This window comes from Leminorella grimontii, assembly GCF_039789245.1.
GTDB classification, from domain to species: domain Bacteria; phylum Pseudomonadota; class Gammaproteobacteria; order Enterobacterales; family Enterobacteriaceae; genus Leminorella; species Leminorella grimontii.
Genome location: NZ_CP146357.1, coordinates 1,699,390 through 1,814,732 on the forward strand (window position 1 = coordinate 1,699,390; position 115,343 = coordinate 1,814,732).

Annotated in this window: 99 protein-coding genes, 6 tRNA genes and 2 pseudogenes (2 of these 107 only partly in view); 66 read left to right on the plus strand and 41 right to left on the minus strand. The window is 51.0% G+C overall.

The window, feature by feature from the left end; all coding sequences use genetic code 11:
• On the minus strand, positions 1-1,451 hold the 5' portion of the coding sequence (yccS, locus tag V8L73_RS08065; RefSeq protein ID WP_422655624.1) for a YccS family putative transporter. It extends 700 nt beyond the left edge of the window; 1,451 of the gene's 2,151 nt are visible here — the first part of the coding sequence; the start codon lies at positions 1,449-1,451; its stop codon lies off the left edge, out of view.
• Positions 1,452-1,459: 8 nt separating this feature from the next.
• Complete coding sequence (locus V8L73_RS08070; RefSeq protein WP_027273453.1) at positions 1,460-1,915, minus strand: YccF domain-containing protein; 456 nt, start codon at positions 1,913-1,915, stop codon at positions 1,460-1,462.
• Between the two features lie 250 nt (positions 1,916-2,165).
• Between V8L73_RS08070 and helD the strand changes: the two genes are divergently transcribed.
• Positions 2,166-4,220 carry a DNA helicase IV gene (helD, locus tag V8L73_RS08075; RefSeq protein WP_347254586.1) on the plus strand — a complete coding sequence of 685 codons (2,055 nt, stop codon included), beginning with the start codon at positions 2,166-2,168 and terminating at the stop codon, positions 4,218-4,220.
• Positions 4,221-4,275: 55 nt separating this feature from the next.
• Here the strand turns inward: helD and V8L73_RS08080 are convergent, their stop codons facing one another.
• Entirely contained in the window at positions 4,276-4,734 is a 459-nt protein-coding gene (locus V8L73_RS08080; protein ID WP_027273451.1) for a methylglyoxal synthase, read from the minus strand.
• Positions 4,735-4,862: 128 nt separating this feature from the next.
• Here V8L73_RS08080 and V8L73_RS08085 point away from each other — a divergent pair, with 128 nt between their 5' ends.
• The 4 genes from V8L73_RS08085 to V8L73_RS08100 all read left to right on the plus strand — a co-directional run bounded on the left by V8L73_RS08085 (position 4,863) and on the right by V8L73_RS08100 (position 6,235).
• Positions 4,863-5,276 (plus strand): CoA-binding protein, encoded by a 414-nt coding sequence (locus V8L73_RS08085; RefSeq protein WP_261832824.1) that lies wholly within the window; start codon positions 4,863-4,865, stop codon positions 5,274-5,276.
• Between the two features lie 356 nt (positions 5,277-5,632).
• Positions 5,633-5,720 (plus strand) — tRNA-Ser (locus V8L73_RS08090).
• Between the two features lie 157 nt (positions 5,721-5,877).
• The gene (locus tag V8L73_RS08095; RefSeq protein ID WP_027273449.1) at positions 5,878-6,102 is read left to right on the plus strand and encodes a hypothetical protein; all 225 of its coding nucleotides are present in this window, start codon (positions 5,878-5,880) and stop codon (positions 6,100-6,102) included.
• A gap of 60 nt (positions 6,103-6,162) precedes the next feature.
• Positions 6,163-6,235 (plus strand) — tRNA-Lys (locus tag V8L73_RS08100).
• Between the two features lie 188 nt (positions 6,236-6,423).
• Here V8L73_RS08100 and V8L73_RS08105 read toward each other — a convergent pair.
• On the minus strand, positions 6,424-6,651 hold the full coding sequence (locus tag V8L73_RS08105) for a sulfurtransferase TusA family protein (RefSeq protein WP_027273448.1): 228 nt from the start codon (positions 6,649-6,651) through the stop codon (positions 6,424-6,426).
• A 4-nt stretch (positions 6,652-6,655) separates the two neighbouring features.
• Positions 6,656-7,690, minus strand: a complete 1,035-nt coding sequence (locus V8L73_RS08110) for a YeeE/YedE family protein (protein ID WP_347254587.1) — start codon at positions 7,688-7,690, stop codon at positions 6,656-6,658.
• A 212-nt stretch (positions 7,691-7,902) separates the two neighbouring features.
• On the opposite strand from V8L73_RS08110, the gene caiE reads away from it, so the two are divergent.
• The 3 genes and pseudogenes from caiE to tnpA (V8L73_RS08125) all read left to right on the plus strand — a co-directional run.
• Positions 7,903-8,502, plus strand: coding sequence for a carnitine operon protein CaiE (gene caiE / locus V8L73_RS08115; RefSeq protein ID WP_347254588.1), 600 nt, complete (start codon positions 7,903-7,905; stop codon positions 8,500-8,502).
• Between the two features lie 86 nt (positions 8,503-8,588).
• Positions 8,589-8,933 (plus strand): antibiotic biosynthesis monooxygenase, encoded by a 345-nt coding sequence (locus tag V8L73_RS08120; RefSeq protein ID WP_347254589.1) that lies wholly within the window; start codon positions 8,589-8,591, stop codon positions 8,931-8,933.
• A gap of 195 nt (positions 8,934-9,128) precedes the next feature.
• Positions 9,129-9,457 (plus strand): annotated as a pseudogene (gene tnpA, locus V8L73_RS08125) (IS200/IS605 family transposase); the annotation flags it as partial.
• Positions 9,458-9,710: 253 nt separating this feature from the next.
• Here the strand turns inward: tnpA (V8L73_RS08125) and V8L73_RS08130 are convergent.
• On the minus strand, positions 9,711-10,517 hold the full coding sequence (locus V8L73_RS08130) for a sulfite exporter TauE/SafE family protein (protein ID WP_027273444.1): 807 nt from the start codon (positions 10,515-10,517) through the stop codon (positions 9,711-9,713).
• A 184-nt stretch (positions 10,518-10,701) separates the two neighbouring features.
• On the opposite strand from V8L73_RS08130, the gene tusE reads away from it, so the two are divergent.
• From tusE to V8L73_RS08145, 3 genes are all read left to right on the plus strand, one after another.
• Complete coding sequence (gene tusE / locus V8L73_RS08135) at positions 10,702-11,031, plus strand: sulfurtransferase TusE (RefSeq protein ID WP_027273443.1); 330 nt, start codon at positions 10,702-10,704, stop codon at positions 11,029-11,031.
• A 153-nt stretch (positions 11,032-11,184) separates the two neighbouring features.
• A complete protein-coding gene (gene hspQ / locus V8L73_RS08140; RefSeq protein ID WP_027273442.1) occupies positions 11,185-11,505 on the plus strand; it encodes a heat shock protein HspQ in 321 nt (106 codons plus the stop codon).
• Between the two features lie 867 nt (positions 11,506-12,372).
• Positions 12,373-13,113, plus strand: a complete 741-nt coding sequence (locus tag V8L73_RS08145) for a phage N-6-adenine-methyltransferase (RefSeq protein ID WP_071783260.1) — start codon at positions 12,373-12,375, stop codon at positions 13,111-13,113.
• Here V8L73_RS08145 and V8L73_RS08150 read toward each other — a convergent pair.
• Positions 13,095-13,373 (minus strand): monooxygenase, encoded by a 279-nt coding sequence (locus tag V8L73_RS08150; protein ID WP_245614580.1) that lies wholly within the window; start codon positions 13,371-13,373, stop codon positions 13,095-13,097. The two genes, V8L73_RS08145 and V8L73_RS08150, sit on opposite strands and share 19 nt — an antisense overlap.
• A gap of 489 nt (positions 13,374-13,862) precedes the next feature.
• Between V8L73_RS08150 and uvrY the strand changes: the two genes are divergently transcribed.
• The 9 genes from uvrY to V8L73_RS08195 all read left to right on the plus strand — a co-directional run bounded on the left by uvrY (position 13,863) and on the right by V8L73_RS08195 (position 18,689).
• The gene (uvrY, locus tag V8L73_RS08155; protein ID WP_027273440.1) at positions 13,863-14,519 is read left to right on the plus strand and encodes a UvrY/SirA/GacA family response regulator transcription factor; all 657 of its coding nucleotides are present in this window, start codon (positions 13,863-13,865) and stop codon (positions 14,517-14,519) included.
• A complete protein-coding gene (gene uvrC, locus V8L73_RS08160) occupies positions 14,512-16,344 on the plus strand; it encodes an excinuclease ABC subunit UvrC (RefSeq protein WP_027273439.1) in 1,833 nt (610 codons plus the stop codon). Before uvrY ends, uvrC begins: the two co-directional genes overlap by 8 nt.
• Before the next feature lie 66 nt (positions 16,345-16,410).
• Positions 16,411-16,959 carry a CDP-diacylglycerol--glycerol-3-phosphate 3-phosphatidyltransferase gene (pgsA, locus tag V8L73_RS08165; RefSeq protein WP_027273438.1) on the plus strand — a complete coding sequence of 183 codons (549 nt, stop codon included), beginning with the start codon at positions 16,411-16,413 and terminating at the stop codon, positions 16,957-16,959.
• Positions 16,960-17,111: 152 nt separating this feature from the next.
• A tRNA-Gly gene (locus V8L73_RS08170) sits at positions 17,112-17,187 on the plus strand.
• Positions 17,188-17,226: 39 nt separating this feature from the next.
• Positions 17,227-17,300 (plus strand) — tRNA-Cys (locus tag V8L73_RS08175).
• Between the two features lie 6 nt (positions 17,301-17,306).
• Positions 17,307-17,393, plus strand: a tRNA-Leu gene (locus V8L73_RS08180).
• A gap of 230 nt (positions 17,394-17,623) precedes the next feature.
• Positions 17,624-17,896, plus strand: coding sequence for a GNAT family N-acetyltransferase (locus tag V8L73_RS08185; protein ID WP_027273437.1), 273 nt, complete (start codon positions 17,624-17,626; stop codon positions 17,894-17,896).
• Positions 17,897-18,008: 112 nt separating this feature from the next.
• Positions 18,009-18,257 (plus strand): GlsB/YeaQ/YmgE family stress response membrane protein, encoded by a 249-nt coding sequence (locus tag V8L73_RS08190; RefSeq protein WP_261832837.1) that lies wholly within the window; start codon positions 18,009-18,011, stop codon positions 18,255-18,257.
• Positions 18,258-18,449: 192 nt separating this feature from the next.
• Positions 18,450-18,689, plus strand: a complete 240-nt coding sequence (locus V8L73_RS08195; protein WP_347254590.1) for a hypothetical protein — start codon at positions 18,450-18,452, stop codon at positions 18,687-18,689.
• Between the two features lie 49 nt (positions 18,690-18,738).
• On the opposite strand, the gene V8L73_RS08200 is transcribed toward V8L73_RS08195, so the two are convergent.
• Complete coding sequence (locus V8L73_RS08200; RefSeq protein WP_027273434.1) at positions 18,739-19,401, minus strand: DedA family protein; 663 nt, start codon at positions 19,399-19,401, stop codon at positions 18,739-18,741.
• 455 nt (positions 19,402-19,856) lie between these two features.
• Here V8L73_RS08200 and pepT point away from each other — a divergent pair, with 455 nt between their 5' ends.
• Complete coding sequence (gene pepT, locus V8L73_RS08205; RefSeq protein WP_261832830.1) at positions 19,857-21,104, plus strand: peptidase T; 1,248 nt, start codon at positions 19,857-19,859, stop codon at positions 21,102-21,104.
• Between the two features lie 68 nt (positions 21,105-21,172).
• On the opposite strand, the gene purB is transcribed toward pepT, so the two are convergent.
• From purB to rluE, 5 genes are all read right to left on the minus strand, one after another.
• Entirely contained in the window at positions 21,173-22,543 is a 1,371-nt protein-coding gene (gene purB / locus V8L73_RS08210; RefSeq protein ID WP_347254591.1) for an adenylosuccinate lyase, read from the minus strand.
• A 26-nt stretch (positions 22,544-22,569) separates the two neighbouring features.
• Entirely contained in the window at positions 22,570-23,193 is a 624-nt protein-coding gene (hflD, locus tag V8L73_RS08215; RefSeq protein WP_347254592.1) for a high frequency lysogenization protein HflD, read from the minus strand.
• Between the two features lie 2 nt (positions 23,194-23,195).
• Positions 23,196-24,299: a tRNA 2-thiouridine(34) synthase MnmA gene (gene mnmA / locus V8L73_RS08220; RefSeq protein ID WP_347254593.1), complete on the minus strand. Its 1,104-nt coding sequence runs from the start codon at positions 24,297-24,299 to the stop codon at positions 23,196-23,198.
• Between the two features lie 92 nt (positions 24,300-24,391).
• Positions 24,392-24,775, minus strand: coding sequence for an NUDIX hydrolase (locus V8L73_RS08225; protein ID WP_347254806.1), 384 nt, complete (start codon positions 24,773-24,775; stop codon positions 24,392-24,394).
• A 61-nt stretch (positions 24,776-24,836) separates the two neighbouring features.
• Positions 24,837-25,460 carry a 23S rRNA pseudouridine(2457) synthase RluE gene (rluE, locus tag V8L73_RS08230; RefSeq protein WP_347254594.1) on the minus strand — a complete coding sequence of 208 codons (624 nt, stop codon included), beginning with the start codon at positions 25,458-25,460 and terminating at the stop codon, positions 24,837-24,839.
• Between the two features lie 131 nt (positions 25,461-25,591).
• Between rluE and icd the strand changes: the two genes are divergently transcribed.
• Positions 25,592-26,845, plus strand: a complete 1,254-nt coding sequence (icd, locus tag V8L73_RS08235) for an NADP-dependent isocitrate dehydrogenase (protein WP_347254595.1) — start codon at positions 25,592-25,594, stop codon at positions 26,843-26,845.
• Positions 26,846-26,900: 55 nt separating this feature from the next.
• On the opposite strand, the gene wzz(fepE) is transcribed toward icd, so the two are convergent.
• A complete protein-coding gene (gene wzz(fepE), locus V8L73_RS08240; protein WP_347254596.1) occupies positions 26,901-27,947 on the minus strand; it encodes an LPS O-antigen length regulator Wzz(fepE) in 1,047 nt (348 codons plus the stop codon).
• A 117-nt stretch (positions 27,948-28,064) separates the two neighbouring features.
• Positions 28,065-28,385: a transposase gene (locus tag V8L73_RS19840; RefSeq protein WP_420864717.1), complete on the minus strand. Its 321-nt coding sequence runs from the start codon at positions 28,383-28,385 to the stop codon at positions 28,065-28,067.
• Positions 28,386-28,999: 614 nt separating this feature from the next.
• On the opposite strand from V8L73_RS19840, the gene V8L73_RS08245 reads away from it, so the two are divergent.
• Positions 29,000-29,845, plus strand: coding sequence for a helix-turn-helix domain-containing protein (locus V8L73_RS08245; RefSeq protein WP_027273425.1), 846 nt, complete (start codon positions 29,000-29,002; stop codon positions 29,843-29,845).
• Positions 29,846-29,939: 94 nt separating this feature from the next.
• Here the strand turns inward: V8L73_RS08245 and ycaC are convergent, their stop codons facing one another.
• Complete coding sequence (ycaC, locus tag V8L73_RS08250) at positions 29,940-30,563, minus strand: isochorismate family cysteine hydrolase YcaC (protein ID WP_027273424.1); 624 nt, start codon at positions 30,561-30,563, stop codon at positions 29,940-29,942.
• Positions 30,564-31,146: 583 nt separating this feature from the next.
• Between ycaC and focA the strand changes: the two genes are divergently transcribed.
• Complete coding sequence (gene focA, locus V8L73_RS08255; RefSeq protein ID WP_051155554.1) at positions 31,147-32,037, plus strand: formate transporter FocA; 891 nt, start codon at positions 31,147-31,149, stop codon at positions 32,035-32,037.
• A 294-nt stretch (positions 32,038-32,331) separates the two neighbouring features.
• On the opposite strand, the gene V8L73_RS19845 is transcribed toward focA, so the two are convergent.
• Complete coding sequence (locus V8L73_RS19845) at positions 32,332-32,508, minus strand: transposase (RefSeq protein WP_420864718.1); 177 nt, start codon at positions 32,506-32,508, stop codon at positions 32,332-32,334.
• Positions 32,509-33,163: 655 nt separating this feature from the next.
• On the opposite strand from V8L73_RS19845, the gene panC reads away from it, so the two are divergent.
• A complete protein-coding gene (gene panC, locus V8L73_RS08260) occupies positions 33,164-34,012 on the plus strand; it encodes a pantoate--beta-alanine ligase (protein WP_347254597.1) in 849 nt (282 codons plus the stop codon).
• 82 nt (positions 34,013-34,094) lie between these two features.
• On the opposite strand, the gene V8L73_RS08265 is transcribed toward panC, so the two are convergent.
• Positions 34,095-34,991: a LysR family transcriptional regulator gene (locus tag V8L73_RS08265; protein ID WP_347254598.1), complete on the minus strand. Its 897-nt coding sequence runs from the start codon at positions 34,989-34,991 to the stop codon at positions 34,095-34,097.
• A gap of 217 nt (positions 34,992-35,208) precedes the next feature.
• On the opposite strand from V8L73_RS08265, the gene V8L73_RS08270 reads away from it, so the two are divergent.
• From V8L73_RS08270 to dbpA, 3 genes are all read left to right on the plus strand, one after another.
• A complete protein-coding gene (locus V8L73_RS08270) occupies positions 35,209-36,198 on the plus strand; it encodes an aldo/keto reductase (RefSeq protein WP_347254599.1) in 990 nt (329 codons plus the stop codon).
• 2 nt (positions 36,199-36,200) lie between these two features.
• Positions 36,201-37,211 (plus strand): NAD(P)-dependent alcohol dehydrogenase, encoded by a 1,011-nt coding sequence (locus V8L73_RS08275; protein ID WP_347254600.1) that lies wholly within the window; start codon positions 36,201-36,203, stop codon positions 37,209-37,211.
• Positions 37,212-37,436: 225 nt separating this feature from the next.
• Positions 37,437-38,810 (plus strand): ATP-dependent RNA helicase DbpA, encoded by a 1,374-nt coding sequence (gene dbpA, locus V8L73_RS08280; protein ID WP_347254601.1) that lies wholly within the window; start codon positions 37,437-37,439, stop codon positions 38,808-38,810.
• A gap of 58 nt (positions 38,811-38,868) precedes the next feature.
• On the opposite strand, the gene ychF is transcribed toward dbpA, so the two are convergent.
• The gene (gene ychF / locus V8L73_RS08285; RefSeq protein ID WP_027273418.1) at positions 38,869-39,963 is read right to left on the minus strand and encodes a redox-regulated ATPase YchF; all 1,095 of its coding nucleotides are present in this window, start codon (positions 39,961-39,963) and stop codon (positions 38,869-38,871) included.
• Positions 39,964-40,166: 203 nt separating this feature from the next.
• On the opposite strand from ychF, the gene surE reads away from it, so the two are divergent.
• The 3 genes from surE to V8L73_RS08300 all read left to right on the plus strand — a co-directional run bounded on the left by surE (position 40,167) and on the right by V8L73_RS08300 (position 46,320).
• A complete protein-coding gene (gene surE, locus V8L73_RS08290) occupies positions 40,167-40,940 on the plus strand; it encodes a 5'/3'-nucleotidase SurE (RefSeq protein ID WP_347254602.1) in 774 nt (257 codons plus the stop codon).
• A 306-nt stretch (positions 40,941-41,246) separates the two neighbouring features.
• Positions 41,247-42,932 (plus strand): kdo(2)-lipid A phosphoethanolamine 7''-transferase, encoded by a 1,686-nt coding sequence (gene eptB / locus V8L73_RS08295; protein ID WP_261831101.1) that lies wholly within the window; start codon positions 41,247-41,249, stop codon positions 42,930-42,932.
• A 580-nt stretch (positions 42,933-43,512) separates the two neighbouring features.
• On the plus strand, positions 43,513-46,320 hold the full coding sequence (locus tag V8L73_RS08300; protein ID WP_347254603.1) for an autotransporter outer membrane beta-barrel domain-containing protein: 2,808 nt from the start codon (positions 43,513-43,515) through the stop codon (positions 46,318-46,320).
• 173 nt (positions 46,321-46,493) lie between these two features.
• Here V8L73_RS08300 and V8L73_RS08305 read toward each other — a convergent pair.
• Positions 46,494-46,581: transfer RNA gene (locus V8L73_RS08305), tRNA-Ser, on the minus strand.
• Between the two features lie 304 nt (positions 46,582-46,885).
• On the opposite strand from V8L73_RS08305, the gene V8L73_RS08310 reads away from it, so the two are divergent.
• From V8L73_RS08310 to tnpA (V8L73_RS08330), 5 genes are all read left to right on the plus strand, one after another.
• A complete protein-coding gene (locus V8L73_RS08310) occupies positions 46,886-47,623 on the plus strand; it encodes a phosphatase (protein ID WP_027273414.1) in 738 nt (245 codons plus the stop codon).
• Between the two features lie 43 nt (positions 47,624-47,666).
• Entirely contained in the window at positions 47,667-49,328 is a 1,662-nt protein-coding gene (locus tag V8L73_RS08315; RefSeq protein WP_347254604.1) for a mucoidy inhibitor MuiA family protein, read from the plus strand.
• 24 nt (positions 49,329-49,352) lie between these two features.
• Complete coding sequence (locus tag V8L73_RS08320) at positions 49,353-49,913, plus strand: molecular chaperone (RefSeq protein WP_347254605.1); 561 nt, start codon at positions 49,353-49,355, stop codon at positions 49,911-49,913.
• Entirely contained in the window at positions 49,910-51,073 is a 1,164-nt protein-coding gene (rlmG, locus tag V8L73_RS08325) for a 23S rRNA (guanine(1835)-N(2))-methyltransferase RlmG (RefSeq protein WP_347254606.1), read from the plus strand. The genes V8L73_RS08320 and rlmG overlap by 4 nt, the downstream gene beginning before the upstream one ends.
• Positions 51,074-51,281: 208 nt before the next feature.
• The gene (gene tnpA, locus V8L73_RS08330; RefSeq protein WP_347252944.1) at positions 51,282-51,737 is read left to right on the plus strand and encodes an IS200/IS605 family transposase; all 456 of its coding nucleotides are present in this window, start codon (positions 51,282-51,284) and stop codon (positions 51,735-51,737) included.
• A gap of 119 nt (positions 51,738-51,856) precedes the next feature.
• On the opposite strand, the gene V8L73_RS08335 is transcribed toward tnpA (V8L73_RS08330), so the two are convergent.
• Both V8L73_RS08335 and mdtH read right to left on the minus strand, forming a co-directional pair.
• The gene (locus V8L73_RS08335) at positions 51,857-52,423 is read right to left on the minus strand and encodes a lipoprotein (RefSeq protein WP_027273410.1); all 567 of its coding nucleotides are present in this window, start codon (positions 52,421-52,423) and stop codon (positions 51,857-51,859) included.
• Between the two features lie 73 nt (positions 52,424-52,496).
• Positions 52,497-53,705 (minus strand): multidrug efflux MFS transporter MdtH, encoded by a 1,209-nt coding sequence (gene mdtH, locus V8L73_RS08340; RefSeq protein ID WP_027273409.1) that lies wholly within the window; start codon positions 53,703-53,705, stop codon positions 52,497-52,499.
• A 135-nt stretch (positions 53,706-53,840) separates the two neighbouring features.
• On the opposite strand from mdtH, the gene rimJ reads away from it, so the two are divergent.
• The 3 genes from rimJ (at position 53,841) to murJ (ending at position 56,819) form a co-directional block, all read left to right on the plus strand.
• A complete protein-coding gene (gene rimJ / locus V8L73_RS08345; RefSeq protein WP_347254607.1) occupies positions 53,841-54,425 on the plus strand; it encodes a ribosomal protein S5-alanine N-acetyltransferase in 585 nt (194 codons plus the stop codon).
• 14 nt (positions 54,426-54,439) lie between these two features.
• The gene (locus V8L73_RS08350; protein ID WP_261831094.1) at positions 54,440-55,102 is read left to right on the plus strand and encodes a YceH family protein; all 663 of its coding nucleotides are present in this window, start codon (positions 54,440-54,442) and stop codon (positions 55,100-55,102) included.
• Between the two features lie 181 nt (positions 55,103-55,283).
• Entirely contained in the window at positions 55,284-56,819 is a 1,536-nt protein-coding gene (gene murJ, locus V8L73_RS08355) for a murein biosynthesis integral membrane protein MurJ (protein WP_347254608.1), read from the plus strand.
• Between the two features lie 75 nt (positions 56,820-56,894).
• On the opposite strand, the gene argS is transcribed toward murJ, so the two are convergent.
• From argS to pth, 3 genes are all read right to left on the minus strand, one after another.
• Positions 56,895-58,637: an arginine--tRNA ligase gene (argS, locus tag V8L73_RS08360; protein ID WP_347254609.1), complete on the minus strand. Its 1,743-nt coding sequence runs from the start codon at positions 58,635-58,637 to the stop codon at positions 56,895-56,897.
• 258 nt (positions 58,638-58,895) lie between these two features.
• Positions 58,896-59,456: a hypothetical protein gene (locus V8L73_RS08365; RefSeq protein ID WP_027273404.1), complete on the minus strand. Its 561-nt coding sequence runs from the start codon at positions 59,454-59,456 to the stop codon at positions 58,896-58,898.
• 1,136 nt (positions 59,457-60,592) lie between these two features.
• The gene (pth, locus tag V8L73_RS08370; protein WP_027273403.1) at positions 60,593-61,183 is read right to left on the minus strand and encodes an aminoacyl-tRNA hydrolase; all 591 of its coding nucleotides are present in this window, start codon (positions 61,181-61,183) and stop codon (positions 60,593-60,595) included.
• Positions 61,184-61,485: 302 nt separating this feature from the next.
• Between pth and ychH the strand changes: the two genes are divergently transcribed.
• On the plus strand, positions 61,486-61,758 hold the full coding sequence (ychH, locus tag V8L73_RS08375) for a stress-induced protein YchH (protein ID WP_027273402.1): 273 nt from the start codon (positions 61,486-61,488) through the stop codon (positions 61,756-61,758).
• Positions 61,759-61,901: 143 nt separating this feature from the next.
• Here the strand turns inward: ychH and prs are convergent, their stop codons facing one another.
• The 3 genes from prs to lolB form a co-directional block, all read right to left on the minus strand.
• Positions 61,902-62,849 carry a ribose-phosphate diphosphokinase gene (gene prs, locus V8L73_RS08380; RefSeq protein WP_027273401.1) on the minus strand — a complete coding sequence of 316 codons (948 nt, stop codon included), beginning with the start codon at positions 62,847-62,849 and terminating at the stop codon, positions 61,902-61,904.
• A 136-nt stretch (positions 62,850-62,985) separates the two neighbouring features.
• On the minus strand, positions 62,986-63,828 hold the full coding sequence (gene ispE / locus V8L73_RS08385; protein WP_347254610.1) for a 4-(cytidine 5'-diphospho)-2-C-methyl-D-erythritol kinase: 843 nt from the start codon (positions 63,826-63,828) through the stop codon (positions 62,986-62,988).
• Complete coding sequence (gene lolB, locus V8L73_RS08390) at positions 63,825-64,442, minus strand: lipoprotein insertase outer membrane protein LolB (protein WP_347254807.1); 618 nt, start codon at positions 64,440-64,442, stop codon at positions 63,825-63,827. The genes ispE and lolB overlap by 4 nt, the downstream gene beginning before the upstream one ends.
• A gap of 264 nt (positions 64,443-64,706) precedes the next feature.
• Between lolB and hemA the strand changes: the two genes are divergently transcribed.
• From hemA to V8L73_RS08425, 7 genes are all read left to right on the plus strand, one after another.
• Positions 64,707-65,969, plus strand: a complete 1,263-nt coding sequence (gene hemA, locus V8L73_RS08395; protein WP_261831090.1) for a glutamyl-tRNA reductase — start codon at positions 64,707-64,709, stop codon at positions 65,967-65,969.
• Between the two features lie 35 nt (positions 65,970-66,004).
• Positions 66,005-67,090, plus strand: a complete 1,086-nt coding sequence (gene prfA, locus V8L73_RS08400; RefSeq protein WP_347254611.1) for a peptide chain release factor 1 — start codon at positions 66,005-66,007, stop codon at positions 67,088-67,090.
• Between the two features lie 7 nt (positions 67,091-67,097).
• Complete coding sequence (prmC, locus tag V8L73_RS08405) at positions 67,098-67,934, plus strand: peptide chain release factor N(5)-glutamine methyltransferase (RefSeq protein ID WP_347254612.1); 837 nt, start codon at positions 67,098-67,100, stop codon at positions 67,932-67,934.
• A gap of 50 nt (positions 67,935-67,984) precedes the next feature.
• Positions 67,985-68,377, plus strand: a complete 393-nt coding sequence (locus V8L73_RS08410) for a SirB2 family protein (RefSeq protein ID WP_347254613.1) — start codon at positions 67,985-67,987, stop codon at positions 68,375-68,377.
• Complete coding sequence (gene sirB1 / locus V8L73_RS08415) at positions 68,374-69,198, plus strand: invasion regulator SirB1 (RefSeq protein WP_261831088.1); 825 nt, start codon at positions 68,374-68,376, stop codon at positions 69,196-69,198. The genes V8L73_RS08410 and sirB1 overlap by 4 nt, the downstream gene beginning before the upstream one ends.
• Before the next feature lie 70 nt (positions 69,199-69,268).
• Positions 69,269-70,123 carry a 3-deoxy-8-phosphooctulonate synthase gene (gene kdsA / locus V8L73_RS08420; RefSeq protein ID WP_027273393.1) on the plus strand — a complete coding sequence of 285 codons (855 nt, stop codon included), beginning with the start codon at positions 69,269-69,271 and terminating at the stop codon, positions 70,121-70,123.
• A 264-nt stretch (positions 70,124-70,387) separates the two neighbouring features.
• Positions 70,388-70,771 carry a DUF1090 domain-containing protein gene (locus V8L73_RS08425; RefSeq protein ID WP_347254614.1) on the plus strand — a complete coding sequence of 128 codons (384 nt, stop codon included), beginning with the start codon at positions 70,388-70,390 and terminating at the stop codon, positions 70,769-70,771.
• Positions 70,772-70,861: 90 nt separating this feature from the next.
• Here V8L73_RS08425 and dauA read toward each other — a convergent pair whose 3' ends face one another.
• Entirely contained in the window at positions 70,862-72,553 is a 1,692-nt protein-coding gene (dauA, locus tag V8L73_RS08430; RefSeq protein ID WP_347254615.1) for a C4-dicarboxylic acid transporter DauA, read from the minus strand.
• An 823-nt stretch (positions 72,554-73,376) separates the two neighbouring features.
• On the opposite strand from dauA, the gene V8L73_RS08435 reads away from it, so the two are divergent.
• From V8L73_RS08435 to V8L73_RS08445, 3 genes are read left to right on the plus strand one after another with little or no spacing between them, the layout of a single operon-like run.
• Positions 73,377-74,543 (plus strand): polysaccharide export protein, encoded by a 1,167-nt coding sequence (locus tag V8L73_RS08435; protein ID WP_347254616.1) that lies wholly within the window; start codon positions 73,377-73,379, stop codon positions 74,541-74,543.
• Positions 74,540-75,022 (plus strand): protein tyrosine phosphatase, encoded by a 483-nt coding sequence (locus tag V8L73_RS08440; protein ID WP_347254617.1) that lies wholly within the window; start codon positions 74,540-74,542, stop codon positions 75,020-75,022. The genes V8L73_RS08435 and V8L73_RS08440 overlap by 4 nt, the downstream gene beginning before the upstream one ends.
• Positions 74,994-77,153, plus strand: coding sequence for a polysaccharide biosynthesis tyrosine autokinase (locus V8L73_RS08445; protein ID WP_347254619.1), 2,160 nt, complete (start codon positions 74,994-74,996; stop codon positions 77,151-77,153). The genes V8L73_RS08440 and V8L73_RS08445 overlap by 29 nt, the downstream gene beginning before the upstream one ends.
• 60 nt (positions 77,154-77,213) lie before the next feature.
• On the opposite strand, the gene eco is transcribed toward V8L73_RS08445, so the two are convergent.
• A complete protein-coding gene (gene eco, locus V8L73_RS08450) occupies positions 77,214-77,702 on the minus strand; it encodes a serine protease inhibitor ecotin (RefSeq protein ID WP_027273388.1) in 489 nt (162 codons plus the stop codon).
• Positions 77,703-78,121: 419 nt separating this feature from the next.
• Between eco and V8L73_RS08455 the strand changes: the two genes are divergently transcribed.
• A complete protein-coding gene (locus V8L73_RS08455; protein WP_347254620.1) occupies positions 78,122-79,348 on the plus strand; it encodes an RtcB family protein in 1,227 nt (408 codons plus the stop codon).
• A gap of 49 nt (positions 79,349-79,397) precedes the next feature.
• Here V8L73_RS08455 and V8L73_RS08460 read toward each other — a convergent pair whose 3' ends face one another.
• On the minus strand, positions 79,398-80,180 hold the full coding sequence (locus tag V8L73_RS08460; RefSeq protein WP_347254808.1) for a sulfite exporter TauE/SafE family protein: 783 nt from the start codon (positions 80,178-80,180) through the stop codon (positions 79,398-79,400).
• 271 nt (positions 80,181-80,451) lie between these two features.
• Between V8L73_RS08460 and V8L73_RS08465 the strand changes: the two genes are divergently transcribed.
• Positions 80,452-80,940 carry a GNAT family N-acetyltransferase gene (locus V8L73_RS08465; protein ID WP_347254621.1) on the plus strand — a complete coding sequence of 163 codons (489 nt, stop codon included), beginning with the start codon at positions 80,452-80,454 and terminating at the stop codon, positions 80,938-80,940.
• Positions 80,941-80,981: 41 nt separating this feature from the next.
• Here the strand turns inward: V8L73_RS08465 and V8L73_RS08470 are convergent, their stop codons facing one another.
• Complete coding sequence (locus V8L73_RS08470) at positions 80,982-82,634, minus strand: putative transporter (RefSeq protein ID WP_027273384.1); 1,653 nt, start codon at positions 82,632-82,634, stop codon at positions 80,982-80,984.
• 293 nt (positions 82,635-82,927) lie between these two features.
• On the minus strand, positions 82,928-83,395 hold the full coding sequence (locus V8L73_RS08475; RefSeq protein WP_347254622.1) for a hypothetical protein: 468 nt from the start codon (positions 83,393-83,395) through the stop codon (positions 82,928-82,930).
• 835 nt (positions 83,396-84,230) lie between these two features.
• On the opposite strand from V8L73_RS08475, the gene V8L73_RS08480 reads away from it, so the two are divergent.
• From V8L73_RS08480 to V8L73_RS08515, 8 genes and pseudogenes are all read left to right on the plus strand, one after another.
• Positions 84,231-87,086 (plus strand): autotransporter outer membrane beta-barrel domain-containing protein, encoded by a 2,856-nt coding sequence (locus tag V8L73_RS08480; protein WP_347254623.1) that lies wholly within the window; start codon positions 84,231-84,233, stop codon positions 87,084-87,086.
• An 860-nt stretch (positions 87,087-87,946) separates the two neighbouring features.
• Complete coding sequence (locus tag V8L73_RS08485; RefSeq protein ID WP_347254624.1) at positions 87,947-90,736, plus strand: autotransporter outer membrane beta-barrel domain-containing protein; 2,790 nt, start codon at positions 87,947-87,949, stop codon at positions 90,734-90,736.
• Between the two features lie 1,314 nt (positions 90,737-92,050).
• Positions 92,051-93,754: pseudogene (locus V8L73_RS19850) on the plus strand (autotransporter outer membrane beta-barrel domain-containing protein); the annotation flags it as partial.
• 849 nt (positions 93,755-94,603) lie between these two features.
• Positions 94,604-97,387, plus strand: coding sequence for an autotransporter outer membrane beta-barrel domain-containing protein (locus tag V8L73_RS08495; protein WP_347254626.1), 2,784 nt, complete (start codon positions 94,604-94,606; stop codon positions 97,385-97,387).
• A 290-nt stretch (positions 97,388-97,677) separates the two neighbouring features.
• Positions 97,678-98,463 carry an IclR family transcriptional regulator gene (locus V8L73_RS08500; RefSeq protein ID WP_347254627.1) on the plus strand — a complete coding sequence of 262 codons (786 nt, stop codon included), beginning with the start codon at positions 97,678-97,680 and terminating at the stop codon, positions 98,461-98,463.
• Between the two features lie 27 nt (positions 98,464-98,490).
• Positions 98,491-99,393 (plus strand): dihydrodipicolinate synthase family protein, encoded by a 903-nt coding sequence (locus V8L73_RS08505; RefSeq protein ID WP_347254628.1) that lies wholly within the window; start codon positions 98,491-98,493, stop codon positions 99,391-99,393.
• A gap of 18 nt (positions 99,394-99,411) precedes the next feature.
• Positions 99,412-100,617 carry an L-rhamnonate dehydratase gene (rhmD, locus tag V8L73_RS08510; RefSeq protein WP_347254629.1) on the plus strand — a complete coding sequence of 402 codons (1,206 nt, stop codon included), beginning with the start codon at positions 99,412-99,414 and terminating at the stop codon, positions 100,615-100,617.
• A gap of 79 nt (positions 100,618-100,696) precedes the next feature.
• The gene (locus V8L73_RS08515) at positions 100,697-101,968 is read left to right on the plus strand and encodes an MFS transporter (RefSeq protein ID WP_261831074.1); all 1,272 of its coding nucleotides are present in this window, start codon (positions 100,697-100,699) and stop codon (positions 101,966-101,968) included.
• Between the two features lie 55 nt (positions 101,969-102,023).
• On the opposite strand, the gene V8L73_RS08520 is transcribed toward V8L73_RS08515, so the two are convergent.
• Genes V8L73_RS08520 through V8L73_RS08530 form a run of 3 tightly spaced genes read right to left on the minus strand, consistent with a single transcriptional unit; the run spans position 102,024 to position 105,140 of the window.
• Entirely contained in the window at positions 102,024-104,033 is a 2,010-nt protein-coding gene (locus tag V8L73_RS08520; protein ID WP_347254630.1) for an FUSC family protein, read from the minus strand.
• Between the two features lie 8 nt (positions 104,034-104,041).
• On the minus strand, positions 104,042-104,899 hold the full coding sequence (locus V8L73_RS08525) for an HlyD family secretion protein (RefSeq protein WP_027273373.1): 858 nt from the start codon (positions 104,897-104,899) through the stop codon (positions 104,042-104,044).
• 4 nt (positions 104,900-104,903) lie between these two features.
• A complete protein-coding gene (locus V8L73_RS08530; protein WP_071783256.1) occupies positions 104,904-105,140 on the minus strand; it encodes a DUF1656 domain-containing protein in 237 nt (78 codons plus the stop codon).
• Between the two features lie 312 nt (positions 105,141-105,452).
• Between V8L73_RS08530 and yedE the strand changes: the two genes are divergently transcribed.
• The 5 genes from yedE to V8L73_RS08550 all read left to right on the plus strand — a co-directional run bounded on the left by yedE (position 105,453) and on the right by V8L73_RS08550 (position 110,153).
• Positions 105,453-106,532, plus strand: a complete 1,080-nt coding sequence (gene yedE / locus V8L73_RS08535; RefSeq protein ID WP_347254631.1) for a YedE family putative selenium transporter — start codon at positions 105,453-105,455, stop codon at positions 106,530-106,532.
• Positions 106,522-106,788 (plus strand): DUF3343 domain-containing protein, encoded by a 267-nt coding sequence (locus tag V8L73_RS08540; RefSeq protein ID WP_036023135.1) that lies wholly within the window; start codon positions 106,522-106,524, stop codon positions 106,786-106,788. Before yedE ends, V8L73_RS08540 begins: the two co-directional genes overlap by 11 nt.
• 742 nt (positions 106,789-107,530) lie before the next feature.
• Positions 107,531-108,541 carry an AraC family transcriptional regulator gene (locus V8L73_RS08545; protein WP_347254632.1) on the plus strand — a complete coding sequence of 337 codons (1,011 nt, stop codon included), beginning with the start codon at positions 107,531-107,533 and terminating at the stop codon, positions 108,539-108,541.
• A gap of 230 nt (positions 108,542-108,771) precedes the next feature.
• Positions 108,772-108,957 carry an IS1/IS1595 family N-terminal zinc-binding domain-containing protein gene (locus V8L73_RS19855; RefSeq protein WP_420864719.1) on the plus strand — a complete coding sequence of 62 codons (186 nt, stop codon included), beginning with the start codon at positions 108,772-108,774 and terminating at the stop codon, positions 108,955-108,957.
• Positions 108,958-109,589: 632 nt separating this feature from the next.
• Entirely contained in the window at positions 109,590-110,153 is a 564-nt protein-coding gene (locus V8L73_RS08550) for a VOC family protein (RefSeq protein WP_027273371.1), read from the plus strand.
• A 57-nt stretch (positions 110,154-110,210) separates the two neighbouring features.
• Here the strand turns inward: V8L73_RS08550 and V8L73_RS08555 are convergent, their stop codons facing one another.
• Positions 110,211-111,368, minus strand: coding sequence for a MalY/PatB family protein (locus V8L73_RS08555; protein ID WP_027273370.1), 1,158 nt, complete (start codon positions 111,366-111,368; stop codon positions 110,211-110,213).
• Positions 111,369-111,485: 117 nt separating this feature from the next.
• Between V8L73_RS08555 and cutC the strand changes: the two genes are divergently transcribed.
• On the plus strand, positions 111,486-112,256 hold the full coding sequence (cutC, locus tag V8L73_RS08560; protein ID WP_347254633.1) for a copper homeostasis protein CutC: 771 nt from the start codon (positions 111,486-111,488) through the stop codon (positions 112,254-112,256).
• A 47-nt stretch (positions 112,257-112,303) separates the two neighbouring features.
• Here cutC and V8L73_RS08565 read toward each other — a convergent pair whose 3' ends face one another.
• From V8L73_RS08565 to V8L73_RS08580, 4 genes are all read right to left on the minus strand, one after another.
• Positions 112,304-113,125, minus strand: a complete 822-nt coding sequence (locus V8L73_RS08565; RefSeq protein WP_036023132.1) for a YaeF family permuted papain-like enzyme — start codon at positions 113,123-113,125, stop codon at positions 112,304-112,306.
• Positions 113,126-113,136: 11 nt separating this feature from the next.
• On the minus strand, positions 113,137-114,111 hold the full coding sequence (gene cmoB / locus V8L73_RS08570) for a tRNA 5-methoxyuridine(34)/uridine 5-oxyacetic acid(34) synthase CmoB (protein WP_347254634.1): 975 nt from the start codon (positions 114,109-114,111) through the stop codon (positions 113,137-113,139).
• Complete coding sequence (gene cmoA, locus V8L73_RS08575) at positions 114,104-114,850, minus strand: carboxy-S-adenosyl-L-methionine synthase CmoA (RefSeq protein ID WP_347254635.1); 747 nt, start codon at positions 114,848-114,850, stop codon at positions 114,104-114,106. Before cmoA ends, cmoB begins: the two co-directional genes overlap by 8 nt.
• A gap of 166 nt (positions 114,851-115,016) precedes the next feature.
• Positions 115,017-115,343 carry the 3' portion of an MAPEG family protein gene (locus V8L73_RS08580; protein WP_027273365.1) on the minus strand. Its footprint extends 69 nt past the window's final position, so the window shows 327 of its 396 coding nt (coding positions 70-396); the start codon falls outside the window, past its right edge; the stop codon is at positions 115,017-115,019.

Here is a 115,343-nt window from a genome sequence, read left to right on the forward strand (position 1 = left end):
ACGTTGCGAAAAAGAAAAAACAAAACGCCGCTGATAACGATGAGAATAAGCTGTCCTTCCTGCGATGGTACGAAATAGAGGATGGGCAATCCAACTAAAATGCCGGCTAGCGTTCCGACGACGCGAAGCGTCAGGCGGGTTCGCGTTGCGTTGTAGTTCGGCTGACAGACAAACAGGCTGGTAAGCATAATCCAGTAGCCGTTTTGTAGATGAGCAAACTGGATAATCGCATAGCCGAGGCATAAAACGAGGGACATGCGTACGGCGTGTCTAAACAGCGTTGACTGCGGCGTCAGGTGTTGAGCAAAACGCGCTTTGATGTCCTGCAGGCCCGCAATTTTATCGTCCGCTAGCGTGTTGTCCTGCAGGCTTTGAACGTCTGCCGCCTGTTCTGACTCAAGGCTGCTTAACTGAGCGTCAATCGATTTTAAATTATTCAGCAGGTGAGAAAGCGACTGCATCAAGCCGGGCGGTAGCTCATATTTCGACGTCAGGTTGGAGAGGCTCTTTTCCAAGTGAAGAAGCGCCTGCGTTTGGTAGACGTTATAGACATACTTTTGGCGATAGCGAACGGCGTGGGCAAGGCTTAGGCACGATTTTGCCTGTAGCGTCAGCAGTCGTTGAAAGCGAAACAAAATATCGGTATAGCGCAGTGAGTCGCTAAGCTGCTGATACTGAGCGTGGGCGGAGCTTGCTCGCTCGTGAATATCCTGAGCAACGAAGTAATAGTGCAGCATCTGTCGAGTGCTTCTCTGCCCCCGGTCCCCCTTAAGTCGGGTTAGCAGCGAGGCCTTTGTTTGGTTTAGCGTGTCGACCAGGGAACCGTTGACCATCGTCAGGTGAATGAGCTGACGGGCGAAGTGCTGCTCTTCATCGGGATCGAACAGCATCGCTTTGGCGTCAAGAAACGCCGCCAGCTTTTCAAAGCACTGGGCCAGATTATCCTGCAGTGGGCGGATCGGGAGAATGATGTGGCCCAGTAGGGTGATGAAGTTATACCAAACGGCGCCGGCAAGCAGAAGCAGCGGCTGCGTGTACCAGGCTGAGTACATGGAAACGCCGAGCATTGTGTAAATTGCAATTAGAAGCGCGCCAAACGCGATCGTGGCATACCGTTGACCTAACGATCCAAGCAGAATGAAGCCCGCGGTCGAGAGCAAAAGGCCAAGAGCAAATAGCCAAGGGTAGGGGAAGAGGATTTCAATCGAGACGGAGGCAATAAAGAAACAGGACAGAGTGATGACCAGATTGCGTAACCGTCCCGTTAATCGGTCATCTAAATCGGTTAACGCTGCGGCAACGACGCCGAGCGTTAATGGGATCGTCAGCAGGCTTTCACCTAACCACCAGGGTGCAAAAACGGTACCGCTAAGCGCGATAAATATGCGGATGCCGTATAGCCAATGGCTGTTATAAAAATAGCGTCGAAGCCCCTGACGTGCCGTCATTATCGTAGACCTTAACGGGGGGAGCGCATTTGGCGCTTAACGCTATCGACTCTGGCCTGACGCGCCATTTCGACAGGCACGACTCGACGCCCTACGGGCCACAGAGCGACTACGGCAATTTTGAAATTGGCGATACCGACCGGGATCCCTATGATCGTCAGGCACTGTGCGATACCGGCCGTAATGTGAGAAAGGCAGAGCCACCAGCCGAAGAAGATAAACCAGAATACGTTAAGCAGCGTACCGCCAGCGTTTCTTACCGAATTGCGATCGTCGGGATTAATCATATCGACGTGAACGGCTTCGTTGCCGAAGGGAAACAGAGACAGTTTGGTAATTTCCCAACAGGAACGCGTCAACGGAAGCGTAAAAATCAGTAGTACGGTGACGATGGTGGCCAGCAGCCAGCCTAAGGTGGTAAAAACGCCACCGAGGATAAAATTAAGTATATTCAGTACGCTGCGCATAAATCGCTCCTGGCTCCCGTTTGCCGCCGATCTGCTTGCCTTCAGGAATAACCGTGATTCCCTCAAAGTAAGGCGGTCAAGTATGATAAAACCCGTTATGTTACGGCTTATTTTGCTTTACTCAATCGAAAAGCGTTAGATATTCACCTCGTAATGATAAATTATTCGGCTATAGGCAGCGAAAACGCGAGCAAAAATCGGCGTTTTGCCTGCGGACGTTAATAAACGGCATGAGTTTAAGCGGTATATCATGGAACTAAAGTCAACGGCAGTAGGGCAGCATCTGGCTCAGCATCCTTATAATAAAGTGAAAATGTTGAACGCTGGCGTAGAGGTCAGCGGTCCTAAACACATGACGGCTATCCCGTTTAATCAACTGTTGGCGGTGCGCTGTAAAAGAGGGCTGGTTTGGGGAGAACTGGAGTTTGAGCTTCCGGAAGAGAAGGTCGTCCGCCTTCACGGAACCCAGTGGCAAGAAACTCAGCAATTTTATCATCATTTGATGACGGTATGGCGCCAGTGGGACGTTGAGATGGAGAGGATCACGGCGTCTTTACTGTCCGACAGGGTTCTGGCGATTGAAGCCCATCTGGCGCAGGGACGCTGGCTAACGCAAGAAGATCTTGCCCAGATTCAGGCGGATATCCGAACCACTCTGTCGTCCATTCCCTTACCTCAGGAGAGGTTAACGGCGTTTTCTTCCTGCTGCGGTTTTTATGACGTTTGCATGCAGTGGCTAAACGAGGGTGAAGAAAAAGTAGAAAAGGCTAACCGGCAGTGGATCCGGAACATGCTGGAAGAACACCGAGACTTTTTCGCCAGCGTTGAGTCTCAGCCGTTAAATCCATCACAGTGCCGAGCCGTGCTCAGTGGAGAAAAAAACGTGTTGGTGTTGGCGGGCGCCGGCAGCGGTAAAACGTCCGTTTTGGCCGCGCGGGCAGGCTGGCTGCTTTACCGAGGGATTGCGCGAGAAGAAGAGATCCTGCTGTTGGCTTTCGGGCGTAAGGCCGCTCAGGAAATGAATGAACGCGTTAGTCGGCGGCTTGGCGCATCCCATGTTGAAGCGAAAACTTTCCACGCGCTGGCCCTATCGGTCATCTCTCAGTGCAGTAAAAAGCCACCGTCGATCAGTAAATTAGAAACCGATGCAGAGCGACGTAGGGATTTCCTATGCGCCGAATGGCGGGCACAGTGCGCAGAGAAAAAGAGCCAGGCCTCAGGTTGGCGGAACTGGATCTCGCAAGACCTAGGCTGGCCGTTGAGCGGAGAGCAGTTTTGGCAGGACGCGTCGCTGACCGAACGTATGGGCGCTCGTTTGGACGGCTGGCTTCGCCTTATGCGCGAGTGCGGCGGCAGTCAGGCCGATATGGTTGCGCTAGCGCCGCCGGAGATTAAGTCGGAGTTTCAGAAGAAGATCCGTTTATTGTCTCCCCTGTTAAAGGCATGGAAAAAGGCGTTGAAAGAGGAAGGCGCGGTAGATTTTTCAGGGCTTTTGCATCAGGCCATCGGCTTGATTGAAAAGGGCAAGTTTGTCAGCCCCTGGCGGCATATTCTGGTCGATGAATTTCAGGATATATCCCCGCTGCGAGCGGCGTTAATAAAAGCCTTACGCCAGCAGAACGAGGAGACCGCTCTGTTTGCCGTTGGGGACGATTGGCAGTCTATCTACAGGTTCAGCGGTGCGGCGCCCGAATTAACCTCCAGGTTTAACGACGCCTTTGGCGCCGGAGAACGCTGCGCCCTGACTACGACCTATCGCTTTGGGCAGGAAACGGCGGAAATCGCCGGTGAATACGTCCAACAAAATCCCGCGCAGATTAAGCGCAGGATCCAAAGTGAGTTTCAGGGTGAAAAGCATCCCATCGTGCTTTTACCCGAACAGCAGCTGGAGGCGCTGCTCAATAAGCTCAGCGGTTATGCCTCGCCGGATGACGATATTCTGGTTTTGGGCCGTTATCATTATTCCAAACCTGAGATTTTAAATAAGGCGCCAACGCGCTGGCCAACTCTGAAAATTGAATTTTCTACTATACATGCGAGTAAAGGGAGGCAGGCTGACTACGTCATTATCGTTGGCCTGAAGGACGGGGCGGACGGGTTCCCCGCGAGAGATGAGGAAGGCGTCGTCGAACGGGTTTTATTACCCCAGGCGGAAACGTTTCCCGACGCGCAGGAACGCCGCCTGCTCTACGTCGCCTTAACGCGCGCACGCCATCGCGTATGGCTGCTGCAGGATACGGAGTCACCGTCCGTATTTGTGAAACAGCTGCTTGACATGGGCGCGGTGGTGAAGCGTAAACCCTGATAGAACAATTGCCCGACGTGAGTCGGGCTTTCTTTTCCGGCCGGAGAAAAGGCCGTTACTTTAAGCGTTCTTGAAGATAGCGCTGATAGTCGGGGATCGCTATCTCTACCTCTTCTTCAAACAGGACGGATGACATTAGCATATCTGCAGTTGCGCGGTTGGTTGCCACAGGAATGTTCCATACGGTCGCCAGACGTAGAAGCGCTTTAACGTCAGGGTCATGGGGGACGGCGTTGAGCGGATCCCAAAAGAAAATCAGAACGTCGATTTTACCTTCGGAAATTAGCGCTCCAATTTGCTGGTCGCCTCCCATTGGGCCGCTGAGCATGCTGTGTACGTTGATTCCGGTGGCGCGCTGGATCATGTTGCCCGTTGTTCCCGTCGCGAAAAGCGTGTGCTTGGCCAGCGTCTGCTTATTGTCTTCCGCCCACTTGAGTAAAAATGCTTTACAGTGGTCGTGGGCTACCAGCGCTACGTTCTTTTGAACCGGGATGGTCCGCGTCGTCAGTTGCATAGTCGGTAAAATTCCTTGAAAAAGAGTGATAACAGATAGATTACTGAAACTGCGTTTTATAAAAAAGCGATAAAATAGAAAATGTATACTTTATTCTCACAGGTGCGACCCATAAGAGGAAACGGAACATGAGCGACAGCAAAATATTGGCTATCTTACAGAACGTGAAAACCATTGCGCTGGTAGGCGCAAGCGATAATCCGGAAAGGCCGAGTAATGAAGTTATGGCATTCCTTCAGGGGCAGGGATATCGAGTCATTCCCGTAAGCCCTAAGCTTGCTGGAAAAACGCTGTTAGGCGAAAAGGTTTACGCAGAGCTTAAGGATATAGAGTCCCCGGTTGACATGGTGGACGTTTTTCGCAATGCCGATGCGGCTTACGGCGTTGCGCAAGAGGCTATTGCCATCGGCGCAAAAGTGCTCTGGATGCAGATTGGCGTTGTGAATCACGATGCAGAAAAGCTGGCGCAGGATGCCGGCCTGACGGTTGTGATGGATATCTGTCCCAAGAAAGAAATAAAGCGGCTAGGACTGATAAAATAGGCAGCATAGCGTGCTGACGAGCAATAAATTTTCTTTTTCCGCGTCTTAAGATTCCATTAAGAAATGGATGGCTTACTCACAGCATGGTGAATGCTGACGCGAGGAAATGCTATGCCGTTAATAAAAGATATTGCTGCTTTTATGGCGTTTTGTCTGCTTTTCTACATGGTTGCGGACTGGATGAGCTGGATCAGGTAGCTGAGGTGTCTTATCGAAATTGGGGGATTTTGGCGAACGGAGAGGCTATAAAATCGGCAAAAAATGATATTTTGCTGTTTTTTCAGCCGAACAAACGAATTTGCTAAATTCTCTGCTTTACAAGCTACCTCAAGCTGTTCTATATTTCACGCCGTTACGGAGGAGTGGCCGAGCGGCTGAAGGCAACGGTCTTGAAAACCGTCGATGGGCGACTATCCGTGAGTTCGAATCTCACCTCCTCCGCCAAATTTGACAACGGGTCAGCGAAAGCTGGCCCGTTTTCTTTTGCGCTTGTAGGCACGAAAAACTGTTTTGTGACCCATCCGCATTAGAAACGCACACTGTCGGAATTTGTCTATATCCAAATTAAGAGATCGGGTAAATACGATGGAGTGGAGGTACTATGATGATATCTACAATAAAATACCTGCTATCCATGGTGGTAAAGTACGCCCTAATTGGCGTATCTATTCATGCTGTAGTTTTGTTTGGCGAAGCTATTTTTTACGGTAGGGGCGAGATCCTTACTCTGTCTGATATTCAATCATATGCCCCTATTGGCGCTGTTGTTGGCTTTATTGCTGGCGTGATAAACATTGTTTTTCGTTTACTTTTCCGGAAGGCTTAAAGAAGAAATTTTTTCTTGAACACGCTAAATCAGGGGCGTATTTTATTCCCCAGACGCAAAGGGCTGTTAGCTCAGTTGGTAGAGCAGTGGACTCTTAATCCATAGGTCGCGGGTTCGAACCCCTCACAGCCCATCTCCTTTCTTCCTGGTATTTATCTCTTTCCTTTTATTCCTGTCGATATTGACGATAGCGTGGCGTAACGCCTGATATTTATGTGAAGTGATATAGGAAAGGAAGGGCTGACGTCGATGATAGAATCATTCTCCGCATCGGCCTGTGCTTACCGAGGCCGATGCAGGCAGGTTTAAGGCCGCTAAGGCTTAACCTTTCTGAATGCTAATCTGCCACTGAGCGTCGCCGGTTTGTTGAAAGTCGGTCACCTTATGGCCTTCCTCTACGGCCCAGCGGGGCAGGTTCTCCGTCGCCTGAGCACAGTCGTAATCAATAACCAGCGTATCGCCGACGTTGAGTCCGACAATTATCTTTTTGGCTTCAATCAGCGGAAAAGGGCAGAGTTTGCCCGTAGTATCAAGCTTTATCGTTTTCATGACGTTATGCCTCACTCTTTTTAACTAATTGATTAGGAATAATGATAGTGAAATAGCTGACCAGCCAGCTACCTAACAGAATGCAGGGGATGAACAACCATCCTTGCCAGGAGAACCAGGCCGTATTAACAACCGTATTGCCGAGCATGCATCCACCCGCCAACCCGCTACCTATACCCATCAGTAGGCCGCCGAACAGGCTTTTGGCCAATGCTTTCCAACCGGGGGAACGAACCCTTAATTCCTGGCTTCCCCAGGCAGCGACAAGCGCGCCGACAAAAATGCCGATGAGAAGATATCCCGCCCAGCCGAAGAAACCGGTTTTGCCTTCGGTGATTAAAGAAAACAGCTGAGCGCTGGGGCCGCTTATCCCCAATCCACCGACGCGTCCTGACATCAGGCTTGAAGGCCATGCGAGTAACGCAATAACGCCAATAATGGCGGCGGTTATAAAGGGATGCCATCTTGCTTCAAACAACAGGTGGGAAATGCCCGTTTTTCTCGGCTTAGGCTGAGGAATGGGGAATGATTTCTTATTCAGGTAGCGATAGGTAAGGAACAGCGTAATCAGCGTTAAGGCCAGAACGGCTATCCAGGGAGAGATGTTAAGCGTTTGGGTTAAGGATGCATCAGGTAGAGACGGCGCGCTGATTGGGGCGAAAATTTGTTTGCCCGAAGGTTGTCGTATGTACCAACTGGATATAACGAAACCCACTACAGCGACCATGCTGCCAACCAGACCTTCAGCCGCTCGGTAGTAGGCGCCGGTAGAACAAGATCCGGCCAGACCCATGCCGATACCAAACATCAGTCCACCGACTAAGGTCGCCAGCCAGCGAAAGTCACCTGAAGGCAGCTTGGCCCAGCCTAGTTCGATAAAAGCGAATAAACCGATACTTTGAAGCGTGATGATAATGAGGATGGCAATAGTCATTCGACTATCGCGGAAGAGGTAAAGATCCCGCAACCCACCTGCCATGCAAAAACGACCGCGCTGCATGACAAAACCGAGAAGAAGACCCAAAAACAGACCTGTCATAGGGGAAAACTCCTGTTTATGGCGTGAGCCATAAATATATTGTGAAAAAACAGGCGGGAGTATACCGGCTTTTTATTTGTGGGAATAACAATTTATTTTTAGCGAAACGGCTCACCAATATTGAATAATCACGCTTATTCCATAATGTTGCTGAGGTAACCTGTTTGCCTGATTAATCACTCATGCCGGTCGTCGGATACAAGGAGTCATCCGTGAGCTTCTATTCGTTTGAGGGGGTTATCCCCGTCGTTCATCCCACAGCCTACGTTCACCCCAGCGCAGTTCTTATTGGCGACGTTATCGTCGGCAAAAACGTTTATATCGGCCCTCACGCATCGCTTCGAGGGGACTATGGGAGGTTGATTCTTGAGGATGGCGCTAATCTTCAGGACTGCTGCATTATGCACGGCTACTGCGACATGGATACTGTCGTACATTCATGTGGGCATATCGGACACGGTTCGATACTTCACGGCTGCGTTATCGGGCGCGATGTGTTGATAGGTATGAACAGCGTAATTATGGACGGCGCGATTGTCGGCGATGAAAGTATTGTCGGTGCGATGAGCTTCGTTAAGGCGGGGTTTATTGGGCAAACAAGGCAAATGCTGATGGGGATCCCGGCCAAGTACGTGCGTGACGTCACTGATGATGAGCTCTATTGGAAGCGTCTTAATACTAAAGAATATCAGGAGCTCGCTGAGCGCTCCCGCCTGTCTTTACGCGAAACGCAGCCGTTAACGGAGATAGAAGCGAATCGGCCCCGGCTGAAAGGCAGTACGGAGGTCAGGCCTAAATCTGAAATGAAGTAGCTTCTTCTTTTAAACCGCTAACCGTCTGTTGTATCTTGCTGCCTATTAAGAGGGATTATTCAGATATTCATAAGACGGGAGAAGCGATGATTGTCGTAATTTTTGAACTTGAAGCAGCGGAGGGGCAACGAGATGCCTATCTACAGTTTGCCGCCGAGCTGAAGCCCATGCTATCCCAGATAGACGGTTTTATTTCAATAGAGCGTTTTCAAAGCCTGACCCATCCGGAAAAGCTGCTTTCCCTTTCTTTTTGGCGAGATGAGGAAGCGGTAAAGCAGTGGAGAAATATCGAACAGCATCGCCGAGCGCAGGCTAAAGGGCGCAGCCACATATTTGCAGGCTATCGGCTCAGGGTCGCAAGCGTTCTGCGAGACTATAGCCTTGATGAGAGAGAAGAAGCGCCTGCAGACAGCCAGCAATACCATCGTTAAGGTGATTAGAATCCCACTGCCGAAACAGTGGGATTTTTGCTTATGGCTTTAGCCAGTTTAAGTCGCGTTAGCGTCTTAAACATAAAACCACCTGCTTTGCGGGTGGGATCAAAGGGTTATACCAAGAAAAACACCTTTCCGTTACGATATAGATGTTCAAGCTAATAACCGTAACTAAAATGAGGAAAGGTGTTTATGGGCATTAAAGCACAAAGCTCAGCGCATACAAAGTGGCTGTGCAAATACCATATCGTCTTTTCGCCGAAGTTCAGACGGAAAGTGATTTTCAATAGTATACGTTCAAGCGTAGGTGAGATATTACGAGACCTTTGTAAGTATAAAGGAGTGGAAATAATAGAAGGTCACCTGATGCCGGATCATGTTCATATGTTGGTAAGTATTCCTCCGAAGTTGAGTGTTTCAAGCTTTATGGGTATCTGAAAGGGAAAAGTTCGCTGATGATTTTTGATAGACATGCCAATCTAAAATATAAGTTTGGCAACAGAAAATTTTGGAGCGAAGGCTTCTATGTAAGTACGGTAGGGCTAAATGAAGCGACAATCCAAAAATATATCAGAGAACAAGAGAAATCAGATTTAGTCTCAGACAAATTGAGCAGCAAAGAGTATACAGACCCCTTCAAGGGGTAAGCCAAAGTAGCAAAGACACTTAGCTTGAACGAAGAGAAAGCGGCGTCATTTAGGCGCAGTCGGTAACAAGCCCTTATAGGGCAAGAGCAAACCACCCGCTATGCGGGTGGTTATGATTTTTAGGTGGCTAGTTAAAGAAGATGGTCTGCAGCATTTTCAGGCTGAGCAGGATAAGCAGACAGGCAAATACCTTTTTAAGCGTAGCGACCGGCAGGCGATGAGCCAGCTTTGCGCCCAGCGGCGCGGTAAAGTAGCTGACGACGGAGATAAGGATCACTGCAGGTAAATAGACATAGCCGATGCTATAGTCCGGCGTACCGGCCGAGCCCCAGCCGTTAATCATATAGCCGATGCTGCCGGAAAGGGCTATTGGCAGACCTACGGCAGCCGAAGTGCCAATAGCATTCTGTATGCGGACGTTGCACCAGCTCAGGAATGAAACAGTTAAAGAACCTCCGCCAATAGCGACCAGCGCGGAGATGCCGCCGATAGAAAGCCCTACGATAGACGTTCCTACCATTCCCGGCAGTTGGCGGCTGGGCTTCGGTTTAATGTTAAGGATCATCTGTAAGGCAACGTAGCCCATAAAGCAGGAGAAGAAAATGCCTAGCGCTTTAGTCGGCAGCATGGCGGCAAGCCAGGTTGCGGAAAGCGTTCCCAATAGAATGGCTGGCGTGATTTTCCAAACGACCGGCCAAAGAACAGCCTGATGCTTGTGGTGTGCCCGCAGGCTGGATATGGCGGTGAAAACGATGGAAGCCATGGACGTACCGAGCGCCATATGCACCAGATGTTCCGGCGGCGTTCCCTGAGCGGCAAAAATTGCCGTCAAAATAGGCACCATGATCCCTCCGCCGCCGATACCCAGTAAACCAGCCATAAAGCCGACGACTGCGCCTAGCGCCAGATAGGCCGCCACCCATTCAATAGCCATGAACTTCCCTTATTTTTGATGATGATAACGATGGATGCACTATACACCGACGGTATGAGTTAATCATTTATAGCGTTTTTTTTATGATTTGTGCAATGCTATCCACAAGCAGCGTTTTCGCGTGTAAACACGACAAAGGTTTTTACTATACAATAAGGGAAAAGGGTTTGGGATTTGAGGCGCTATGTTTGAGTTTGAGGGAAGAACGATTGATACCGACGCACAGGGATATCTGGTAAACGTTGAGGACTGGAGTGAGTCAATGGCAGTGGAACTCGCCCGTCAGGAAGGGATAGAGCTCAGCGAAGAACATTGGGAAGTCGTTCGCTTTGTTCGCGATTTTTATAAGGAATTTAATACCTCACCGGCTATCCGCATGTTGGTGAAAGCCATGTCGCAGAAGTATGGTGAAGAGAAGGGGAACAGCCGCTATCTCTATCGGTTGTTTAGCAAAGGCCCGGCCAAACAGGCTACAAAGATCGCCGGTCTACCGAAACCGGTGAAGTGTATCTGAGCCGTCGGAGAATGTTGAGAGGCACCGTCTAAACCAAAGAGGAAACGTTTTACGCGTGTAAAGTTAAGTCAGTGTTATCAAAATTGGCTTGAAATGTGACCGACACCCCCCATATTTAAGAGAAAGGCGCAGCCTGAATACGAGGAGGAGACGATGGTTACCAGTAAGTTCTCTATTGGTCAGCAGGTTAGACATTCACTATTGGGAAGCCTCGGCGTCATTATTGATATTGACGCTGAATACTCCCTTACTCAACCGGCTTCTGAGGATGAAGTAGCTGCCGACGATCGCCTGAGGAAATCTCCTTGGTATCACGTTGTGATGGAAGACGATGACGGGCAACCTGTGCATACCTATCTGGCGGAGATTCAGCTGATGCGTGAGGAGGATGAAACGCATCCAGAACAGCCGTCTCTTGACGAGTTGGCGGCTTCCATTCGTGACCAGCTTCAGGCACCAAGGTTAAGAAACTAGTTGATATATAAAGGGCTATGGAAACATAGCCTTTTTTATCGTTGAAAAAAGGCAAAAAAATAGCCGTGAAACCAAAAAGTGTGTGGAGTCGGCTTCACGGCAAACCAAAAACAGTCATTTTTAACTGATAAAACGCTGTGATTATTATCGCCGAGTTTTGTCATATAAAACAAGCTGGTAAAATCACTAGGTTTTTTGAAGAAGAATGATGGTTATTTCGAGATTTAAGTCTCTGTGTTTTATGGAGTAGTTTCTAAGAAGCTCGTTCATACTCTGTCTATGAAAACGACAACAATGTTATGCAAAACTATGTAAAAAGCTCTTCAAAGAGCGGCGAGACGCAGCGGAAAATATTGCCAGGATGATAGTGGATGGTCGATACCGTATGCGGTTTTTAATTCTTGTAATTATGCATTCTATTAAATCTATATTATTAATCGCTTATTAATTAAAGATAATTAATTAAATTTATTTGTTTTTTAAAATCGCTATTTTTATAACGTATTGAAATTCATGTTATTTTGTGGTCTTGTGTGATTTTAATTTATACATTTTGTAATGTTGTATCAACTTTTGAAGTAATTGTTTATATCTTTAGGTTCGCTTTTTTTATTTATTGGTTTATATTTTTACTGTGCAAAAGCATTTTTATTTCTTAAAGAAATGAAGGCGTAAAGAGTAAGTCGAAACGCGTTAACATTTTTAATGAAAAATGTTTGCATTTTTAACTCGTTATATCTCGCTCCAAACGGTAATCAACATAAATCGGTAAACGGACTTTAATTTATCCTTATTAAAGATAGGGGTAACTGCGCACGTAATAAGCGCAGTGTGTTTCCGTCTGGGCCCAATATTCTAAGGGTCACAATGATCGATTTTTCTGAAACTGAGTATTTTCAACAAATTAACCGACAGCGTAAAAAAAAATCTCATTATCTTAAAGACGTAGGCGACCAGTGGTGTACGCCTGATGCGCTCTTTTGGGCAATTGATGCGCTTTACGGCCCTCTGGTTCTCGATCTTTTTAGCGATGGGGAAAACAGCAAATGCCCTTATTTTTATACTATTGAGGACAATGCGCTGACTAAAGATTGGGCAGCCAAACTGGATGAGGCTAAAGGCGCGGCCTTTGCTAATCCTCCGTATTCAAGATCGAAGCAGTATAAAGGGCAATATATTACCGGGATGTCTCATATCATGCGTCACACGCTTGAACAAAGGGACAAGGGCGGTCGCTATGTTTATTTGGTTAAAGTCGCCACGGCTGAAGAGTGGTGGCCCGCAGAACAAATAGATCATGTGGCATTTATTCGCGGAAGAATACCTTTTGAACTGCCAAAGTGGTTCGTTGCGGCAAATAATAAACAGGCTGTAACGACGGCATCTTTTGGCATTGCGGTATTGGTTTTCGATAAAGCATGGCAGGGACCGAAAATCAGCTATTTGTATAGAGATGATTTGTTGAGTATGGGCAATGAGATTATGAAAAAAAAGGATAATCAACAAAATGAGCGGGCTGAGTATCCCGCTTGGTTAATCGATAAGGATATTTCAAACGGCTTGATACAAACGCCTTCGGCAATCTGCAATCAGTCGATTTTACCGTGAGTAATCAGAGTTAAAGGCTCATTGATATCGAAGATTTTACAGTTAGCGTGAGTGACGCCGAATGAAGCGATACGCTGTTTGTGCATTTGCCAATAGCGCTCAGCGGAGTCCCTGTCTGTAAACAGATAGATGCCTCCGGCTTCTTCGGTTTCCTTATTCTCTGTCCAGATTTTAGAGATAAACCCGGGTTCCTGATTGATGCTTTCCGCTAGCCCAACGGCGCTTTTGGACAGTGCGTCTCCCAGCATTTCCGCCGACATGTTGAAATCGACTTGAAGTACAACGGCCATGAGTTTCTCCTGTTGTAAATGACATTAACGTAATTTAAGCATGTGGGGAATGTGCCATCTTTTTGGTGAAAATGCCAACCTTAGCGCAAATGTGGATAGGACAGTGGCGATACAATGCATGAGAAAATACGGGAGAACTCTCTCGTATTTATAGGGTATGGAACCTCAGAGGCAAGTTTATGTCTCGCACTCTTGCTACAGGCTCGGACGTTTTTATACGGGGTATGTATTGTATACTGTCGCGGAGTTTGGCTTACTGACAGGATACATTCGGCTTGCGGTCGTTTGCTCAAACGATAGTGATTGCGTTAATGGGCGTCAGCTGAAATAATTATCTGATTTCTTAAGGGGATTCTGTGGCGCGCGTTCGAAGCGATTCCTTTTTGTATCCCCGCTTGGCGCGGCGTTTCTGCGGATAAGTGCGTCGATTTTATTCTTTTTGTTTTTGGAGATTTTCTGTTGATAAGCGTTCTTCTTGTTGATGACCACGAACTGGTGCGCGCAGGGATCCGACGCATTTTAGAAGATGTTAAAGGAATAAAAGTTGTTGGCGAAGCGCAGACCGGCGAAGACGCCGTAAAATGGTGCCGCGCCAATGAGGCTGACATCGTCCTTATGGACATGAACATGCCGGGAATAGGGGGGCTTGAGGCGACGAAAAAGATCCTCCGCTACTCTCCGGATATTAAAGTGATCATGTTGACGATTCATACGGAAAATCCGCTGCCGGCAAAAGTTATGCAGGCCGGAGCGTCAGGATACCTGAGTAAGGGAGCTGCGCCGGATGAAGTTATCAACGCGATCCGCGCTATTGCTTCCGGGCAGCGCTACATCGGTGCGGATATTGCTCGCCAGATGGCGCTAAGCCAGCTGGCGCCAGAGGCAGATACGCCGCTTTCCGCGCTGTCTGAACGTGAACTTCAGATTATGATGATGATCACCAAAGGGCTTAAGGTGAATGAAATCGCCGAGGCGCTGAATCTTAGCCCGAAAACGGTCAATAGTTATCGCTATAGAATGTTCAGCAAGCTTAACATCAGCGGCGACGTTGAGCTCACTCATCTGGCAATACGGCACGGCATCGTTTCATCGGATAAATTGCTAAACAGTGACTGAGCATTTTGACAGCAAGGCTTTTTTAAAGCACGTAACCAACGAGCCAGGGGTTTATCGTATGTACGATGCCTCTGGCGTTGTTATTTATGTGGGAAAAGCGAAGGATTTAAAGAAGCGCCTGTCCAGCTACTTCCGTCAAAACGTTTCCAGTAAGAAGACGGAGGCGTTGGTAAAAAGCATTCACTCCATTGATGTGACCGTCACTCATACGGAAACGGAAGCCCTGCTGCTGGAACATAACTATATCAAACTGTACCAGCCGCGTTATAACGTTTTACTTCGTGACGACAAGTCGTACCCGCTGATCTTTCTCAGTTCTGACAGGCATCCCCGCTTAAAGATTCACCGCGGCGCCAAACATGCGAAAGGGGAGTATTTCGGCCCGTTCCCCAACTCCGGTGCGGTGCGCGAAACGTTGGCGCTGCTACAGAAAATATTTCCCGTCCGCCAGTGCGAAGACAGCGTATATAGAAACCGTTCAAGGCCCTGTTTACAGTATCAAATTGGTCGCTGCCTGGGGCCCTGTGTTGAAGGTCTGGTGACGGATGAGGAATATCAAAAGCAGGTGAACTATATTCGCCTGTTTTTAGAAGGGAAAGATAGCCAGGTTCTCGATCAGCTCATTGCCAGTATGGAAGAGGCCAGTAAGGCGCTCAATTTTGAAGAGGCGGCCCGCATTCGCGACCAGATTCAGGCTATCCGTAGAGTTACTGAGAAACAGTTCGTCTCCGGCGACAGCGATGATTTGGACGTTATCGGCGTCAGCTATGAGTCAGGCATCGCCTGTATGCACGTACTGTTTTTACGGCAGGGAAAAGTGCTGGGCAGTCGCAGCTACTATCCTAAAATCCCCAAGGGAACCGATCTGGAAGAGGTTATCCAGACGTTTGTCGGGCAGTTTTATCTTCAGGGGAGCCAGTCAAGGTCGCTGCCTGGGGAAATCCTGCTGGACTTTAATCTGCCGGATAAAACTGCACTGGAAGAAACGCTTTCAGAAGTGGCGGGGCGGAAAATTCAGATTCAGACCCGCCCGCGGGGCGACCGGGCGCGCTATTTGAAGCTGGCCAGAACCAATGCCAGCATCGCGCTTAAAACTAAGCTGTCTCAGCAATCTACTGTCCATCAGCGCCTGACGGCGTTGGCCGAACTGTTAAATCTGCCCGAAATTAATCGCATGGAATGCTTTGACATTAGCCATACGATGGGGGAGCAAACGGTAGCATCGTGCGTAGTATTTGATAAAAACGGGCCACTAAGAGCGGAGTATCGGCGCTATAACATTACCGGCATTACCGGTGGGGACGATTATGCGGCTATGGCTCAGGTGCTCCGCAGGCGATACGGCAAGGCGTTGACAGAGGAAAAAATTCCCGACGTTATTTTCATCGACGGCGGCAAGGGGCAGTTGGGGCAGGCGATAGAGGTCTTTCATCAACTTGACGTCGCTTGGGACAAATCCAAACCGCGCCTGATAGGCGTAGCCAAAGGCAGCGATCGGAAGGTCGGTCTGGAAACGCTGTTTTTTGAGGCCGAAGGTGAGGGGATGTCTTTATCTCCCGATTCACCCGCATTACACGTAATTCAACACATTAGGGATGAATCGCACGATCACGCTATTTCCGGGCATCGGCAGCGCAGGGCTAAGGTGAAAAAGACCAGCTCGCTGGAGCATATCGAAGGCGTGGGGCCTAAGCGTCGCCAAACGTTGTTGAAATATATGGGCGGTTTACAGCCGCTGCTTAATGCTTCCGTTGAGGAAATCGCAAAAATTCCGGGAATATCGCAATCTTTGGCAGAAAAAATACACAATGCATTGAAACATTGAGGGCAATGTAGCAACATATAGCAAGCCCTCCCTAATTTATTCTGAGTGATAGAGCACCAGAACATTATGCGATTTAATATACCTACTCTGCTTACTCTGTTTCGCGTCATTCTGATTCCGTTTTTCGTATTGGCGTTTTATCTTCCCTATACTTGGGCTCCGTTAGCGTGCGCCTCTATCTTTGTCATTGCGGCGGTAACGGACTGGTTTGACGGTTTTCTGGCAAGAAAATGGAAGCAGACGACGAGGTTTGGCGCATTTCTCGATCCGGTTGCCGACAAAGTGATGGTCGCAACGGCGTTGGTGCTGGTGGTTGAACACTACAGCGTCTGGTGGATTTCACTGCCGGCTGCAACGATGATCGCTCGAGAAATTATTATTTCCGCCCTGAGAGAGTGGATGGCGGAAATCGGTAAGCGCAGTAGCGTGGCCGTCTCCTGGATTGGAAAGGTGAAAACCATGGCCCAGATGATGGCGCTGATCGGTTTGCTGTGGCGGCCTAATCAGTGGGTTGAGGTGCTGGGCTTTGTGCTTCTTTACATCGCCGCTATCCTTACGTTCTGGTCTATGTTCCAGTATTTGAAGGCTTCGCGTAACGATCTGCTGGAGCACTAGGCAATACGCCGGAAAAAGCAGCAAACGAACCAAATGTTTTAATAATTCTATTGACTCACCTCGTCAGGTAAGTAGAATGCACAGCATCCGATTGCGGCTGGGCCGCAGAGGGTAAGTGATTAAATCGGCAGCCTTTGCCGGTCGAACACGAAGCGGGAATAGCTCAGTTGGTAGAGCGCAACCTTGCCAAGGTTGAGGTCGCGAGTTCGAACCTCGTTTCCCGCTCCAATTCAACCCCCGCGGTTGAGTGTTAGGCGTATCAGATAAGGCGCGTTGGCAGAGTGGCCATGCAGCGGATTGCAAATCCGTCCACCTCGGTTCGACTCCGGGACGCGCCTCCAGCATCAGCCCGGGTGGTGGAATCGGTAGACACAAGGGATTTAAAATCCCTCGGCGGCAACGCCGTACGAGTTCAAGTCTCGTCCCGGGCACCATTCAAAATCAATAAAAAACAGTTTGATAGAACGAAAACGAGCCGCGATTTGCGGTTTTTTTATTGCCTGAAATTACGTCCTCCCGTTTTTACAGAACTATACTTATACCGAGCCAATAAAGGCACCGTAGCCCGTTTTGGACGAAGCAGACATCACAGCGGTGATTTATATTACGGATACCCACCCAATACAGGGCGCTGAGGGTATCGTCACAACCAAGCGAGGGAGCTATGGAAATACTGGAAGGCCACAACAAATTTTATGTTAATAATGAACAGGGCAACCTGGTGGCGGAGATTGTTTTCGTCCCTACGGGAGAGCATCTGAGCATCATCGAGCATACCGACGTCGACCCAAGCCTGAAAGGCCAAGGCGTTGGTAAGCAACTCGTTGCGCGCGTGGTCGAAAAAATGCGTCAGGAAAATCGCAAAGTCATTCCTCTTTGCCCGTTTGCGAAGCATGAGTTTGATAAAACCCGCGAATATGACGATATCCGCGCCTAAGCGTTGGTGGTGCAGTGAGCTGTCAGGTAGGCCGGTAAGTTGAAATATAGCTTTATCGCGTTTACTCTTTTAAAGGTATTAGTTGGTTATTGATGCAGAAAATGAGGTGTATATGGGTATTCTTTCATGGATTGTATTTGGCCTGATTGCGGGTATTTTAGCTAAGTGGATTATGCCGGGGAGAGACGGCGGCGGCTTTATAATGACGGTAATACTCGGCGTCGTCGGTGCAGTTGTTGGCGGCTGGATCAGCACCTTCTTCGGGTTTGGTAAAGTAGACGGTTTTAATATGGGCAGCTTTGTTGTTGCAGTTATTGGCGCGATTGTCGTGCTTGCAATATACAGAAAGCTTCGTAGCTAATAGAACCCCGCGCCCTAAAGTCTGCATGATTGCGGGCTTTTGGGTGTAAACCGTTTTCTCTTCCTATATTAGTATAGTTTCAGCGCCGTTATCCTTCGAATCATCCTGCCCTGAGCCATAGCGCGCAAGCCTGGTGCCTGCGTAGTAAAAAATGATGGTAATATAAGACTCATTTCTATAAGAAAAATGAGAATGCAGATGGACATATCCGACTTTCTTTTACAGGCCAGAAGGCTGAACCCTGAAGCAAAAGTTATGTTAACGCTTGAGCCGAATGCAGGCTCTGTCAGCGTTGAATGGGGCTGGGAGAAAGAGGGGCGGGAACGCTATTTTAAACATCGTATGCTGTTAAAAGAGCTGCAGTTTGATGAGGCAATTACGGCGTTTTTTTCTTCCTGCGTCATAGGTATGGAAAACGCCGCTAACCGGTAAAAACTTCGAGCAAGGTCTGGCATCGAACTAGCCGCTCAATGCCAATAGGCTATTTCTTCTGGTGCGACTTCTTCCTTAATACCACGAGCAGAGAACCAAGCAGGCCAATAACCAATAGCGCAATAGGAAGAATCATGAGGCCATTCATCACCAGCGCTTCATGGTGTTTAAAGAAGGGCGTTAGGCTTATCAGATAACCAATACTCGTCACTACGCCAACCCACAGAACGGCGCTAAGCCAGTTAAAGATTTGAAATCGTTTGCCGTCAAGCGCGGACAGACCAGCAATCGTAGGCAACAGCGTGCGGACGAACGCTAAGAATCGGCCTATCAGCAGCGCAAAGAAACCGTGTTGATGAAACAGGTTATGGGCGCGTTGATGATAGTGTGCCGGAATTTTTGCCATCCATCCCTGGACCGTTTTGGTTTTCCCTAACCATCTCCCCTGCAAATAGCTTAACCAACAGCCCAGCGCGGCGGCCGCTGAAAGTACGGCAAGCGTCAGAAGATAGTGAAGCGAGCCCTGGGCTATCAGCGCGCCGGCCAGCAGCAGGAGGCTGTCCCCCGGAAGAAATGCGGCGGGAAGCAGGCCGTTTTCCAGAAAGATAATGACGAAAAGAATGCCGTAAATGGCCCAAAGAAACTCCGGATTCGCCAACGTTTTAAAATCGTGTTGTAAAAGTGCGTGGAATAGATCTGTAATCGAACCCATTTTCTTTCCTAATATGTCATCGTAGAGCAACCTGAAGACTGTCAGACTTGGCGGTTACGGATGAGCGGATATACGGTAACTATATAGTAGCCATGAGCAAAAGGCTGAAAAGGTTAAGGGATTAACCAGCGGTGCTGCAAGTTTACCACGATGCCCCCAAGTGATACAGGCGATGGGGTAAGGATAGCATCAAAAGCGCACTGCACGGTTTTTAACGAGTCGTCATGGCGGGCGCACTAATTCACCCAATTTGCATGCTTTTCTGCGGTAGGATTTTCAGCAAATAGAGAAAAGCAGCGCGAATATTTCCGCTTGGTCAGGCAGCGCGTGTTGAAAAGTTGTACGATACCTTTCGTTATTGAGACACGCGTTCAGGATTTTCTCAAAGCGGTTTAACGCCGCTTGGGGCTATGTTAACGTAATCAGCGACTATTAAATATGTAAAGGTAAATATGATGGATATCGTCGATCGCTTTATTTCCTATACCAAGATCAATACGACTACGGACCGCGACAAGGGCGCTGCGGGCATTATGCCGTCATCGGAAGGGCAAAGGGTTTTAGCCAATCAGGTGGCTGAAGAGCTGCGCGCGCTTGGGCTTAAGGACGTCACGGTCAATGAGCGATCGATACTGACGGCAACGCTCCCCGCTAACGTTGATTATCCGCTGCCGACGGTGGCCTTTTTCGGCCATCTGGATACCAGCGCCGAGCAAACCAGCGATACTCACGCAAAAATCGTTTCCTATCAGGGGGGAGATATCTGCCTGAACGAAGAGCAGCAAATTTTCCTGCGGCAGAGCGAGTTCCCCGAGCTTCAAGAGTATGTAGGCGACGACGTTATCGTCACCGACGGTACCAGCCTGTTGGGCGCTGACGATAAGGCTGCTATTGCCTCCATTGTGAACATGGTTCAGTTTCTGTTAGCCCATCCGGAAATCAAGCACGGAACGGTAAAAGTCGGCTTGGTGCCTGATGAAGAGCAGGGGCTTCGCGGCGCGAAGGCGTTCGACGTTAAGGCCTTCGGCGCGGATTTTGCCTACACGCTGGACTGCTGCGGTATTGGCGAGCTGGTTTATGAGAACTGGAACGCGGGCGACGTGGAGCTGGTGTTTACCGGCCAGTCCGCTCACCCCATGTCGGCTAAAGGCCGATTGAAAAACTCTTTGCTGATGGCGCATAAATATATCGCCATGCTGCCGGGCGGTGAAGCGCCGGAGTATACAGAAGGCCGGGAAGGCTACTATTGGGTCAAACAGTTACAGGGTAACAGCGCCAAAACGGTGTTGAAGATGGACGTTCGGGACTTTACCGAGCAGGGATACCAGCACCGCATGCAGTTTTTATCTCGCTTGGCGCAGCACTGCGAAGACCTGTGGGGCGAAGGCAGCGTAACCTGCAAGCTGGCGGATCGCTATACCAACGTGTTTAATAGCCTGCAGGACGATGCCAGCTATCCTATCGATATCGCCGTGGACGCCTATCGGAGCCTGGGCATAGAGCCGAAGGTTATCCCGATGCGCGGCGGCTATGACGGCGCGGCGCTGTCGCAAAACGGGCTGCCCTGTCCAAACGTCTTTACCGGCGGGCACAACTTCCACTCGATTTACGAATATCTGCCGGTTAAATCCCTGAGGGCAGCAAGCAGCGTATTGGTGGAGATCGTTAAGCAGACCCACGAGCGTTTTGCTAAAGGCGCTTGAGGGCGCGGGTAGAAAATGAAGCGGGGCGCCTATTGGCGCCCCGTTTTACTTAACCATTACGGCGCTGTCTACTTAAGAAGATCCACCATTTCGACGGCATAGCCAATATAGTTGGCCGGCGTCATGCCCTTCAGGCGCGTTTTTTCCTCTGCCGGCAGCTCCAGTCCATCGATAAAGCGATGCATATCGGCCTGCGTTACGCGCTTGCCGCGAGTAAGCTCTTTCAGCTTTTCATAGGGCTTTTCAATTCCATAGCGGCGCATAACCGTTTGGATAGGTTCCGCCAACACTTCCCAGTTGTTATCGAGTTCTTCGCGCAGATGGCCTTCGTTCACTTCCAGTTTTTTAAGTCCCTTAAGGGTGGACTGGTAAGCAATGAGCGCGTAGCCGATGCCGACGCCGAGGTTTCTTAATACTGTGGAGTCCGTCAGATCGCGCTGCCAGCGGGATACCGGCAGCTTAGTGGCCAGGTGTCCCAGTACGGCATTAGCCAGCCCCAGGTTGCCCTCGGAGTTCTCGAAGTCGATAGGGTTCACTTTATGAGGCATCGTTGAGGAACCGATCTCCCCGGCGACGGTTTTCTGCTTAAAGTGGTTAAGGGCAATGTAGCCCCAAACGTCACGGTCAAGATCCAGCAGGATAGTGTTAAAGCGAGCGACACAGTCAAAGAGCTCGGCAATGTAGTCGTGCGGCTCAATTTGGGTTGTGTAGGGGTTCCAGGTTACGCCCAGAGAGGTCACAAACTCCTCGCTAAAGCGGTGCCAGTCAATCTCTGGGTAGGCTACCAGATGGGCGTTGTAGTTGCCGACGGCGCCGTTGATTTTGCCGAGAATATCTACCTTCGCCAATTGGGCATACTGCCGTTCCATTCGGTAGGCGACGTTAGCCATCTCTTTGCCGATGGTTGACGGCGTGGCAGGCTGCCCATGGGTTCGAGAAAGGAGGGGGATCGTGCGGTACTGCTCGGCCAGCGCCTTCACCGTATCGATAAGCGTGCGCCAGTTTGGCAGCAGCACGTCGCGGCGGGCTGTCGTCAGCATCAGCGCGTGGGACAGGTTGTTGATATCTTCCGACGTGCAGGCGAAGTGAATGAATTCCGATACTGCATTAAGTTCGGCTACGCCGGCGACTTTTTCTTTCAGGAAGTATTCCACCGCCTTAACGTCGTGGTTGGTTGTGCGCTCAATGGTTTTGATGCGGGCGGCGTCTTCCTGGTTAAAACTGGCGACGATATTATCAAGGTAATCGTTTGCTTCTTTGCTAAAAACGGGGACTTCCTTGATTTGTGCGCAGCTTGCCAGCTTTTGAAGCCAGCGAACTTCAACCGTTACGCGAAACTTCAGTAACCCGAATTCGCTGAAAATGGAGCGCAGAACGTCGACTTTGTCGCCATAGCGTCCATCAATCGGTGATACGGCGGTCAGTGAAGATAATTCCATCAATAGGACTCCTGAAGTCTGAATGTTTAACGATTTGAAAGAATCTGGTGCACCTGCGTAAGCAGGCGACTGCGTGAAAAAATGAACTGAAGCCGGCGGCCGCCTACCTGCTGCCATAAGACGGCGGCGCGAATGCCAGCCAGCAGCGCGGCGCGAACCTTCGCCTGGATCAGCGGTTTTTGTAGCGCTTCCGGCGCGCCCGTAACCTGAATTCTCGGCCCCAGCGGGCTGATAACGTCGACATAGATGTCGGCCAGCGCGTGGACGACGGTTTCGGAATCAATATCGAAGTGGAGCAATTGGCGCTCCACCTGAGAGATACGGTTAGAAAGCTCATCAAGAGCCTGAGGATTTGCCGACAGCTTGCGTTCAAGCACCGTCAGGCTGAGCAGGTAGCGGGTCAGGTCGGCGCTAAGCTCTTTGCGGCTGTTGGTAAGTACCGCAGGGAGCGACTCCAGCCCGAGGGTTAAATCGCTTTCCTGACCAAAAATAGCCAGCGTAGTGGGGGAATCCGTCACCATTATGCTGCGAAGAGACACTTGCAGAGCGTGCGCGTCGCACTGCCCGCCGAGCGCCAGCTGTTGAACCAGACGGGACGCCTGAGCGACGCCGGCCAGCGCGATCGTTATATCGTAATAATTTTTGGCCACGGTTAATCCTGTATGCGTTCTTCAATAATGGCGCCGCCGAGGCAGACTTCCCCTTGGTAAAACACGGCGGACTGTCCGGGAGTTACCGCCGCGACGGGTTCGTCAAAACGCACTTCCAGGCGATCGGGGCCCAGAGGCGTGACGGTACACGGAATGTCCTGTTGGCGATAGCGGGTTTTCACCGTACAGCGGAAGGTCTCGGTAACTTCATTTCTGTCGACCCAGTGCAGCTGTTGAGCTATAAGTCCGGTGGAAAACAGGCTAGGGTGGTCGTGGCCCTGTGCGACGATTAAGCGATTGGCCGTCAGATCCTTATCAACCACGTACCAAGGGTCTTCACCACCGTCTTTCATTCCACCGATGCCTAAACCTTTACGTTGACCCAGAGTGTGGTACATCAACCCCTGATGTTTGCCGATAACCTCGCCGTCCACGGTGACGATATCGCCCGGCTGAGCCGGCAGGTAGCGGGCCAGAAAGTCTTTAAACTTTCTCTCGCCGATAAAGCAGATGCCGGTAGAGTCTTTTTTCTTGGCCGTGACTAAATCGAGCTCCTCGGCAATGCGGCGCACTTCCGGCTTTTCCAGTTCGCCAACCGGGAACAGGCTTTGGGCGACCTGCTCATGGCTGAGCGTATAGAGAAAATAGCTTTGGTCTTTATTGTCGTCTACGCCGCGCAGCAGGCGGCTTTTGCCGTCAAAGTCCTGACGGCGGACATAGTGACCGGTTGCGATATAGTCTGCTCCCAGGTCTTCTGCTGCGAACTCAAGAAAGGCTTTAAACTTGATTTCTTTATTGCACAGAATATCGGGGTTTGGCGTGCGCCCGGCCCGGTACTCGGCCAGGAAGTGCTCAAATACGTTATCCCAGTATTCGGCAGCGAAGTTAATGGTGTGGAGCTCTATGCCCAATTTGTCGCAAACCGCCTGCGCATCGGCCAGATCGGTCGCGGCCGAGCAGTATTCATCAGAGTCGTCTTCTTCCCAGTTCTTCATAAACAGGCCAACGACCTGATAGCCCTGCTGTAAAAGCAGATAGGCTGAGACTGAGGAATCAACACCGCCGGACATTCCGACAACGACTTTTTTCTGACGATTATCTGACATAGGTCTCTCGTGTAGCTAGTGAATGCTGCTGTTGCTGTATAACACAATAACCGCTGATTCTATCACGTTGTAAGGCCGTTGGCACCGCCAATCTAGCCGCCAAAATAGGTCAAAATATCCAGCGGATAGCGCGTTGGCTGCAGATAGTGCAGCAAGCTTTCTTTTACCAGTGGCGAACGTAGGTTAGGCGAGGTAAGAATATCGTCCGCGCTCAGCCACAGGCAGCGATCGATATCGGCGTCGTTTGGCGAAGCGGCCACCATGCTTTCTAAGTCAATAGAAAACGTGAAGCGGATAAACGGCGTTCCGTCCGGCGCCAGCCACTGGTAAATGCGGAGCAGTTCCTGAGGGCGAGCCCGTATGCCGGTTTCTTCCCACAGCTCGCGGGCGGCGCCGTCCAGCACGGTTTCCCCGGCTTCCAGATGGCCCGCCGGCTGGTTTAGCGTCGGGCGGCCGTTGATGCGTTCTTCCACCATAAGAAATCGGCCTTCGGCCTGAACAACGCAGGCCAACGTTACGTGGGGCTTATACTGAGTTTCAGACACTATGCACCTCTCTCCATTCACCCGGTTGGAGCCCCTCTAGCGTCCAGCCGTCTACGCTATAGCGAATTAGCCGCAGGGTAGGGAAGCCAACGTGGGCCGTCATTCTTCGCACCTGCCGGTTTCTGCCTTCGTGCAGGGTTATCTTAATCCACTGGGTAGGAATTGACTTGCGCTCGCGGATTGGGGGCGTGCGCGGCCACAGCCATTCAGGTTCATCAACCAGCTCAGCTCCAGCGGGAAGCGTAGGGCCGTCGTTTAAGGTTACGCCTCGGCGAAGTTTCTCTAACGCGCTTTCATCTGGAATACCTTCCACCTGAACAAAATAAACTTTATGAACTTTATGTTGTGATTGTGTTAATTTTGCCTGCAGGCGGCCGTCATTTGTGAGAACAATAAGCCCTTCACTGTCGCGATCGAGGCGACCGGCGGCGTATACGCCGGGGATCGGCACGTAATCTTTCAGCGTTTTTCTTCCCGCTTCATCGGTAAATTGAGGTAGGACATCAAAGGGTTTATTTAGCAAAATAAGGCGTCGAGGCCCTTTAAATTCAAGAGCTTTTGTCTTTTTTGGCCGCCGACGGCTGGCGGAATTTTTTTTAGTGGCTAATGTTAACATGGCGTTCTGTGCGTTGAATCGTTAAACCATTATACCCGAAAACATTTTTTATTGGCGGTGACAAATTATTCAAGTAGTATCATCGTGAGTCTTACAAAAAATTAACAAACAGGTCCTCAGAGGAGAGTTTGATGGAAAGCAAAGTTGTTGTACCGGCTACAGGCAAAAAAATTACGATGAATGCCAAAGGTAAACTCGACGTTCCGCACGATCCTATTATCCCCTACATTGAGGGTGACGGCATTGGTGTTGACGTAACGCCGGTGATGATTGAGGTTGTTGATGCCGCAGTACAGAAAGCCTATGGCGGTGAACGTAAAATTTCCTGGATGGAAATTTATACTGGGGAAAAATCGACAGAGCTGTACGGTAAAGACGTCTGGCTGCCGGATGAAACGCTGGACTTTATTCGAGAATACAAAGTAGCGATCAAAGGCCCCTTGACGACGCCGGTAGGCGGCGGTATCCGTTCACTTAACGTAGCGCTGCGTCAGCAGCTCGATCTTTACGTGTGTCTGCGGCCCGTTCGCTACTACGAAGGCACGCCAAGCCCGCTGAAAAATCCTGAACTGACTGATATGGTTATCTTCCGTGAAAACGCAGAAGACATCTACGCCGGCGTTGAGTGGAAGGCGGGAACGGCGGAAGCCGATAAGGTTATCAAGTTCCTGCGAGAAGAGATGGGCGTAACGAAAATTCGCTTCCCTCAGCAGTGCGGCATCGGCATCAAGCCGTGTTCAGAGCAGGGCAGCAAGCGCCTGATCCGCGCCGCTATTGAATATGCGATTGATAACGGACGTGAGTCCGTCACGCTGGTTCACAAAGGCAACATCATGAAGTTCACCGAAGGCGCCTTCAAGGACTGGGGTTATCAGCTGGCCAAAGAGGAGTTCGGCGGCGAGCTGCTGGACGGCGGCCCGTGGATGAAAATCAAGAATCCGAAAAACGGCAAAGACATTATTATTAAAGACGTGATTGCCGACGCCTTCCTGCAGCAAATCCTGCTGCGCCCGGCTGAGTATGACGTTATCGCCACTATGAACCTGAACGGAGACTACATCTCTGATGCGCTGGCCGCACAGGTTGGCGGCATCGGTATTGCTCCGGGCGCTAACATCGGCGACGAGTGTGCGCTGTTTGAAGCTACTCACGGTACGGCGCCTAAGTATGCGGGGCAGGATAAGGTCAATCCGGGCTCGGTTATTCTGTCTGCCGAGATGATGCTGCGTCACATGGGCTGGTTCGAGGCCGCCGACCTGATTGTTAAAGGTATGGAAGGCGCTATCAAGAACAAGACCGTGACCTACGACTTTGAACGCCTGATGGACGGCGCTAAGCTGCTGAAATGTTCAGAGTTTGGCAAGGCGATGATTGCGAATATGTAATCAGAAACGGTAGGGCTAAAAACGGGAGCGTAGGCTCCCTTTTTTATGACTCATATCATGAGTAAAGTGCGTTTGTGGTTGAATTATGACTTAATATATCTTTTCTTTTTAGAATAGCCTGATGCATCAAGATATAGCCACAGGCGACCATAAGGCCGAATAGCGTTGATAGAGTCAGAATAAGCGGCTTACTAGGGCCATCCTTTTTTACCGGCCAATTGGGAGCCATTTGGTATTTGTAAGGCTGGAACGCTACATCTTGGATGTTGATTTTTTCCATTCTATTTAAACGCATCTCTCTGTTTTGAATTGATGCGTTTAAGTGGGCAACGTCCGTAATAGATTGCTCTATTTTTAGCTTTTGCGCTAAACCGTCAGAACCTAAGGCAACGGAGTAGTTGGGATCGTCTTTAACCGCTAAGCCACTGCTGTACACTGGCTGCTTGATTCCTGCGGCATTAGCGACTTCCAGCGAATAGTTAAGGCGCAGTATATTTATATTGCGTTCGTTTTCTAGCGCTTTTCGTTCTAACGCTAGGCTATCCTTTTCTGTTTGGATTTTTAATGCTAACGAGCTAAGCAGATCGTTAATAACTTCTTTTCTTACTATTGTTGAAACATAGTCAATGTAGCCACTAAGGACCGTTTGTGCGTCATCTGCTGTGGCTGCGGTAAACTTAAGCGTCCAGGACGTATATGGACGAGGCTCTTTTTGACTCAATGAACCACTGGACATCAATTCCAGCAGTTCTGTCGTTTTAACTATTAGCCGACGGCGAGCTTCAGCATCAAAGCTACTGTTTGCCAGCTGTTTCATTATGTAAGGAGACTGACTTAAGTACTCTTCCTGAAGAGTAGAGGAATCAAATCGTTTGATGAACTGTTGGTAAAGCGTATTCGCATCGACATCATAATTTATATCTAATGCACGAAGCTCGGTCAGTTCTTTTTTGATTTGAATTAGCTCGGGCATCTCCGGAGGAATGACGATTGCTTGGCTTGTCCATTTTTGAGGTAATAGTAAAGATAGCAGCAGGCCGCTCAATCCAAAAAAAAGCACAATGACAAATAGGCATTTCTTTTTTAAAAGAAGCGTTTCCATCAGAATATATAGATCTACGTCATCTCGCGAATCGGGAAACATGGAAGATGAGCATTGAGACTGCGGGTAAAGGCATCTTTTATTGATGTTGTTTTCCATAATGCATAACGGCAGTTGTTAAGAGTTACTCTTTATTTTGTTGTATTGTAATGGCGCTTCTTTACCACTTAAGGCGGATACCACCAATTGGACTTTTGTCTTCCTGATGTTGAGAAGCTTTGATACTTCATCAGGACTTTTTCCTGCATTGGTCATACTCAGGATGGTTTCTTTGTGGGGGCTCTCATAGGTTGTATATATGTATTTTATTTGAAAGGATTTTTTGCAGTTTTTACAGTAGTAACGTTGTAAACCCGCTCGCGATTTCCCATGCTTCCTGACGCAGTTCTCTCCGTTGCATAAATGGCATATAGTCGGCTTATTCTTTAAATTAGGCATTTTTGTACTTTTATTTTTTATATAAATTATGAATGATGGGTATTTTAAACGCTCAATAAGTGCCTGTAGATATTTATATCCGATAGATTGTTCTTTACTATTAACCTGGCAATTTCAATTATTTTATTTTATATAACAACACTTTTAATTTATAGCATTTTGTTAATTTGTTTAATCTTTATTAGGATTGCAAGTATAATAATATTATATTTTTCAATGTGATACTGGCAATGTGATTTTTATTAGGATGCACAAAAAGATTTTACCGAAGAGAAAAATTAACTTTTTGTGCAATTATTTATTATCAAGATAATAGTTTCTTATGTTATTAAGGGTTGGGCTGAATGGTTTAGAAATAATTACCTATAACTTATTGTATTCATTGTCTGTTTGTATGTTTTTTATTTTTTGGTGAAAATATTCCTTGCTTGAGATTTTTTCGGACATTATTGTAATGCTTTGATAAGCCAAGCTGGCTTCTTATTTTATATCTTTACCAGCATTCTTTTAATTTATTGATGATTAGAAGGGAAACGATCGCTGTGGCTAACGTCAAGAACCTTAGCCTTAAGTAATTAAGAACTGCTGCGTTATATCTACATAACATATTAATTATGCCAATAAGAAAGTCGATTGTTAAAGATACGCTTCTGTGGGTTGAAAAACATATTGAAGATGACATAGATATAAGTCAGGTCACTGAAATATCTGGATACTGTAGGCGGCAAATTCAAACCGTATTTAAGCTATATACGAGAGAGAATCTCGGTTGCTATATTCGTCAGAGAAAGCTGTCCCGAGCCTCTATGCTGCTGAAATTAACCAACTTGCGCATTGGCGACATTGCTCACAAGATGGGGTTTGAGTCTTCTCAAAGCTTTAATAGGGCTTTTAAGAAGCATTTTGGCTGTACTCCTCTTCAGTTTAGAAACGCCCTGGATTGGGATTTCTCCAGATTTCGAGCGGCAATAAATCTTGATGGCCACGACTATGGCGCTGTAATTCCTGAACTATGCTATTTAAAGAAGGTTTTCCATACCGTTTTAGAAGTGATGTATCAGGAACCGGAGCTCTCAATAGTCAGTGACAATAGTAAAGTGTTAAAGCTGTCATTAATTAGGGATAACATGCGGCTTTTAGCGACTAATATATGCATGCTTTACGATCTTAAGCTCGACAGCAGGGTTTCAGGAGCGCTTACCATTGCGTGTACAGTGGCGACAGAACGGACAAGAAGCGTAAGCACCGTCGTTAACGTTGAAGGGCGATACGCCAAGTTTCACTTTGACGGCAGCGTTGAAAACTTTTTCCACTTTTCTCGGTATATTTATACTAACGTTTTGCCGAAATATCGTATAAAGCGGCGAGAGGGGAAGGATATTGAAATATTTACCTATAACGGTGCAATTTTCAGAGATAGGGTAAATATAAAGTGTGACTACTATGTTCCTGTTGTCTAGATTTTATTTATAGGGTACAGAATTGAGAATAGCCCCACAAATGCAGGGCTAATGAAGAAACTTGAGGGAAAAGCGACTCACTAATTGATTACTTTTATCCCTTATTTTTCAGGTCAAAGCTGGTTATCAGGTTTCTATAGTCGGGAATATGATTAGAGAAAAGCGCCGCCAAGCCTTCAATGTCGTTTCGCCAATCGCGATGGAGCTCGCAGGCAACGCCAAACCAAGTCATTAGCTGCGCCCCGGCCTGCGACATTCTGTCCCAGGCGGAATGACGGGTGAGTTCGTTAAACGTACCGGAAGCGTCCGTCACGACAAAAACCTCAAACCCTTCCTCAATAGCCGACAGGGCCGGGAAGGCCACGCATACTTCAGTCACCACGCCGGCGATAATCAGCTGCTTTTTCCCGGTGGCCTTAACCGCTTTGACGAAGTCTTCATTATCCCAGGCGTTAATGTTGCCAGGGCGGGCTATATAAGGCGCATCCGGAAACAGCGCTTTTAGTTCGGGAACCAAAGGGCCGTTAGGGCCAGTTTCAAAGCTGGTGGTCAGGATCGTCGGGAGTTTGAAATATTTTGCAAGATCGGCCAGAGCGAGAACGTTATTTTTGAACCTGTCGGGATCGATATCTCGAACTAAAGAGAGCAGGCCGGCCTGATGGTCAACGAGAAGAACCGCGGCGTTGTTTTTATCGAGCTTGACATAAGGTTTAGCCATGATGTTTTTAACTCCTTTTGTATAAGACAGAGTGCAGAACTCAAGTTTTTTTGTAACCAGATAGGATTACGAACATCCTTTTAACTATAGACAAGAGAAAGGAGAATTGTGAAAAATAGGCCAGCTGAACGTGGCCGGGGGCCGTAAGAGGGCGACCGGTTGGAGGACTGGCGCTAAAAACGACGGATAGGGACATGGTTGATTTCAATATTTACAGCCTTAAACGTGCGCCTTAAAAAGTGCGCAGGCTTTATCTGTTCATTTTTTCAGCATAAATGACGAGGCCACTTCGACACTTCTGCTGAAAAAGGGAACATGTCTGTAATAAAAAATTTATTTTTCTTTATTTTCATGTGATTAAGTATTTCTCAGTTTGGCACGCAACGTGCATTTTCAAATGCAGCTTCATTTAGATAAATATCTCTATCCGATGAAGCCCGCTTCAGTGATATTCCAACGTTAATTTTCTCACACGGTTACGACGAGCCGCCTGCGCATTCATATCGCCAGAGCTGCGCTTTCTGTGGGCCGTGTAGCAACTGATGACTTAGGGCCTATCCTATAAGGCTCTTAGGGAGTACGTATGAATGGTCGCGATCTAACCGGTCCCGGATGTTTTTCAGCGTCCGATATGGCCCATATTGCAGAAGATGCCGGGATTTATAAAACGAATAAACCGCTGTTTCAAACCTACATATCCGCCATATTGGCGGGCGCATTTATTTCTATCGCGTTTGTTTTTTACATTACCGCGACAACGGGGACTGCTGACGTGCCGTTTGGCTGGTCCAAATTTCTTGGCGGCGCCTGCTTTTCTCTGGGACTTATGCTGGTCGTCGCCTGCGGCGTCGATTTGTTTACCTCTACGATTTTAACCTGCGTAGCGAAAGCGGGGGGCAGGATTAGCGGGAGCCAGATGGCGGCTAACTGGCTTAATGTTTATATCGGCAATTTTATCGGCGCGCTGTCTTTAGTCGCCATTATGTGGTTTGCAGGTCAACACGTTTTAGACAATGGGCAGTGGGGATTGAACGTACTAAACACCGCCCAACATAAGTTGGAACACAGCTTTATAGAGGCGGTTTTTTTAGGAATTATGGCTAATGTGATGGTTTGTTTAGCCGTCTGGATGAGCTATGCGGGAAAAAGCCTGATAGATAAAATGTTTATTCTCATTTTGCCCATCAGTATGTTCGTCGCCAGCGGCTTTGAGCACAGTATCGCTAATATGTTCATGATCCCTATGGGGATTATAATAAAGGACTTCGCGACGCCTGAGTTTTGGCATTCTGTTGGCGCTGACCCACAGAGATTTGCTGACTTAACGGTAAGCCATTTTCTTGTAAAAAACCTATTGCCGGTAACTATTGGGAATATTCTGGGAGGAATGATGGTTGGGCTTCCCTTCTGGTATATGTACCTTAGAAAGCCTCACGAAGGAAAGGCTTCATCGGAGCTGGCGTTACATAAATAATCGTCGATTTTTAAGCCCTGACGTTAGCCAGGGCTTAACCTGAACGGGGGTTAAAATCCGATCCCACCGCCTATACCGATACTCACACCTGAAGTCCCACCCGATGCGCCTACGCCCGTTGCCGTATTCGCGGAACATGCGGTCAGCAACAGCAGAAGGGAGAGTATTAACATTTTTTGCACGACGTTTCCTCCACTGTAAACGTAACGCCCAATATACATAAAAATTTATGCAAGTGAATACGCAGTGGCGGAGAGTGACGCTTTTTAAACGTATTAATACGATAAATATATTTTATTCAACGGCAAGCGCAGATTTTTCTTTTGTATAAATATATTTAAGCTGAAATGACTTTTGGCAGCTCATGCAACGATAGCGTTGTGCCTTTGTCTTACTATAGCCATAACGTATAACGCTGCGATGATTACTACAAATAGGGCATTTGGGAAGCGGAACCGTATAACAGGACATAGGCAATCCTAAATATTATTTGTGCTTCATTTTGAAAAATTCTCAATCTTGGTATTTTAAAATTATAGTTAAGTGAATATACTTAATAAAATTGTTTTTACAGATCGAATTCAGTTTATTAATAGTTTTTAGCTATTGTAATCTTTTGATTGATCGTTGTATATAATCACAGTCTGTTTTTGTTGTTTTAAAAATTTCAATGAAAACATGATATTGTTTTTTATTCTCTTATTGTCTAATTTATGTTTGTTGTTTCTATCTTTAATTAATGAATGTTGATTAAATAGAGGGGTTTTTTATTGTCAATTTATTATTTTATTCACTCTATTAATTCCTTTTTCTATTTTTTCCTTTTTTGATTTTTATTATATTTTATCCTGTTTGTTTTTTGGTTTTATGATAGTTAATGTGTGTTATTTTTGCTGGGGTGTTTTTCTATCTCTATGTTTTGATTGTTAAAAATTTTGTTCATTAACATTTTTCTGATTTTTAGTCAGTTAAAGTCCATATTGACTAGTATGCCTATGTTGATATGCAGGCCGTAGCGATTGTAACGAGACAGCCGTACATTTTATTCCACCACTTGATGACTTAACGGACTCTCGGCTGATATTGTAGTCGCGTTGTGAAATCACGAAAAAACAGGAGCCGCGCTGTGATTAACGTTATCACCTCCATTCCCGAACTGCGGGAGAGAATCAAATCTTGGAAACAGGAAGGGAAAAGCGTCGGGTTAGTGCCGACAATGGGATTTCTTCACGAAGGGCATCAGAGCCTGATGCATAGGGCCAAGATCGAAAACGATAAAGTAGTGGTATCTATTTTCGTTAATCCTATGCAGTTTGGGCCAAAAGAAGATTTAGCCAGCTATCCTCGCGATTTTGAGCGAGACAGCCAGTGCTGTGCGGAAGAGGGCGTGGACGTCATTTTTCACCCTGAGGCGACAGAGATGTACAGTAAGAACTTCTCCAGCTACGTCGACATGACGGGGCTAACGGAAGAGCTGTGTGGCAAAAGCCGCCCGGGGCACTTTAGGGGAGTATGTACCGTGGTGTCCAAGCTGTTCAATATCGTTCAACCGGACCGCGCTTACTTTGGTGAAAAAGATGCTCAACAGCTGGCGGTTATTAGACGCATGGTCAGGGATTTGAATATTGACGTAAGCGTTGTCGGCTGTCCTATCGTTCGTGAGGCGGACGGCTTGGCCAAAAGTTCCCGTAATAGCTATTTGGATCTCGAACAGCGCAGGGCGGCGGTCTGCTTATATCGGGCAATTCAGCTTGCCCAAAAGCTGGTTTTCGATGGAGAAAGAGACGGTTTAGTGCTGGCTTTGCGCCTGAAAGACGAAATCAAACGAGAGCCTCTGGCGAAGGTCGACTATATCAGCCTGGTTGATGCCGATAGCCTAAGGCCAGTAGAGCGCATTGAAGATCGAACGCTCTGTGCGTTGGCCGTTTATATCGGCAGCACGCGGTTGATAGATAACTGTACGCTGTCCGTTTAACCGCGTGATATGAGTTTAGGAACCCATGTAGCCGCATGGGTTCCTAATAGATAGTTGATTAAAGGCCGTACAGGGGACGTATTTAGATCGCTAGCTGCGGATTTTGGCGGCAAAAGTCAGCAAGATGTTCAATAAGCGCTCGAACTCTGGCCGGAACGTAGCGCTGCTGTGACCACACGGCATAGATATCTCGCGGGGCGCCTTGCCATTCGGGCAGTACTCGAACCAGCTTTCCGCTGCGCAGCTGGCCATGGCATAGGCTAATGGGGCAAAACAAGATCCCTAAACCAGCCTGCGCAGCCTGAAGCGCTAAATAGACGCCATTAACACAAAATTTTCCCTGTGGCTGCCAGCGTACGATCTCCCCGCTTTGACTGTGTTGCATTGTCCAGGTAGACAGCGGTGAGCTGACGACCAGATCGTGTAGCTCCAGATCGTCTACTGATTTAAGCGGCTCGCGCTTTGCCAGATAGTCGGGGGAGGCTACCAACAGGACTTCTTTTGCCTGCCCTAATCTACGCATGTTAAGCAATGAGTCGGGCTGTGCGCCAACGCGAATGGCTACGTCGGCGCAGTGTCCTATCAGATCCTGAGTATAATTATCCAGTTCCAGCTCGAGGCGGACTTCTGGATATTGGGCTAAAAAGGTCATCCAGGCCGGCGCCAGATTGTCATTAGCCAAATCTACCGGAGCCAGAACTCGGAGAAGGCCGCTAACCTGATGGAGCGTAACGTCCAGTTTGGCGGTTGCCTGCTGTAGAGAATGAACCAGCGGCCTACACTGCTCGTAGTATTGCCATCCTTCTCGCGTTGGCGTCATTCGCCGAGCGCTGCGATGCAGCAGGCGACAGCCCAAATGCTGTTCCAGCTTCTGCAGTCGGCGCGTTAGTGTCGGGGCCGGGATTGAGGCTTTCTTGGCTGCCGCGCGCAAACTTCCCGTTTCTACAATGCTTACAAACAGCGCTAATTCATCCAGCATGATTTCATTTTCGAAATTTAAGTTTCAATTTATCAATATATTTTCATTAATCATCATTGTCTAGACTTTCTCTGCTGTCTTTTAACAGCTTTATCCAGGGAGAGAATAGCCGTGAATAGCAAAGCCAAAATCACCTCCTCGATTGGAAGAACGAACTAATCTGAGCATCGCCACTTATTTTTCACAACATTAATCTTTATTAATACAAGAGGTTATTATGATAATTCGTAGATTGGGTAAAAACGGTCCGCGGGTCTCAGCCATTGGGCTTGGCTGTATGGGAATGAGCGCTTTTTATGGCGCGCATGATGATGACGAGTCGTTAAGAACGATTCGTCACGCGTTGGATAACGGGATTAATTTTCTCGATACGTCGGATATGTATGGCCCTTATATTAATGAGCGGTTGGTTGGTCGAGCGATTCAGGGAAGGCGAGATGAAGTCTTTCTAGCCACTAAATTTGGCATCCAGCTCAATCCGAACGATCCTGCTGCGCGCGGCGTTAACGGCAGGCCTGAATACGTTCATGCCTGCTGTGATGCCAGCCTGAAGCGCCTCGGCGTTGACTACATCGATCTGTATTACCAGCATCGTATCGATCCCAATGTGCCTATTGAGGAGACGGTCGGCGCTATGGCGGAACTCGTTCAGGCGGGCAAAGTGCGCTATCTCGGCCTGTCCGAAGCTTCGTCCCAAACGTTGGAGCGAGCGCACAGGACGCACCCGATTACGGCGCTGCAAAGCGAATATTCTCTGTGGACTCGAGATCCCGAGAATTCGGTTCTTGCCGCTTGCGACCGATTGGGCATTGGCTTTGTTCCCTATAGTCCGCTTGGTAGAGGCTTTCTAACCGGTACGATAAAAAGCCCGGATGACTTTACCGCTGATGATTTTCGTCGTGATAATCCGCGTTTTCAGGGGGACAACTTTATTCACAATCTGCAACTGGTTGAAAAAGTGACCTCCTTGGCGCAGGACAAAGGCTGTACCCCGGCACAGCTAGCGCTCGCATGGGTATTGGCGCAAGGGGAGCATTTAGTACCTATTCCCGGTACTCGAAAAATCAAAAATTTGGACGAAAACCTCGGGGCGCTGAACGTTAAGCTGAATGACCGTGAATTAGCTGAAATTGACGCCGTTTTTCCGTCCGATGCCGCTAGCGGCACGCGCTATACGGAAAATGTCATGCACATGGTGGAAATTTAATTATGCAAAGTTATCGTTTCAAGCAGTTCGGCAGTTTGGATTATTTGGTGCCTCATCAGGAGGAGATGCCCGAACCTCAGGCGCGGGAAGTGTTGGTACGGATCAGCGCCACGTCGCTTAATTATCGCGATTTGGCCATTATGAACGGCCAATATACGCTTCCCGCCGGCGCTGGGCATATCCCACTGTCCGACGCCGCTGGAGATGTAGTGCGTGTCGGTGAGCGCGTCGAGCGTTTTAAGGTGGGTGATAGGGTCGTGAATACCTTCATGCCGCGCTGGTTTGGAGGGGTTTTTCAGGCATCATCCCGTAACGAGCTGTACGGCAGCGATCGCGACGGTTGGTTAACCGAATACAAAGTCGTTAGCGAAGAGTCGCTGTTATCACTGCCGGACTACTTAAGCTATGAGGAAGGCGCGACGCTTCCCTGTGCGGCGGTCACCGCTTGGACGGCGCTCAATGGCGACAGGCCGATTAAGGCTGGAGAAACCGTATTAACCTTGGGGTCAGGTGGCGTTTCACTGTTTGCTATCCAGTTGGCCAAATCAATGGGAGCAAAAGTTATCGCTACCACATCCAGCGAGGCTAAGGCTGTTCGGCTGAGAACGTTAGGGGCAGATGAGGTTATCAACTATGTTCAACATCCCCAGTGGAGCCAGGAAGTTTTACGTTTAACCAACGAGCAAGGCGTTAACAGGGTGGTTGAGGTCGGTGGCCCAGGAACATTGAATCAGTCGATTCAGTCCGTTTGTATTGGCGGTGAATTAGCGCTGATTGGATTTGTCGCTCAGGACGCCGCAGCGATAGATTTCTTCAGCCTGTTTAAAAGCGCTGCCCGTTTCCGAGTGATAAGCGTGGGATCGCGAGAGGATTTTGAGCAAATGAACCGGGCGTTAGTTCAGCATAAAATTATGCCGGTTATCGATCGCGTATTTCCGTTTACGCAGGTTAGAGAGGCCTGGCAGTATTTCGGCTCACGCCAGCACGTGGGGAAGGTTGTTATTAGCCATTAGTCGCGCATGCCTCAAAGCCAGAAGATGGCTTTGGGGTGCTTAGTAAGCCCAAGTAAACCCAGCGATGAATGTTGAGGGTTCTTGCCTGCGGCTTATTCAGAGAGGTTAGCGGTTCAGGCTATAGCTGCCCGACGGCGATGAGATAAAAATTCCTCACGGCGTGGCAGAGAAGGGATGCTATCATTGCCGCCCATTGGCCCTTTTACTTCATCCGGAATTTTCACCGTGACCTCATTTGCTGAACTTAATGCGCTTCCTGCGGAGCAACTCTCCAACCTTACCGAACTGGGTTATTTGACGATGACGCCGGTTCAGGCCTCGGCGCTACCGGCGATCCTTGCCGGGAAAGACGTTCGTGCACAGGCGAAAACCGGCAGCGGCAAAACCGCCGCGTTTGGTCTGGGCCTGTTACAGCACATCGAGGCAGGACGGTTTAACACTCAGGCGCTGGTGCTGTGTCCGACACGCGAACTTGCCGATCAGGTTGCAAACGAGCTGCGCCGACTGGCGCGGTACAGGCCAAACATTAAGGTGCTGACGCTTTGCGGCGGCGTTCCATTCAATATCCAACGCGATTCCCTGAGCCACGCGCCTCATATTATTGTCGCGACGCCGGGGCGGCTGTTGGAGCACCTGAAAAAGGAGACGGTAAGCCTTGATGCTTTACGGACGCTGGTGCTGGATGAAGCCGATCGGATGCTTGATATGGGCTTTGCCGACGACATCGACGCGGTGATCGCCTACGCGCCCACTCAGCGTCAGACGCTGCTGTTTTCCGCCACCTGGCCCGACGCTATTGCTGCCATTAGCCGCCGCATTCAGCACGATCCGCTCGTAGTTGAAACTGACACCGTGGACGAGTTGCCTGCGGTTGAACAGCAGTTTTATGAGATTTCCCGCAGCGGAAAAATCGACCTGTTGCAGAAGCTATTGAGCCGTGATCAGCCTGCCTCCTGCGTGGTGTTCTGCAATACCAAAAAAGACTGTCAGGCGGTATGCGACGCTCTGAACGACAGTAACCAGAGCGCCCTGGCGCTGCACGGCGACATGGAGCAGCGCGACCGCGATCAGACGCTGGTGCGTTTTTCTAACGGCAGCAGCCGCGTGCTGGTGGCGACCGACGTCGCTGCGCGAGGGCTGGACATTAAAGCGCTGGAGATGGTGATCAACTACGAGCTGTCGTGGGATCCGGAAGTGCACGTTCACCGTATCGGCCGCACCGCTCGCGCCGGAGAAAGCGGGCTGGCCATTAGCCTCTGCGCACCGGAAGAGGCCCAGCGCGCCAATGCGCTGGAGGATATGCTCAATATGAAAATCCACTGGCAGCCTGCGCCGACCGGCCTGCGCATCACCCCGCTGGAAGCCGTCATGGCGACGCTGTGTATCGACGGCGGTAAGAAAGCCAAAATGCGCCCGGGCGATATTTTGGGCGCGTTAACCGGCGATATCGGGCTAGACGGCGCAGACATTGGCAAGATTGCGATCCACCCCGTGCACGCGTACGTAGCGGTGAAGCAGTCGGTGGCGCGCCACGCGTGGAAGCAGCTGCAGCAGGGGAAGATTAAGGGGAAGGCGGTGAAGGTGAGGTTGTTGAAGTAGACAAAGCGGAAAATAAAAATCCACGCGGTTGCGTGGATTTTTCGGATAGCAAAGGCAATTAGACGTTGAACAAGAAGTTCATCACGTCGCCGTCTTTAACGATATAGTCCTTACCTTCAGAACGCATCTTGCCGGCCTCTTTAGCGCCTTGCTCACCCTTGTAGGTGATGAAGTCGTCAAAGGAGATAGTCTGGGCGCGGATAAAGCCTTTTTCGAAGTCGGTGTGGATTTTACCCGCCGCCTGAGGCGCGGTAGCGCCGACGGGGATGGTCCAGGCGCGGACTTCCTTAACGCCTGCAGTGAAGTAGGTTTGCAGATTTAGCAGTTCGTAGCCCGCGCGGATCACGCGGTTCAGACCTGGCTCTTCAAGACCCAGTTCAGCCATGAATTCTTCACGGTCTGCGTCGTCCAGTTCGGCAATATCAGATTCAACGGCTGCGCACACGGCAACAACGACAGAGCCTTCAGCAGCGGCAATTTCACGCACTTTATCCAGATAGGGGTTATTTTCGAAGCCGTCTTCGTTGACGTTGGCGATATACATCGTTGGTTTCAGCGTCAGGAAACTCAGGTATTTGATAGCCGCCTTATCTTCTTCCGTCAGGCTCTTCAGCGCGCGCAGCATGCCGGCGTTTTCCAGATGGGGCAGGCATTTTTCCAGTGCGGCCAGCTCAGCTTTTGCATCTTTATCGCCGCCTTTGGCTTTCTTTTGTACGCGGTGAATAGCGCGTTCGCAGGCTTCCAGGTCGGACAGCGCCAGCTCGGTGTTAATAACATCGATATCTTCTGCGGGATCCACCTTGTTATTCACGTGAATAATGTTGTCGTTTTCAAAGCAGCGCACGACGTGGCCGATAGCTTCAGTTTCGCGGATGTTGGTCAGGAACTGATTGCCAAGGCCTTCGCCCTTGGACGCGCCTTTCACCAGGCCGGCAATATCGACGAATTCCATCGTTGTAGGCAGGGTGCGCTGCGGCTTAACGATTTCGGCCAACTGGTCGAGGCGAGGATCTGGCATGGGAACGACACCGGTATTAGGCTCGATGGTACAGAACGGAAAGTTGGCCGCTTCAATACCCGCCTTGGTTAACGCGTTGAACAGGGTGGATTTCCCCACGTTTGGCAGTCCGACGATGCCGCATTTGAATCCCATAGCTTATATCACCTTAAATCGTTTAATATCAATGAATTATTTTATCTTTGCGCGAGGTGGCGCCTAAATCGATGCGCTATTATACACGTTATACCGAGTTAATATCTATGCGAGCGCCGTCGCCGACTTTCCGACGGCCGCTTTTTTAGCTAGGCTGAAACGATTTGTGTTAAGTTAAATCCCCAAAATTAAGGAGAAGTGACGTGGTAAAGAAAGGCATTCGTCGGGTTCTTTTAACAAACGATGACGGCATTGATGCGCCAGGCATCGCGCTTCTTGAGCAGGCTGCTCGGCTTATTGCCGATGAGGTGTGGGTTATCGCACCTGCGGTAGACAAAAGCGGCGTGTCCAACGGCATTAGCCTTAGGGAACCGCTGCGGGTTTCACGTCGAGGCGAGCGGCACTACGCCGTTTACGGCACGCCGGCAGACTGCGTAGCGCTGGCCGTCAATCAGATAATGAAAGCGGCTTTACCCGATCTGGTGCTTTCCGGCGTGAATTCAGGTTCTAATCTTGGTTTTGAGACGTTGCTGTCCGGCACCGTCGGCGCAGCGATGACCGGAATGCTGATGGGCATACCGTCGATTGCGCTAAGCCAAAACGAACGGGCAGATGGAGCGCTAGACTGGTCTTGCTCCAAACGTTATTTAGCCGAAACGCTGAAAAAGCTGACGGCGCTCAGCTGGGACACATCGGTTTGCCTAAGCGTTAACTTTCCGGGCGTTGAGCCTGACGGCGTGAAGGGCATAAAGGTTACGGCTCAGGGAAGAGGAAACGTTGAAAAGCTGAGCGCGACCGAAACCTGCGATCCGTACGGAGAATCCTATTATTGGATAAGGATTCAGGAAGGGGAGCCTGAAGCGCTGAGCGACGGCGAGATTTTAGCCGTACAGCAGGGCTATATTACGCTAACCCCGCTAACGTATGAACGAACGGCGCGAAGTGAGTTCGATCGGCTATCCACACTCATTGGCTAATTTGGCGGATGCGCTAATTAGAAGAGTAATCAATTATTGTGAAATGAAACTATTTGTATAGATCGACAGTGAAAAATGCATTATAACAACGCGCCGCAGAGGGCGCGTTTTGTTTGCTTTTTAAGCGTTCGCTCCCGTAATTAAAAAAAATCCCGCAAATGATGGCGCTATAAGACACTTTTCTCATTTGGCGTGGTCTACTTAGCCGCACTTGAGGAAAATCGGACGCTCTCCTTTTGTGCATATTAATTGCCCTGGCGCATTTGCGCCGAGGTTGAAGTTTTTTCTTTTCCCTAGGCTGTTTGCATGGAATATATAAGATCGATAACGCAGCAGAAGCTGAGTTTTTTATTAGCCCTTTATATTGGGCTATTTATGAATAGCGCGGTGTTTTACCGCAGGTTCATTGGTTACTCTTACGATTTTAGCGTGTGGAAAGGCGCAGCGGCGGTAGTAGAGCTGTCGGCTACGGTTCTCGCAACGTTTTGCCTGCTGAGAGTCCTGTCGCTGCCGGGACGTCGCGCTTGGCGAATACTGACCTCTTTGGTCGTGCTGTGCTCCGCCGGGGCAAGCTACTATATGACCTTCCTGAACGTTGTTATCGGCTACGGCATTATCGCCTCGGTAATGACGACGGATATCGATTTGTCAAAGGAAGTCGTCGGTTGGCACTTTATCGGCTGGCTGGTCCTAATCAGCGCGTTGCCGCTGGCGGCTATCTGGATTAATCGCGGTCAGGATACCCTTTTACAGCAGCTCAAAACCCGCGGGCAGCGGGTGAAGAACGTGCTCGTGGTCTTATTAGCCGGGCTGCTGGTCTGGGGGCCTATCCGCCTCTTGGATCTCCAGCAAAAGAAGGTCGAGCGTGCCAGCGGCGTGGATTTACCCAGCTACGGCGGCGTGGTCTCTAATTCATATCTTCCTTCCAACTGGATTTCTGCGCTGGGGCTCTATGCCTGGACGCAAATTGACGAGTCGTCCGATAATCAGCTGTTGTTCAATCCAATGACGAAATTTACCTATAAAGCGCCGGACGATCTGGACGACGCCTACGTAGTGTTCATCATTGGCGAAACGACGCGTTGGGATCATATGGGCATTTTGGGCTACGAGCGCAATACAACGCCGAAGCTTGCTCAAGAGAAAAACCTGATAGCGTTTCGCGGCGAGTCGTGCGATACGGCCACCAAGCTCTCTTTACGCTGTATGTTTGTTCGAGAAGGCGGGGCGGAAGAGAATCCTCAGCGAACGCTAAAAGAACAGAACGTTTTTGCTGTCCTCAATCAGCTGGGCTTTAGTTCAGATTTGTACGCCATGCAGAGCGAACTGTGGTTTTACAGTAATACTATGTCAGACAACATCGCCTACCGTGAGCAGATCGGGGCTGAGCCGAGAAACCGAGGCAAGCACGTAGACGACATGCTGCTGGTGGAAGAACTAAGGCGCTCGCTTATCGATCATCCCAAAGGAAAGCATCTTGTCGTTCTTCATACGAAAGGGTCGCACTATAACTATACTCAGCGCTATCCGCGCAGCTTTGCCCAGTGGACGCCTGAGTGCGTTGGGATAGATTCGCCCTGTAGCAAGGAGGAGCTTATCAACTCCTATGATAATTCGGTGACCTATGTCGACAGCTTTATCACCAGCGTGTTCGACCAGCTCAGAGATAAAAAGGCGATCGTGTTCTATGCCGCAGATCACGGAGAATCCATCAATGAGCGGGAACATCTGCACGGCACGCCGCGCAAGATGGCGCCGCCGGAGCAGTTTAGGGTTCCTATGCTGGTATGGATGTCGGATAAATATCTTGAATCCCCAGAAAAGGCCGAGATGTTTAAACAGCTGCAAAAGCAGGCGGACAAGGGCGTAACGCATCGCCACATAGAGCTATATGACAGCATCATGGGATGCCTGGGCTATACCTCGCCGGACGGCGGTATCAAAGAGAGCAACAACTGGTGTAGCCTGCGGGTAAAGCCTGAATCCGAATAGTGCTTGAAATCGATACTTCGGCGCCTAAAGGTGCCGAAGTATTTTTAACGTTCTCATGTGGCATTGAATAGAGTAGGTACTGCCTATTAATAGAATAGGTAGCACCTTTCATTCGTTCTGACAAAAATCATTCAATTCATATCCTATTGCATTTTCGATTGTGCTCAAACAACCATCAAGCCAGATAGCGTCAGGCGCAAAGGTCATTAACAACGCGTCGAGAATTTTTAATTTTATTTAATCAACAAATTTAATTTTGTTTGGTGAAATTATAAATAACGAAGGATAATTATTGTTATTGAATAAGTAATGAATGCAACACAATGATTATAAATGTATTTATTTTTAAAAATAACGATAAACACTATTAATTATACAACTAATGAATTGATTTTCTTAGGTTGAAATATAAAAACAACACATTTATTATATTTGTCATATCCCTGTTTGACTTTTATGGGCAGCTACGCATTAGGCGGGAAATTTTCTAATAAAAGGGAAATGGACATGCAATTACGACAGGTACTGTTGTCATTCAAGTAGATATAGGGATTTATCTTTTATAAAAAAGGACTTAGATATGACGCTTAATAAGCTAGTGCTGGCGTTGCCTGCGCTATTCTCGACTTCTTTTGCTGCTTATGCCGCAGAAGCGCCCGTTCCTCCTCCTCCCTTCCTCTCTGAAATAGAGACGCCGGACGTTAACGCGATTCTAAGCACCGCAACCGACGGGTGGCCGATAGCGAAGGGAAAGTGGGAGAGCAAATATCAATCAATTATCACTGGAAACCAATATATCAACGGTGAAACGCTCACCAGAACCTGGTTCCCAGAGCAGATCCTCTACGTTGAAAATAACTCCTATAGCCTGAACAACGTTGTTGATTCTTTTCAGCTTACTTTTAGAAGCGGGAGCGTCGCCATTGGAAACGTGGTGAAGGGCGGGATCGTTAATCCAAGCGACGCCACCAAGATATACAGCGGCTTTCTGTCCATGATGGAAGACTCGGTGGCTTACAATACCGTCGTTGAAAATCTGGGTAGCCTAAGCTTGGGAAATGACGCCAAAGCCTATAACACCACTGTTAATGCCGGCGGGCGGATGGTCGTCGGTACGCGCGGCTATGCGCAGGCCATTCTGGTTGACGGCGGCCACTTGGAGCAGTCTGTCACCAGTACCTCTAATACCAAAGACGTTCTCGTCATCAACGGCGGCGAACATATTATCTACGGCGGCACGGCCACCAACAGCCACATCGGCAGCGGCAGCTATCAGATGACCAGTGGCCTGGCGATTGACACCGTACTGTACGACGGCGCCGTTCAGCAGGTCTATTCGGGCAAGGGAACGGCGGCCGACAGCAATACGACCGTTCACGCAGGCGCGCTGCAGTTTATTACCTTTGGTTCTTCTGACGACGCGAAAGTTTACGGTACCCAGATTATTACCGGTGTTGACGGTACCTGGGCAAACGGCCAGTGGACGTCGGACAGCACTGTCAGAGTCGACGGCCAAACGGCAAATAATGCCACGATTTATGAAGGCGGCGTTCAGCGCATTCAAACCGGCGAGGCTGTAGGCACTCAGGTTTACGGGTTACAGATCGTCAGCGGCAAGAAGGGCGGTTGGACCGGCGGCCAGTGGGTCGAACAGGACGGCTGGATTGGTAAAGATCAGGTTGCAACCGAGTCTACTATTCATCAGGGCGGCGTACAGCGCGTGGAATACTACGCCGATGCGGATAAAACCCTGGTAGACGGCGGCACGCAGCTGGTTAACGAATTTGGTCATATTTCAAATACGACTATTCAAAACGGCGGCGAGTCTACTATCGCCTATGGCGCATACTCAACCGGTACGCTGGACGTTAACGACGGTTCTCTGACGATGGAAGGCGGCGATCTTCACAGTTGGACCGGCGTTATGGACGGCAAGGGCGCCTACGCGATTCAGGTAAATTTGGCCGGCGATAGCTCATTCCTGTACCTTAAGCACAATGCCGATAGCGTTTCGTCTGAGGCTACGGTTGAGGCGTTGACTAATAACGGCACCGTCGCGTTTGGCAGCAGAGACGGCAGCGATGCGGGTAAGTACAGCCGCTTGAGAATCTATAATTTAACCGGTTCCGGCACCTTTGTGATGAACACCAATATTAACGGTGGGCAGGGCGATTTTCTGAACGTTACTAACAGCATCAGCGGCGCCTTCAACGTCAAGGTGATGGATTCCGGTCAGGAGCTGAGAAGCGGCGTCGCTGGCGTCAATCCGCACCACCTGATTTTTGCCAACGGCAGCGCCAGTGACAGCTTTACGCTGGTTAACGGCAGCGTCGATTTAGGGGCCTATAAGTACTATCTGGTTCAGGGCGAAGGTACGGATAGCGATAACTGGTATCTGTCTCCGCAGGCGGCGGATCCAAATCCGAATCCCGATCCGGGGCCAGGCCCAGGTCCGGATCCAACGCCGAATCCCAAGCCTGAAATTTCCGAAAGCGGTAAGAACGCAATTGCGATGGCTAACGTAACCCCAACTATCTGGGACGGCGAGCTGTCGACGCTGAGAACTCGCTTGGGCGATCTGCGCGATAACCATACGGCGCAGGACGGCGCGTGGGGGAAATACATCACCAGCCGCAACCGCATCTCTACCGATAACGTCGGCTATCGGCAGGATATGAACGGCGTCATGCTGGGCGGAGACCATGCTATTGCGTTGGATAATGGACGCCTGCTGGTCGGCGGCATGTTCTCCTACACGCATTCAGAGCTGGACGCTCGCACCAGCGACGGTAAAGTCGACAGCTACGCGATCGGCCTTTACACCACCTGGATGCACAACAGCGGCTACTATCTCGACGGCGTGCTGAAGGCAAACCACTTCAGAACGGAAAACAGCGCCAGGTTCAACGACGGAAAAACCACGGCCAAAGACAACAGCAACGGCATCGGCTTCTCGCTGGAAGCGGGTAAGCACATCAAGGTTGACAGCTACTTTATCGAACCTTACGTGCTAGGCTCCGTGTTCCACGGTGAGAAGACCGGCTATCGGTTTAGCAGCGGTATGAAGGTTAAGGCCGATTCTGCGGAGTCCGTGAAGGGCGAGATCGGTACGACGTTCGGCAAGTCTTTCCTGATGGAAGACGGCGCGCTGATTAAGCCTTACGTTCGCCTGGCGGTGAGCCACGAGTTCAAAAAGAACAACGACGTGGTTATCAACGACACCGAGCGCTTCTCTAACGATATGTCCGGCACCGTGGGCAAGTACGGCGTAGGCCTGACCGCACAGCTGGACAATCAGTGGTCAACCTACGCGGAGTTTAACTACGCAAAAGGCAGCCACGTAGAGACACCTTACAGCGGCCATCTCGGCATTCGCTATAGCTTCTAAGCGCAGTTGATGCGTTTATGAAAACGGCTTTCCAAACGGGAGGCCGTTTTTTTATTGGGTGATAAAGAAGGAAAGGGCAATGAGGATGACCGATCTTATTTATTGGGCGTTTGGCGGGCCGTTTTATTAGCCTGAAAACGAGAAGAGCCCGCTAATTAGCGGGCTCTTGAATGTGGCGGTGAGAGAGGGATTCGAACCCTCGATACGTTGCCGTATACACACTTTCCAGGCGTGCTCCTTCAGCCACTCGGACATCTCACCGTATTTTTGTTGATCTAATAATGAAGGTCAACGGGGCGCTACTATAGGGAGAAGACCGGATTCGGTCAAGCATAAATTCGCGTTCTTTGTCCGTTTGCTCAAGCTATCAACAACTGTGGGCGACTTTAGCGACATCGGCGCCGTTCTCCGGTGTTAACAAAAGTAATTATCCGGCATTGGCGCAACTCAAGGTATACTTTGAGGATGTATTTTGGGATAGGCGCCAATCGCGCGTACAGTCCGTCATCTCAAGCTTTTTCTGTCCCGAATTCGTTGATTTTTAGCATTAAAAAGGGAGTCAGCTATGTATCCGGTCGATCTGCATGCGCATACTATCGCCAGCACGCACGCTTACAGTACGGTAAGCGACTATTTTGCTATCGCCAAGAGTAAGGGTATCAGGCTGTTTGCCATTACCGATCATGGTCCTGACATGGTGGATGCGCCTCACCGCTGGCATTTTATGAATATGGCGGTGATCCCCAGGATAGTGAACGACGTCGGCCTGCTGTACGGCATCGAGGCCAATATCAAAAACCTGCAGGGCGAAACGGACTGCGATGAAGCGATCGCCAAGACGCTGGACTTAGTCATCGCCGGCTTTCACGAACCGGTGCTGGCCCCTATGGGCAAAGATGACAACACGCAGGCGATGATAGCGACCATATCCAGCGGCGTGGTGCAGATAATAAGCCATCCGGGTAATCCTAAATATCCGATTGATATTCCAGCCGTTGCTGAAGCCGCGGCGCGCCACAACGTGGCGCTGGAGATCAATAACTCGTCCTTTATTCATTCCCGCGCGGGCAGTGAAAAAAACTGCATTGAGGTCGCTAAGGCCATTCGCGACGCGGGGGGCTGGGTCGCGCTGGGGTCGGATTCCCATACCGCCTTCGCGCTGGGCGGTTTTGATAAGTCATTACGGGTGTTGCGCGACGTTAACTTCCCGGAAGAGCGGATTCTTAACGTCACGCCGCGCCGGGTTCTGGATTTTCTTGAGTCTCACGGAAAGCCGCATATCGCGGAATTTGCCTCTCTTTAGCGTTTAAAGAGGGCTATGTCATCACGATTTTAAGGATAAAACGATGAAGTATGCATTTTCCTACCGCGCGACTTTCTACCGTACAACGCTGCTGTACGGTGCCGTCGCCTTGGCCTTTTCCTCCTCTGCGTGGGCTGAGTCGCAGATGGAAAGGGCTAGTCTGCACGACGTGACGGTTTTCTTGCGCGGAGCCGAGCTGTTTAACGCCAATAAAGTGACGCTTCCCGCGGGGGAAAGCGAAGTGATTTTTACCAATATCGCCGACGGGCTTAACGAACAGAGCCTGCAGCTTGAGGCGGGCGGCGGCGCGGTGGTCAAGTCGTTCAGCGTGCGCCGAGATTATCTCAACGAGCGAGTTTCCGCTCGAGTGGATGAACTGAAAAAGCAGCTGGAAGCCGAGGTCAGAGAACAGAGTCGGGTTAATGCCCGCCGGCAGGTTATCCAGGCCCAGCTGGCCGTGTTGGAAAGCAACCGCAGCGTAGGCGGCGAGAAGGAAGGGGCGACCGTAGACCAGGTCAATAAAATGCTGCAGCTTGTTAGCGATAAAATGAATGAGGCGCTGCTGGCCGACATCGACCTGAAGGAAAAGGCGGAAGAGATTGAGAAAAATATCGACCGGCTTAATCATCAGCTGGCCGAGGCGCAGCAAAAAGACGGCCAGGCGGTAAATCAGCTGGTGGTGAAGTTCTACTCCCCCAAAGCGATGACCAGCGACGTAACCCTATCCTACGCGATCGGCGATGCGGGCTGGGTTCCTACCTATGACGTTCGGGTCGACAGCATTTCTCAACCGGTAAAGCTGACCTATAAGGCCAACGTTTATCAAAACAGCGGCATTGACTGGGATAACGTCAAGCTTACGCTCTCTACCGGCAATCCGAGCCGGGGAGCACAGGCTCCGGCGCTTTCTCCGTGGTATATCGATCTTTACCGCGCGCCGATGCTATCGGGCAAGACGAGCTCCAACGACGCCATGTATGAAGTCGCTACGCCGGCGCCAATGGCGACGGAAGCGCCGGTGGCGGACAGTTCGAGAATGCGCTCTGTCGGCGCCAAAAAGTCGATGTCGGACTATGTGGTCACCGATTCCGGCGGGCTTAACGCCCGGTTCAGCATTTCTCTGCCTTACCGCATTGCAGCGGACGGTAAAGGGCACTCCGTCGTCATAAAACAGCTTGATGTTCAGGGCGAGTATCGCTATGTTGCCGTGCCGAAAATCGAGCAGGACGCTTTTTTACAGGTACAGCTAAAAGACTGGGAAAGCCTGAACCTGCTGCCGGGCAGATCGAGCGTTTTCTATGAGGGGGCGTTTGTCGGTCAGGGAAGCATAGATCCGCGCCGTATCCAGAAAACGTTGGATATCTCTCTGGGGCGCGATCGGAAGATCTTGGTCAGTCGTGAAAATGACGCCAAAACGACGGAAAAGGCCGAGTTTTTTGGCAACGCAAGCCAGCGTAGCTATGCCTACCGCATCGAGGTTAAGAATACGCGCGGCGAGCCTATCGCGCTGACGGTTATCGATCAGGTGCCGATGAGCCGCAGCAGCGACGTTGTCGTAGAAAACCTACGCCACGACGGCGCAACGTTTGATAAAGATAAGGGCGAGGTTCAGTGGTCTTTAAACCTGGCGCCTAACGAGTCCCGATTGCTTGGGCTGTCTTACTCGGTGAAATATCCGAAAGACAAGCGTGTGTTGGGGTTATAACAAGAATTAGCGAGTTTAACGTTTATGAATGAGTTTTCAATTGTTTGCCGGATACTCGGCTCTCTGTTTTCCCGGTCGCCGGATGATACGGTGCTCGATCCGCTGTTTGGCCTGCTGGGCGAAGGCAAGCTAAAGCAGCATTGGCCGCTGGAACAGGACGAGCTGCTGGAACGGATGGGCAACGATACCGATCGCCAAAAGCTGGCGGCAGACTATCAGGCCATGTTTGGCGAAGGCGGCAGCGTGTCGCCTTATGCTTCTGACTATGAAGGGCCGAGCGAAGCGCAGGCGAGGGCGTTTTTAACCGAAAGAGGCGTCCCGCTGTCTGCTTCTGCGGCCAACGGCTTTGGCCAACTGCTTTTAGCCGCATCCTGGATCGAGGACAACGCGACGGAGGCCGACGAGGTTCAGGCACAGCTGGCGCTGTTTGATGACTATCTTCTTCCCTGGTGCGGGCGCTTTTTAGGCAAGGTAGAGGCTCATGCGACAACGGCGTTTTATCGCGCGCTGGCCTCTCTGGCGCGAGAAGCGCTTCAGGCCATGCGGGATGAGCTGACCGAAGCCGAGGATGGCGAAGCACAATGACGGAACCACAAGAAGCGAAGCTTTCCATTGGTGAGAGCCAGCTTGCCGGGCTGTCGCTGAGCCGTTTCCCCGATCCCGGTCGCGATAGCCCGCTGCGGGCGTGGGAAGCGGCCGATGAGTTTTTGCTAAATGAACTCGACTATTCACGCTTAAACAGCGGGCCGCTGATTATTCTCAACGACGCCTTCGGCGCTCTGGCCTGCGCGCTGGCGAAGTATCACCCCGTGTGCAGCAGCGACTCTTTTATCAGCCAATATGCGACGCAGAGTAATCTTGCGCGCAATGGAATAAATGGTGACAATGTAACTTTTACGGACAGCCTGACGCCGCTTCCTGATGGACCGTCGGCCGTGTTGATAAAAGTGCCCAAGACGCTGGCGCTGCTGGAGCATCAGCTGCACGCCCTGCGGCAGGTGGTTACGTCGGAGACGCAAATTATCGCCGCGGCGAAAAGTCGCGATGTGCATACGTCAACGCTACGGCTGTTTGAGCAGATTCTGGGGCCAACCCGTACCAGCCTGGCGTGGAAAAAGGCGCGGCTGATTTTTTGTCGCGCCGAGCGCCCTGACGTCGCGGCGTTTAACCCGCTGGCGTCGTGGCCGCTTGAGGGAACGTCCTACGAGATACATAACTATCCTAACGTCTTTTCCCGCACTTCGTTGGACATCGGGGCGCGGTTCTTTTCCGATTATCTGCCGTCAAACGCGCCGGGGAATATGGTGGATCTGGGGTGTGGCAACGGCGTCTTAGGGCTGAGGCTGTTGGCGCAAAACCCTCAGGCTCACGTGACTTTCCGCGATGAATCCTTTATGGCGGTCGCCTCCAGTCGGCTAAACGTGGAAAAGAACCTGCCGCAGGCGTTTTCCCGCAGCCGCTTTGAGGCCCAGCACTCGTTGATGGACATCGCCGATGGAAGCCTTAGCGCCGTTATCTGTAACCCGCCGTTTCACCAACAGCAGGTGATCACCGACGACATCGCCTGGCAGATGTTCCTTGATGCGCGCCGCTGCCTGTCGCAAGGCGGAGAGCTGCGGATTGTCGGCAACCGACATCTTGGCTATCACCAAAAGCTAAAGCGCCTGTTTGGCCACTGTGAGCTTTTGGCGTCAAACAACAAGTTTGTCGTGCTGCGAGCGGTGAAGTCGGGAAGGGGTGAATAGTCGAGTAGGATACTCAAGATATAAAACGGGGCGCCTTGCGCCCCGTTTGCTTATTATGGCTTTAGCCAGTTTAAGTCGCGTTAGCGTCTTAAACATAAAACCACCTGCTTTGCGGGTGGGATCAAAGGGTTATACCAAGAAAAACACCTTTCCGTTACGATATAGATGTTCAAGCTAATAACCGTAACTAAAATGAGGAAAGGTGTTTATGGGCATTAAAGCACAAAGCTCAGCGCATACAAAGTGGCTGTGCAAATACCATATCGTCTTTTCGCCGAAGTTCAGACGGAAAGTGATTTTCAATAGTATACGTTCAAGCGTAGGTGAGATATTACGAGACCTTTGTAAGTATAAAGGAGTGGAAATAATAGAAGGTCACCTGATGCCGGATCATGTTCATATGTTGGTAAGTATTCCTCCGAAGTTGAGTGTTTCAAGCTTTATGGGGTATCTGAAAGGGAAAAGTTCGCTGATGATTTTTGATAGACATGCCAATCTAAAATATAAGTTTGGCAACAGAAAATTTTGGAGCGAAGGCTTCTATGTAAGTACGGTAGGGCTAAATGAAGCGACAATCCAAAAATATATCAGAGAACAAGAGAAATCAGATTTAGTCTCAGACAAATTGAGCAGCAAAGAGTATACAGACCCCTTCAAGGGGTAAGCCAAAGTAGCAAAGACACTTAGCTTGAACGAAGAGAAAGCGGCGTCATTTAGGCGCAGTCGGTAACAAGCCCTTATAGGGCAAGAGCAAACCACCCGCTATGCGGGTGGTTATGATTTTTACTTAATAAATTCGAATACCAGCTTGCCTTCTTCAACCTGAATGCCTTTAGCCAGCTTTTTCGCCGAGGCTTCCAGCGCGCTCTTGTCCGAATTCAGAACGTAAACCGGCTGGTCGTTGAAATAAAGCTGTAGCGCGCTGTTGAGCAAAGGAATAAAGGTTTTTACGTTTTTCACCTTCCCTTGGCTGGTTTGCAGGTCATAGTCCACCAGCTCTAAATCCTTTAGATAGATGGCGCTTTTGACAGGGTCAAACTCCGGGCGCGCGTTGAGCGTTAGCTGAAGGTTGGCGTCCTGTTTGCCCAGCAGCGAGGAGACGGCGAACAGAGCGTTGCCAGAGAGCGTAATTTTGCCCTGTGTACGGCCGATCTGTGCATTGAGATTGCTTAATGAGAGGTCCGCTTCCGCCAGGCCGCTGAGGCTAAAGCTACGGGTGGCCTTCTCGGTATTTTTACTGAGGTACTTATTGATGTCCTGCTCGCTTAAGGAGTATTGCGTCATTTGACTGCAGCCAAACAGAAAAGCGATAAACAGGAAAAAAACAAAGCGAGGAAACTGTTTTAGCATACTGACCTTTGATAATAGTGAATAAATCATTAGCGTAGGGTACAAGCCCAAGAGCCCGCAGGCAATAGAGGCATTATGACGCCGCGGCTTTCTTGGGCCTTATCGCCTGAGGCGTAAACTGTCGATAAAGCGCCAGCGCGGTAACAATCCCGGTTACGCCCAGCAGCATCCAGGGGATCTGCGGCAGGTTAAGCTCGTGGCCTATATCATACAGCCAGCCGCCGCCGGTATAGCCGATGGCGCCGCCCAGCGCCAGGCCAAGCCTGCTAAATCCCATATAGCTGGCGCGAGCCTGCGGAGCGGAAAGCGATGCGCTGAGCGTTTCTCGCGCCGGTTCGGCGATAATCAGCCCCAGATAAAAGAAGAAGATAAGCCCCAGGGCGAGGGATAGGGAATTGATAAATCCCAAAGGAACAAGGCTGAAAGTCATTAGCAGCAGCCCGGTCATTAGTCGACTTTCCAGCCTGAAGCGCTTTTCGCTCCAGCGAGCAATAGGGTACAGCAGCGTCAGGGAGAGAAGCGCCTGAATGAGGTACATCCAACGAATGGTTTCCGGCTCGCCGGATATTTCGTTGACCAGCAGCGGCAGCATCAGCATGACCTGAATCGACAGTACGTAATAGCCGGTCAGCGTCAGCACGTAGCGGCGGAAAAAGCGATCGCGAACGGCAGCCTTAATGCCGTTTAGAATGGGCGCCCGTACGGACGTAGATACGCGGTAGGAGGGCAGCACGAAGGCATTAAGCGCGGCGGCCAGAATGAAAAAGCCCGCGCCGGACCAGCAAACCCAGTGGAAGTCGTAGCGCAAAAGCCAGCTTCCCAACAGCGCGCCGATAACTACGCCGGCGCTGTCTTGCATCATGAGCAATGAATAAAAACGGCCTCGCTCATGGGGGCGAGTAAGCTTGATGACCAGCGCGATGCGCGGCGGGTCAAACAGCGTGCCGCCAAAGGCGGAAAGGACGCAGGAGAGCATCAGGATCCACGGCTCGTCGGCCATGGCCATTGCGGCAAATCCTGCCGCTCGCATCAGCATTCCCGTTACAATAAGCGGCTTGGCGCCGAAGCGGTCCGCCAGAGCGCCGCCGAAGATGCCTAATCCCTGCTGTAAAAACTGGCGCATGCCCAGCGCCAGACCAACGGAAAGCGCCGCCCAGCCGAGCTGATCGACAAAGCGTATCGAAATAAGAGGAAAGACGACAAAGAAACCGAGAACGACCAGCAGGTTATCCACGAGTAAAAAATATTTACCCAAATTCCTAACGTGCGACACGCGAGGCATAATTTCACCGTAAGCGAAAAAATAAGCAATGAGAGGATTTTTTTGACTATTCTGAACTTATTTACGTAACAGCGATACTATTTTAGTAGACTATCTTTGTCTTTTAATGCGCTGGATTAATTTTTAGGGGGGCGAATGTTTGGCTATCGCTCAAATATACCCAAAGTTACCTTAACCACTGAACGTTTGGTTATTCGTCTGGCCTGCGATCGCGACGCTTATCGCCTGGCGGACTACTATACCGAAAACCGCGAGTTCCTCAGGCCTTGGGAGCCGGTCAGAGATCAAAGCTACTGTTATCCTTCCGGCTGGCAGGTTCGTTTGAACATCATCAATGAATTGCACAAGCAGGGCAGCGCGTTTTATTTCCTATTGCTCGACGCGGACGAAAAAGAAGTCAGAGGCGTTGCAAACTTTAGTAACGTCATTCGCGGAGATTTTTATGCCTGCATATTGGGCTATTCTCTGGGCAAAAAATGGGAAGGCCAGGGAATGATGTATGAAGCGCTGCAACCGGCGCTACGCTACATGTTTCAACAGCAGAGAATGCACCGCATTATGGCCAACTATATGCCTCATAATCACCGCAGCGGTAATCTGCTGGCAAGGCTTGGATTTGAGCGAGAAGGCTATGCGAAAAGCTATTTACGAATAAACGGCGAGTGGCGCGACCACGTCATGATGGCGTTAATTAACCCGAACTGGAAACCTTTAGCGTAAGGAATCAGCCTGTAATGAAATACGTTTTGAATGAAAGAGAAGCCCGCGTCATTGGCTGCATGCTGGAAAAAGAGGTCACTACGCCCGACCAGTATCCGCTCTCTCTTAACGCGTTGACGCTGGCCTGCAATCAGAAAACCAGCCGCGAGCCGGTGATGTCGTTAAGCGAAAGCGAAGTGCAGGAGACGCTGGACGCGTTGCAGAAAAAGCACCTCGTTCGCCCTTCAAGCGGAACGGGCAGCCGCGTGGCTAAATACGTCCATCGCTTCTGCAACACCGAGTTTGGCGATTTAAAGTTAACTCCCGCCGAATTGGCCATCGTGTGCCTGCTGCTGCTGCGGGGAGCGCAAACGCCGGGAGAACTGCGCACGCGCTCAAATCGGCTGTTCGAGTTTAGCGATATGGAAGAGGTGGAAAAGACGCTGGAAGGCCTGGCTGAACGTGAGGACGGCCCCTTTATTGTCAGGCTGGCGCGCGAGCCGGGAAAAAGAGAGCTGCGCTATGCGCACCTGTTCAGCGGGGAGGTTGATAACGTCAGCGCTGCGGGTGCCGCGCCCTGTGATGTGGAATATTCCTCTTCTTTGTCCGAACGCGTTGAGGCGTTGGAAGAGGAGGTCGCTCAGCTAAAACAGCTGGTTAATACCTTGAAGGCAACCCTGGACGAGCTGATTGGCTAATTGGTGACGCTGTCACTCATTCTGTGTGAGCGGCGATCCCCGTCGGCGATAAAGCGACGGGGATTCATATTTTTATACGCTTTTCGATTGGTGATTCCCTTAACACCACGTAAACTACGCCCAGCTCCGTATCGCCGCGATGGGCGATACGATTCATTCAAAGCCGTTTAATTCAATCACTATGAATCTACTTAAATCGTTGGCCGCCGTCAGTTCTATGACGATGGTTTCTCGGGTGTTAGGATTTGCCCGCGATGCGATCGTCGCTCGCGCATTCGGAGCCGGCGTGGCCACGGACGCCTTTTTCGTCGCCTTTAAACTGCCGAACCTGCTGCGCCGCATTTTTGCCGAAGGGGCCTTCTCTCAGGCGTTTGTGCCAATTCTTGCCGAGTACAAAACCCAGCAAGGGGAAGAGGCGACTAAAACCTTTATTGCCTACATTTCCGGCCTGCTGACGCTGGTGCTGGCGCTGGTGACGCTCATCGGCATCGTCGCCGCGCCGTGGGTGCTTTGGGCCACTGCGCCCGGTTTTACCAAAGACCCAGAGAAATATGTGCTTACGGTGCAGCTGCTGAAGATCATGTTTCCCTATATTTTTCTGATTTCGCTATCCTCGTTGGCGGGAGCAATCCTCAATACCTGGAATCGCTTTTCCGTTCCGGCCTTTGCGCCAACGCTGCTGAATATCAGCATGATTGGATTTGCGGTTTTCGGCGCGCCGTATTTCGATCCGCCTATCATGGCGCTGGCGTGGGCCGTGGTTGCCGGAGGCGTGCTTCAACTGCTTTACCAGCTCCCGTACCTTAAGAAAATCGGCATGCTGGTGCTGCCGAGAGTGAGCCTGAAAGACAGCGGCGTCTGGCGGGTGCTCAGGCAAATGGGGCCGGCGATCCTTGGCGTATCCGTTGGTCAGATTTCTCTGATCATCAATACCATATTCGCCTCTTTTCTGGCATCCGGCTCCGTTTCCTGGATGTATTATGCCGACCGCCTGATGGAGCTGCCTTCCGGCGTGCTGGGCGTAGCGCTGGGAACCATTCTTTTGCCTTCGCTGGCTAAAAGCTTCTCCAGCGGGGACAGCGAAGCCTATTCGGGGTTGATGGACTGGGGGCTGCGCCTCTGCTTTCTTTTGGCCTTGCCTTGTTCCGTCGCGCTTGGCGTGCTGTCTGAGCCGCTCATCAAGTCGCTGTTTCAGTACGGCGAATTTAGCGCGTATGACGCTATGATGACGCGTCAGGCGCTGATTGCCTACTCCGTTGGTCTGATGGGATTTCTTTTGGTTAAGGTGCTGGCGCCGGGATTCTATTCCCGTCAGGACATCAAAACCCCGGTCAGGATTGCGCTTTTTACGCTGTTTGCTACTCAAATGATGAACCTGGCGTTTATCGGGCCGCTTAAGCATGCCGGGCTGTCGCTCTCTATCGGCATTGCGGCCTGCATCAACTCGGCGCTGCTGTACTGGCAGTTGAGAAAGCGTAACCACTTTCAGCCAAAGGCAGGATGGCTATCGTTCTTTGTGAAGCTTGTTGTCGCGCTGTTCGTCATGACGGCCGCGCTGTTGGGAATGATGTACCTGATGCCGGCGTGGGACATCGGCAATATGCCGATGCGTATTTTAAGGCTGCTGGCCGTCGTGATTGTGGGCATCGTGGCCTATTTTGGTACGCTGGCCGCGTTAGGCTTCCGCATTCGCGATTTCGCTCGTCGAGTGGCCTAAGCCGGTAGTGTAGATGTGTATGGATATAAGAAAGGCGCCTCTCGGCGCCTTTGCTTTTTCGTTAATGGCTGAACGCTACATGCGCTCTACGGTTTGAATGCCGAGCGTGTCGAGCCCCTGTTTCAGCGTGCGTGCGGTGAGGGCGGCCAGCTTCAGGCGGCTTTGGCGAATCGCATCGCTGTCGGCGTTGAGAATCGGACAGTTTTCATAGAAGCTTGAATACAGCGTGGCGACATCGTAGAGGTAGGCGCACATTACGTGAGGCGTACCTTCTTTTGCGACCGCATACAGCGTTTCTTCAAACTGCAGCAGCCGAACCGCTAGCGCTTTTTCGCGTTCGTCGGCAATGACCAGTTCGCCGCTGAGAGCATCTTCACTGATGCCCGCGCGCTTAAAGATGGACGCGGTGCGGGTGTAGGCATACTGCATGTAGGGCGCCGTGTTGCCTTCTAACGCCAGCATGATGTCCCAGTCGAAAACGTAGTCCGTGGTGCGGTTTTTGGAGAGGTCTGCGTATTTTACCGCGCCGATGCCCACCGCATTTATCACGTTGTTGAGCTCGTCTTCCGACATGTCCGGGTTTTTCTCTACAATGAGGTTGCGCAGCTTGGCGTCTGCGTTTTCAATTGCCTCATCCAGCAGCTCGGAAAGCTTGATAGTTCCGCCCGAGCGGGTTTTAAACGGCTTGCCGTCCTTGCCCAACATCATGCCGAACATGTGGTGTTCAAGCGTAACGCTTTCCGGCACGTAGCCCGCTTTGCGAACGATCGTCCAAGCCTGCATCAGATGCTGATGCTGGCGCGAATCGATATAGTAGAGCACCCGGTCTGCGCCCAGCGTTTCGTAGCGGTATTTGGCGCAGGCGATGTCCGTTGTGGTATAGAGATAGCCGCCGTCATTTTTCTGGATGATGACGCCCATCGGGTCGCCGTCTTTATTTTTGAACTCATCCAGATAGACCACGGTGGCGCCTTCGCTTTCCACCGCCAGGCCTTTAGCCTTAAGGTCGGCAACGATGCCGGGCAACATGGCGTTATAGATGCTCTCGCCCATAACGTCGTCAACGGTTAGCGTGACGTTCAGGCGCTGATAGGTGGCAAGATTCTGCTGCATGGTGACGTCGACCAGCTTGCGCCACATCGTGCGGCAGTATTCATCGCCGCCCTGAAGCTTCACTACGTATTCGCGGGCGCGTTCGGCGAAAATCGGGTCGGAGTCATAGTGCTGTTTAGCCGAACGATAGAACGCTTCCAGATCGGAAAGCGTCATGTTGTCAGCGTGCTCGTTTTCCATCTTTTCCAGATAGGCGATAAGCATACCGAACTGAGTGCCCCAGTCGCCGACGTGGTTAGCGCGGATAACGTGATGGCCTAAAAACTCCAGCGTGCGGACTACGGCGTCGCCAATGATCGTTGAGCGCAGATGGCCTACGTGCATTTCTTTAGCAACGTTAGGGGCGGAGTAGTCAACGACGACGGTCTGCTTCTGGGCTGGCGTCACGTTCAGCCGGCTGCTTTGCAGCGCCCGTTCTGCATTTTCCGCCAACCACTGTGCGTCCAAAAAGATGTTAATAAAGCCCGGGCCGGCGATTTCAACGGTGCTGGCAATGCCAGAAAGGGAAAGATGCGATAACACTCGCTCGGCGAGCTGGCGAGGAGGGAGTCCCATCTGTTTTGCAACGGCCATAATGCCGTTTGCCTGATAATCGCCAAACTGAGGTTTTGCAGACTGGCGTACGTGGGCTTCGCAGTTTTCCTGCGCGCCTGCGGCAATCATCGCCTGTGTTATTTTTTCTGATAAGAGTGCCTGTATATTCACCGGATTACCTTATTACAGCGTCATGTTGTTTATCGCTAAGCCAATAGAGAGGATTAGTCCGTTGGGCGCAACGACAAAAGCGGCAGAGAATAAAAATCGCCTGCTTCACAATAAAAAAGAAACCGCAGAATGATACCCGATCTTGATTGCGGAGTCAGCTTTCCTGCTGTTCATCGAACGGGAATATGGCTATAGGTTTATAGAGCAAGGGTGGGAAAGAGGCTTGAAAAGGGCTAAAAGGAGGGCATAACGGGGCGTTCAGTTCTGTTGGTTCTGGCCGTTTTTATACTGTAGGGCGATATCGAGTTCTCGGTTGTCGATCTCCGCATCATCTTTTGATGAGAACATACACATAAAGACGTTAAGCGCGATAGAGAGGAAAACCATAATAAGGAAAGGTATGCACAGAAAAAGGGTGTTAGCCAGCGAAAGGGAAACGCCGTTGACGTAAACGAAGTAGTAGAAAAATTTCAGCAGCGAGATAACGGGAAGAATGCACCAGAACACGAAAAAGACCACGTTGAGCATTCTGTTAAGGAGGAATGAGTCATTGAGGCTGTGGGGCGCCTGTATTCCGCTTATCATCCTTATGGGCTTTTTAGTGCAGGATGCAAGCTGGTTTTCAAGGCCTCTAACGTGCGCATACCAGCTTTTATGCCAGTGGATGTTGTTGGCCGTAACGCGATACCAGGCGTGAGAAATCGTAATTCCCATGATGGAAACGATCATTTCAATGAAGTAGGTTATCAGCGTTGGCGTAGTAAAGAAGACGATGCCAAAGAAAAGCGTGACGACGGCGCTGGCGCCCAAGAAAAACATGCAACGACGCCAATATGATTGGGCCTCAACCTTCTTCATATTGTGAGCGTGTTTTAATGACATTCTGGTCAGGTGGCATAAATCACTGCACACGTGTGCACCATCCGATTTATGCACTTCATCACTGCGTACGTGCATATTCATCTATCATCCATTATAGATTTACTTCTCACAGCTTACCGCAACGGGCGTTGAGACACAATGCTGGGAGCGAAAAAATAGTGCATAAGGGGGTACGAATAACTCATCCTATTATGAATAGTAACAAATAAGTTAGGCTTCAGGCGTGGATTGAAATTAAATTAGGGTTACTGAGTTGTTGCGCGTATTTTTCTCTAGGAAACTAAGAGGGAGAGAAGGTGTTTTTACTTAGTATAAGTGTTGTGATTTAGCTCGTTAACTTAAGCTTACCTCTGCTTTTATGTTAAATATCAATTTCTTTTTTTAATTAATTTAAACATAATTAATTGAATTTACGTAATTTATTTTCATTGTTAGTTCGGGGGGAACGTTTTCCAATGCTTTTATCGAGGCCTGATAGAAACCATGTTTGATGTGGCTCTATGCGTTTTTTTTGGGGAGTATGGTAAGTTTTCTAATGTAGAGATTAATGTACAGTACATGGATTAATCAGACTAGTGAAGCAATTGATATTTATTTATTGTATTAAAAGAGTTTTTGTTTTCTCTCCTAAATGATCGAGAGAGGAAATACCTTTTTGTAACCTTTAATTTTTATTTACTTAATTTTTGCCATTCCATAATTATTAAAAAATTATAACAGAAAGATATATTTTGGTTAGTAATGACATTTTTATCAATATTAATGTTTTCATTGAGTTAACGACAGGCCAGGCTACGAGTGTACGTTCACGGAGGAAGCGCGCATTACCGTCAGTTAGGAGAATGCAAGCAAATGAGGGGGACTCGTTAGCATAAACACTCTTTCGACGAGGGATTTTGGAAAAGATTGGCGCACGAGCTATCGAGGAAGATGAATTTTTGGCAGTCGGAAAACCGTTGATGGCTTTAACTCAAAAATCAGAATGTTGCCGCACGCTAGGTGGTGCTAATTTACCGTAACATCAAGGGGGGCGATGCGAAAACCGTCAGCCGGGACTGACGGCTGCGCTATCGCTATGCGCCGGCCTTAAAGGCATGGAGCCGGTTCATCGCTTTAGTGACGTCTTCTTTTATTAATATATCCGTACAGCGCACGGCTTCGTCGATGGCGTCGTCTATCAGCGACTGTTCTGAGGCCGGCGGTTTTCCTAATACAAACCCTGTGACCTTGTTTTTATCCCCAGGGTGGCCGATACCAATGCGTAAACGGTAAAAATCGGGGTTGTTCCCTAGCTTATTGGCGATGTCTTTTAGCCCGTTATGTCCACCGTTGCCGCCGCCTAGCTTAAGTTTAGCGACGCCGGGGGGGAGATCGAGCTCGTCGTGGGCAACCAGAATTTCCTGAGGCGAAATGCGGAAGAAACCTGCCATGGCGACAACGGCTTTACCGCTCAGGTTCATGAAGGTGGTGGGAACCAACAGTCGAACGTCCTGGCCGCCAATGCTAAGGCGGGAAGTATAACCAAAAAACTTGGGCTCTTCCTTTAGCGGTTGGTTATAGCGATCGGCCAATAAATCAACGAACCAGGCTCCGGCGTTATGTCGCGTCTGGGCGTATTCGGCACCGGGGTTCGCCAGGCCAACAATCAGTTTAATGCTGCTCACAGTCAGTATCCAAATCAACGCATATCGGGCTTTCTAGCGCTAGCCCAAAATTGAAAACAGAGTAGGGGACTATTCTACCGTTCTTGGGGGGAATCACAAAATAGTGCGTTTGGGCGCAGACTTAAGGAATGAAGTTGAGAATATTGAAGAACCGTCAGGTTTTTTGTGAAATGTAAGGAAATTGTAAGTGTTAATGTCCGAGCTGTGATCGCACCCACACATTTACTGCCCCCCGCTGTTATACTCATAGCAAAGGTAAGCAGCTTAATAATTACTTCAGCAAGCACTTGGTGGAGGAGCTTATGAAACGGAAAACCTTCGTTATTCTAGGTAACATCTTTATGGTCTTCGGCCTTATTTTCATGATTTGTGGCGCGGGCCTGACGATCGTCTCTCACGTAAAAGACATCGCCTTGCTGTCAGGCGATTTAGCAAACCTTCCCATCGCAGGTATCTTTATCGGCGCCTTTATTTGGCTGGTCGGCGCACGCATTAGCGGGCGCGAGAAGGTGGCCGACCGCTACTGGTGGATTAAGCACTACGATAACCGTCGCTATCGCCATAAGCATCTGTAAATTCGCGCGATAGGGCTCAGAGAACCGGAAAGATAACGTAAAGGCAAAGTTTGCCGGAAAAAGAGATTTTCCGTTTTAATTTCTGCAAATAAAAAACCCGGGAGCGTTTGCTTCCGGGTTTTTACATTTCAGCAGGTTCGAAATTAATGTTCGAACATGGCGGAAATGGACTCTTCGTTGCTAATGCGACGAATGGCTTCAGCCAGCATGCCGGAAAGCGTCAGCGAGCGAACCTTGTTGATAGCCTTGATTTCGGCTGACAGCGGGATCGTATCGCAAACGACGACTTCATCAATCACAGAGTTCTTGATGTTGTCGACGGCGTTGCCGGAGAAGATCGGGTGCGTCGCGTAGGCGAATACGCGCTTGGCTCCGCGCTCTTTTAGGGCTTCAGCCGCTTTGCACAGGGTTCCACCGGTATCGATCATATCGTCAACCAGAACGCAGTCGCGGCCATTGACGTCGCCGATGATGTGCATCACCTGAGAGACGTTGGCGCGAGGGCGGCGCTTGTCGATGATGGCCATGTCGGTATCGTTAAGCAGCTTGGCGATAGCGCGAGCGCGAACGACGCCGCCGATGTCCGGAGATACGACAATAGGGCTTTCCAGATTCTGCTGCAGCATATCTTCCAACAGGATTGGGCTGCCGAAAACGTTATCAACCGGAACGTCAAAGAAGCCCTGGATTTGCTCGGCGTGCAGGTCGACGGTTAAAACGCGGTCGACGCCGACGCTGGAAAGGAAATCCGCAACGACTTTGGCCGTAATAGGCACGCGGGCGGAACGTACACGACGATCCTGACGAGCGTAGCCAAAGTAAGGAATAACCGCAGTGATACGCCCCGCAGAAGCGCGGCGCAGCGCGTCGACCATAACGACCAGTTCCATCAGGTTATCGTTTGTCGGCGCACAGGTGGATTGAATAATAAAAATATCACCACCGCGGACGTTTTCGTTGATTTGAACGCTCACTTCACCGTCACTAAAACGGCCTACAGCGGCGTCACCCAGAGAAGTATAAAGACGATTGGCTACACGTTGTGCTAGTTCCGGCGTAGCGTTACCAGCAAAGAGCTTCATGTCAGGCACGAGAAGAACCTCAGGCTTGCATCCAGAAAGATACCGACAGCGTGGATAGGTGACGGTATACGATAAATTTGAGACCGCAAAATGCGGTAAACAGGGCCGACTCCAAATAGCTTTGTTTACCGCATCAGCGCGGCGCTCACTCTTGCCCTGACAGGAACGACGCTAGTGGCGAAACGTTAACGCCTCGCGCAATAAAGCCGTGCAACCATTCAGGGGCTTGTTGTAACACGCGTTGGGCGGCGGCTTCAGTATCGAACTCGGCAAATACGCAAGCACCTGTCCCTGTGAGGCGTGACGGCGCATATTCTAACAGCCAAGAAATAAGCTGTTCAACCTCGGGGAACCTTTTTCTTGCGATTGGTTCACAATCGTTGAAAAAAGGCGAAGATAACAGCGTTTCGAGATCTCTTTCAGGCGTATTCCTCTGTAGCTCCGGGTCGGTAAAAATGGCTACGGTAGGGATAGTTACGCCAGGATGAGCGACCAGATACCACTTTTCCTGTGGCTCAACCGGCGTAAAGCGTTCTCCGACGCCCTCTGCAAACGCGGCGTGGCCGTAGATAAAAATGGGCACGTCGGCGCCGAGCGTCAGCCCGATTCGGCAAAGCTCATCCTGCGACAGCCCGCAGCGCCACAGGTGATTAAGCGCGACCAGCGCCGTCGCCGCATTTGACGATCCTCCACCCAAGCCACCACCCATTGGCAGACGCTTGTCGACGGAGATATCCGCTCCCAGAGCGCTGCCGGTATGCCGCTGGAGCAGCCGGGCGGCGCGCACTATCAGATTTTGGTCGTCAGGGACGTTGGCGATGGGCGTCATCAAATTTACGCGGCCGTCCTGACGAACGTTAAAGTTCAGAGTGTCGCCATAGTCTAAAAACTGAAACAGCGTCTGCAGCGAATGATAGCCGTCGGAGCGACGGCCAGTAATATATAGGAACAGATTCAGCTTGGCGGGAGAGGGCCACTTGTTCATCATTGCCGCGTCCAGTCGTCCATTTTCAGCTTAATGCGCTCATCGCCGTGGGAAATTTCGATCAGACCGGGGAGGGCCGGTTGGGCTTTTGTATCATAGTTTCGATATTCCACGGTCCAACGTTGGCCGTTTTGGTCAAGCGTAATCTTTTTTAGCTGCCCCTCTGGCGTGAAGGTGAGGTCTTTAGCGTCGGCGGGCAGGCCAATCATCCACTGGCGCATGTTTTCAAGAGGAATAGTCATACCGGTTAGCTCGAAAATCATCTTTTCGGCATTATCGCTGACGTAGCGCTGTCCCTTGTCGTCAACCAGTTGAACCATCCCCGGTTGAACGTTAAGCTCCATCACGGTATTTCCCAATGGATTGGTTAACACCAGTCGATACTGTTCGGGGGTTTGCTGCTGCCAGAAGAAACGCGCATAAAGCTTCTGGCTGTCGGTCAGATAGGCGAAAGCGCCGCGCGTTTGGTACTGCGTCAAGGCCTTGACCTGCTGTTCATGGGATTGCCACAGGGGAGACGCACCGCTTTGCTCGCCAGTGCCCGTCAGCGTACAGGCGGTCAGCAGCACGCTGGCTAGCGGAATGAGCTTAATGAACGAGGAAGTTCGTAAAGGTATCTTCATGATGTCGTCAGATCCTGTCGATGGTGAATTACCGCCTCTATGCGGTAGAGTGGTGTAACGCTAATCGGCTGCGAGCCAAACGTCAACGACGATCTTACTTAGGCAGTATAGAATGAACAGGCGGCGCTACATTTTTTACGCCGCTTTTTGCGATTTGCCTTCGTGGTAATGCGCGACTTTTATTGACAGTCAGCATCAAGTAGAATATCTCATTAAGATAACGGTTTGACCGTCGATATATAATAAAAACGGCAGTTCATGACGCTTCTTGCACTTGGAATCAATCACAAAACCGCGCCAGTGTCCTTAAGAGAACGAATTTCGTTTTCTCCGGACACGCTGGGCGAGGCGCTCGATAGCCTGCACCAACAGCCGTTGGTGCAGGGCGGCGTCGTGCTGTCTACCTGCAACCGAACCGAGCTGTATTTAAGCGTTGAGCCCGATGACAACGCGCTTTCTCAGCTAACCCACTGGCTGTGTCAATATCATCATCTGGCTAAGGACGAGCTGGCGGGCAGCCTCTACTGGCACCAGGACTTTGACGCCGTCAGCCACCTGATGCGCGTTGCCAGCGGGTTGGATTCTTTAGTGTTAGGTGAACCGCAGATTTTAGGCCAGGTAAAAAAGGCCTTTGCCGAATCGCAGGAACATCAAAAGCTGAATACCGAACTTGAGCGCCTGTTTCAGAAGTCGTTCTCCGTCGCCAAGCGCGTCAGGACAGAAACCGAAATTGGTTCAAGCGCGGTTTCCGTCGCCTTTGCCGCCTGTACGCTGGCGCGCCAGATTTTTGAGTCGATGCGCGACGTCAACGTTCTGCTTGTGGGAGCGGGAGAGACTATTGAGCTGGTTGCCCGCTATCTGCGCGAGCATCAGGTTAAGAAAATGACGATAGCGAACCGCACTCGCGAGCGGGCGCAGCAGCTGGCCGATGAAGTTGAGGCCGACGTCATCACGCTGCCGGAAATCGATGCGTCTCTGTATAAAGCCGATATTGTGATAAGTTCGACCGCGAGCCCGCTGCCGATAATCGGTAAAGGCATGGTGGAGCGTTCTTTAAAAGCGCGCCGCAATCAGCCGATGCTGTTTATTGATATCGCCGTGCCTCGGGACATTGAGCCGGAAGTCGGCAAGCTTTCGAACGTCTATCTGTATACGGTTGACGACTTGCACTCCATTATCGAACATAATCTTTCTCAGCGCCGGGCCGCGGCCGTTCAGGCAGAAGACATCGTTAAGCAGGAAAGCGCCAACTTTATGGCCTGGATGCGTTCTCAGTCGGCCGTCACGGCGATTAAAGACTACCGCGCGATGGCGGAAGGCGTGCGCGAAGAGCTGGTTGAAAAGGCTCTGACCGCGATAGCCCAGGGCGCCGACGTAGAAAGCACTATTGAGACATTGTCCCATCGATTAACCAATCGTCTTATCCACGCACCAACCAAATCGCTTCAGAAAGCCGCCAGCAGCGGCGATCTTGAGCAGTTAAACGTATTGCGCGACAGCCTCGGGCTGGACCAGTATTAGTGACCTTCAATATTTACCATAGGGTTTAGCCACGAATGAAACCTTCTATAGTTGCCAAACTAGAAGCTTTACAGGAGCGCCATGAAGAAGTGCAGGCGCATTTAGGCGATGCGACCGTGATCGCCGATCAGGAACGGTTTCGTGCACTTTCTCGCGAGTATGCCCAGTTAGGGGACGTTACCGCCTGTTTTCGCCAGTGGCGTAAAGTTCAGGAAGATCTGAGCGCAGCAGAACTCATGCTGACTGACCCCGAAATGAAAGAGATGGCTCAGGAAGAGATAGACGAAGGGCAGCGTCAGCTTGAAGAACTCGAGCAGCAGCTTCAGGTTCTGCTGCTGCCAAAAGATCCGGACGACGAGCGCAACTGCTTTCTGGAAGTGCGCGCCGGAACCGGCGGCGACGAGGCGGCTATTTTTGCCGGCGATTTGTTTAGAATGTACAGCCGCTATGCGGAAGCTCGGCGCTGGCGCATCGAGGTGATGAGCGCCAACGACGGCGAACACGGCGGCTATAAAGAAGTTATCGCAAAAGTTTCCGGCGATGGCGTATACGGCCACCTCAAGTTCGAGTCGGGCGGCCACCGCGTGCAGCGGGTGCCGGAAACGGAGTCTCAGGGCCGCATTCACACGTCGGCCTGTACGGTCGCCATCATGCCTGAAGTACCAGAGGCGGAGCTGCCGGAAATCAACCCGACCGATTTGAAAATAGACACCTTCCGCTCCTCCGGCGCGGGCGGGCAGCACGTCAATACCACCGATTCCGCCATCCGAATCACCCACTTGCCGACCGGCATCGTCGTCGAATGTCAGGACGAGCGCTCGCAGCATAAAAACAAGGCCAAAGCGCTGTCGGTGCTGGGAGCGCGAATTCGTCAGGCGGAAATGCAAAAGCGTCAGTCGGAAGAGGCGTCCACGCGCCGCAACCTGCTGGGTTCAGGCGACCGTTCCGATCGTATCAGAACCTATAACTTCCCACAGGGACGGGTGACCGATCACCGAATCAATCTGACCCTCTATCGCCTCGACGAAGTGATGGAAGGCAAGCTTGATATGTTGATTCAGCCTATCGTTCAGGAATATCAAGCCGATCAGCTGGCGGCGCTGTCCGAGCAGGACGCCTAATCCCGCTATGACTTTTAATCAATGGCTGGAACAGGCTATCGCCCGGCTGAAGGGCGGCGATAGCCCGAAACGGGATGCAGAAATTATCCTCGGCTTCGTTACGGGTAAAACGAGAACGTTTCTGATGGCGTTCAGCGAAACGGCGATTGAGCCAACGGCATTGAGCCAGTTGGAAAGCCTGCTCGTGCGTAGAATAGCCGGAGAGCCGATAGCCTACCTGGTGGGTTCGAGAGAGTTTTGGTCCCTTATGCTGAACGTGTCGCCTGCAACGCTTATTCCCAGGCCCGATACGGAAAGGTTGGTTGAACTGACTTTGGAACATCTTCCTACGGTGGAGTGCGATATTCTCGATCTCGGGACCGGGACCGGCGCGATCGCTCTGGCTTTGGGCAGTGAACGTCCGGACAGTTCCGTCACCGGCATCGATCTTCAACCCGCCGCCATCGCGCTGGCGCAGGACAATGCAGAACGTTTGGGTATTGATAACGTTCATTTTGTTCAGGGAAACTGGTTTGAGCCGCTTAGCGAATGCTATTTTGATGCTATCGTCAGCAATCCTCCCTATATCGACAGAAACGACCCTCACCTTCAGCAGGGCGACGTACGCTTTGAGCCCAGCAGCGCGCTGGTGGCGGAGCAGGACGGCCTGGCGGACTTGCTGTGGATTGTTCAGAACGCGCCCGATTACCTCAAGCAGGGGGGATGGCTTTTGGTAGAACACGGCTGGGAGCAGGGAGAAAAGGTAAGAACGCTGTTTAAGCAGCGGGGATTTGATCTTATCGCAACGCATCAGGACTACGGCGGTAACGATCGCGTTACGCTCGGGCGCTGGTTCAGTCATTAACACATTCTAAGGCGGCTTGCTGCGGCCGGCCGTTTAGCGGAGACGCATTTATGTACCTGTGGGTTAAATGGCTACACGTTGCGACAGCCATCGTTAGCATTGCCATGTTCGCTCTGCGTTTCTACTGGCGATGGAGGGGATCGGCGCTGCTTGCGCGTAAGTGGGTAAAAGTTCTTCCCCACGTTAACGATACGGTGCTGTTTATTACCGGAATTGCGCTGATTTTTATTACCCACTTTTATCCGTTTACGCCGCAGGGAACGTGGATGACTGAAAAGCTTGTCGGCGTGATAATCTACATTGGCTTAGGGCATATTGCGTTGAGTCGGCGTACAATGGGCCAAGCGCTGCGCGTGACGGCCTTTATGGCCGCGCTGCTTGTTGTTTATTTCATTGTAGCCCTGGCAGTGACCAAATTGCCGTTAATCATGGAGTATGCATGAGTCGCGACAACATTACCGATTTTGAATTTAACAGCCACGCCTTGCTGGACGGAATTTGCCTTATTACGCGGCTTATTCGCGATGACTTTCCGGAAGATGAAGTGCGCCGCGAGCTGGATGCCTTGGCAGCTCAGGCCCGGGTTCGCATACCGGAAAATCTCGACGTCGATCTCCGGCTTGAAAGGCTTTTGGATCTGTTTTACCACACGTGGGATTTCGGGTCCGCCAAGGGCGTTTATCGCCTGTCAGAAACGCTTTGGTTAGACCACGTACTAAAAACGCGGTGCGGCGCGCCGTCTTCGCTGGGGACTATCCTCATTTACATTGCCAACAGCCTGGAAATTCCCCTTTTCCCCGTCATGTTTCCGACGCAGCTGCTGGTGAAGGCCGACTGGCTGGACGGCGATAGCTGGGTGATTAATCCGCTTAATGGCGAAACGTTAACCTGTCACGTTTTAGACATTTGGCTCAAAGGGCATCTTGGCATCGACGCAAAGCTGGCCTATGACGACCTGAACGATTCGGAAAACAGTCAAATCGTCATTAAGCTGTTGGGAACGCTGAAGGGCGCGCTGATGCAGGAAAACCGGCCCGAATTGGCATTGAGAGCGAGTGAGCTGACGCTGAGCTTTGATCCGGAAGATCCTTATGAAATTCGCGATCGCGGGTTGATTTACGCACAGTTGGACTGCAATCACATTGCCGCTCGCGATTTGAACTATTTCATCGAACAGTGCCCGGAAGATCCGGTGACGGAAGTGATTAAAATGCAGCTCAGCAGTATTGAGCAGACGAACAACGGCAACATCACGCTCCATTAATAAATAATGAGGCGCAGCCCGGCGGCATAGCTGCGGCATAACGTTGATTAATAACTAAGGAACCTACCGAATGAATCAGAAAGTAGTGAATATTGGCGAGATTAAGGTTGCGAACGATCTACCGTTCGTTCTGTTTGGCGGCATGAACGTATTGGAGTCTCGGGATTTGGCGATGCGCATTTGCGAACACTACGTGACCGTAACGCAAAAACTCGGCATTCCCTACGTCTTTAAGGCCTCCTTCGATAAGGCCAATCGCTCATCAATTCACTCTTATCGCGGCCCGGGCCTGGAAGAGGGAATGAAAATTTTCCAGGAGCTTAAGCAGACGTTCGGCGTTAAGGTCATCACTGACGTTCATGAATCTGCACAGGCTCAGCCGGTAGCGGACGTGGTCGACGTCATTCAGCTGCCCGCGTTTCTGGCTCGCCAGACGGATTTGGTTGAAGCTATGGCGCGTACGGGCGCCGTGATTAACGTTAAAAAGCCCCAGTTCGTCAGCCCGGGTCAGGTTGGCAACATCGTCGACAAGTTTAAAGAAGGCGGCAACGACAAGATTATCCTGTGCGATCGCGGCAGCAACTTTGGCTATGACAACCTGGTTGTAGACATGCTGGGTTTTAACGTGATGAAGCAGGTGAGCGGCAACAGTCCGGTTATCTTTGACGTGACCCACGCGCTACAGTGCCGCGATCCGTTCGGCGCCGCTTCCGGCGGGCGTCGCGCGCAGGTGACGGAGCTGGCCCGTGCGGGAATGGCGGTTGGCCTGGCGGGCCTGTTTATCGAGGCCCATCCGGATCCGGCCCACGCTAAGTGTGACGGTCCGTCGGCGTTGCCGCTGAATAAACTGGAACCGTTCCTTAAGCAAATAAAGGCGATTGACGACCTGGTTAAAAGTTTCGATGAGCTGGACACCAGCTGTTAATGTGAAATACCGTTAATAACCATCAAGGGAGCCAACCGAGCTCCCTTTTTTATTTCAATAGGGATAAAACGCTTTTGATTTAATATTATTTCAAATAACAATAATATTTATAATTACATGATTTATATGTTTTTTATCTATATCATCAGGAATCTTTCAGGATATGTTACGTAATGTTTCCTCCGATTGTGTGGTTATTTTTGCATGATAAGATGCCGGCGTTCTCGATATTTGAGAATGCGATTTATGCTTAGGGAGAGCATTATGTTTAAGAAATTTATTTTAATTTTACCGCTTATGGCTTCATCAGCCGCCGTCGTTGCGGGAAGTCACTACGAAGGTAAAGACCACTGTCAAATAAAGAAAGAGAAGATCGCTCAGCAGATGGAGTATGCCCGGCAGTATAACAATCCGTACCGCCTGGCGGGGCTGGAGCGCGCGATGCGTAACGTAGAGGCTCACTGCAATAGCGGTGAATACCGCGTAAATCAAGAGGAAAAGGTTGCAAACAAGGAGCGTAAGGTCGCAGAGCGCCGGGCTGAACTGGCTGAAGCCCAGGCGTCCGGCAAGCCGGAGAAGGTAGCCAATAAAACGCGTAAATTAAAAGAAGCGGAAGCTGAGCTCGATGAAGCATTGAGCCTGCTGTAAATAGAAAGCCCCGTAGGAAAAACGGGGCATATGGACAATCATAGCGTCGGCTATAGGCCGCCCTGCCGTTGATACAGGGTTATTTCGAGCTTATCGCTTAGCCGCCGCCAGCGCTTCATCCAAAGATGAATAGAATGAAAGCCGCCCGTCGACAGGCTTAATCTTCGCCCTTGCCAGCGTTTTGAGCGGCTGATACTGAATATCGCAGTTAATCAGCTCAACGCCTTCCGGCAGAACGTCAATGAAACGCTGTAGTGCGTTAAGGCCGCCGGCATCCAAAACCGGTACGGCATCCCACTGTAAAACAATCGTCTTTTGACCGTCTAAACGTTGAGTCAATTCGTTAAAAATGCGCTCCGCCGCGGCGAAGAACAGCGGGCCGCTTACGCGCATCGCGATGCAGCTATCGTCGCTGCCGCCTTTAATTTCGGTCAAGCGCGTCATGCGGGCGATGCGTCTCATAAATAAAAGCGAGGCGAGCACGATACCAACGGTGATAGCGATTACCATATCAAACAGTACCGTGAGCGACATGCATAAAAGCATAACGATGATGTCGTCTTTCGGCGCGCGCCTTAGGATATCAACCACCTTGTGCGCTTCACTCATGTTCCAGGCCACCAGCAGCAGCAGGGATGACATCGCGGCCAACGGCAGATAGGAAAGCGCCGGCGCCAGCACCAGCAGCGCCAAAATCACTAAAACCGAGTGTACGACGGCCGAAATGGGGGAGGTGGCGCCAGCGCGGACGTTGGCGGCGGAACGCGCTATTGCAGCAGTAGCCGTGATGCCGCCGAAGAAGGGCGCCGCGATGTTGCCTAGCCCTTGCCCTAACAGTTCGCTGTTTGAGTGGTGTTTTCTGCCCGTCATGCCGTCAAGAACGACGGCGCACAGCAGAGATTCAATGGCGCCAAGCATCGCCATTGAAAAAGCGGCAGGCAGCAGGGCGGAAATCGTAGACCAGTTCAGCACGAAGGGCTGGCCGGAGGCGTCGGGGAAGTTCCAAGGCAGAACGAACTGGGGCAGGATGGGAGGGATCCCCTGACCGCTGGAGCCGTCCGGCATCAGGTAGTGAAACTTCGAGCCAATGGTAGCGACGGAATAGCCGGCCCATGAAAGAATGGCCATGACGGCGGTGCCGGCCAGCAGAGCGGGAAGATGCCCAGGAACGCGCAGCCCCAATCTTGGCCACAAAATCAGAATGGCCAGCGTGACGCTGGCGATAAGCGTATCGGCCCAGCTGATAGTCGGGAGCGCCGATGCCAGAGCGATGACTTTATCGACATAGTGTTCGGGAACGTCTACCGTGAGCCCGAAAAAGTCCTTTATCTGCATCGTCGCGATGGTGATACCGATACCGGAGGTAAATCCCAGCGTAACGGAAATAGGGATATACTCAATGAGCCGCCCGACGCGAGCGAGCCCCATAATAATAAGGAAAACGCCGGACATCAGCGTGGCGATAAGCAACCCAGACAGGCCAAACTGCTGTGATACGGGATAGAGGATCACGACAAAGGCGGCCGTAGGTCCGGACACGCTATAGCGAGAGCCCCCCGTGACGGCGATAATTATGCCGGCAACCGCAGAGGTATACAGCCCGTACTGCGGGGGAACGCCGCTGGCGATTGCCAGCGCCATAGCCAAGGGGATTGCAATAATGCCGACGGTAATGCCGGCGATAATGTCTTTGAAAAAACGTTGAATTGTATAGGGATCGCGCCAACAGGCGTCAATTAATGCACTAAACGGCCGAACGCCGTTCATTCCATGCGTTTTCATCTGGGGATAACCTAACCATCTCAAAAATAAAAAATGGCGGGACTTAATCGCCCGTCGTAATTTAACCCCGATACCATACTCTCTTTAATAGCCTCTTGCATGGTGATATATCAATTTATTTGTCAATGTCTATGTAGAGTTGTACTGCTTTTATGCGGAAAAAAGAGTGTTAAAAACGGGCGGCGAGTGAGTGGTCATTTTGTTTCTTTTTAACATTTCATTAAATAATTAAGGCGGATGGCGTGTTGGTACAAGGTCAATAATAAATAGCAGGACGGTTATCTAATTATTATCGATGGATAATAGTGAAATTCAGTTTGCCTATGATTAAATAATAGGTGTAATAACCCGTTGACGATTTAGTGGTTATATAAATATTTTATTATGATTACTTTGAAAACTTTTGGTTATTCTAAGCAATAATTATCTATTATTATGCTGAGTTTCTTTATTTCCTATTTCTCTATCTCTCTATTTTTTGACGGTTCGTGATTAAATTAAAGTTTCCAATGAGTGAATAAGTAGTGCGTTTTTCATGACGACGGGGACCTTGTGTAAGCCAATGCAAGTGAGAGCGGCTTTTAACAGGAGGGCTCTTGTAACGCTTTGGCCTTGGGCATTTAGCGGCAGTGTGCATAGGCTGGCGCTTAGCTATTTATACTATCTCTATTAAATTATTATTGAGGAAGGTAGATCCTTAGGATTACCTTCAGATAAATGCCTCTATCCACATCCGTTATTAAATGATACTTTGATTATTAATAACGCCGTTGAAAATAACCCTGTTAATTAAAATTGGTTAATGGTTGTTGAGAAGCTATGTATGGATAAAGTTTTTCTTATCTTTAATAAGTCAGTAAGCAACAAACATGGGATAGTAAAATTCTTTTACGTAACTATATTTATTCTTTTCTTAAACGCTTGCACCGTTACGCCCGGCCAGGAATTAAGCCATTCGGCGGAGGAGCCGAATGAAGAATATGACTGGAAAAATCTGATTAGCGTATATTCCATTACTCCTGACGTTATAGAAGCGTTACGGCCTGAACCGATTATATCTCGCCAAAACCCTGATTTGGACGGTTTGTTAAGCCGTTATCGATATCAAATCGGCGTTGGCGACGTGCTTATGGTAACGGTTTGGGATCACCCTGAACTCACCACTCCGGCCGGTCAGTACCGCAGCGCCAGCGATACGGGGAACTGGGTAAATGAGGACGGCACCATTTTTTATCCCTATGCCGGGTTGGTGAAGGTGGCTGGAAAAACGATCGGCGAAGTTCGCACGGTGCTGACGACGCGCCTGTCCAAGTTTATTGAAAACCCTCAGGTTGACGTCAGCATTGCGGCATTTCGCTCCCAGAAGGCTTACGTAACGGGAGAGGTTGCCAAATCGGGGCAGCAGCCCATCACCAATATCCCGCTCACGGTTATGGATGCGATTAACGCAGCCGGAGGGCTGGCGGAAGATGCCGACTGGCGCAACGTCGTGCTGACGCACGACGGACAGGATTCGGTTATTTCTCTGCACGCGCTAATGCAAAAAGGCGATTTGACTCAAAATCGCCTGCTTTATCCCGGCGATATCCTGTTTGTTCCGCGTAACGATGACCAGAAAGTGTTCGTTATGGGAGAAGTCGGTAAGCAGACCACCATGAAAATGGACCGCAGCGGTATGACGCTGGCGGAGGCCATCGGCAACGCTCAGGGGATTTCTCAGTCGCTTTCCGACGCGTCGGGCATTTTTGTTATACGCCAGCTTAAAGGCGACGAAGAGGGAAAGATCGCCAGTATCTACCAGCTTGATGCCAAAGACGCTGCGGCCATGATCATGGCTACGGAGTTTTATCTAAAGCCTTACGACGTCGTCTTTGTTACCGCCGCTCCAATCGTGCGCTGGAATCGCGTTATCACCCAACTGGTGCCAACGATTACCGGCATTCACGATCTCTCTGAAGCCGCGCGCATGATTAGGAACTGGCCACAATGACATTTGATTCTGTATTGGTGGTCTGTACAGGAAACGTTTGTCGCTCGCCTATTGGCGAACGGCTTTTGCGCCGCCGCCTTCCGGGCAAGTTTATTGCTTCAGCAGGTATCGCCGCCATGGCTGACTTCCCAGCAGATCCTCAGGCGTTGAGCGTTGCCCAAGAGTATGGGCTGTCCCTCGAAGGGCACTTTGCCCGACAGTTAACGCCGAGGCTGATTAGGGACTATGACCTTATTCTAGTGATGGAGAGGCGGCATATTGAGGCCATAAGCGATACCGCTCCGGAGGCGAGGGGGAGAACGCTGCTTTTTTCACAGTGGGTGGACAAAAGGGATATACCGGATCCCTTCCGCCGTGACCGAGAGGCTTTCCACTATGTGTATCGCTTGCTCGACAGCGCCGGCGAACGCTGGAGTAATAAACTTGGATATAGAAAGGTAGATGTTGATTATGTCAACCGAAGCGACCACCAGGCCTGAGCCTCCCTTTTCACAGGAAATTGACCTCGTCGCTCTGATTGCGACGCTGGCGGAGCGTTGGGTTCTTATCCTTTGTGTTACGGCAGTTTTCGTCGCTGGTTCCGTTTTGTACGCGTTGATGGCCACGCCCGTTTATCGAGCGGATGCGCTGGTTCAGGTGGAACAAAGGCAGGACAGCGTAATTCTTAAAAACCTTAACCAGATGTTTTCCGACGGGCAGGTTTCCGCCGCGCCGGATATTCAGATCCTGCAGTCCAGAATGATTCTGGGCCAAACGGTAGACGACCTTAACCTGCGCTACGAGGTGAGGCCGGACTATTTCCCTCTATGGGGTAAAGGCTGGGCGAAGCTTATGGGGAAACGTGCGGGAACGCTGAGCGTAAGCTATTTGAGGCTGCCTGATGAGCAGGAGTCCGTGCTCAAGATTGACGTGAACGCTGAGCAAAAAGGTAGCTATCGCCTGCGGTTTAACGGCGTCGAGCTGGAAGGGCGCGTCGGTGAGCTTGTGGAAAGCGGCGACGTCGGCATTAACGTTGCTTCTATCGACGTTCAGGAAAGTACGGTCTTTAACGTTGCGTACTTGACCCGCCAGGAGGCTATCCATCGGCTTCAGCAACAGTTTGTCGTTACCGATCGAGGGAAAGACAGCGGAATGCTGCAGCTGGCATTGACGGGGGAAGAGCCGGGCCGGATCGAAACTATCCTTAACAGCATTATGGATAACTATCTGACTCAGAGCATCGCCCGCCAGGCCGCGAGAGACTCGAAAAGCCTGAGTTTTTTACAGCAGCAGCTGCCCAGAGTGCGCAGCGAGCTCGATGCGGCCGAGGATAAGCTCAACCAATATCGACAGCAGAAGGACTCCGTTGACCTGAATCTGGAGGCGCAGTCAGTTCTGGCCCAGACGGTAAACATTGAAAATCAGCTCAACGAGTTGACCTTTCGCGAAGCGGAAATAGCGCAGCTCTATAAAAAGAACCATCCGGCCTATAAGTCGCTGATGGAAAAAAAGCTGACGCTGGAGCAGGAAAAACAGAGGCTGAATGAGCGCGTTTCCGCCATGCCGGCGACGCAGCAGGAGGTGTTACGCCTAAGCCGGGACGTAGAGTCGGGGCGCGCTATTTACATGCAGCTGCTAAAGCGCCAACAGGAACTCAATATCGCTAAATCCAGCGCGATTGGTAACGTGAGGATTATTGATTCCGCCTTATCCTACCCGGCGCCGATACGGCCCAAGAAGGCTTTAGTGGTCGCGCTTGGATTTATCATGGGGCTGGTCGTTTCCGCTGGCATTGTCTTGATGCGCATGGTTTTGAATAAGGGGATTGAGTCGCCGGAGCAGCTAGAGGAAAGGGGGATTAACGTGTATGCCAGCGTTCCTTTCTCTGACATAGTAAAAAAGAAAGCGCCGCGCCGTCATCGATGGTTTATGCGAAAAGCAAAGGTGGGCAACTTACCGCCTCGGGGCCTGTTGGCCGCGACTCACCCCTTGGATCTTTCCATTGAGGCTATTCGTGGATTACGCACCAGCCTTCATTTTGCCATGATAGAGGCGCGCAACGGCGTGCTGATGATTTCTGGCTTAACGCCGGAGTGCGGCAAGACGTTCATTAGCAGCAACCTGGCAGCGAGCGTAGCATTAGCGGGAAAAAAAGTACTCTATATTGATGCCGACATGAGGAAAGGATATGCGCATACTCTCTTCAACGTGGGCAATGGCGTGGGGCTTTCTGACGTTCTGTCGGGGAAGTGCGCGCTGGATGCGGTACTACAGCACATTGAGCCCGGAGGATTTGACTTTATTTCTCGCGGGCAAACGCCGCCGAATCCGTCAGAGCTTCTTATGCTCGGCGGTCTTGAGAGCTTATTGCGGCAGGTTGGCGAACGCTATGACATCGTCATCGTCGATACCCCGCCCGTTTTGCCGGTAACGGATTCGGCCATTATCGGGCGATTCGCGGGAACAACGCTGCTGGTGGCGCGTTTTGGCGTAAATACGATAAAAGAGGTTGAAGCCGGCATTGGTCGACTTACTCAAAGCGGCGTTGAGGTGAAAGGAATAATTTTGAACGGCGTTATCAAGAAAAAAAGCGACTATTACAAATACAGCTATAGTGTGAATGCGAATTAGGCCGTCGCCTTGCCATCATAAATGCGGCGACTGTCCATAGGAGCAGTCGCCGCAGAGGAGTTACTTCACCTCGGCAGGCGTAACGGCGACTTCAGCGGACCAAACGCGATAGCGAACGTCGATGTCCTTGGGCACATAAACGACGATGGGCAGCTTGCTGTTATAGCTAATGAGATCGCTGCCAAGAGGGATAGTAACGAATTCTTTATGCTTTACCCCATCCGGGCAAGCCATCATTGTGGCAACGGGGCCTTTGACGTCATTAACGACGTAGTAACTATATCCCCAACCCTTGAGATCTTTTGACTCAAGCTTACCGCCGAGGGCGTGACGGTTACAGTCAACGTCCATTTCTTTACCGATAAGCAGCTCAACCTTCAAGCCGTTTTCGTGCTTCATTTCCGGAAGAAAAATGGCGTAACGGGTTTGGCCCTTTTGTGCATCGGGATAGGGCGCAACTTCGCTAAGCGCAGGCGTTTTTGACGCCGCAAGAGCCAAGGGGCTGGCGATGCTCAACGCCAGGGCGATGGCCGGAAGCCGTGTATTCATTTTCTCTTTCCTTATAACGGGTAAACAACGAAGGCTATTATAGGTGCAGAAAGCGTTGGATTCTACGCGGGTTTTTTCAGGTAGTGTAAATATGGGGCGAGTAGGGTGATAATGAGCATATACAAAAAGATATAAAGTTATCTAAAAAGATAAAAATCCAGTAGCTAATCTGCTGGGGTAGCTCTTAGTGCTTGTGGTTATTAAATTAAAATAATTTACAAATCAATTGATTGGTTTTCATTGGCCGGAATTGGCACGATTATGGCTATAGGATAAAGCGTCCGCAGAGCGTACCGATAGAGGACAAAGGTCACCTAGTACGTCGCTGCATATTGAGTGAGGGAAAAATCCACCTTGCTTGATCTTAAAGCGTTGGTTAAGGGAATGCGTAACCGATGCGATAATAAATAAAAGGAAAAATGATGAAACCCGCTATTGATGTTATCAACGTAGAACACGGACGTCCGGTAAAAATGTGGACCAAGGGCGTTCCCGTTGAAGAAGAGGCGAAGCGTCAGCTAGAAAATACGGCCAAAATGCCGTTTGTGTTTAAACATATTGCCGTGATGCCCGACGTACACTTGGGAAAAGGCTCCACGATTGGGTCCGTTATTCCGACCGTCGGCGCCATTATTCCCGCCGCGGTGGGGGTGGATATCGGCTGCGGTATGATGGCGGCGAAGACCTCGCTTCACGCCAGCGACCTGCCGGACAGCCTGGCCGCACTGCGTGACGCCATTGAAAAGGCCGTGCCGCACGGGCGTACTCTGACGCGTACCAAGCGCGATCGGGGAGCGTGGGGTAACGTACCCGATGCGATAGATAAGATTTGGGCCGGGCTGGACCCGGACTTCCAGCGAATCGTCGATAAGTACCCCAAGCTTCGCAACAGTAACCACCGCGTTCACTTGGGAACGCTGGGAACCGGCAACCACTTTATTGAAGTCTGCCTGGATGAGAATCAGGCGGTGTGGATTATGCTGCATTCGGGATCGCGCGGCGTAGGAAACGCTATCGGCAACGTGTTTATTGAACTGGCTAAAAAGGACATGCAGCGCCACTTCATTAATCTTCCCCATCAGGATCTCGCCTATCTGGTCGAGGGAAGCGAGCACTACGACGACTACGTGTTTGCCGTCGACTGGGCGCAGCGCTTTGCTCGCCTGAACCGCGAAGCCATGATGAACAGCGTGATTGCCGCGGTGAGAGCGGTGATTGCCAAGCCGTTTACGTTAGAAATGGAAGCGGTGAACTGCCACCATAACTACGTACAGAAAGAGCATCACTTTGGTCAGGACGTGCTGGTAACCCGTAAAGGCGCGGTGAGCGCTAAGGCGGGAGAATTGGGAATTATTCCCGGCTCTATGGGGGCTCGGTCCTTTATCGTTCGCGGAAAGGGAAACCCGGAGTCCTTCTGTTCATGCAGCCACGGCGCGGGGCGAACCATGAGCCGTACGGAGGCAAAACGCCGCTTCTCGCTGGAAGATCAGATTGAGGCGACGGTGGGCGTGGAGTGCCGTAAGGATCTTGACGTGATTGACGAAATCCCAATGGCCTATAAGGACATCGACGCCGTGATGGCGGCACAGTCCGAGCTGGTTGAGATTGTTCATACGCTAAAGCAGGTGGTTTGCGTAAAAGGCTAAAGGAACAAAAGCCTAAAAGACGCGCGGCGGGCGAAGGCTCGCCGCATTTTTATATCATGCGATAAAGCATCGTTGCGGCGCTGGTCACGATAAAGGCAAAAGTGACCCATTGGAACGTTTTTTCCGATACGGTTTTTAAGAGATAGCGGGCCAGGGGCAGGCTGAGAATGGAGCCCACGCTCAATATCAGCGCCAGCTGTACATCGGTATAGCCGCCCTGGCCGTAGGCAAAGGCCGACGCACCGGACAGCAGCATCGTGACGAAGACCGACGTGCCTATCGAGCGCTTAATGTCCATACGGGCAAACCTCATTAGCAGCGGGAGCATGACGACGCCGCCGCCGACGCCCGTTGCGCCAATCGTTATGCCCGCACAGGTTCCGGGGACGATGAACTGACTCAGGCTGCCCGGCTGGCGCGCGCTTTGAACGGCCATCCGGTCAGGGTGGAACAGCCGGGTGCAGAAGATAAAAAGCGAAAGGGCGATGGCGATAACGACCAGCGAATTGATTCCCCATTGAACGTGGGCGTACCATGCGTCAACGTCGGCGAGCAGGGTAATGCCGTAGCTTGCCAACAGCGTGCTAGGCAGCATGATAAGCAATATCACCATTGAAGGTTTTAGCGGAATATTGCCCAATCGGAAGTGTACCCAGCTTGATGAAAGCTTCATCAGCATCGACATCAGGTTTGCGGTTGCCACGGCGCTCAGCGTGTCCATGCCGAACATCCAGGTCAGTACGGGTAAAACCAGAATTCCTCCGCCGACGCCGGTCGTGGTGATGACCAGCCCTAGCAGCGCGCCTATCAGCAGCTTGGTTAACAGCGCCAGTAGCAGCGTCATTGCGCATTTCCCTTCCAAGCTTGAGCCGATCTTTTTTCTGCGTCTACTATATTGAACCGTATTTTCATGGCGGGCTTTTTTATTGGAAACCGTCGGTTTAAAACACTGCCATATTACCCCTATTTGTATTAAGGAAGAAGGGCGCGCACGCGCTAAGCGCTCATCGTTAAGAAAATGAGTGAGGCATAGCCCCAAGCGAGACGCGACGGAATGGCTTTGCTATAGTGATGCGCTTTCACCGCGCTATAGGAAGACAGTAATGAACGTAGAAGTGATATTGGTAGATTATAACAACGCCGGGCAGGCGGAAGATCTGATAGCGCTTTTGGATGGCTATGCGAAAGATCCTATGGGCGGAGGCGAAGCGCTGGAGGACGACGTCAAATCGCGGCTGGCGACAGAGCTGTCAAGGCTGCCTCATGCTTTTAGCGTAATGGCCTACGTAGGAGGAAAGCCTGCCGGGCTCATTAACTGCTTTATGGGCTTCTCTACCTTCGCCGCTCGTCCGCTGGTGAATATCCACGACGTGACGGTTGACGCCGCTTACAGGGGATTGGGGATTGCTCAACGCATGTTGACCAAGGTTGAAAGCATCGCCAAAGAGCGAGGGTGCTGCAAAATGACCTTAGAAGTACTACAGGGCAACCTCGGCGCCCAAAGCAGCTACCGCAAGTTTGGTTTTAGCGGCTATGAACTGGATCCGGAAATGGGGCAGGCGATATTTTGGCAGAAAAAACTCGCCGAGTGACGCTTATCGCCACCCGGCGCTGACGTTCGGCGAGACGCCGCCTAGATCCAGAAAATGAGCGCCAGAAGCTGTGGCGACATAATGCGTAAGAACATCGCCAGCGGATACACCGTCGCATAAGAAAGCGCCGCAGCTCCGCTGGTGGGATGCATTCCGTTAGCGAACGCCAGCGCCGGCGGGTCTGTCATCGAGCCGGCGAGCAGGCCGCAGATAGTTAAATAGTTCATTTTCGCTACCGCATAGGCCAGCAGCCCGACGACCAACAGCGGGACTATCGTGATTAAGGCGCCGTACCCCATCCAGATAACGCCGTCGCCGTTTAGCAGCGTGCTGATAAAGCTGGCGCCGGACTTAAACCCTACGACGGAAAGAAACAGTACGATCCCAAGCTCCCTTAAGGCCAGGTTGGCGCTGGGCGGCATAAACCAGTGCATTTTCCCAAGGGTGCCGATACGTCCAAGAATAAGCGCTACTACCAGCGGGCCACCGGCCAGCCCTAGCCGAAGGGCGGCGGGGAAGCCGGGAATGAACAAGGGTATCGAGCCCAGCAGTACGCCAAGGCCAATGCCGATGAAAACCGGCAGCATTTGCACCTGCTGCAGGCGCTGCTGAGCGTTGCCGACGAGATCGGCGACGGTATCTATTGACGATGGCTTGCCGACCAGGTTAAGAATGTCGCCAAAGTGCAGAGACAGGCTTCTGCTTGCCACCAGCTCAACGCCGGCCCGATTGAGCCGAGTAATAACTACGTCGTAGCGGTGCAGGTTTAAATCGGCAATCTTTTTTCCCATCACCTTTTCGCTGGTGACCACGACGCGGGCCATTTGCAGATCCCGAGTTCGGGTCGACAGCGCGACGTCGACCTCCGTGCCGATTAGCAGCTTCGCCTGATTGAGCAGGTGGCGATCGCCGACTAAATGCAGCAGGTCGCCCATTTCTATCGTCGTTGTCGCTGAAGGCACCATCAGCAGATTTTCGCGCTTTAGGCGGGAGCAAACGACCCCTTCTTCATTAACGATAGGAATATCCTGCAGCTGCATACCGACCAGGTTCGTATTGCATACCTGAATATTCATCGTTTGCAGATTATCGGCCGCCGCGCCGGAAATTTGGTCAAATGCCTTGGCTTCTTTATCGACGTTGATGCGAAACGCCAGGCGAATAATCCACATGGCTAACAAAATGCCGCAAATGCCGAACGGATAGGCCATGGCATAGGCCATACCCATTTGATTAACAAGTTCGGCCGGCGCGCTCAGATCGGATAAAACCTGCTGCCCGGCGCCGAGTGAAGGGGTATTGGTCACGGCGCCGGAAAAAATGCCTAACACAATCGGCAAAGGAATGGCGAAGATTTTATGCAGCGCGGCGGTAACCAGACCGCCGGTCAGAACCAGAAGGCAGGCGAAGGCGTTTAGCCTCATGCCGGAACGGCGCAAAGAGGAAAAGAACCCAGGGCCGACCTGAATGCCGATGGAGTAAACAAAGAGAATGAGTCCAAATTCCTGAATGAAGTGCAGCATGTTTTCATTCAAAGAGATGTGATAAACGTGGCTGAAGTGGCCTACCGCGATCCCGCCAAACAGCACGCCGCCTATGCCTAACCCAACGCCGCGAACCTTCCAGTTGCCTACCCATAGGCCAACAACGGCAACCAAAGCCAGTAGACTGACCGTCAGAGCTATATCACTCATCGTTTCTATCCTTGCCGAGAAGCCTTTGCCCAGAGGCTTGTCGAGATTGTCGATAAACGCCATCGGTTCGACGCTCGCACTGATTCGCAACGATAGCCTTAGCGATGGGCTCATTCATCATAAAGAAAAGGCATATTAAATTTGTGATTCCTTCGTCGAAATGAAGGCGGCAGGAGAGAGGAATGTTGATTTAAATCATGAGATGAAACGATTCAAGGCGACATGAACGATCGCGCAATAAGGTCAACGTTAGAGGTGGCAGCGTGAGGATAGCTATGACCGCCGAGAGAGAACTAGGAATAAAACGCGACGCGAACGATTTTGTAAACGCCGTCCACTTTCTCTATCACCAGGTTGTAGCCGAGATCGCTGTTTTCGTGTTCAATAACGAAGCCCTCTGGGGAGGCTGCATCAAGCACCTCGCTTTGATCGGGATCGCCAGGGCGGTATCGATTGTTTTTAATAAGTTCTACCATCTCCCGGTCAAAAAGCTCGTCATAGTGGGCGATAAACTCGTCTTCACTTTGAAAAATAACCGGCGAATGCTCATAGTCGCTAAAGGGAAAAAGCATCATCTTGGCAACGGCTCGTTTGTCGTTATGTTGAATGGCAAGCTGTAGGTCACTCCAAAAAACATTGAAGTCATCGTGTTTATCAAACCGGTATACGTCGGCGTCAACCGCGACGACGCTTTCGGCGTAAGCGGCCGGCTGGGCAAACAGAGTAAATGCCATCACCACTGCCGTAATCATCTCTTTCATTATCTTTATGCTGTATCTGTAGGGGCGAGCTCTAAGTATAAGATAAGAAACCACTCCTCTTCTCATAAAATGAATAAATTCAGCGGTAGTTATCACAAATTCTTTGATCGGCAGCAATCGATATGCAGATTTTGGGCGTCGGTAGAAGCGATGCCTTACTTTGCGTGGCCAAGTGAACGGAAGTGGGGCATAGGTCTGAAAAAAGAGGCGATAGAGGAAGCTATTAAGGGGGTGAAAACGCTTTAATTTATATTTCCTCCGTGATTATTAAATTGGAAACTCTTTTATATAAAGTCCATCTATAGACTTTATATCTTTTGACTTAATGACGGCGACTTAATTAGCGCACTAATCATTAGGATGGTTTTTTGCTGCTTTTTTATACTTTTTACTGACTTTATTGGCCATCAGAAACAGGGGGAGAAACCAGAATTATCGCATTTATTGAATAACAAAATATTAATGAGTAAAGGTTCATTTTGTTAATTAAATATCTTTTATATCAGTGTATTAATTTTATTTTTCCAAAGTGTAGCGTATTGATGTGACACATTTAATTACCATTTAGATCGTTAACTCCGATCGAAATCTATCATTTAATTTGTAAAACCTATCAATACGTGTGTTTTATTAGGTAAGAACAATTTGTGGTTCCAAACTGTTCATATAAAATCCAACTCATTCGTAGATATTATAACAACCGTTTTTTTATTCGCTTTATGCCAAGGGCCCAATATTAGGGTGCTCTTTAGCCTGACTGTTTTTGTTAAAAATTAACGTATTCAGGCAAACCCAAAAAGGAATTGTTTTTTAGTGTGTAGTTGAAAGGAATGTTATGGACATTAATCTGCACGATAGGGAATTTCAGGGAACTCGTCTCTCTAAATTCACAAAACGCTCACTTCAGCGCCGTTTGGCGGCCGCAGGCCTTCTTAGCCTGAGCTCGGTCATTTTCCTACAGCCGGTACAGGCTGCCGATATAGGCAGCCAAAGCGGCACAAACATCACGGTTAATGACGGCGACAAGATTACTGCCAACGTGGGGGATTCATCAGGAAACCTCTATGGCGTAATGAACCCCTATAACAATACGGGAACCATCAACCTTGGTAATAACGTTACCATCAGCGTGACGGATCCGACCCATTACGCCAAAGGTATTCTTATTCAGGGAAATAACAGCGTTTTGACGGCTAACGGCCTGTCCGTTGACGTCGTTGGCAGAAGCGCGGTAGGCCTTGATTTAGCCGGAACTAAAGTAAATGCCGATCTTGGCACGGGCAGCAGTATTAAGGTTACGGGTGAGACGAATGCGATGGCCAGCGGCGTTGTCGTAGGTCATTCGTCTACGCTGGTGGCTAACCGTCTTTCCATTGAAACCAAGGGCGACAACGGCCTTGGTTTAAGCGTTGACGACTACGGTAGCACTGCTGATTTGGGGAGCGGCAGCTCAATTAAAACCAACGGGCGCGGCAGCTACGGCGTTTATGTTGGTGGCCTGAACGGCACAGCGGCAAACGGCCCGGCGAAATTTACCGCGACCGGTTTGACTATCGATGCGCAGGGCTCCAGCGCGTACGGTATGAACGTTCAGAGAAACTCTATTGTCGATCTGGGCGCCGGCAGCAAGATTATGACCAACGGTAGCGATGCGCACGGCATCTGGAGCTTTGGTGAAATCAAAGCGGATGCGCTGACGATTGACGCCAAGGGCAATAACTCTAACGGCCTTGAAGTACGCGGCGGTACGGCTAATATCGGTGCGGGCAGCCACGTTTCTTCCGAATTGGGCGGTGGCCTGGTGACTAACGGTACCAATACCACCATCAACTTTATCGGCACGGCGGATAATCGCAATACCATCTTTTCAGGCGGTTCCTATGGTGCTTCAGCCCAGTTTTCCGGCGCTAAAATCGACCTGAAGAATACCGACGTCACGGTCGACCGCAACGGAGGTTTGGCTCTGGGGCTGTGGGCGCTCGGCGGCGGCGTAATTACCGGTGAGAATCTTACCGTGACCGGCGCCGCGGGAACCCGCGGCATATACGCCATGACCAACAGCCAGATCGATCTGACCGGCGACCTGACGGTAAATATGGCCAGCGCCGATCAAATGGCGATAGATACTCAACATAACGACGGGTATGCGGCCAGCCGGATTAACGCGACGGGAAAAATGTCGATTAACGGCAGCATTCAGTCAAGAGGCGGATTGGTCAACGTGAACATGGCGTCCGGCTCGACATGGACGGGGAACGCCTATAGCGACAACGTCAACGGCGGCTTGCTGAATATCACCATGAACGACAGCCGCTGGAACGTAGCGGGAAATTCCAATCTGGATAACCTGACGCTGAACAATACGACGGTCGATTTATCACACGCGCTGACGGCCGCCGACTATTCGACGCTGAGCGTGGCTAACCTTAGCGGAAACGGCGCGTTCGTTTTACGCACCGACATCGTGGGCGACGGAGACGGCGTCAACAACGCGGGCGATAAGCTGGTCGTGACGGGAACCAGTTCTGGCGATCATTCATTGACCGTAATGAACCGCGGCAGCCTGGCGACCACCGGTAATGAAGTATTGACGGTAGTCGAAACGGCGGACGGCGCGGCAAACTTTACCTCTACGTCTCAGGTTGAGCTAGGCGGCTACCTGTATGACGTACGTAAGAACGGCAATAACTGGGAGCTGTACTCCTCTGGCATTTATGTTCCTCCGACAGATCCCGATCCGACCCCGGACCCGGATCCAGAAGAGAAACCAAAACCGCCGATTACGACCACGGCAGACGCCGGCGGTAATTTCCTCAACGTCGGCTACCTGATCAACTATGCAGAAACCCAGACGCTGATGCAGCGCATGGGCGACCTGCGCCAAAGCGGCGAGCAGGGCAACGCATGGATGAGAGGGTTCGGCGGCAAGTTCGACTCTTTTGCCAGCGGCAAGATGAGCGGATTCGACATGAGCTATAGCGGAACCCAGTTGGGATTTGATAAACGCATTTCCCCGGAAACGCCGCTGTATATCGGTACGTTTATGGGCTTAACGCGTGGTTCTCCGGACTATCGCAGCGGAGACGGCACCGTACAGTCACACCACATGGGGCTTTATGCGACCTATATGGCAGACAGCGGTTTCTACGTTGACAGTATCGCCAAGCTTTCTCGCCTTAAAAACAAGTTCAGCGTACTGGATAGCCAGAATAACGGCGTCAGCGGCAACGGCAGCTCAACGGGCGTCAGCGCCTCGCTGGAAGTAGGGCAGAAGTTCAGCCTGAACCAGCCGGGCGAGGGCTTTTATATAGAGCCTCAGGCGCAGTTCACCTATAGCCATCAGGACGCAGCGAGCGTTAACGCCAGCAACGGCCTGAAGATCGATCTTGGCAGCTATGAGTCCATAATTGGACGCACCAGCGCGCTGTTTGGCTATGAAACGACGGCGGGTAACAGCAAGGTTAACGTATACCTAAAGACCGGATTTGTCAGGGAATTTGACGGCGATACCGACTATAAGTTGAACGGCTCTCGAGAGGCGCACAGCTTCAAGGGCAACTGGTGGAGCAACGGTCTGGGTGTTAGTGCCAATATCAATGGAAATCACACGCTTTATGTTGAAGTTGATAGTGCAACGGGCAACAGGTTCGATCAGCGTCAGGTTAACGGCGGATATCGATTCAGCTTTTAATCTATAGACAGTAGAGGTCGATAATAAAACGGACGATAAGAGGTTATCGTCCGTTTTTTATGGTAACAAAAGGGCGCCCATCTCATCTGCTTCGTTCTCTTCAAACTATATCCATTTATGACCCTGTTCTGAGCAAAGAGGATACGCTGTATTAACGGCGTAAAGTTCCCTTAAATGCCGTCATAGCGGGTATGCAAACGTTTCCTCATTTTTAGCGTTTTTTCTGAATAGCAAAAATGTATATTTCCGTATGAGATAAGAATGGATACGTATCTTCTAATAAAAATATGTAAATATAGTTTAGATAGTTTTCCCTATTTCAATATGGGTGTTTTTATATTTACATTCATTTTTTAATTGTTTCATAAAAGTGGTTTTAATATTTATTTTTAGATTTGTAATACATATTTATTTTTATTTTAAATAAATTGCAACGCATTTTATTTGGTTGGGGTCTATTATTTGTATATATTTTATTCATTTATTTTTTTATTTATAAATAAAATAATTTATTTTTAAATTTTTTAATAAAATCAAATTATTACATTATTTTTTGAGGGTGAGTGCTTTACGTTTGGATCGATTCTCTCGATCAATTAAGCGATTTGTAATAGTTATTGACTATTTTTTGAGTTGAAATGTAATATTTATAAGTAGTAATGATATTAATCATAAGCATTACTTTATTATGTATTTAGTTGTATCTAAAAATGGTTTTCAAATTCCTTGTTTTTTGCGTAAGAGTGTTGTTTTTTTACCTTCTCTTTTACATTAAAAAATTGTTTTGAAAATCATTTTGCTCACAAAGTTATGGGTGAGACGGATATTAACTACCTGGAAATGAAAAGGAATTTTCAACTATGCAGACTAAGCATTTCTCCCAACGCTCCTTTTATCGTCAGTTAGCCATTTTAGGTTTTGCCAGCCTGAGCGCCTGCGTTTGCCAGGTAAGCGCAGCTGAGCTGGGGCAACAAACGGGCGGCAATATTACCCTGCAGGATAATGATACCGTTGTCTATACGCCTATAAGCGGCGATTCGGCTATTCAGGTTAATGCCCCTGGCATCGTTGACTTGGCCAAGGATGTGACAATTACCGTCAATGCAGGTGGAACATTCGGTGACGGTATAGGTATTTGGACTGATGGCAGCGGCAGCGTGGCCGTAACCGCAGACCGGCTTACGATTAACGTTCTCAGTACTGGTAGTTATGGGATCAATATCCATGACGGCGCTAACGCAAGCGTTGATTTAGGTACCGATAGCGTTATCAACGTCAAGCAGGGCACCGGTATTAACTTTTTTAACGCAGGCGCGACGCTGCGAGCCGATAAGTTGACGATTAACGCAGAGCAAGGGCACGGGATCCATTTTCAAATGCCTGGCTCCTCTGTCGATTTGGGCAGCGGAAGCGTAATTAATTCAGGCTATTCAGGCGTTAGAATCGGATCGTCGTCGGGCGGGCCAGATACAACCTTTGTCGCCGATAATTTATCTATCAATACCAAAGGCGATTCCGCATATGGTATGGATATCAGGAAGGGCGCCGTTGTTAATTTAGGCAGCGGATCCTCTATCACTACGCTTGGTAGCTATGCGCACGGCCTCAGCCTTTTCGACGGCGGGACTTTGGAAGCGAATGCGTTAAAGATTGAGGTTTCTGGAAACAACAGCGCCGGTATTCTGTTGGATCGCTCTTCCGGCGGCCAGGGCGGCAGCGTTAATATCGGTGCGGGCAGCGCCATTACGAGCAATACCTATTATGCGATCGCGGCCGCCGGCAGCGGTTCCGTTGCCAACTTTAAAGGAACTACCGACAACCGTAATATGCTTACCGCTAGTGATTATGCCGTTGCAACGGCGATGGTCAATGCCTCACTGAATTTAGCCTATACCGACGTTTATGCTAAAAACGGCTGGTTCGGCCTCTATGCACAAACCTATGGATCCATCGTTGGTGAAAATGTAACCATTGACGGCAGCGACGGAGCGTCAGTCGGTATCTATTTGCTTCGCGACAGTCAGGTTGATTTAAGCGGCGATATCGTTATCGATATGGGGGATGCCAGCAAGTGGGCTATCGGTACCCGCGATGACAGCAGCGACGGTTATGCGGCCAGTAGGGTAAACGCTGACGGAAAGATGATGCTAAACGGCGCCGTAGTTTCCAAAGGCGGCGTTATTAATATGAACATGCGCTCCGGCTCCGTTTGGACCGGTGAGGCTTATACCGACAACGTCAACGGCGGCATGCTGAACGTCTACATGCAGGACAGCCGGTGGAATGTTCCCACCAGCTCCGAATTAGATAAGCTGTCGTTGACAAACTCAACCGTCGATTTTGCCAGCCATGCGGCCTCAAGCAGCGGCTATACGACCCTGTCCGTCGATAATTTCGGCGGCAGCGGCACGTTTATTATGCGTGCTGACATCGTTGGGGACGGTAACGGCGTTAATAACGCGGGTGACTTGCTGAAAGTGACCGGGGCCAGTGCCGGAAACCATTTGCTGACGATAAAAAACCAGGGCAGCCTGGCGACCACCGGCAATGAAGTGTTGACGATGGTAGAAACTCCTGACGGCGTAGCGACGTTTGCGGCAACCTCAAAGGTGGAGCTGGGCGGCTATCTGTATGATCTGCGCAAAAACGGCAACAACTGGGAGCTTTACGCGTCTGGTTCCACCCCTGAACCGACGCCCGATCCGGATCCAACTCCGTCACCAACACCATCGCCCACGCCTTCCTCAACCGCTGATGCGGGCGGTAACTATCTGAACGTCGGCTATCTGATGAACTACGCCGAAAACCAGACGCTGATGCAGCGCATGGGCGACCTGCGCCAAAGCGGCGAGCATGGCAACGTCTGGATCCGCGGCTACGGCGGTAAGTTTGACGCCTTCGCCAGCGGCAAGCTGAGCGGCTTTGACATGGGCTACAGCGGCGTGCAGTTCGGCGCGGACAAACGCGTTTCCGCTGAAACCCCGCTGTTTATCGGCCTGTTTATCGGCTCGACCCACGCCTCGCCGGACTATCGCGGCGGCGATGGCACTGCCAGCTCGGACTATATGGGGATGTACGCCAGCTATATGGCGCAGGGTGGCTTTTACAGCGATCTGGTGTTAAAGGCGTCTCGTCAGAAAAACAGCTTCGACGTGTTGGATAGCCAAAGTAACAGCGTCAACGCCGACGGCAGCGCCAGCGGCTTCAGCGCCTCTTTGGAAGCCGGGCAGAAGTTCAGCCTGAACCAGACGGGCAACGGTTTTTACGTTGAACCGCAGGCGCAGTTTACCTATAGCCATCAGGACGCCATGGGCATGAGGGCCAGCAACGGCCTGAACATCGATCTGAGCAGCTATGAGTCAATGCTGGGCCGCGCCAGCGTGCTGTTGGGCTATGAAACAACGGCGGGCAACAGCCTGGTAAACGTTTATCTGAAGACCGGCGCGCTGCGGGAGTTCTCCGGCGATACCGACTATCGTCTGAACGGTTCCAAAGAGAAGCACAGCTTCAAGGGCAACGGCTGGAACAACGGTCTGGGAGTCAGCGCACAGATTAGCAAGCAGCATACGCTGTATCTGGAAGCGGACTACACCAGCGGCAACGCGTTCGATCAGCAACAGGTCAACGGCGGCTATCGCTTTAGTTTTTAATAAATTGATCTTTAAGTTATAGGCGGCTTTTGCCGCCTTTTTAAGTTAGAAGCCGCGTTTTACATTGGGCATGGTGCTAAACGGGATCTGCGGCAGAAAGGAATGACAGGGATGAAAATAAAGAAAAAGTCTCAACGCGCATTTTATCATCAGTTGGCGTTACTCGGCGTTATTGGGTTCGGGTCATACGCCTGTTCACAGCAGGCAAAGGCCGCCGAGTTGGGAAGCCAGTCAGGGGCAGACATTACGCTGCAAAATAACGACAGCATTGTTGCCGATAGTACGGACGGTTTTGCTTACGGCGTCTTGAACGATGCAACCGGAACGGTGAACTTAGCGCAGGGCGTGAGCATTGTGGTTGACGCTGCGGCCAACGGCGTTACCGTTGCGAAAGGTATTCAAATGCAGGCCAACGGCAGCACGTTAACGGCCAATGGACTTAGCGTTGTTGTTAAAGGCAGCGGCAATACGGCGGGGATTAACGTTACGGGCGCTGCGGCTAACATCGATCTGGGAACGGCAAGTTCGATCCGGGTAGAGGACGGTGTCGGTATTTATATGAACGGAGCGTCGTCAATCTCGGCGGAAGGGATCGATATCTACACGCAGGGAGAATCTAAGCACGGCGTCCATATCGATCAGCGGGCCGGTGCGTCGGTTAATCTTGGCAGCGGAAGCCGCATAACGACAACCGGCATAGCGGCCAGCGGCGTTTACATTGATGGCAGTGGAACCGGTGATAGAGCAACGTTTACCGCGACCAATCTGTTCATTAATACGCAGGGGGATGACTCCACGCGCATTGGCGCCAATGGCGTAACGGTAAAAGAAAATGCCTATGTGAATCTGGGTTCTAACTCGACGATTCAAGGCTCGGGCTCTCGTACTGTCGGTGTTTTCGTTGACGGTGGTGAGTTCGAAGCTGACAAATTGACCATTGATAATTCGGCGTCAAGCTATGGCGAGGGGATAAGGGTTAGAAATGGCGGAACGGTCAACGTTGGCGCGGGGAGTACCATTACGCCAGGCGATGGAGCCTATGGGCTTTCCTCTGACGGCGGCAGCGAAGCGACGGTGCTTAACTTTAAAGGGACGGCCAATAATCGCAACGTTGTCTCTGCAAACGGCTCTTTTGCCGCCCAGGCGTTTAGCGACAATGCGCAAATCAATCTGGCCTATACCGATGTTAATCTTACAAATACCCTGGCTGGCGTTAGCTCTACCGGCCTTTCTGCGAGCAGCGGCGGCGTTATTAAAGGGGACTCTCTCACGATTAACGGCGCAGACAGTAGCGCATCCTCCACGGGAGCCGCTGCATCCTACGGCGGCCGGGTCGAACTTTCCGGCGATACGGTTTTGAATATGGCCCGTCTAAGCCATAACGCAATAGAATCGACGGACGGCGCGGATACGCTGGTCAGCGCAAGCGGAAAATTAACCATTAACGGACGCGTAATGGCTGGCCGGAGCGGGCAGGTTTCATTAGATATGCAGTCAGGCTCCGTCTGGAACGGGGTCGCTGATAACTATAGCTATAGCAGCGCCGCAAATGTGGGAACGCTAAACGTTGCGATGGCGGGCAGCCTTTGGAACGTTGCAGGAAACTCCTATCTGGATGCGTTGACGATGAGCAACTCTACCGTTGACTTCTCCAGCGACGTAGCGCCGACCGGCGCCTTTACTACGCTCACGATGGACTCTTTGAGCGGCAGAGGCACGTTTGTTATGCGCACTGACATCGTCGGGGACGGTGACGGCGTTAATAACGCCGGCGACCTGCTGAAAGTCACCGGAACCAGCGCCGGTAGCCACCTGTTGACGATCAAAAACCAGGGCAGCTTAGCGACCACCGGCAATGAAGTGCTGACGGTAGTGGAAACCGCCGACGGTGCGGCGACCTTTGCAGCGACGTCAAAGGTTGAGCTGGGCGGCTATCTGTACGACGTACGTAAGAACGGGACTAACTGGGAACTTTATTCTTCAGGCACCGAGCCGGAACCCACCCCAACGCCAGATCCTACTCCAAGCCCGGACCCAACCCCTACGCCGGATCCTACGCCAACACCCGATCCTACTCCGGATCCAAAGCCTTCGCCGTCTCCGGTACCCACGACGGCAGCAGATGCCGGCGGCAACTATCTGAACGTCGGCTACCTGTTGAACTACGCGGAAAACCAGACGCTGATGCAGCGCATGGGCGACCTGCGCCAAAGCGGCGAGCGCGGCAACGTTTGGATCCGCGGTTACGGCGGCAAGTTTGACGCCTTCGCCAGCGGCAAGCTGAGCGGCTTTGATATGGGGTACAGCGGCATACAGTTCGGCGCGGACAAACGCATTTCCGCTGAAACCCCGCTGTTTATCGGCCTGTTTATCGGCTCGACCCACGCCTCGCCGGACTATCGCGGCGGCGACGGCACGGCCAGTTCGGACTATATGGGCATGTACGCCAGCTACATGGCGCAGGGCGGTTTCTACAGCGATCTGGTGTTGAAAGCATCTCGCCAAAAGAACAGCTTCAGCGTGTTGGACAGCCAGAACAACGGCGTCAACGCCGACGGCAGCGCCAGCGGTTTTAGCGCCTCGCTGGAAGCTGGGCAGAAGTTCAGCCTGAACCAGACGGGTAATGGCTTCTACGTTGAGCCGCAGGCGCAGTTTACCTATAGCCATCAGAACGCCATGGGCATGAAGGCCAGCAACGGCCTGAACATCGATCTGAGCAGCTATGAGTCGATGCTGGGCCGCGCCAGCGTGCTGCTGGGTTATGAAACCATAACGGGCAACAGCAAGCTGAACGTTTATCTGAAGACCGGCGCGCTGCGGGAGTTTTCCGGCGATACCGACTATCGTCTGAACGGTTCCAAAGAGAAGCACAGCTTCAAGGGCAACGGCTGGAACAACGGCCTGGGTATTAGCGCGCAGCTTAATAAGCAGCATACGCTGTATCTGGAGGCTGATTACACCAGCGGAAATGCGTTCGACCAGCGGCAGGTGAACGGTGGCTATCGCTTTAGCTTTTAAGCTATAGGCTATCGTTAATTATAGTAAAGCGGGCGGTGAGCGATTATCGTCCGCTTTTTTATGGACGACGGAAAATGGCGTTTCGCAAAATTTGCTGTTCGTTTGCCCTGAGCTAGGGAACTCACGGGGACGCAGGGTTTAGGTTAACGTTCTATTTTTGAAACAAAATGACCAAAAGCGCCGTTCTCGGCATTACGTTTATTCCTTTTTGAATCATGTTATCGGCATTGCTAAAAATTCATGACGTGAAAAATATAAATACCAATGTATATCTGTTTCTGTGTGTTATTTTCAATTAATTTATATGTTCAATCTTACCTTTCATTGAGCGTTTTACTTTTCGTGCTTTATCAATCTACATACTGGTTTTTTAATCTCTATTGCTAGTCAATAGAGTTGAAAATGAAACATATTTTATTTTTAAAAAATAATGTCAAGATGTTTACTATCTCTTGGGGGGGAGATTTTTATTTTTTAAAATAAAAATTAAAACAATGAGTTATGTACATGCTGTGGGATTTTATTTTTATTTAAAACAGTGAGTTAAAATAAATTTACATTTTTATAATATTGATATCTTCGATCGGTTTAGATCGATCAATAGCTATTGACTATCCCTTTTATTAGATCGTAAGATGTTATTAATATAAGAATAGTCGTCATGAACAATGTCTTGTTTTATATTTATTTGTTGATGCCAAAAGGGTTTTTAATTCGTTGTTTAATCCTCTTTTCTCAGCGATTAATCTGTTGAACGTTGGATGATTTGTTTTTTTGAATGTTTTTCCCTCGTTAGATTGCGGGGCTATGGACATAAATTAGTTAAAAGTGAAAAGGGAATTTTCAATTATGCGGATAAAGCATTTCTCTCAAAGCTCTTTTTATCGCCAGCTAGCTATATTGGGTTTCGTCAGCCTGAGCGCCTGCGTTTGTCAGGTCAGCGCGGCTGAGCTGGGGCCACAGTCAGGCGGCGACATTACCCTTCAAGACAATGACGTTATTGTCGCTACAGGTTCAAGCTACAGCGCGATTAACAGCACAACGACCGGCCACGTTGATTTAGCCAACGGGGTGACTATCAATATGACGGGCAACGGCGGCGTTGGTATACGTACTGGCGGCGCCAACAATGACAGTACGTTTACCGCAAATGCGCTGACGATTAACGTAGACGGCATGGGCGGTCTCGGTATGGGCATTTCTATTGACGGTGGTTCGCTGGATTTCGATCTGGGTCAAGGGAGCACAATTCTCGCTACAGACGGTATTGGGATCCGTTTACTTAGCCAAACCGCATCGTTAAAGGCCGACGGATTAACGATTGAAGCATCAGGAGCGTATAGGTACGGTATTTATTTTCAACGGGGCGGGGCTTCGGTTGATCTTGGCGACGGGAGTTTGATTAGCACCTCAGGGTACAGAAGCGCAGGCATAATATTTAATGACAGCGAATATTTATCGCGCGTTACTGCAAACGGTTTGACTATCAAGACCCAAGGAGAAGAGAGCGATGGCATTGTGCTGAGCCGGAATGCTGTCGTTGATTTAGGCTGCGGTTCCTCAATCACGACCTCTGGAGACCGTGCTAACGGTATTTCCAGCGTTGGCGGTGGCACTCTGACGGCTGATGCGCTGATGGTTCATGTTTCAGGCGTTTATAGCTCGGGCCTGGATATTCACGTATCTGGCAACGAGGTTGGCGGGACAATGAACATCGGCGCCGGTAGCCATGTATCTTCTGACAGAGGGTATGCGATATCCGTAGGTGGCGACGACCAGAGTCTGAGCGTCTTGAACTACTTGGGTACTGCCGATAATCGCAACATACTGTCTTCTGACAATTTCGCCGTTGCCACAGCATATGGCAATGCGTCACTGAATTTGGCCTATACCGATATTAACGTTAATAGCGGTTGGACTGGCCTTTATTCTCAACGTGGCGCAACGATCTCAGCGGAAAACGTTACCATTAACAGTAAAACCGGATCGACGGGTATCTATTTGGATGGCAGCAGCCACATTAATTTAAGCGGTGATGTGGCAATTAATATGGAATACGTTACCGACTGGGCTATTGTCACTCAGGACGACTGTGAGTGTGGTTATGCCCCAAGCACCGTGGATGCCAACGGTAAGTTGACGATTACCGGCGGGGTTATTTCCAGAGGCGGGCTTGTTGACTTAAACATGCGTACCGGCTCTGTGTGGAGCGGCCAGGGTTATAGCGACAATGCCAATGATGGCTACTTAAACGTTACCATGCAGGACAGCCTGTGGAATGTTTCCGACAGCTCCAAAGTAGATAAGCTGGCTCTGGCGAATTCAACTATTGATTTTGCCAGCCGCGCGCAGTCAAGTAGCGACTATTCCATACTACAGGTTGCCAACCTAAGCGGAAACGGTACGTTTATTATGCGCGCTGATATTGTGGGCGACGGCGACGGCGTGAATAACTCAGGCGATTTGCTGAAAGTCACCGGAACCAGCGCGGGCAACCATCTGTTGACGATTAACAATCAGGGCAGCATGGCAACCACCGGTAATGAGGTGCTGACGGTGGTGGAAACCGCCGACGGGGCAGCGACGTTTGCGGCGACGTCACAGGTTGAGCTGGGCGGCTATCTGTACGACGTGCGTAAAAACGGCAACAACTGGGAGCTTTACGCTTCAGGGCTTGCGCCGCAGCCAACGCCAGAGCCGAATCCCACTCCATCACCAACCCCGACCACCGCAGCCGATGCCGGCGGCAACTACCTTAACGTCAGCTACCTGATGAACTACGCCGAAAACCAGACGCTGATGCAGCGCATGGGCGACCTGCGCCAGAGCGGCGAGCGCGGCAACGTTTGGATCCGCGGCTACGGCGGCAAGTTTGGCGCGTTTGCCAGCGGCAAGTTGAGCGGTTTTGACATGGGCTACAGCGGCGTGCAGTTCGGCGCGGACAAACGTATTTCCGTTGAAACCCCGCTGTTTATCGGCCTGTTTATCGGTTCTACCCACGCCTCGCCGGACTATCGCGGCGGCGACGGCACGGCCAGTTCGGACTATATGGGCATGTACGCCAGCTACATGGCGCAGGGCGGTTTCTACAGCGATCTGGTGTTGAAAGCATCTCGCCAAAAGAACGGCTTCAGCGTGTTGGACAGCCAGAACAACGGCGTCAACGCCGACGGCAGCGCCAGCGGTTTTAGCGCCTCGCTGGAAGCTGGGCAGAAGTTTAGCCTGAACCAGACGGGTAATGGCTTCTACGTTGAGCCGCAGGCGCAGTTTACCTATAGCCATCAGGACGCCATGGGTATGAGGGCCAGCAATGGCCTGAACATCGATCTGAGCAGCTATGAGTCGATGTTGGGCCGCGCCAGCGTGCTGCTGGGTTATGAAACCATAACGGGCAACAGCAAGCTGAACGTTTATCTGAAGACCGGCGCGCTGCGGGAGTTTTCCGGCGATACCGACTATCGTCTGAACGGTTCCAAAGAGAAGCACAGCTTCAAGGGCAACGGCTGGAACAACGGCCTGGGCGTTAGCGCGCAGCTTAATAAGCAGCATACGCTGTATCTGGAGGCTGATTACACCAGCGGAAATGCGTTCGACCAGCGGCAGGTGAACGGTGGCTATCGCTTTAGCTTCTAATCCTTCCTTTATGAATACCCGCAAAAAGGACGATGTTGACTCATCGTCCTTTTTTTATTCAACGCCTCTTTATTCTCGCTGAGAAGCTCGCTGCTTTATCCGTTTCTGAAGCGTGTTTTTAGTAGGAGATCCCTCTGCTTTTTAAGCTTTTTTTCCATCCGGTTGGAAAGCCGAATTTATTACTCAGTCGCTGTGAGAGAGCGGTCACAGATTGGACACGTCGGTGTTTTTTTCACCCATTCGTCAGTGGTAGAAATGGCTTCTAATATAAAAGAACGGATTCCAATATAATGGAAAATAACAAAAAATCGAAAGTTCCTGCGCTCTCCAGAGCTATCGATATTCTTGACTTTGTAGCGGAAAACGGCCATTGCACTATCACTGACGTGGCGACCAGCCTGATGCTGCCCAAAAGCTCCCTTTACCTGATGATTGACGAGCTAAAGCGGCTTCGCCTGCTGGCGCAAAGCGATGACGGAAGCCTCCGTTTAGGGCTCAAGCTGATGGAGCTGGGAAGCCGGTCGGTAGAACAGCTCGATCTGCGGAAAATTGCCAAAGACCACTTAACTCGCCTGATGCTGGATACCGGCCTGGTCTGCCATCTGGGCATTCTCGACGGCGACGATCCTATCTATTTATTAAAAATAGACTCACAGAGCACCATCCAGGTGCGCTCCTGGGAGGGCAAGCGCGTTTCTCTTTATAGCTCTGCGCTGGGGAAATGCCTGCTGGCCTGGGCAGGCCCGCAGCGCCAGAAGGAGCTGATGTCGGCCATCGATTTTAAGGTGATGACGCCTTATACCCTTTCCTGCGAAGAAGAGCTGGTCCGCGAGCTGACCTTGATTAGGCAGCGCGGCTGGAGCTTCGACAATCAGGAAGACCTGTTAAACATTCAGTGCATTTCCGCACCCGTGTTTGACTCCTCACATCGGCTGGTCGCCGCCATTTCGGCGGTTGGCACCACGCTGCAGGTGAACGAAAGCAACCTGCAGGCGCTGGCGGAAAGGGTAATGCATGCCGCCGCGCTGATTTCCAAAGAGATGGGGTGCGAAACGCAGCCCAGAGTGTCGTTATAAATTAATAAAGAAGGAGTAAAACACGTCATGATTCGACCTTCAGGTATCTACAGCGCGATGCTGACGCCGTGGAAGAACGGGCAGCCCGACTTGGACGAGCTTAGAAAAATTGTCGATTTTCAGATAGGCGCAGGGCTTAGCGGGCTGTTCCCTGTTAGCTCCGTCGGCGAGTCCGGCCTAATGTCGTTTGAACAAAAGTGCTCATTGATGGAAACCGTTATCAGTCAGGCCGCCGGGCGCGCGCCGGTTTGGTGCGGCATTCCCTCCAGCTGCGCGCAGGAAAGCATTGCACTGGGGCAGTTTGCCAAGGAGAAGGGCGCCGCGGGGCTGGTGCTGATGCCGCCGACGTTTTATCGCCACGCGCCGGACGTTATCGTCGCGACGATGAAAAGCATTATCGAGAGCACGACGCTGCCGGTGTGCCTTTACAACATTCCGTTTTTTGCCGATGCCCTTACGCCGTCGATGGTCGCCGAACTGGCTCGCCTGCCGAACGTGGTCGGGATTAAAGACTCCGGCGGCAACGCGGTTGACTTTATGCAGATGCTCACGCTGTGCAAAGAGGTGAACCCGCAGTTCTGCGTACTGACCGGCAGAGAGGAGTTTCTTTACCCTTCGCTGAAGGCGGGCGGCAAAGGGTGCATGACGGCAACGTCAGGCGTGCTGCCTGAAGTGATGGTCAAGATCTATCGCCTGACGCAAGCGGGGCGCGACGAAGAGGCGCTGGCGCTGCAAATGGCTGCGCTGCCGGTCATGATGATGATGTCTTCGCTTCCTTTCCCGCTGGGTTACAAGCTCGGAATGGAAATCAGAGGATTCAAGATGGGGGAATCACCGTTCCCACAGATTGATGCAGTGAAAGAGAAGGCTAACTCCATAAAAAACAAACTAGAGAAAGCCTTGCAACAACTTCTAACTATTGCCAACTAAGCGAAACAGAGGATAACCATGAAATTACCTAAAATCAAACGGGTCAGCGCTTATTTTATGGGCGGCGCTACTGCCGAGAAGGGTTCCGGCGGTGCGGACTATCACGATCAGGGCGGCGGCCACTGGATTGACGACCACATCGCTACGCCGATGAGCAAGTACAAGCAGTATGAGCAATCCCGTCAGTCGTTCGGGATTAACGTGCTGGGAACGCTTATCGTCGAAGTTGAGGCCGATAACGGCGTGAAGGGGTTTGCCGTTTCCACCGGTGGCGAAATGGGCTGTTTTATCGTTGAAAAACACCTCAACCGCTTTATTGAAGGTAAGTGCGTCTCCGACATCAAGCTCATTCACGATCAGATGATGAACGCCACCATGTACTATTCCGGTTCTGGCGGCTTGGTGATGAACACCATCTCCTGCGTTGACTTAGCGCTATGGGACCTGTTTGGAAAAGTGGTCGACCTGCCGGTCTATAAGCTTCTCGGCGGCGCGGTTCGCGATGAAATCCAGTTTTACGCAACGGGCGCGCGTCCGGATCTGGCGCAAAAAATGGGCTTCATCGGCGGGAAAATGCCGACTCACTGGGGGCCTCACGACGGCGACGCCGGCATTCGTAAAGATGCCGCTATGGTGGCGGACATGCGCGAGAAGTGCGGCCCGGACTTCTGGCTGATGCTCGACTGCTGGATGAGCCAGGACGTTAACTACGCCACCAAGCTGGCCCACGCCTGCGCGCCTTATAACCTGAAGTGGATTGAAGAGTGCTTGCCGCCTCAGCAGTACGAAGGTTACGCCGAGCTTAAGCACAACGCCCCGCCGGGAATGATGGTCACCTCCGGCGAACACCACGGTACCGTACAGTCTTTCCGAACGCTGTCTGAAACCGGCATCGACATCATGCAGCCGGACGTCGGCTGGTGCGGCGGTCTGACGACGCTGCTGGAGATTGCGGCTATCGCCAAGTCGCGCGGCCAGCTGGTGGTTCCGCACGGCTCTTCCGTTTACTCTCACCACGCGGTGATCACTTTTACCAATACGCCGTTTAGCGAATTCCTGATGACCAGCCCGGACTGCTCGACGCTGCGTCCTCAGTTTGATCCCATCCTGCTTGATGAACCCGTACCGGTTAACGGACGTATGCATAAGTCCGCGCTTGATAAGCCGGGCTTCGGCGTGGAGCTGAATCCGCAATGCCAGTTAACGCGTCCGTATACGCATTAACGCCGCGCCGTTAGTTCATCATTGAGAGCCCGCCCGACGCGGGCTCCATAAAAACGATAATTACTATAAGGATCTAGTCATGACTACGGTTCTCGATACGGCTGTAACTAAAACACGCTGGCGGCTGGTGCCGTTTATGCTGACGCTGTACATTCTGGCGTTTCTTGACCGCGCCAATATCGGCTTTGCCAAGGAGTCTTATCAGATTGATACCGGGCTTAGTAATGAAGCCTATGCGCTGGGGGCAGGGATCTTTTTCGTCGCCTACGCCTGTTTGGGGGCGCCGGCTAACCTGCTGATGAAAAAGTTCGGCGCCAGAAAGTGGATTGGACTAACCACTCTGTGCTGGGGCGTACTCTCTTCCGCGATGGCGTTTTGCGACGCCGAGTGGAAGTTCCTGACGGTACGCACGCTCTTGGGCGCGGCCGAAGCGGGCTTCTTCCCCGGCATGATTTACCTGACCTCGCAGTGGTTCCCGCAGCGTACGCGCGGCAGCGTTATGGGGCTGTTCTATATGGGGGCGCCTCTGGCCTTGACGTTAGGTTCGCCGCTGTCGGGCGCGCTGCTGGAAATGCACGGTTTCGGCGGCCATCCTGGCTGGTTCTGGATGTTTATGATTGAAGGCGCGCTGGCGGTATTGGCGGGATTTTGGACCTTTATGTATCTGGATGACAATCTGGAAAAGGCGCGCTTCTTAACGCCGGAAGAGCGCAGGGCGCTGCTCGACCAGATTTCCAGCGAGGAGTCGCAAAAGCAGACGTCGCGCCTGCTTGACGCAATTACCAACGTACAGGTCTGGCATCTGGCCGTTATCTATATGCTGATTCAAATCAGCGTATACGGCCTCATTTTCTTCCTGCCGACCCAGGTAGCGGCGCTGATAGGCACTAACGTGGGCTTTAAGGCGTCACTGGTGGCGGCGATCCCGTGGATTGCGGCGATGTTCGGGACTTACTACATCCCCCGCTATTCCGACAAAACGGGCAACCGTCGCAACCTGGCGGCGATAACGCTGGCCATCGCCGGCGTCGGCATCGGCGTTTCCGCCTTTGCTACGCCGGTGGTCGCTATCATTGCGCTTTGCTTTGCCGCGGCGGGCTTTATTGCCGTACAGCCCGTTTACTGGACGATCCCTACCGGCGTGCTGTCCGGCGTTGCGCTGGCGGCCGGGATTGGTTTTGTGAACATGTTCGGCGCCATCGGCGGCTTCCTGGCGCCGCTCATTCGCGTTAAGGCGGAAAGCGTGATGAATAACTCCATTGCCGGGCTGTTGACGCTGGCGGTGCTGACCATCATTGGAGCCTTGGCTATTATGATGCTGAAGAAGGATGCGGTAGCGGAGAAAAAATAAGCGCTATCGTTTCCGATTGAACCCGGCCTCTTGCAGTGAACGCAAGAGGCCGTTTTTATTGTGCGGGCGGTACCGCCGCAGTCTGCAGCGGCGACAGCGAACAGTGCAGGCGCCAAACCAGCCCGGCGAGCTCTCTGGCCGCGGGGTCGTGATGGTGCGAGAGCGCGTTGCAGATGCGAAGCAGCTCGTTTAGCGAGGCCTCCAGCGTGCGGTGCTGAATGCCTTTTTCCGACATGATGTCCTTCAGGCAGCGAATGCAGACTTCCCGCACAACGGACAGCGGATCGGAACGCGTCTGCCAGTCGCGCAGCCGCCAAACCACGTGGCTGCAGTTGAGCAATACGACGCCCCAGCGCAGCACCCACAGGCGAGAAAGCTCGTCTTTGCTTTGGCTGAGCTGGCTGACTCGGTGATAAACCACGGACTCAAACTGGTTTTCACTTTGCTGAGGATGGGCGCTGAGCTGGTCCATAAAGTCGCGTCGCAGCGCGCGAATAAGCCGGTGGCTTTTCACCTTATCTGAACTGGGGCGAAGAATTTGAAACGCGACGCCCGCCAGCAGTACGCCCGCCAGCTTGCCAACGCTGTCGTTAATATAAATGTCGAAATCGTAGGTCGGCGGATTGGTGATGGCGAGAAACGATCCCATAAAGGCGAGCATTTGCCCCCAGAGGGCGGCGTAGCGAGGATGCTGTAACTTCATCATCTGCATGGTGAGCAGAACGGGAAACAGGAACAGAAAAAAGACCCAAAGATCGGAAATCTGGATCATCAGGCCGAACTTCACGACAAAGCAGGCGATGGAAAGCAGCACGACCGCCTTTATCAGCGTCATGACACTGTTTATGGGCGATGCGGTAGAAGAGTAGAGCACGCAGCTGATGGCGGTTAGCGTCAGGCCCGCAGAGCCGGCGTCCCACTGGGTGTTAATCCAGAAGGCGCAGCCGATGACGATGCATAAAAACGTGCGCAGCGCGTTATACAACGCCTCGACGGTATCCGTATGCTGAGCCAGCGTGTTGACCTTGGGCGGCTGAAGAACCGTATCCGGCGCGGCGTGGTCCAACTGGCGCAGCCAGCGGCTGGACTGAAGGTAGATCCAGCAAAAATGGCGCAGCCTGAACCAGAAGGCGCGATGTCGAAAGTCGTTGGGGTCGGTCGGGTAGAGATCTTTAAGCACCTTGGCCAGGCGGTATTTGTTGGTATCCGGCTGGCGCAGTTCGTCCAGTAATCTTTGCAGCCCGTCGGTAAGCGTTTCTGGCCGCTCCGGCCAGTTGACCATCATGCGACGAATGCCTGAGATAATGCTGGTCAGGCGCAGCTGCTGGTGGAGCATAAAATTCAGAATATTTTTGCGACGGCGAAGGCGGTAGTGGCTCCATACCGCCTGAATGCGAAGCACGTTCATGGTAAGGATCTGGCTGATAACGCCCTCGTGCGCGGTGCGCATTTGGGGCGAGGTTCCCGCCTGCCACATCAGCTGGGCGTGCTCGAGCAGCTTGACGTGCATGCGCTTGAGCGCATCCAGCATGGCGCTTCCGTCAGACGTGCTGGGCAGAATCATCATCATCAAAGCGCCGCACAGAAGACCGGTAACAACCTCACAGACTCGCGCTTGGGCAATATTGAAAATGTCCATCGAGTCGGTGCTGTTGGTTAGGGAAAAGGCGATAATTGCGGCCGTGTAACCAGCCAGCGCGAAGGCGTAGGCAACGTTGTTCTGGTAGTGGTTAGAAATATAGGTGCACAGAGCCAGCCATCCGGCAATGAAAAAGGTAAACAGCCAAGGGTCGTTCAGACAGGCACCGGCAATCAGCATTGAGGCCAGCGCGCCCAGAAGGCTGCCCAGAATTCGTCCGATGCTTTTACTGATAACGCCGCCGATGGTCGGAAAGCTGACGACGGCGGCGGAGGTCATCGCCCAGTAGGGATCGTCAAGATCGAGCCAAAACGCGATGCCCAGCGACAGGCACATAGCGATGGCGTTGCGCAGGGCGTATCGCCACTGGCCGGCGCTCGCCTTGCCCCACGGGGTGCTTTTCCATTCCAACCAGGGGATGTTCACGCGCGGGCCTAAGGCTTAATGGATACGGTACAGGTTGTGCCGGCGACCAACAGGGCGCCGTCGGGGACCTGAGTCAGCCGAATCCTTACCGGTACGCGCTGCGCCAGGCGAACCCAAGGGACGTTGGGCTTGACGTTCATCAGCATATCGCTGTCCGGATCGACGCTTTGGTCGTAAATCGCTCGCCCGATGCTCTCGACTTCGCCGCTTAAGGCGGCGTTGCCGCTGTAAAGCGTGATGTCTGCTTTGAGCCCCGGCTTGATGTTGCCCAGCTTGGTTTCTTCGAAATAGCCCATGACGTAAAACGAGTTGGTGTCGACCAGCGCAACCAAAGGCGAGCCGGCAGTGGCGTAGCTGCCGATCCGCGTTTGAAGATTGGTCAGGTAGCCATCGACGGGCGCATAAATATGGGTATGGGCCAGGTTCCACTTCGCCTGCTCGAGCGTCGCCTGCGCGGCCTTATAGTTAGCCTGCATGGCCTCAACGGCCAGATTAGCGTCGTCCAGTTCCTCTTTCGAGATGACGCTGCCCGCCAGCCCCCGTCGGCGGGCGGCTTCGTGCGTTGCCTTATTCAGGTCGGAAAGCGCTTTGGCCAAGTCGCCTTCTGCTTTGTCCACCGCAATCTGGTAGGCGCTGGCGTCAACAACGAACAGCAAATCGCCTTTTTTTACGCTCTGGTTGTCTTTGGCGTGTATCTGCGTCAGCCTGCCGGAGACCTCCGGCGTAATGTTAACGACCTCCGCTCGGATTTTACCGTCGCGCGTCCAAGGGGATTGCATATAGTAGTTCCACAGCCACCAGCCGGAGACGACGGCAACGGCAAATACGATGACGGTCGAAAAATATTTTAACGTATTGAGCTTCATACTATTACCAACGAGTTAATGCCCACAGAGCGCTGCAAACGCAGAGTATAAAAAGAGACAGATCCATTAAAGTCGGATGCCAGACGTCCCCGGAATAGAGCCAGTCTCGAAGCCAGCGGTGAACCAGCAGCCATAGGATGAGACCGAAAAACAGAGCCTTAAAAACAGGGGGAAAATAAAGAGAAGAACCGAATATCAAATCCGGTAGCGCAAGGCCTTGGCTAAAAAATCCATTATTCACGTTAGTAAACCCGTCCCGTATAACGCACGGTGATTTCTTAAAGTATAAAAAGCCATGCGGCAAAAAGCGAAATGAAGGCTGGCAGTGCCTTCATAACATACTCTTTTTGGGAGAAAACCCGAACTTCTTTTCGCGCGGCGAAGATAAATAAATTATAAAACGATTTGGAGTCCCTGTTTGAAAAAAAAGTGCTGTAAGGACAGGATGTTGTGACGATGGGCAAAGATATGTTGCGGTGTTTTAAGTAGAATTCCCAGTTACTTAATAGGTCTATTAGTAGGGATTTATCCCGCCATCATAGGAATAAAAATTATGTCCAGAACGTGGATACTGGTTATTTCCGGCGCCATCATAGGCGCGTTTGCTTTAATTCTGGCAACGGCGGGCAACCCGCCTAACATGGGCGTTTGCGTCGCCTGCTTTTTGCGCGACAGCGCGGGGAGTATGGGGCTACACGGTACGCCTACAGTGCAGTACTTCAGGCCGGAGATTACAGGCTTTGTCATTGGCGCTTTTGCGGCGGCGCTGTTGTTTAAAGAATTTAAGGCGAAGGCCGGCTCTGCGCCTCTGGTGCGATTTGCGCTGGGCTTTTTTATGATGCTGGGATGCCTGGTTTTTTTAGGATGTCCGTTAAGAATGGTGCTTCGCCTCGGCGCCGGCGATCTGAACGCGGTTGTCGGACTCGTCGGGCTCGTTTCAGGCATCGGCATCGGTAGCCTGTTCCTTAAAAAAGGGTTTTCACTGCCCCGCAGCTACCGACAGTCATCGGTTGAGGGGGCAATATTCCCTATTGTTTGCATTGCGCTGTTGGGAATTTTTCTTTGGGACAGCGGCCTGTTTCGCGCCAGTGAAAAGGGGCCGGGCGCGAGCCACGCCCCCGTATGGCTTTCGATAGCGGCAGGGCTTTTCATTGGCGCTATCGTGCAGCGTACTCGCTTCTGTTTTATCGGTATGGCTAAAAACGTATTTATGTCGCGTAATGTTAATATGGCGCTCGGCGTACTGGCTTTAACGCTGCTGGTGGCCGCGGGTAACGTCTATCTTGGCAAGTTTAACCTGGGTTTTGAAAATCAGCCTATCGCTCATTCCGACGGCGTATGGAATTTTCTGTCAATGGCGCTGGTTGGCCTGTGCGGCGTTTTTATCACCGGATGTCCGCTTCGTCAGTTGGTTAGCGCCGGGCAGGGCAGCTCAGATGCCGCTGTCAGCGTGCTGGGAATGCTGACGGGCGCTGCGATTGCTCACAATTTCTCAATGGCTTCCAGCCCAGCGGGCCCGACTGAAGGTGGAAAGATTGTTGTAGCCGTCGGTATTATTATCGTTCTGGCCATTGGAATGATATATACCCTGATTTTCAGGAAGTCGTTAGAGGCAGAGCTGAATGAAGAATAATACGGCGCATTACGGCTATCTTTTTCTTTTCCATACGCCTTTGGGCATTATTCAATTGAAAAAGGCGCTAGCGGCAAAGGGATTGACCTATAGCGTTATTGATGCCCCCCGAGCGTTAACGGCCGAGTGCGGTATGGCCGTTAAGCTTTTTCTACCCGACGGGGAGAGTTTTCTCCCGTTGATTAATGAACAGGTTAACGCCGTTTATCTCATTAACGACGATAAGCCGGTACTTAAGTGGGAAGATGAGAGTTAGTTTACTTACGGAATAAAAAAACGGAACCAAAAGGTTCCGTTTTTTTATATTTGGTAAAGCTATTCTGTAACGTGTTCGCTTTTTTACTGTTGAAGTTGTGTTCAATAGGCCCGAATTTTTCTTATTTAATTGGCGTTTTTGTAAGTGTGTTTTGTTTCCTTTCATAACGAATTGTTTCTTTTAAGCCGCATAATGTTCCATTTTTTCATTAGTGCTGTCTGCGCCGGCAATATAGTAAAGCTATATGTATGATGAATAAATATTAACGTGCATGCTGTAGGAACCTTTAAATATCACGGCGAGAGAGCTTACGTAACTCTCTCTACCACATTGTTTTTTTAATAAACGGAAAAAACATTTCCGCATAACAGAATAAAAACACCTCTATATTGCTATTTTTTCGTTTTTTGGATAACGCATTTTCTTAAATTGGTTTAACGTAGTCAAAGTTAGGGATTGTAATGTTAGATTTCTCTTTTTATTTAAAGGAAAAGGGCGGTCAGTTTTATTCTGTCTTGCCTTAGATAGCTAACCTGTTGGTTTTAAGAATGTCGGGAAACCACCGTCATTTGCTTTCCTTTTAAGCCCTTTTCCTTTTACTCATCGGGTCGGCGGGTGGTTTTTATTTAGGCTTTCATCGCCAAATAACCTAAACCCAGCCGTTTCTGTTTCAGTGAGTAATCGTTATTTTTCGTTTTGTCTATCCAAAAAACGAAATATTGAGATAAGAGCGTTATATTGAATGGTATCTTTTCCCGTTTATCAGTGTCACGTTTATTTGGGACTGGACGTTGCCAAAGCGACCGACGTTATCCTCGGCGGATATTTTGAACACCGGCTGTTTTCTTCAACTCAGCTAAGCCTTTATCACCAAAGAGTTAGGGCTAAAGTAGGGTGTTTGGAAACCGGTAACTACAGTTTTCCCGTTATTGCCCGAGGGCGTATGCCGTCGGATCGGGTCTGTATTGGCTTTATGGCCTATGGCAGCGAGGTTGCTCGCTATAACACAACGCCGATAGACCCCGATGAAGTGCAAATTTACCCTGAAGGATGCGAGCTGCTGTATCACACTTCCGGGCCGGCGCGCTGGGTCGTATATAGCGTTGAGCGAAAGCTTCTACAGCAGGCGGCGGTTGCATACAGCGGAGAACCTTTGCCGCTATCGAAAGACAGGATTGTTTCCCTTCGTTTGGGGAAGAATGCCGTTGATGAACTTATCAGGCTCACGGACGAAGTGTTTACCGTAAGCCAGAGCCGGGCGATGGGATCTGTCGATCCTGAATCTGAATTCTCAGATGCTTTATGCGATAAGCTGTTTAATCATTACGTCTCGGCATTATGCCATAGCGTTATTTTAAACAACGAAGAGAAGAAGAGCGCCATCTCGCATCGGCATAACAATTTGATTCGCGATAGTGAAGATTTTGTTATGTCCAGAGAGGACGTAAGTTCCAGTTTAATTAATATTGCCGAACGTACGGGATATAGCCTGAGAGCTTTGGAACTGATTTTTCGCAATTCGGTCGGCATGCCGCCGGGTAAGTGGTTTCTTAATCTACGCTTGAACGGCGCGCTTCGCGATCTGCTTAATGCGTCGGCTGAAAGTTCAGTTTCCAGTATTGCGACGAAGTGGGGATTTCAACATCTTTCGCGCTTTTCCGAACAGTATCGAAAAACGTTTGGAGAATATCCGAGCCATACATTGATGAGAAACCAGAAAAGGGGTCAGTTCGTCAGAGTGGTGGAAGATTAATCGATTCCCCGGCCTCAAAGCGTTATTTCTTAAGTGTCTTATTAAGTTAATTATCTTTTTAGACCTAATGAGCTGTTTTTATTTCCATTCTTTTATGTAATGAGAAATTAATAATAAACAGATCCCTGCTGACGTGGCATCTTTTCGTTTTTCGGATAACGCGATCTTTATGACATCGATTAATTTAGGCGAATAGTTTTTAATGTGGTATTCATTTTAAGGAGTAAATTATGTTCAAGAAGAGAACGCCCTGTCGTTATTGCCATGATACACAGTCTGTAAGAAAGCACGGAAAGGGGCGAGCAGGTTATCAGCGTTTCTATTGTGTTAATTGTAGCCGGACATTCCAGGTTAAATACGTTTACTCAGCATATTATAAAGAAGCAGAAGCAGAACCTGCGGTAGCACTTTCCTAAAAGCTTTCCTGAAAGCATAGAAATGTGTGATTTATCTTAAGGATACTTTCCCGAGTTGAGTGTTAATACAGACGTCTTAACATGCAAACAGAAGTGCGCTTGGGGGAATAAGAGTATGATAACGATAAATCAGAAGCACGCATTTTCATACTTTTCAGTGATTGAAGTGTTCGTGCCACGATACAGAATGAAAATTTGTCTTTACTGCTTTAAATGACGTTTTTGCATTAGTTATTAAACTAAATTGATTTCTAATTCATTCTGTACCTAAAAAGGCTCGGAATTTCCGAGCCTTTGTGTTTCCATTCCTGCCTCTTTACCATTTTTCTTAGATCCCCCTTTCCTGTAAAAGAGTGACGTATGGCCGCTTGCAAAGCCGAGCTTAGGCTATCGCTCTTTTTTAAAACGATCTTACCCATATAAAAGCCAATAGATAATGCGAATGAGAGAGGATATGGATAAAACAGTTGATTGGGATAAGGGAGAAAGGCCGATCGTGAGGAGCGTAGGGGCTGATAAAATGGTGCCTTCATGCGTTGCTTTGCCTGAAAGCCATAATAGTGAATAATAGCGCCGCCGTTTTATGGCCTACGTAAGCGGCCACCTTTAGGAGAGCTATTCGGGAGAACGCTATGCTTTCATTTCATCGCATTACCGAGCTGCAGGATCTGTGGCAGAGCCTGCCGACTTTTGAGCAAAAGCTACAGCGACTGCTGGCTCGCTTGGAACTCTCGCTAACCGACTATCACGCCGATCATATCTCGGTGCGCTGCTTTCAACACGCAACGGCGGAGCGCTGGCGCCTGGGATTGGCAAAGTGCGGCGAGCTGATTTCCGAAAAGGAGATAAACGGTCGCCCCATTTGCCTGTTTGGCCTGAACGAACCACTGCGGGTTGGAGAGTGGACGATAGACTGCGTTGAGCTGCCTTATCCGGGAAACAGGCTGTATCCACATGAGGGATGGGAGCACGTGGAATGGGTAGTGCCCAGCGCCAACGGCGATGATTTCCACCAAACGGCGCTGGCGCTGTTTTCCGATGAGATACTGCTGATGCCCCAGCTTAAGCTTAAGTTCAGCAATCCGATCGGAGAGGGAGAATCACTGCCTAATCCGACGCTGGCCGTTACGGAAGAGGGCGTAACGATAAAGCTTCATCCTTACAGCATCCGCGACGTGGTTAAGTCGGAAGGCTAATTAAAAATGACAAAGCCTCTCAGTGACAACGTCACCAAGAGGCTTGTCGCGTCCACGCTATTCTATTTCAGCCGGTAAAGCGGCTACGGCTTTTTCCATTCGTTCCAACGCTTCGCTTAGGAGTTCGCGCCGACAGGCAAAGTTGAGGCGAACGAAGTTGGGATTGCCGAAATCACTCCCCGGCGAGAGGCCTACGCCAGCCTCTTCGAAGAAGGCGTGTGGATTGCTCACCGGCAGCCCGGAAGCGTCAATCCACGCCAAATAGGTTGCTTCAACCGGCATAAGCTTCAGGCCGGGGATCGCATTAATCTTTTCCATCACCAGCGCATGATTGGCGCGCAGGTAGGCGAGCTGTTCGGTCAGCCATTCATCGCCGCCTTTATAAGCCGCAGTCGCGGCAACATAGGCAAGGATATCAACGCTGGGAACGATCCCCGCGCGCGCTTCGGTGAAACGGTGACGCAGCGCAGCGTTAGGGATGACGGCGATGGAGGCACCCAACCCTGCGATATTGAACGTTTTGGATGGCGCCATCAGCGTAATGGAGCGCTGGGCGGCGTCTTCACTTAGGGAAGAGAAGGGAATATGTTCAACGCCTTCGTCTAACAGCAAATCGCAGTGGATTTCGTCCGAGCAGACGATCAGGTTATGACGCTGCGCAAAATCGAGTTGGGCCAGCAATTCAGCGCGGCGATATACCGTTCCGCCCGGGTTGTGGGGGTTGCACAGCATCAGCAGCTTCTCGTTGCCGGTAAGCTGAGGCTCTGCCGCGTCGAGGTCCAGCACCCAGCGCTTCCCCTGTAGCTTGATGGGGGCCGAGATTTGCTGGCGGTTGGCCAAGCGAGCGGATTTCATAAACGGTGGATAAATAGGGTGCGGCGCGATAGTAGCCTGCTCCGGCGTGGTTAATGCGCGAACGCAAAGGTTCAGGCCGCTAACCAAGCCGGGGAGAAACACTAGCCACTCCGGCTTTACTTCCCAGTTGTAGAGTGACTTCATGCGGGAGATAAAGACTTCTGTTAATTCCGGCGACGGATATCCATAGCCGAATACGCCGTGGGCGACGCGCTGCTGCAGGGCTTCAATTACGGCATCGGGAGATTTGAAATCGCTGTCCGCGACCCACAGCGGAATAATCTCCTTATTTTCATATTTGTGCCACTTATCACTATCCGTGTGACGCCTCTCCACATATAAATCAAAATTCGATGCCATACTTAAGTCCTTAATCCACCGTTGTTGCGTATTTATTGCAGTTTGCCTTCCGTAGACTACGTCAGATGCATTGATATGCTCAAGCGGTGTTTTGATTTTTGCTGATTAGGAGGTGGGATGCCAAAGCTAGAGGTGTGTTGCTACAGCGTCGACTGCGCAACGATAGCTGAACGAGCGGGGGCGGACAGGATAGAACTTTGCGCCAGTAAGTCGGAGGGGGGAATAACGCCCAGCCTGGGCATGCTTGAGTGGGCCGCGCGTCGAATCTCAGTCCCGGTACACCCGATTGTACGCCCCAGAGGTGGCGACTTTTGTTATTCCGCCTGCGAGTTCGACATTATGAAAAGCGATATTGCGCACATTCGCGATCTCGGCTTTTCCGGTATTGTTATCGGCATGTTGACGGAGGACGGCGCGATTGACCGGGAGCGAATGAAGCAGGTGCTTTCGCTAACGCAGGGGATGTCCGTCACCTTTCATCGCGCTTTTGACATGTGCGTTAATCCCTTTTTGGCGTTGGAACAGTTGACGGAGATGGGCGTCGACAGAATTCTGACCTCCGGGCAGCAGCAAACGGCGGAGGTGGGGCTACCGCTGATCCGCCGCTTGGTGCAGTTAAGCCAGAGGCCGATAATTATGCCCGGCGGAGGCGTTCGGTTGACCAATATCCATAAGTTCATAGAAGCGGGCGCCAGTGAAGTGCACACCTCCGCAGGCCTGGTGACCGCATCGCCCATGCGCTATCGCAGAGCGGGCGTCAACATCGGTCTTGGTGGGGAAGGCGATGAGTTCGAGCGCTTTCAGGTGGACGGCGATATGGTGGCGGCGATGAAGGCGATGTTCGCGCCCGAAATGGTGCGTTCTTCGCTGCACGGCGTCAGAGTGTGATGGGCTAATATAGAGAAAAAGCCGGAATTCGTTCCGGCTTTTTTACGTCAGTCGAGATGAAAGAACTGCTGTAGCGCAATGGTGGTGTTTTCCACCACGCCGCGCTTGAGATGGCCAACGTATTGTAAAGGCACGTTGGGCGTAAAGGAGGCGACGTCGCCTTCGCGCATGTGCAGAAGGTCTACCGGGCTTATCCAGACCGGCGCGGATTCGGTGATCGGCCTGCCGGCGCGGTTGTAGGCCTCAATGACGAACTGAGAGCAAAAGTAGTTGCCCTTGGCGTCTTCATCGCTTCCTAACTGGAGCTGGGCCATCAGAGAGATGCAGCCGTTGCGAAACTCCGACGAGAAGGGGTTCAGGCTGCACAGCTGGCGGGTCAGCATAAACGGCGCTATCAGCGCGACGCCGTTGTAGTTGTAGTGTTTCCCCAGGCTTTCTTCAGAGAAGTTTTGAATTGAGAGCGCCTGTTCTTCCGTCAGGCCCGGCACGCGCATAACGACGATTTTTGAGTTATGGTCGAGCGCCTGTTCGAGCGTGACGACCTGGACTCCGCTACCGCCGACGGCCTCAACGACCTTATCATCCCCAAGGTAAATCGCCGCATGGCTGACCGTCGAGCCGCTGAACAGGCGAATGCCGAGCGACGTGGGGCCGTAGGGGGAGGTTAGCAGAATGTCTCCTGCCTTCATTTGCGATGCAGGGATAACCACGCTTCCGCCCTTGGGGTAGGAATGAAGGCGCTGAAGCTGGATATCAACCGGCAGGGCGCCGTTCTCCTGAGCCAAGGCCTCACTCCGATTGTCTGAGACTTGTACGGTGCACCCGCCGATAAACAGCAGGGCCGCGCCCAGAAGCCATTTTTGTATCATTCCTTTGTCCTTTAGGGTTTCTTGGCAATGAGAACCGCTCTGACCGGCGCCGGATAGCCTTCGCGCGTTTTCGTTGCGTCGCGAGGGTCTAAAAAGTCCGTCAGAGATTCATTGATCATCCATTCGGTTTTACGTTGTTCTTCGGTCGTCGTCGGGCAGACGTCCACGACGCGAACGTCGATAAAGCCGCACTTTTCAAGCCAATTGGCCAATGCGTCAGTTGAGGGAATAAAGTAAACGTTTTTCATCTGGGCATAGCGATCGCCCGGCAGCAGAACCGTTTGGGCGTCTCCCGGAACGACCAGCGTCTCAAGCACCAGCTCGCCGCCGCTCACCAGCTGGTTTTTAAGCTGATAGAGGTGATCGAGCGGAGAACGGCGATGGTACAGCACGCCCATGGAAAATACGGTGTCAAACGCGCCGAGGGCCGGCAGCTGCTCTATGCCAAGCGGCAGAAGGTGCGCGCGCTGGTCGCCGCCGATAAGCTTGCGTACGGCTTCAAACTGGCAGAGGAACAGCTGAGTTGGGTCAATGCCGACGGCCAGCTGTGCGCCTGCGCCAACCATGCGCCACAGGTGGTAACCGCTGCCGCAGCCGACGTCAAGCACCGTTCTGCCAACTAGCGAGGAAAGATGAGGGGCTACGCGCTGCCATTTCCAGTCTGAACGCCATTCCGTATCAATATGGATGCCGTAGAGATGAAACGGCCCTTTACGCCAGGGCATGAGCGTACGAAGGTGGGTCGTAATGCCCTGAATTTGGCCTTCGCTTAGGGCATTGGGCGCGGCCTCGGCCGTGACGCTGTGCAGCAGGTCCAGCCGTTCGGGCGTGACGTGCGGCAGGTAGTCGACGGCGTTAAACCACTGCTTGAACTGGCCGTGCAGGGACTCCTTTTGCCAGGCCGCCAGCTGGGCGGGCAGCGTTTCCAGCCAGTGGCTAAGCTGGCCTTTGGCGATACGCTGATAGAAGTCGCCGAAATCAATCATGGACGACCTCATCTTTTACGGCGATAAGCGACCCGAAGTTAAAGCACTGGAACCAGGTTTCCGCGTGGGGAAAACCGGCCTTGTGAAGGCGAGCCTTGTGGGTTTCTACGCTGTCGGTGAGCATCACGTTTTCCAACATGCTGCGCTTTTGGCTGATTTCCAGCTCGCTGTAGCCGTTGGCGCGCTTAAAGTCGTGGTGCATATTAAACAGCAGTTCGCCAATGGGGCGGTCTTCAAAAGAGAACTTCTCCGACAGCACTAAAACGCCGCCGGGCAATAGCCCCTGATAGATGCGGTTGAGCAAAGTCTGTCGGTCGTCCGGCTCCAAAAACTGAAGCGTAAAGTTCAACACCACCATGGACGCGTTTTCAATCACCGTATCGCGAATGTCCGCCTCAATCACCTCTACCGGCGTAGCTGCGCGAAAGGCGTCGATATGGCGGCGGCAGCGCTCGATCATCGCAGGTGAGTTATCCACGGAGACGATGCGGCAGTTATCGACGCGCACGTTGCGGCGCATGGAAAGAGTCGCTGCGCCTAAAGAACAGCCAAGATCGTACAGCGTGCTGTCCGCTCGGGCAAAGCGCTCCGTCAGCATGCCTATCATGGAGATAATGTTGGAATAGCCGGGAACGGATCGCTGAATCATATCAGGAAAAACTTCGGCAACCTGTTCATCAAAGGTCCAATCGCCCAGCTTATCGATGGGGGCGGCAAATAGCATATCTCGGTTCGGCATATCTGTGAGTGGCGTTGTTAGTGGTATTAAGTCAGGGGCGCAAGTATACCAAAGCGCGGGAACAATGTCTGTACGGCGGGCGTCTTGTCAAAAGCCCGCCCGTTCTCGTCTTTAGGAATTTGTTACTTATTTTCGTCGACGCATTCCTGAAGGATGCCGATAGTCGCTAGTATAAAATAAACAGCTGTTCCCACGGGAGATAATAAACGTTCGCGCAGGCCATCATGCCGATGGAAATATAGGTGGCGCTCATGCCGGAGCGCCGAAAGCGCCAGTCGCGGTGGTGCAGGCCGTAGTAGTGCATAAACCGTCCGGCAAAAAGCATAATGCCGCAGGCGTGCACCAGCCAGATGTTGGCGCCGTTCATTTCCATGATGACCATCAGAATAAGGGCGATAGGGATATTTTCGACGGCGTTGCCGTGGATGCGGATTGCGGTTTGCAGCTCATAAAAGCCCCCATCGCCAAAGGGAACGCGGTACTGCGTGCGCAA

What these genes read in the sequence shown, in the direction of transcription:
- V8L73_RS08070 (WP_027273453.1), bottom strand. Translation starts at nt 1,915, where the DNA reads ATGCGCAGCGTACTGAATATACTTAATTTTATCCTCGGTGGCGTTTTT.
- helD (WP_347254586.1), top strand. Translation starts at nt 2,166, where the DNA reads ATGGAACTAAAGTCAACGGCAGTAGGGCAGCATCTGGCTCAGCATCCT.
- V8L73_RS08080 (WP_027273451.1), bottom strand. Translation starts at nt 4,734, where the DNA reads ATGCAACTGACGACGCGGACCATCCCGGTTCAAAAGAACGTAGCGCTG.
- V8L73_RS08085 (WP_261832824.1), top strand. Translation starts at nt 4,863, where the DNA reads ATGAGCGACAGCAAAATATTGGCTATCTTACAGAACGTGAAAACCATT.
- V8L73_RS08095 (WP_027273449.1), top strand. Translation starts at nt 5,878, where the DNA reads ATGATGATATCTACAATAAAATACCTGCTATCCATGGTGGTAAAGTAC.
- V8L73_RS08105 (WP_027273448.1), bottom strand. Translation starts at nt 6,651, where the DNA reads ATGAAAACGATAAAGCTTGATACTACGGGCAAACTCTGCCCTTTTCCG.
- V8L73_RS08110 (WP_347254587.1), bottom strand. Translation starts at nt 7,690, where the DNA reads ATGACAGGTCTGTTTTTGGGTCTTCTTCTCGGTTTTGTCATGCAGCGC.
- V8L73_RS08120 (WP_347254589.1), top strand. Translation starts at nt 8,589, where the DNA reads ATGATTGTCGTAATTTTTGAACTTGAAGCAGCGGAGGGGCAACGAGAT.
- V8L73_RS08130 (WP_027273444.1), bottom strand. Translation starts at nt 10,517, where the DNA reads ATGGCTATTGAATGGGTGGCGGCCTATCTGGCGCTAGGCGCAGTCGTC.
- tusE (WP_027273443.1), top strand. Translation starts at nt 10,702, where the DNA reads ATGTTTGAGTTTGAGGGAAGAACGATTGATACCGACGCACAGGGATAT.
- hspQ (WP_027273442.1), top strand. Translation starts at nt 11,185, where the DNA reads ATGGTTACCAGTAAGTTCTCTATTGGTCAGCAGGTTAGACATTCACTA.
- V8L73_RS08145 (WP_071783260.1), top strand. Translation starts at nt 12,373, where the DNA reads ATGATCGATTTTTCTGAAACTGAGTATTTTCAACAAATTAACCGACAG.
- V8L73_RS08150 (WP_245614580.1), bottom strand. Translation starts at nt 13,373, where the DNA reads ATGTCGGCGGAAATGCTGGGAGACGCACTGTCCAAAAGCGCCGTTGGG.
- pgsA (WP_027273438.1), top strand. Translation starts at nt 16,411, where the DNA reads ATGCGATTTAATATACCTACTCTGCTTACTCTGTTTCGCGTCATTCTG.
- V8L73_RS08185 (WP_027273437.1), top strand. Translation starts at nt 17,624, where the DNA reads ATGGAAATACTGGAAGGCCACAACAAATTTTATGTTAATAATGAACAG.
- V8L73_RS08190 (WP_261832837.1), top strand. Translation starts at nt 18,009, where the DNA reads ATGGGTATTCTTTCATGGATTGTATTTGGCCTGATTGCGGGTATTTTA.
- V8L73_RS08195 (WP_347254590.1), top strand. Translation starts at nt 18,450, where the DNA reads ATGCAGATGGACATATCCGACTTTCTTTTACAGGCCAGAAGGCTGAAC.
- V8L73_RS08200 (WP_027273434.1), bottom strand. Translation starts at nt 19,401, where the DNA reads ATGGGTTCGATTACAGATCTATTCCACGCACTTTTACAACACGATTTT.
- pepT (WP_261832830.1), top strand. Translation starts at nt 19,857, where the DNA reads ATGGATATCGTCGATCGCTTTATTTCCTATACCAAGATCAATACGACT.
- purB (WP_347254591.1), bottom strand. Translation starts at nt 22,543, where the DNA reads ATGGAATTATCTTCACTGACCGCCGTATCACCGATTGATGGACGCTAT.
- mnmA (WP_347254593.1), bottom strand. Translation starts at nt 24,299, where the DNA reads ATGTCAGATAATCGTCAGAAAAAAGTCGTTGTCGGAATGTCCGGCGGT.
- V8L73_RS08225 (WP_347254806.1), bottom strand. Translation starts at nt 24,775, where the DNA reads ATGGTGGAAGAACGCATCAACGGCCGCCCGACGCTAAACCAGCCGGCG.
- rluE (WP_347254594.1), bottom strand. Translation starts at nt 25,460, where the DNA reads ATGTTAACATTAGCCACTAAAAAAAATTCCGCCAGCCGTCGGCGGCCA.
- icd (WP_347254595.1), top strand. Translation starts at nt 25,592, where the DNA reads ATGGAAAGCAAAGTTGTTGTACCGGCTACAGGCAAAAAAATTACGATG.
- V8L73_RS19840 (WP_420864717.1), bottom strand. Translation starts at nt 28,385, where the DNA reads ATGCCTAATTTAAAGAATAAGCCGACTATATGCCATTTATGCAACGGA.
- V8L73_RS08245 (WP_027273425.1), top strand. Translation starts at nt 29,000, where the DNA reads ATGCCAATAAGAAAGTCGATTGTTAAAGATACGCTTCTGTGGGTTGAA.
- ycaC (WP_027273424.1), bottom strand. Translation starts at nt 30,563, where the DNA reads ATGGCTAAACCTTATGTCAAGCTCGATAAAAACAACGCCGCGGTTCTT.
- focA (WP_051155554.1), top strand. Translation starts at nt 31,147, where the DNA reads ATGAATGGTCGCGATCTAACCGGTCCCGGATGTTTTTCAGCGTCCGAT.
- V8L73_RS19845 (WP_420864718.1), bottom strand. Translation starts at nt 32,508, where the DNA reads ATGTCCTGTTATACGGTTCCGCTTCCCAAATGCCCTATTTGTAGTAAT.
- V8L73_RS08265 (WP_347254598.1), bottom strand. Translation starts at nt 34,991, where the DNA reads ATGCTGGATGAATTAGCGCTGTTTGTAAGCATTGTAGAAACGGGAAGT.
- V8L73_RS08270 (WP_347254599.1), top strand. Translation starts at nt 35,209, where the DNA reads ATGATAATTCGTAGATTGGGTAAAAACGGTCCGCGGGTCTCAGCCATT.
- V8L73_RS08275 (WP_347254600.1), top strand. Translation starts at nt 36,201, where the DNA reads ATGCAAAGTTATCGTTTCAAGCAGTTCGGCAGTTTGGATTATTTGGTG.
- ychF (WP_027273418.1), bottom strand. Translation starts at nt 39,963, where the DNA reads ATGGGATTCAAATGCGGCATCGTCGGACTGCCAAACGTGGGGAAATCC.
- eptB (WP_261831101.1), top strand. Translation starts at nt 41,247, where the DNA reads ATGGAATATATAAGATCGATAACGCAGCAGAAGCTGAGTTTTTTATTA.
- V8L73_RS08300 (WP_347254603.1), top strand. Translation starts at nt 43,513, where the DNA reads ATGACGCTTAATAAGCTAGTGCTGGCGTTGCCTGCGCTATTCTCGACT.
- V8L73_RS08310 (WP_027273414.1), top strand. Translation starts at nt 46,886, where the DNA reads ATGTATCCGGTCGATCTGCATGCGCATACTATCGCCAGCACGCACGCT.
- V8L73_RS08315 (WP_347254604.1), top strand. Translation starts at nt 47,667, where the DNA reads ATGAAGTATGCATTTTCCTACCGCGCGACTTTCTACCGTACAACGCTG.
- V8L73_RS08320 (WP_347254605.1), top strand. Translation starts at nt 49,353, where the DNA reads ATGAATGAGTTTTCAATTGTTTGCCGGATACTCGGCTCTCTGTTTTCC.
- rlmG (WP_347254606.1), top strand. Translation starts at nt 49,910, where the DNA reads ATGACGGAACCACAAGAAGCGAAGCTTTCCATTGGTGAGAGCCAGCTT.
- tnpA (WP_347252944.1), top strand. Translation starts at nt 51,282, where the DNA reads ATGGGCATTAAAGCACAAAGCTCAGCGCATACAAAGTGGCTGTGCAAA.
- V8L73_RS08335 (WP_027273410.1), bottom strand. Translation starts at nt 52,423, where the DNA reads ATGCTAAAACAGTTTCCTCGCTTTGTTTTTTTCCTGTTTATCGCTTTT.
- mdtH (WP_027273409.1), bottom strand. Translation starts at nt 53,705, where the DNA reads ATGCCTCGCGTGTCGCACGTTAGGAATTTGGGTAAATATTTTTTACTC.
- rimJ (WP_347254607.1), top strand. Translation starts at nt 53,841, where the DNA reads ATGTTTGGCTATCGCTCAAATATACCCAAAGTTACCTTAACCACTGAA.
- V8L73_RS08350 (WP_261831094.1), top strand. Translation starts at nt 54,440, where the DNA reads ATGAAATACGTTTTGAATGAAAGAGAAGCCCGCGTCATTGGCTGCATG.
- murJ (WP_347254608.1), top strand. Translation starts at nt 55,284, where the DNA reads ATGAATCTACTTAAATCGTTGGCCGCCGTCAGTTCTATGACGATGGTT.
- V8L73_RS08365 (WP_027273404.1), bottom strand. Translation starts at nt 59,456, where the DNA reads ATGTTTTTCTTGGGCGCCAGCGCCGTCGTCACGCTTTTCTTTGGCATC.
- ychH (WP_027273402.1), top strand. Translation starts at nt 61,486, where the DNA reads ATGAAACGGAAAACCTTCGTTATTCTAGGTAACATCTTTATGGTCTTC.
- ispE (WP_347254610.1), bottom strand. Translation starts at nt 63,828, where the DNA reads ATGATGAACAAGTGGCCCTCTCCCGCCAAGCTGAATCTGTTCCTATAT.
- hemA (WP_261831090.1), top strand. Translation starts at nt 64,707, where the DNA reads ATGACGCTTCTTGCACTTGGAATCAATCACAAAACCGCGCCAGTGTCC.
- prfA (WP_347254611.1), top strand. Translation starts at nt 66,005, where the DNA reads ATGAAACCTTCTATAGTTGCCAAACTAGAAGCTTTACAGGAGCGCCAT.
- prmC (WP_347254612.1), top strand. Translation starts at nt 67,098, where the DNA reads ATGACTTTTAATCAATGGCTGGAACAGGCTATCGCCCGGCTGAAGGGC.
- V8L73_RS08410 (WP_347254613.1), top strand. Translation starts at nt 67,985, where the DNA reads ATGTACCTGTGGGTTAAATGGCTACACGTTGCGACAGCCATCGTTAGC.
- sirB1 (WP_261831088.1), top strand. Translation starts at nt 68,374, where the DNA reads ATGAGTCGCGACAACATTACCGATTTTGAATTTAACAGCCACGCCTTG.
- kdsA (WP_027273393.1), top strand. Translation starts at nt 69,269, where the DNA reads ATGAATCAGAAAGTAGTGAATATTGGCGAGATTAAGGTTGCGAACGAT.
- V8L73_RS08425 (WP_347254614.1), top strand. Translation starts at nt 70,388, where the DNA reads ATGTTTAAGAAATTTATTTTAATTTTACCGCTTATGGCTTCATCAGCC.
- dauA (WP_347254615.1), bottom strand. Translation starts at nt 72,553, where the DNA reads ATGAAAACGCATGGAATGAACGGCGTTCGGCCGTTTAGTGCATTAATT.
- V8L73_RS08435 (WP_347254616.1), top strand. Translation starts at nt 73,377, where the DNA reads ATGGATAAAGTTTTTCTTATCTTTAATAAGTCAGTAAGCAACAAACAT.
- V8L73_RS08440 (WP_347254617.1), top strand. Translation starts at nt 74,540, where the DNA reads ATGACATTTGATTCTGTATTGGTGGTCTGTACAGGAAACGTTTGTCGC.
- V8L73_RS08445 (WP_347254619.1), top strand. Translation starts at nt 74,994, where the DNA reads ATGTCAACCGAAGCGACCACCAGGCCTGAGCCTCCCTTTTCACAGGAA.
- eco (WP_027273388.1), bottom strand. Translation starts at nt 77,702, where the DNA reads ATGAATACACGGCTTCCGGCCATCGCCCTGGCGTTGAGCATCGCCAGC.
- V8L73_RS08455 (WP_347254620.1), top strand. Translation starts at nt 78,122, where the DNA reads ATGATGAAACCCGCTATTGATGTTATCAACGTAGAACACGGACGTCCG.
- V8L73_RS08465 (WP_347254621.1), top strand. Translation starts at nt 80,452, where the DNA reads ATGAACGTAGAAGTGATATTGGTAGATTATAACAACGCCGGGCAGGCG.
- V8L73_RS08470 (WP_027273384.1), bottom strand. Translation starts at nt 82,634, where the DNA reads ATGAGTGATATAGCTCTGACGGTCAGTCTACTGGCTTTGGTTGCCGTT.
- V8L73_RS08475 (WP_347254622.1), bottom strand. Translation starts at nt 83,395, where the DNA reads ATGAAAGAGATGATTACGGCAGTGGTGATGGCATTTACTCTGTTTGCC.
- V8L73_RS08480 (WP_347254623.1), top strand. Translation starts at nt 84,231, where the DNA reads ATGGACATTAATCTGCACGATAGGGAATTTCAGGGAACTCGTCTCTCT.
- V8L73_RS08485 (WP_347254624.1), top strand. Translation starts at nt 87,947, where the DNA reads ATGCAGACTAAGCATTTCTCCCAACGCTCCTTTTATCGTCAGTTAGCC.
- V8L73_RS08495 (WP_347254626.1), top strand. Translation starts at nt 94,604, where the DNA reads ATGCGGATAAAGCATTTCTCTCAAAGCTCTTTTTATCGCCAGCTAGCT.
- V8L73_RS08500 (WP_347254627.1), top strand. Translation starts at nt 97,678, where the DNA reads ATGGAAAATAACAAAAAATCGAAAGTTCCTGCGCTCTCCAGAGCTATC.
- V8L73_RS08505 (WP_347254628.1), top strand. Translation starts at nt 98,491, where the DNA reads ATGATTCGACCTTCAGGTATCTACAGCGCGATGCTGACGCCGTGGAAG.
- rhmD (WP_347254629.1), top strand. Translation starts at nt 99,412, where the DNA reads ATGAAATTACCTAAAATCAAACGGGTCAGCGCTTATTTTATGGGCGGC.
- V8L73_RS08515 (WP_261831074.1), top strand. Translation starts at nt 100,697, where the DNA reads ATGACTACGGTTCTCGATACGGCTGTAACTAAAACACGCTGGCGGCTG.
- V8L73_RS08525 (WP_027273373.1), bottom strand. Translation starts at nt 104,899, where the DNA reads ATGAAGCTCAATACGTTAAAATATTTTTCGACCGTCATCGTATTTGCC.
- yedE (WP_347254631.1), top strand. Translation starts at nt 105,453, where the DNA reads ATGTCCAGAACGTGGATACTGGTTATTTCCGGCGCCATCATAGGCGCG.
- V8L73_RS08540 (WP_036023135.1), top strand. Translation starts at nt 106,522, where the DNA reads ATGAAGAATAATACGGCGCATTACGGCTATCTTTTTCTTTTCCATACG.
- V8L73_RS08545 (WP_347254632.1), top strand. Translation starts at nt 107,531, where the DNA reads ATGGTATCTTTTCCCGTTTATCAGTGTCACGTTTATTTGGGACTGGAC.
- V8L73_RS19855 (WP_420864719.1), top strand. Translation starts at nt 108,772, where the DNA reads ATGTTCAAGAAGAGAACGCCCTGTCGTTATTGCCATGATACACAGTCT.
- V8L73_RS08550 (WP_027273371.1), top strand. Translation starts at nt 109,590, where the DNA reads ATGCTTTCATTTCATCGCATTACCGAGCTGCAGGATCTGTGGCAGAGC.
- V8L73_RS08555 (WP_027273370.1), bottom strand. Translation starts at nt 111,368, where the DNA reads ATGGCATCGAATTTTGATTTATATGTGGAGAGGCGTCACACGGATAGT.
- cutC (WP_347254633.1), top strand. Translation starts at nt 111,486, where the DNA reads ATGCCAAAGCTAGAGGTGTGTTGCTACAGCGTCGACTGCGCAACGATA.
- V8L73_RS08565 (WP_036023132.1), bottom strand. Translation starts at nt 113,125, where the DNA reads ATGATACAAAAATGGCTTCTGGGCGCGGCCCTGCTGTTTATCGGCGGG.
- cmoB (WP_347254634.1), bottom strand. Translation starts at nt 114,111, where the DNA reads ATGATTGATTTCGGCGACTTCTATCAGCGTATCGCCAAAGGCCAGCTT.
- cmoA (WP_347254635.1), bottom strand. Translation starts at nt 114,850, where the DNA reads ATGCCGAACCGAGATATGCTATTTGCCGCCCCCATCGATAAGCTGGGC.